The sequence below is a fragment of the Algorimicrobium algoritergicola genome (genome assembly GCF_008086165.1).
In the GTDB taxonomy this organism is placed as follows: Bacteria; Bacteroidota; Bacteroidia; order Flavobacteriales; family Flavobacteriaceae; genus Algorimicrobium; species Algorimicrobium algoritergicola.
Map to the genome: position 1 here is coordinate 1,095,192 of NZ_VSKL01000001.1, position 115,343 is coordinate 1,210,534.

Annotated in this window: 100 protein-coding genes, 3 tRNA genes and 1 riboswitch (2 of these 104 cut by a window edge); of the genes, 65 read left to right on the forward strand and 38 right to left on the reverse strand. The window is 34.2% G+C overall.

What is annotated here, in order from left to right; translation table 11 throughout:
- From ES675_RS05060 to tsaB, 30 genes are all read left to right on the forward strand, one after another.
- Positions 1-207: the end of a c-type cytochrome gene (locus ES675_RS05060; RefSeq protein ID WP_066248141.1), read on the forward strand. Its footprint begins 351 nt before the window's first position; only the last 207 of its 558 coding nucleotides appear in the window; its start codon lies beyond the left edge, outside the window; its stop codon occupies positions 205-207.
- A 24-nt stretch (positions 208-231) separates the two neighbouring features.
- On the forward strand, positions 232-1,596 hold the full coding sequence (locus ES675_RS05065; protein ID WP_066248142.1) for a quinol:cytochrome C oxidoreductase: 1,365 nt from the start codon (positions 232-234) through the stop codon (positions 1,594-1,596).
- A 26-nt stretch (positions 1,597-1,622) separates the two neighbouring features.
- Positions 1,623-2,690: a cytochrome c oxidase subunit II gene (locus ES675_RS05070; RefSeq protein ID WP_066248145.1), complete on the forward strand. Its 1,068-nt coding sequence runs from the start codon at positions 1,623-1,625 to the stop codon at positions 2,688-2,690.
- A 35-nt stretch (positions 2,691-2,725) separates the two neighbouring features.
- On the forward strand, positions 2,726-4,519 hold the full coding sequence (locus ES675_RS05075) for a cytochrome c oxidase subunit I (protein ID WP_066248147.1): 1,794 nt from the start codon (positions 2,726-2,728) through the stop codon (positions 4,517-4,519).
- 168 nt (positions 4,520-4,687) lie between these two features.
- On the forward strand, positions 4,688-5,710 hold the full coding sequence (gene ruvB, locus ES675_RS05080; protein WP_066248149.1) for a Holliday junction branch migration DNA helicase RuvB: 1,023 nt from the start codon (positions 4,688-4,690) through the stop codon (positions 5,708-5,710).
- Between the two features lie 14 nt (positions 5,711-5,724).
- Positions 5,725-7,059, forward strand: coding sequence for a cytochrome P450 (locus ES675_RS05085; protein ID WP_082985854.1), 1,335 nt, complete (start codon positions 5,725-5,727; stop codon positions 7,057-7,059).
- Between the two features lie 112 nt (positions 7,060-7,171).
- Positions 7,172-8,095, forward strand: a complete 924-nt coding sequence (gene queG, locus ES675_RS05090) for a tRNA epoxyqueuosine(34) reductase QueG (RefSeq protein WP_066248154.1) — start codon at positions 7,172-7,174, stop codon at positions 8,093-8,095.
- Positions 8,096-8,100: 5 nt separating this feature from the next.
- Positions 8,101-8,793, forward strand: coding sequence for a hypothetical protein (locus ES675_RS05095; RefSeq protein WP_148367286.1), 693 nt, complete (start codon positions 8,101-8,103; stop codon positions 8,791-8,793).
- Between the two features lie 171 nt (positions 8,794-8,964).
- Complete coding sequence (locus ES675_RS05100) at positions 8,965-11,256, forward strand: NADP-dependent malic enzyme (RefSeq protein ID WP_066248160.1); 2,292 nt, start codon at positions 8,965-8,967, stop codon at positions 11,254-11,256.
- Positions 11,257-11,325: 69 nt separating this feature from the next.
- Positions 11,326-11,907: a Holliday junction branch migration protein RuvA gene (gene ruvA, locus ES675_RS05105; RefSeq protein ID WP_066248161.1), complete on the forward strand. Its 582-nt coding sequence runs from the start codon at positions 11,326-11,328 to the stop codon at positions 11,905-11,907.
- 6 nt (positions 11,908-11,913) lie between these two features.
- Entirely contained in the window at positions 11,914-19,125 is a 7,212-nt protein-coding gene (sov, locus tag ES675_RS05110; RefSeq protein ID WP_066248162.1) for a T9SS outer membrane translocon Sov/SprA, read from the forward strand.
- Positions 19,126-19,184: 59 nt separating this feature from the next.
- A complete protein-coding gene (gcvH, locus tag ES675_RS05115; protein WP_066248165.1) occupies positions 19,185-19,565 on the forward strand; it encodes a glycine cleavage system protein GcvH in 381 nt (126 codons plus the stop codon).
- Positions 19,537-19,941: a VanZ family protein gene (locus tag ES675_RS05120; RefSeq protein WP_148367288.1), complete on the forward strand. Its 405-nt coding sequence runs from the start codon at positions 19,537-19,539 to the stop codon at positions 19,939-19,941. The genes gcvH and ES675_RS05120 overlap by 29 nt, the downstream gene beginning before the upstream one ends.
- 59 nt (positions 19,942-20,000) lie before the next feature.
- Positions 20,001-20,720 (forward strand): energy transducer TonB, encoded by a 720-nt coding sequence (locus tag ES675_RS05125; RefSeq protein WP_066248593.1) that lies wholly within the window; start codon positions 20,001-20,003, stop codon positions 20,718-20,720.
- Positions 20,721-20,857: 137 nt separating this feature from the next.
- Positions 20,858-21,652 (forward strand): energy transducer TonB, encoded by a 795-nt coding sequence (locus ES675_RS05130; protein ID WP_066248169.1) that lies wholly within the window; start codon positions 20,858-20,860, stop codon positions 21,650-21,652.
- Positions 21,653-21,765: 113 nt separating this feature from the next.
- Positions 21,766-23,871 (forward strand): gliding motility protein RemB, encoded by a 2,106-nt coding sequence (locus ES675_RS05135; protein ID WP_066248171.1) that lies wholly within the window; start codon positions 21,766-21,768, stop codon positions 23,869-23,871.
- Positions 23,872-23,931: 60 nt separating this feature from the next.
- Positions 23,932-24,825 (forward strand): heme o synthase, encoded by an 894-nt coding sequence (gene cyoE, locus ES675_RS05140; RefSeq protein WP_066248173.1) that lies wholly within the window; start codon positions 23,932-23,934, stop codon positions 24,823-24,825.
- A gap of 2 nt (positions 24,826-24,827) precedes the next feature.
- Positions 24,828-25,409 (forward strand): cytochrome c oxidase subunit 3, encoded by a 582-nt coding sequence (locus ES675_RS05145; RefSeq protein WP_066248176.1) that lies wholly within the window; start codon positions 24,828-24,830, stop codon positions 25,407-25,409.
- 137 nt (positions 25,410-25,546) lie between these two features.
- Positions 25,547-26,527: a cytochrome c oxidase subunit 3 gene (locus ES675_RS05150; protein WP_066248179.1), complete on the forward strand. Its 981-nt coding sequence runs from the start codon at positions 25,547-25,549 to the stop codon at positions 26,525-26,527.
- A gap of 21 nt (positions 26,528-26,548) precedes the next feature.
- Positions 26,549-26,929, forward strand: coding sequence for a cytochrome C oxidase subunit IV family protein (locus ES675_RS05155; protein WP_066248181.1), 381 nt, complete (start codon positions 26,549-26,551; stop codon positions 26,927-26,929).
- Positions 26,930-26,987: 58 nt separating this feature from the next.
- Positions 26,988-27,707 (forward strand): hypothetical protein, encoded by a 720-nt coding sequence (locus tag ES675_RS05160; RefSeq protein ID WP_066248183.1) that lies wholly within the window; start codon positions 26,988-26,990, stop codon positions 27,705-27,707.
- Complete coding sequence (locus ES675_RS05165; RefSeq protein ID WP_066248184.1) at positions 27,691-28,446, forward strand: SCO family protein; 756 nt, start codon at positions 27,691-27,693, stop codon at positions 28,444-28,446. The genes ES675_RS05160 and ES675_RS05165 overlap by 17 nt, the downstream gene beginning before the upstream one ends.
- Complete coding sequence (locus tag ES675_RS05170; RefSeq protein ID WP_066248185.1) at positions 28,446-28,979, forward strand: DUF420 domain-containing protein; 534 nt, start codon at positions 28,446-28,448, stop codon at positions 28,977-28,979. The genes ES675_RS05165 and ES675_RS05170 overlap by 1 nt, the downstream gene beginning before the upstream one ends.
- 12 nt (positions 28,980-28,991) lie before the next feature.
- Positions 28,992-29,213 carry a hypothetical protein gene (locus ES675_RS05175; protein WP_066248190.1) on the forward strand — a complete coding sequence of 74 codons (222 nt, stop codon included), beginning with the start codon at positions 28,992-28,994 and terminating at the stop codon, positions 29,211-29,213.
- A 222-nt stretch (positions 29,214-29,435) separates the two neighbouring features.
- Positions 29,436-30,137 carry an ABC transporter ATP-binding protein gene (locus tag ES675_RS05180; protein ID WP_066248193.1) on the forward strand — a complete coding sequence of 234 codons (702 nt, stop codon included), beginning with the start codon at positions 29,436-29,438 and terminating at the stop codon, positions 30,135-30,137.
- The gene (locus tag ES675_RS05185; RefSeq protein ID WP_066248195.1) at positions 30,130-31,359 is read left to right on the forward strand and encodes an ABC transporter permease; all 1,230 of its coding nucleotides are present in this window, start codon (positions 30,130-30,132) and stop codon (positions 31,357-31,359) included. The genes ES675_RS05180 and ES675_RS05185 overlap by 8 nt, the downstream gene beginning before the upstream one ends.
- 1 nt (position 31,360) lies before the next feature.
- Positions 31,361-32,605, forward strand: coding sequence for an ABC transporter permease (locus tag ES675_RS05190; protein ID WP_066248199.1), 1,245 nt, complete (start codon positions 31,361-31,363; stop codon positions 32,603-32,605).
- Between the two features lie 61 nt (positions 32,606-32,666).
- Positions 32,667-33,779, forward strand: coding sequence for an efflux RND transporter periplasmic adaptor subunit (locus ES675_RS05195; RefSeq protein WP_066248202.1), 1,113 nt, complete (start codon positions 32,667-32,669; stop codon positions 33,777-33,779).
- Positions 33,766-35,157: a TolC family protein gene (locus ES675_RS05200; protein ID WP_082985855.1), complete on the forward strand. Its 1,392-nt coding sequence runs from the start codon at positions 33,766-33,768 to the stop codon at positions 35,155-35,157. Before ES675_RS05195 ends, ES675_RS05200 begins: the two co-directional genes overlap by 14 nt.
- Positions 35,158-35,161: 4 nt before the next feature.
- On the forward strand, positions 35,162-35,839 hold the full coding sequence (gene tsaB / locus ES675_RS05205) for a tRNA (adenosine(37)-N6)-threonylcarbamoyltransferase complex dimerization subunit type 1 TsaB (protein WP_066248205.1): 678 nt from the start codon (positions 35,162-35,164) through the stop codon (positions 35,837-35,839).
- 3 nt (positions 35,840-35,842) lie between these two features.
- Here the strand turns inward: tsaB and ES675_RS05210 are convergent, their stop codons facing one another.
- From ES675_RS05210 to ES675_RS05220, 3 genes are all read right to left on the reverse strand, one after another.
- Complete coding sequence (locus ES675_RS05210) at positions 35,843-36,661, reverse strand: mechanosensitive ion channel family protein (RefSeq protein WP_066248208.1); 819 nt, start codon at positions 36,659-36,661, stop codon at positions 35,843-35,845.
- A gap of 264 nt (positions 36,662-36,925) precedes the next feature.
- Complete coding sequence (locus tag ES675_RS05215; RefSeq protein WP_066248211.1) at positions 36,926-37,126, reverse strand: dodecin family protein; 201 nt, start codon at positions 37,124-37,126, stop codon at positions 36,926-36,928.
- Positions 37,127-37,183: 57 nt separating this feature from the next.
- A complete protein-coding gene (locus tag ES675_RS05220) occupies positions 37,184-38,086 on the reverse strand; it encodes a NifU family protein (RefSeq protein ID WP_066248217.1) in 903 nt (300 codons plus the stop codon).
- Positions 38,087-38,341: 255 nt separating this feature from the next.
- Here ES675_RS05220 and ES675_RS05225 point away from each other — a divergent pair, with 255 nt between their 5' ends.
- The 4 genes from ES675_RS05225 (at position 38,342) to ES675_RS05240 (ending at position 43,363) form a co-directional block, all read left to right on the forward strand.
- Positions 38,342-39,343, forward strand: a complete 1,002-nt coding sequence (locus ES675_RS05225) for a PorP/SprF family type IX secretion system membrane protein (RefSeq protein WP_066248222.1) — start codon at positions 38,342-38,344, stop codon at positions 39,341-39,343.
- Positions 39,344-39,573: 230 nt separating this feature from the next.
- Positions 39,574-41,739, forward strand: coding sequence for a histidine kinase (locus ES675_RS05230; protein WP_066248225.1), 2,166 nt, complete (start codon positions 39,574-39,576; stop codon positions 41,737-41,739).
- 72 nt (positions 41,740-41,811) lie between these two features.
- Positions 41,812-42,546, forward strand: a complete 735-nt coding sequence (locus tag ES675_RS05235) for a LytR/AlgR family response regulator transcription factor (RefSeq protein ID WP_066248227.1) — start codon at positions 41,812-41,814, stop codon at positions 42,544-42,546.
- Positions 42,547-42,847: 301 nt separating this feature from the next.
- Positions 42,848-43,363, forward strand: a complete 516-nt coding sequence (locus tag ES675_RS05240) for a gamma carbonic anhydrase family protein (RefSeq protein WP_066248229.1) — start codon at positions 42,848-42,850, stop codon at positions 43,361-43,363.
- A gap of 75 nt (positions 43,364-43,438) precedes the next feature.
- On the opposite strand, the gene ES675_RS05245 is transcribed toward ES675_RS05240, so the two are convergent.
- The 9 genes from ES675_RS05245 to ES675_RS05285 form a co-directional block, all read right to left on the reverse strand.
- Positions 43,439-44,644, reverse strand: coding sequence for a TlpA family protein disulfide reductase (locus ES675_RS05245; RefSeq protein WP_066248231.1), 1,206 nt, complete (start codon positions 44,642-44,644; stop codon positions 43,439-43,441).
- Between the two features lie 38 nt (positions 44,645-44,682).
- Positions 44,683-45,462, reverse strand: a complete 780-nt coding sequence (gene murI / locus ES675_RS05250; RefSeq protein ID WP_066248234.1) for a glutamate racemase — start codon at positions 45,460-45,462, stop codon at positions 44,683-44,685.
- 62 nt (positions 45,463-45,524) lie between these two features.
- Positions 45,525-46,034, reverse strand: coding sequence for an OmpH family outer membrane protein (locus ES675_RS05255; RefSeq protein ID WP_066248235.1), 510 nt, complete (start codon positions 46,032-46,034; stop codon positions 45,525-45,527).
- Between the two features lie 38 nt (positions 46,035-46,072).
- On the reverse strand, positions 46,073-47,101 hold the full coding sequence (locus ES675_RS05260) for an OmpH family outer membrane protein (protein WP_066248238.1): 1,029 nt from the start codon (positions 47,099-47,101) through the stop codon (positions 46,073-46,075).
- A 169-nt stretch (positions 47,102-47,270) separates the two neighbouring features.
- Entirely contained in the window at positions 47,271-49,949 is a 2,679-nt protein-coding gene (locus tag ES675_RS05265; RefSeq protein WP_082985857.1) for a BamA/OMP85 family outer membrane protein, read from the reverse strand.
- Complete coding sequence (locus ES675_RS05270; RefSeq protein ID WP_066248601.1) at positions 49,882-50,622, reverse strand: isoprenyl transferase; 741 nt, start codon at positions 50,620-50,622, stop codon at positions 49,882-49,884. Before ES675_RS05270 ends, ES675_RS05265 begins: the two co-directional genes overlap by 68 nt.
- Before the next feature lie 5 nt (positions 50,623-50,627).
- Positions 50,628-51,317 carry a type IX secretion system protein PorG gene (porG, locus tag ES675_RS05275; RefSeq protein ID WP_066248241.1) on the reverse strand — a complete coding sequence of 230 codons (690 nt, stop codon included), beginning with the start codon at positions 51,315-51,317 and terminating at the stop codon, positions 50,628-50,630.
- A gap of 100 nt (positions 51,318-51,417) precedes the next feature.
- Entirely contained in the window at positions 51,418-52,299 is an 882-nt protein-coding gene (locus ES675_RS05280; protein ID WP_066248243.1) for an NAD kinase, read from the reverse strand.
- A 7-nt stretch (positions 52,300-52,306) separates the two neighbouring features.
- Positions 52,307-52,966: a CBS domain-containing protein gene (locus tag ES675_RS05285; RefSeq protein ID WP_066248246.1), complete on the reverse strand. Its 660-nt coding sequence runs from the start codon at positions 52,964-52,966 to the stop codon at positions 52,307-52,309.
- A gap of 89 nt (positions 52,967-53,055) precedes the next feature.
- Between ES675_RS05285 and ES675_RS05290 the strand changes: the two genes are divergently transcribed.
- The 6 genes from ES675_RS05290 (at position 53,056) to clpX (ending at position 58,643) form a co-directional block, all read left to right on the forward strand.
- A complete protein-coding gene (locus ES675_RS05290) occupies positions 53,056-53,769 on the forward strand; it encodes a pyridoxine 5'-phosphate synthase (RefSeq protein ID WP_066248248.1) in 714 nt (237 codons plus the stop codon).
- Positions 53,770-53,816: 47 nt separating this feature from the next.
- The gene (locus tag ES675_RS05295; protein WP_066248250.1) at positions 53,817-54,593 is read left to right on the forward strand and encodes an alpha/beta fold hydrolase; all 777 of its coding nucleotides are present in this window, start codon (positions 53,817-53,819) and stop codon (positions 54,591-54,593) included.
- Positions 54,594-54,627: 34 nt separating this feature from the next.
- Positions 54,628-54,975: a phage holin family protein gene (locus ES675_RS05300; RefSeq protein ID WP_066248254.1), complete on the forward strand. Its 348-nt coding sequence runs from the start codon at positions 54,628-54,630 to the stop codon at positions 54,973-54,975.
- Between the two features lie 155 nt (positions 54,976-55,130).
- Complete coding sequence (tig, locus tag ES675_RS05305) at positions 55,131-56,459, forward strand: trigger factor (protein ID WP_066248257.1); 1,329 nt, start codon at positions 55,131-55,133, stop codon at positions 56,457-56,459.
- A gap of 197 nt (positions 56,460-56,656) precedes the next feature.
- Positions 56,657-57,331, forward strand: a complete 675-nt coding sequence (gene clpP, locus ES675_RS05310) for an ATP-dependent Clp endopeptidase proteolytic subunit ClpP (RefSeq protein WP_066248260.1) — start codon at positions 56,657-56,659, stop codon at positions 57,329-57,331.
- Positions 57,332-57,410: 79 nt separating this feature from the next.
- A complete protein-coding gene (gene clpX / locus ES675_RS05315) occupies positions 57,411-58,643 on the forward strand; it encodes an ATP-dependent Clp protease ATP-binding subunit ClpX (RefSeq protein ID WP_066248262.1) in 1,233 nt (410 codons plus the stop codon).
- Positions 58,644-58,877: 234 nt separating this feature from the next.
- Here clpX and ES675_RS05320 read toward each other — a convergent pair whose 3' ends face one another.
- Entirely contained in the window at positions 58,878-60,392 is a 1,515-nt protein-coding gene (locus ES675_RS05320; RefSeq protein WP_066248266.1) for a GH3 auxin-responsive promoter family protein, read from the reverse strand.
- A 42-nt stretch (positions 60,393-60,434) separates the two neighbouring features.
- On the opposite strand from ES675_RS05320, the gene ES675_RS05325 reads away from it, so the two are divergent.
- Positions 60,435-61,229 (forward strand): DUF2797 domain-containing protein, encoded by a 795-nt coding sequence (locus ES675_RS05325; protein ID WP_066248269.1) that lies wholly within the window; start codon positions 60,435-60,437, stop codon positions 61,227-61,229.
- Positions 61,230-61,281: 52 nt separating this feature from the next.
- On the opposite strand, the gene rpsU is transcribed toward ES675_RS05325, so the two are convergent.
- A complete protein-coding gene (gene rpsU / locus ES675_RS05330; protein WP_066248272.1) occupies positions 61,282-61,476 on the reverse strand; it encodes a 30S ribosomal protein S21 in 195 nt (64 codons plus the stop codon).
- Positions 61,477-61,580: 104 nt separating this feature from the next.
- Positions 61,581-64,223, reverse strand: coding sequence for an AsmA-like C-terminal region-containing protein (locus tag ES675_RS05335; RefSeq protein ID WP_066248277.1), 2,643 nt, complete (start codon positions 64,221-64,223; stop codon positions 61,581-61,583).
- A 350-nt stretch (positions 64,224-64,573) separates the two neighbouring features.
- On the opposite strand from ES675_RS05335, the gene folK reads away from it, so the two are divergent.
- Together folK and ES675_RS05345 are read left to right on the forward strand one after the other, a co-directional pair.
- Positions 64,574-65,719, forward strand: coding sequence for a 2-amino-4-hydroxy-6-hydroxymethyldihydropteridine diphosphokinase (gene folK / locus ES675_RS05340; RefSeq protein WP_066248282.1), 1,146 nt, complete (start codon positions 64,574-64,576; stop codon positions 65,717-65,719).
- A 98-nt stretch (positions 65,720-65,817) separates the two neighbouring features.
- The gene (locus ES675_RS05345; protein ID WP_066248285.1) at positions 65,818-66,297 is read left to right on the forward strand and encodes a GyrI-like domain-containing protein; all 480 of its coding nucleotides are present in this window, start codon (positions 65,818-65,820) and stop codon (positions 66,295-66,297) included.
- Positions 66,298-66,303: 6 nt separating this feature from the next.
- Here the strand turns inward: ES675_RS05345 and ES675_RS05350 are convergent, their stop codons facing one another.
- The 3 genes from ES675_RS05350 to ES675_RS05360 form a co-directional block, all read right to left on the reverse strand.
- Positions 66,304-67,137, reverse strand: a complete 834-nt coding sequence (locus ES675_RS05350; RefSeq protein ID WP_066248288.1) for an energy transducer TonB — start codon at positions 67,135-67,137, stop codon at positions 66,304-66,306.
- Between the two features lie 208 nt (positions 67,138-67,345).
- Positions 67,346-67,768: a hypothetical protein gene (locus ES675_RS05355; protein ID WP_066248290.1), complete on the reverse strand. Its 423-nt coding sequence runs from the start codon at positions 67,766-67,768 to the stop codon at positions 67,346-67,348.
- Between the two features lie 230 nt (positions 67,769-67,998).
- Entirely contained in the window at positions 67,999-68,532 is a 534-nt protein-coding gene (locus ES675_RS05360) for an RNA methyltransferase (protein WP_066248293.1), read from the reverse strand.
- Between the two features lie 121 nt (positions 68,533-68,653).
- On the opposite strand from ES675_RS05360, the gene mutS reads away from it, so the two are divergent.
- The 3 genes from mutS to ES675_RS05375 all read left to right on the forward strand — a co-directional run bounded on the left by mutS (position 68,654) and on the right by ES675_RS05375 (position 71,573).
- Positions 68,654-71,269 carry a DNA mismatch repair protein MutS gene (gene mutS, locus ES675_RS05365; protein WP_066248295.1) on the forward strand — a complete coding sequence of 872 codons (2,616 nt, stop codon included), beginning with the start codon at positions 68,654-68,656 and terminating at the stop codon, positions 71,267-71,269.
- A 118-nt stretch (positions 71,270-71,387) separates the two neighbouring features.
- A tRNA-Gly gene (locus ES675_RS05370) sits at positions 71,388-71,459 on the forward strand.
- A 30-nt stretch (positions 71,460-71,489) separates the two neighbouring features.
- Positions 71,490-71,573: transfer RNA gene (locus tag ES675_RS05375), tRNA-Leu, on the forward strand.
- A gap of 228 nt (positions 71,574-71,801) precedes the next feature.
- On the opposite strand, the gene ES675_RS05380 is transcribed toward ES675_RS05375, so the two are convergent.
- From ES675_RS05380 to ES675_RS05390, 3 genes are read right to left on the reverse strand one after another with little or no spacing between them, the layout of a single operon-like run.
- Positions 71,802-72,101, reverse strand: coding sequence for a chaperone modulator CbpM (locus ES675_RS05380; protein WP_066248298.1), 300 nt, complete (start codon positions 72,099-72,101; stop codon positions 71,802-71,804).
- A gap of 2 nt (positions 72,102-72,103) precedes the next feature.
- Positions 72,104-72,994: a DnaJ C-terminal domain-containing protein gene (locus tag ES675_RS05385; protein ID WP_066248302.1), complete on the reverse strand. Its 891-nt coding sequence runs from the start codon at positions 72,992-72,994 to the stop codon at positions 72,104-72,106.
- A 22-nt stretch (positions 72,995-73,016) separates the two neighbouring features.
- Complete coding sequence (locus tag ES675_RS05390; protein WP_066248306.1) at positions 73,017-74,246, reverse strand: metallophosphoesterase; 1,230 nt, start codon at positions 74,244-74,246, stop codon at positions 73,017-73,019.
- 164 nt (positions 74,247-74,410) lie between these two features.
- Between ES675_RS05390 and ES675_RS05395 the strand changes: the two genes are divergently transcribed.
- The 4 genes from ES675_RS05395 to ES675_RS05410 are packed head-to-tail and all read left to right on the forward strand — an operon-like array spanning position 74,411 to position 78,381.
- Positions 74,411-75,256 (forward strand): universal stress protein, encoded by an 846-nt coding sequence (locus tag ES675_RS05395; protein WP_066248313.1) that lies wholly within the window; start codon positions 74,411-74,413, stop codon positions 75,254-75,256.
- A gap of 28 nt (positions 75,257-75,284) precedes the next feature.
- On the forward strand, positions 75,285-76,121 hold the full coding sequence (locus ES675_RS05400; RefSeq protein WP_066248318.1) for a universal stress protein: 837 nt from the start codon (positions 75,285-75,287) through the stop codon (positions 76,119-76,121).
- A gap of 30 nt (positions 76,122-76,151) precedes the next feature.
- Positions 76,152-77,009 (forward strand): ATP cone domain-containing protein, encoded by an 858-nt coding sequence (locus ES675_RS05405; protein ID WP_066248324.1) that lies wholly within the window; start codon positions 76,152-76,154, stop codon positions 77,007-77,009.
- A complete protein-coding gene (locus ES675_RS05410; protein WP_066248329.1) occupies positions 76,999-78,381 on the forward strand; it encodes an MBL fold metallo-hydrolase RNA specificity domain-containing protein in 1,383 nt (460 codons plus the stop codon). Before ES675_RS05405 ends, ES675_RS05410 begins: the two co-directional genes overlap by 11 nt.
- 56 nt (positions 78,382-78,437) lie before the next feature.
- On the opposite strand, the gene ES675_RS05415 is transcribed toward ES675_RS05410, so the two are convergent.
- Positions 78,438-78,770 carry a hypothetical protein gene (locus ES675_RS05415; protein WP_066248335.1) on the reverse strand — a complete coding sequence of 111 codons (333 nt, stop codon included), beginning with the start codon at positions 78,768-78,770 and terminating at the stop codon, positions 78,438-78,440.
- A gap of 112 nt (positions 78,771-78,882) precedes the next feature.
- A complete protein-coding gene (locus ES675_RS05420) occupies positions 78,883-80,115 on the reverse strand; it encodes a 3-deoxy-D-manno-octulosonic acid transferase (protein ID WP_231931255.1) in 1,233 nt (410 codons plus the stop codon).
- A gap of 82 nt (positions 80,116-80,197) precedes the next feature.
- On the opposite strand from ES675_RS05420, the gene ES675_RS05425 reads away from it, so the two are divergent.
- The 3 genes from ES675_RS05425 (at position 80,198) to ES675_RS05435 (ending at position 82,748) form a co-directional block, all read left to right on the forward strand.
- Positions 80,198-81,355 carry a DegT/DnrJ/EryC1/StrS family aminotransferase gene (locus ES675_RS05425; RefSeq protein ID WP_066248342.1) on the forward strand — a complete coding sequence of 386 codons (1,158 nt, stop codon included), beginning with the start codon at positions 80,198-80,200 and terminating at the stop codon, positions 81,353-81,355.
- Entirely contained in the window at positions 81,348-82,370 is a 1,023-nt protein-coding gene (gene galE, locus ES675_RS05430) for a UDP-glucose 4-epimerase GalE (RefSeq protein ID WP_066248345.1), read from the forward strand. Before ES675_RS05425 ends, galE begins: the two co-directional genes overlap by 8 nt.
- 186 nt (positions 82,371-82,556) lie before the next feature.
- Positions 82,557-82,748, forward strand: a complete 192-nt coding sequence (locus ES675_RS05435) for a hypothetical protein (protein ID WP_066248607.1) — start codon at positions 82,557-82,559, stop codon at positions 82,746-82,748.
- Positions 82,749-82,844: 96 nt separating this feature from the next.
- Here the strand turns inward: ES675_RS05435 and lspA are convergent, their stop codons facing one another.
- From lspA to ES675_RS05490, 11 genes are all read right to left on the reverse strand, one after another.
- Entirely contained in the window at positions 82,845-83,345 is a 501-nt protein-coding gene (gene lspA, locus ES675_RS05440; RefSeq protein ID WP_066248348.1) for a signal peptidase II, read from the reverse strand.
- Positions 83,345-84,238: an ACP S-malonyltransferase gene (fabD, locus tag ES675_RS05445; RefSeq protein ID WP_066248351.1), complete on the reverse strand. Its 894-nt coding sequence runs from the start codon at positions 84,236-84,238 to the stop codon at positions 83,345-83,347. The genes lspA and fabD overlap by 1 nt, the downstream gene beginning before the upstream one ends.
- Before the next feature lie 114 nt (positions 84,239-84,352).
- A complete protein-coding gene (locus ES675_RS05450; RefSeq protein WP_066248354.1) occupies positions 84,353-85,903 on the reverse strand; it encodes an NAD(P)/FAD-dependent oxidoreductase in 1,551 nt (516 codons plus the stop codon).
- 29 nt (positions 85,904-85,932) lie between these two features.
- Complete coding sequence (locus ES675_RS05455; protein ID WP_066248357.1) at positions 85,933-87,210, reverse strand: chloride channel protein; 1,278 nt, start codon at positions 87,208-87,210, stop codon at positions 85,933-85,935.
- A gap of 9 nt (positions 87,211-87,219) precedes the next feature.
- Positions 87,220-88,122 (reverse strand): dihydrofolate reductase, encoded by a 903-nt coding sequence (locus tag ES675_RS05460; protein ID WP_066248359.1) that lies wholly within the window; start codon positions 88,120-88,122, stop codon positions 87,220-87,222.
- Between the two features lie 59 nt (positions 88,123-88,181).
- Positions 88,182-88,997, reverse strand: a complete 816-nt coding sequence (locus tag ES675_RS05465) for an energy transducer TonB (protein ID WP_066248364.1) — start codon at positions 88,995-88,997, stop codon at positions 88,182-88,184.
- 9 nt (positions 88,998-89,006) lie between these two features.
- Positions 89,007-89,831 carry a thymidylate synthase gene (locus tag ES675_RS05470; protein WP_066248367.1) on the reverse strand — a complete coding sequence of 275 codons (825 nt, stop codon included), beginning with the start codon at positions 89,829-89,831 and terminating at the stop codon, positions 89,007-89,009.
- A 214-nt stretch (positions 89,832-90,045) separates the two neighbouring features.
- Positions 90,046-91,779 (reverse strand): NupC/NupG family nucleoside CNT transporter, encoded by a 1,734-nt coding sequence (locus tag ES675_RS05475; protein ID WP_066248372.1) that lies wholly within the window; start codon positions 91,777-91,779, stop codon positions 90,046-90,048.
- 4 nt (positions 91,780-91,783) lie between these two features.
- The gene (locus tag ES675_RS05480) at positions 91,784-92,398 is read right to left on the reverse strand and encodes a bifunctional nuclease family protein (protein ID WP_066248376.1); all 615 of its coding nucleotides are present in this window, start codon (positions 92,396-92,398) and stop codon (positions 91,784-91,786) included.
- A 119-nt stretch (positions 92,399-92,517) separates the two neighbouring features.
- Entirely contained in the window at positions 92,518-93,477 is a 960-nt protein-coding gene (locus ES675_RS05485) for an electron transfer flavoprotein subunit alpha/FixB family protein (protein ID WP_066248380.1), read from the reverse strand.
- 78 nt (positions 93,478-93,555) lie between these two features.
- Complete coding sequence (locus tag ES675_RS05490) at positions 93,556-94,302, reverse strand: electron transfer flavoprotein subunit beta/FixA family protein (protein WP_066248386.1); 747 nt, start codon at positions 94,300-94,302, stop codon at positions 93,556-93,558.
- Positions 94,303-94,463: 161 nt separating this feature from the next.
- Here ES675_RS05490 and ES675_RS05495 point away from each other — a divergent pair, with 161 nt between their 5' ends.
- The 5 genes from ES675_RS05495 to ES675_RS05515 all read left to right on the forward strand — a co-directional run bounded on the left by ES675_RS05495 (position 94,464) and on the right by ES675_RS05515 (position 102,505).
- Positions 94,464-95,441, forward strand: a complete 978-nt coding sequence (locus ES675_RS05495) for a pyruvate dehydrogenase complex E1 component subunit beta (protein ID WP_066248389.1) — start codon at positions 94,464-94,466, stop codon at positions 95,439-95,441.
- 64 nt (positions 95,442-95,505) lie between these two features.
- Positions 95,506-98,007: a DUF5686 and carboxypeptidase-like regulatory domain-containing protein gene (locus ES675_RS05500; RefSeq protein ID WP_066248392.1), complete on the forward strand. Its 2,502-nt coding sequence runs from the start codon at positions 95,506-95,508 to the stop codon at positions 98,005-98,007.
- Positions 98,008-98,335: 328 nt separating this feature from the next.
- Positions 98,336-98,863, forward strand: coding sequence for an inorganic diphosphatase (locus ES675_RS05505; RefSeq protein WP_066248395.1), 528 nt, complete (start codon positions 98,336-98,338; stop codon positions 98,861-98,863).
- 116 nt (positions 98,864-98,979) lie between these two features.
- Entirely contained in the window at positions 98,980-101,427 is a 2,448-nt protein-coding gene (locus ES675_RS05510; protein WP_066248398.1) for a sodium-translocating pyrophosphatase, read from the forward strand.
- Between the two features lie 79 nt (positions 101,428-101,506).
- Entirely contained in the window at positions 101,507-102,505 is a 999-nt protein-coding gene (locus ES675_RS05515; protein WP_066248402.1) for an App1 family protein, read from the forward strand.
- A 3-nt stretch (positions 102,506-102,508) separates the two neighbouring features.
- Here ES675_RS05515 and ES675_RS05520 read toward each other — a convergent pair whose 3' ends face one another.
- Complete coding sequence (locus ES675_RS05520; RefSeq protein WP_066248404.1) at positions 102,509-103,123, reverse strand: deoxynucleoside kinase; 615 nt, start codon at positions 103,121-103,123, stop codon at positions 102,509-102,511.
- 5 nt (positions 103,124-103,128) lie between these two features.
- Entirely contained in the window at positions 103,129-103,905 is a 777-nt protein-coding gene (locus ES675_RS05525) for a hypothetical protein (protein WP_066248406.1), read from the reverse strand.
- Between the two features lie 169 nt (positions 103,906-104,074).
- Between ES675_RS05525 and ES675_RS05530 the strand changes: the two genes are divergently transcribed.
- The 5 genes from ES675_RS05530 to ES675_RS05550 all read left to right on the forward strand — a co-directional run bounded on the left by ES675_RS05530 (position 104,075) and on the right by ES675_RS05550 (position 110,744).
- A complete protein-coding gene (locus ES675_RS05530; RefSeq protein ID WP_066248409.1) occupies positions 104,075-104,995 on the forward strand; it encodes a GLPGLI family protein in 921 nt (306 codons plus the stop codon).
- 99 nt (positions 104,996-105,094) lie between these two features.
- Entirely contained in the window at positions 105,095-105,934 is an 840-nt protein-coding gene (locus ES675_RS05535; protein WP_066248415.1) for a GLPGLI family protein, read from the forward strand.
- 39 nt (positions 105,935-105,973) lie between these two features.
- The gene (locus ES675_RS05540; RefSeq protein ID WP_066248418.1) at positions 105,974-108,727 is read left to right on the forward strand and encodes a TonB-dependent receptor; all 2,754 of its coding nucleotides are present in this window, start codon (positions 105,974-105,976) and stop codon (positions 108,725-108,727) included.
- Positions 108,728-108,957: 230 nt separating this feature from the next.
- On the forward strand, positions 108,958-110,478 hold the full coding sequence (locus ES675_RS05545; RefSeq protein ID WP_394349079.1) for a M20/M25/M40 family metallo-hydrolase: 1,521 nt from the start codon (positions 108,958-108,960) through the stop codon (positions 110,476-110,478).
- A gap of 184 nt (positions 110,479-110,662) precedes the next feature.
- A tRNA-Tyr gene (locus ES675_RS05550) sits at positions 110,663-110,744 on the forward strand.
- A 362-nt stretch (positions 110,745-111,106) separates the two neighbouring features.
- Here the strand turns inward: ES675_RS05550 and ES675_RS05555 are convergent.
- Entirely contained in the window at positions 111,107-111,895 is a 789-nt protein-coding gene (locus ES675_RS05555; RefSeq protein WP_066248423.1) for a DUF547 domain-containing protein, read from the reverse strand.
- A gap of 114 nt (positions 111,896-112,009) precedes the next feature.
- On the opposite strand from ES675_RS05555, the gene ES675_RS05560 reads away from it, so the two are divergent.
- Positions 112,010-112,696: a glycosyltransferase gene (locus ES675_RS05560; RefSeq protein ID WP_246126208.1), complete on the forward strand. Its 687-nt coding sequence runs from the start codon at positions 112,010-112,012 to the stop codon at positions 112,694-112,696.
- Positions 112,697-112,753: 57 nt separating this feature from the next.
- On the opposite strand, the gene metK is transcribed toward ES675_RS05560, so the two are convergent.
- The gene (gene metK / locus ES675_RS05565; RefSeq protein WP_066248434.1) at positions 112,754-114,043 is read right to left on the reverse strand and encodes a methionine adenosyltransferase; all 1,290 of its coding nucleotides are present in this window, start codon (positions 114,041-114,043) and stop codon (positions 112,754-112,756) included.
- Positions 114,044-114,298: 255 nt separating this feature from the next.
- Positions 114,299-114,424: riboswitch (SAM riboswitch) on the forward strand.
- Positions 114,425-114,546: 122 nt separating this feature from the next.
- Here metK and ES675_RS05570 point away from each other — a divergent pair.
- Positions 114,547-115,343, forward strand: partial view of an O-acetylhomoserine aminocarboxypropyltransferase/cysteine synthase family protein gene (locus tag ES675_RS05570; RefSeq protein ID WP_066248436.1) — the 5' portion only. 499 nt of this gene lie beyond the right edge of the window; the window shows 797 of its 1,296 coding nt (coding positions 1-797); the start codon lies at positions 114,547-114,549; its stop codon lies off the right edge, out of view.

Consider the following 115,343-nt stretch of genomic DNA (forward strand, 5'->3'; position numbering starts at 1 on the left):
GGACAAGGGAATTTGGTGAAACGTGAAAAAATTCTTGGTATTCCAAGTTTTGATGATGTTGGAAGAGCCATAACGGAAGGAAGTATTTACCATACTATTTATTATGGTAAAAATGCCATGGGTTCTTATGCTAACCAATTGAATGAAGAAGAGCGTTGGCAAGTAACGGCTTATGTATTAGAGCTGAAAGCCAATTTAGAAAAATAAGATAGATAAAGATTATATATAGATATGTACACATTCTCAAATAGATTAAAGACATTTTCTATTGCACTAATTATAATTGGAGCAATAGGTGTTGTTTATGGTTTTATGACATCTCATAAATCTTTTGAAGACGTTGAAACAATGTTAGCTGCTGAAGCTTCACATGGTGGAGGACACGGAGAAGAGGCTGGACACGACGTCGCTACAACACACGATATGACTACCGAAACTGCTGCCCACAGTGACGCTTCAGAAAGTCAGGTTGACGAACACAAAAAACATGTAGAGCATGTACAACATCAAATAGCTAATAGACCATGGTCTGCATTATATGTTGCTGCATTTTTCTTTTTTATGATTGCATTAGGTGTTTTAGCCTTTTATGCTATCCAGTTTGCATCTCAAGCAGGTTGGTCTCCTGTACTCTATAGAGTTATGGAGGGTCTTACAGCTTATGTGTTGCCTGGTGGTTTAATTGTATTAGCTATTGCAGTGGCATCTGGTACAATTGGGCATTACAACTTATTTATATGGATGGATCCAGAAGTGGTAGCTCATGATAAATTAATTCAAGGAAAAGAAAGCTATTTAAATTTACCTTGGTTTATTATTAGAGGTTTAATATTTATTGCTGGATGGAGTTTATACAGACATTTTGCACGTAAATTCTCAATTGCTCAAGATCATGCAGAACCGGGTGATAATCGTAATTTTAAAAAATCATTTCGTATTGCAGCTGCATTCCTCGTATTTTATATTTATACTGAATCTATTATGTCTTGGGACTGGATAATGAGTGTAGACCCACACTGGTTTAGTACGTTGTTTGGATGGTATGTGTTTGCTAGTATGTTTGTAAGTGGAATTACTGTAATTGCATTAATGTCAATTTACTTAAAATCTAGAGGGTTTTTACCATTTGTTAATGATAGTCACCTACACGATTTAGCCAAGTTTATGTTTGGTATTAGTATTTTCTGGACATACTTATGGTTCTCTCAATTTATGCTTATTTGGTATTCAAATATTCCAGAAGAAGTAACATACTTTGTAACTAGATTCCAAGATTATCAATTACCATTTTTAGGAATGGTAGTTATGAACTTTGTTTTCCCATTATTACTTTTAATGAATAGTGATTACAAGCGTATTCCATGGTTTGTTGTTATGGGAGGTATTGTTATTTTAGCAGGTCATTATTTAGATATATTTGTAATGATTATGCCAGCAACAGTTGGAGACAGATGGTTTATTGGAATTCCTGAAATAAGTGCTATTTTATTATTTGCTGGTTTGTTTATGTTAGTCGTGTTTACATCATTAACAAAAGCACCACTCTTAGCGAAAGGAAATCCATTTATAAAAGAAAGTGAACATTTCCATTATTAAAAATTAATTAAAGTAGAGAAAAGACAATGACAGCTTTTTTAACAATTATAATAGTTCTTTTTATTGCTATTGCTATTTGGCAAATGGTAAAAATATTTGACCTGGCACAAGTTGGTGTTACAGATAATCAAGTAGCAAATGAGACAGATAATAAGATGAATGCGTATTTAATGTTAGGTTTTCTAATCTTCATTTATGGCATCACAATCGTTTGTTTCGTATTATGGGGTGATTTACCATTAATGTCAAATTCAGCATCCGAACACGGATCTGAAATTGATAACTTAATGATTATCTCTATGATAGTTATCTTTATCGTACAAACTATCACACAATTCTTATTACACTTTTTTGCTTATAAGTACCGTGGGGAAAAAGGTAAAAAAGCATTATACTATGCAGATAATAATACGCTAGAAGCCATCTGGACTATTATTCCAGTTATTGTATTAGCGGGATTAATTATCTACGGTTTATTTACGTGGACAAGTATTATGAACGTTAATGAAGATGATGATCCATTAATTGTAGAATTATATGCACAACAGTTTAACTGGAAGGCGCGATATGGTGGAAACGACAATACACTTGGAAAAGCGAATGTGCGTTTAATAGATATTGATAAGGCAAATATTTTAGGTGTAGATGAAGCAGATCCAAATGCTCAAGATGATGTTATTACAACAGAATTACATTTACCTGTTGGCAGACCTGTATTAATTAAAATGCGTTCACAAGATGTTCTGCATTCAGCATATATGCCACATTTTAGAGCGCAAATGAACTGTGTTCCAGGTATGATTACGCAATTTGGGTTTACGCCAACAGTAACTACTGCTGATATGAGACTAACGCCTGAAATGACTGATAAGGTGGCAAACATCAATGACATCCGTAAAGAGAAAAGTATTGAATTGGCCGCAAAAGGTGAAGCTACACTTGATCCTTATGAATTTGATTATCTATTATTATGTAATAAAATTTGTGGTAAGTCACATTATAACATGCAAATGAAAATAATAGTAGAAACCCAAGAAGAATATGAAGCTTGGATGGCAGAACAAAAAGAATTTAAAGATTCTTTAATTAAGTAAATAAAAACGGTTTTAAAAAAAGCATATAGAAGATTATGTCAACACACGCAGATACTCACGCTCACGACGACGATCACGGACATCATCATAAGGAAACGTTCATGACTAAATACGTTTTTAGTCAGGACCATAAAATGATTGCGAAGCAGTACCTTATTACAGGTACACTTATGGGAATTATAGGTGTTTTAATGTCTATCATGTTTCGTATTCAAATTGCTTGGCCAGAAGAACCAAATGTGCTATTTGAAGCTTTACTAGGTAAGTGGGCTCCAGGTGGTGTTATGGATGCTGATATTTATTTGGCATTAGTAACTATTCATGGTACCATTATGGTATTCTTTGTATTAACAGCTGGTTTAAGTGGAACTTTTAGTAACTTATTAATTCCGTTACAAATTGGTGCACGAGATATGGCGTCAGGTTTCCTAAACATGGTTTCCTACTGGTTATTTTTCTTATCAAGTATCTTAATGGTTTGCTCGTTATTTGTAGAAGCAGGACCTGCAGCTGCTGGTTGGACAATCTATCCGCCATTATCTGCATTGCCTATGGCACAAGGTGGTTCCGGAATGGGTATGACCATTTGGTTAATATCTATGGCTATCTTTATTGCTTCCTCATTATTGGGATCTTTAAATTACGTAGTTACGGTTATTAATTTACGTACCAAAGGTATGTCCATGACACGTTTACCATTAACAATTTGGGCGTTCTTTGTAACGGCTATTATTGGTATTGTATCATTCCCGGTATTATTAGCGGCTGCCTTATTATTAATAATGGATAGAAGTTTTGGAACATCATTCTTCTTATCAGATATCTTCATTCAAGGTGAAGTATTACATTATCAAGGTGGATCACCAGTATTATTTGAGCACTTATTTTGGTTCCTAGGGCATCCAGAAGTATATATTGTTATTCTTCCAGCCATGGGATTAGTTTCTGAAATTATGGCAACCAACTCACGTAAACCTATTTTTGGTTATCGTGCTATGATTGCTTCAATTTTGGCAATTGCATTCTTATCAACTATTGTTTGGGGTCACCATATGTTTGTATCTGGTATGAATCCATTTTTAGGATCTGTATTCACATTTACAACACTATTAATTGCTATCCCTTCTGCAGTAAAAGCATTTAACTGGATTACCACAATCTGGAAAGGAAATATTCAAATGAATACAGCCATGCTGTTTTCCATAGGTTTTGTTTCTACGTTTATATCCGGTGGTTTAACAGGTATTATTTTAGGTGATAGTGCTTTAGATATTAACGTCCACGATACATACTTCGTAATTGCGCATTTCCACTTGGTAATGGGTATATCGGCATTGTATGGTATGTTTGCAGGTATTTATCATTGGTATCCAAAAATGTTTGGACGTATGATGAACAAAAAAATGGGGTATATCCACTTTTGGATAACAGCTATTTGTGCTTACGGTGTTTTCTTTCCAATGCACTTTATCGGAATGGCAGGTTTACCAAGACGTTACTATACAAACTCGGCGTTTCCTTTATTTGATGATTTAGCAAATGTGAATGTGGTCATTACAATTTTCGCTATAATTGGAGGAATTGTACAGATTGTTTACTTGTATAATTTCTTTTCTAGTATGTTCTTTGGAAAGAAAGCAGAACAAAATCCATGGAAATCTACTACATTAGAATGGACAACTCCAGTAAAACATATTCACGGAAACTGGCCAGGTGCTATTCCACATGTATATCGTTGGCCTTATGATTATAGTAAGCCAGGTCACGATGCTGATTTTGTACCTCAAAACGTTCCTTTAATGGAAGGTGAAGAAGAGTTACATCACTAAATTTCCTTTGAAATAGTAATCTTATAATAGATTTATATAATCAAAGCTTTTCTAATAATTTAGAAAGGCTTTTTTTATGCACAAAGGTTACTGAACACTTTGTATATTTGTTTATGAAGTTTCAATATTGATTAATAAATAAGATTCCCCTTTTCATGGGAACTGAACATGAACGAAAACCTAGATCCTACAAACGAAAATTTTTCACCTGAAGAAAATGACGTCGAGAAAAAGTTAAGACCATTATCATTTGATGACTTTACAGGTCAAGAGCAAGTCTTGGAAAATCTTCAAATATTTGTTCAAGCCGCTAATGGTCGGGAAGAAGCTTTAGATCACACCTTATTTCATGGTCCTCCAGGATTAGGAAAAACAACTTTAGCCCATATTTTGGCTAGCGAATTAGGCGTGAGTATTAAAGTTACATCTGGACCTGTTTTAGATAAACCAGGCGATTTAGCTGGGTTACTTACCAATCTAGATGAACGCGATGTGCTATTTATTGACGAAATCCATCGGTTAAGTCCTATTGTGGAGGAATACTTGTATTCGGCTATGGAGGACTATAAAATCGATATCATGATTGAATCTGGACCAAATGCTAGAACTGTTCAGATAAACTTAAACCCGTTTACCTTAATTGGTGCTACAACACGTTCCGGTTTATTAACAGCGCCAATGCGTGCGCGTTTTGGTATTCAAAGTCGTTTGCAATATTATAATACGGAATTATTAACGACCATCGTTCAAAGAAGTGCTACTATTTTAAATGTTCCCATTTCTATGGAAGCTGCTGTTGAAATAGCAGGAAGAAGCCGTGGAACACCGCGTATTGCCAATGCTTTATTACGTCGTGTTCGTGATTTTGCTCAAATTAAAGGGAATGGTAATATTGATATTAAAATTGCACGTTTTGCTTTGGAAGCTTTACATGTAGATGCACACGGTCTTGATGAGATGGATAATAAAATTTTAACAACCATTATTGATAAGTTTAAAGGTGGTCCTGTTGGAATTACAACGCTAGCAACAGCCGTTAGTGAAAGTGCTGAAACAATTGAGGAAGTATATGAACCCTTTTTAATTCAACAAGGCTTCATTATGCGGACACCTCGTGGTCGTGAAGTTACGGAACAAGCCTATAAACATTTAGGACGTGTAAAAGGTCCTACTCAAGGTGGATTATTCTAATAATTCTCTATATTTTGAAATCTAAAAAGCAAATACCAACAGTTCCTTTAAGTAAATTCATTGGTAATTCTCTGGAGATTCTCAAAAACCCCCTACCTTTTCATCATAAGAATTTTACCGAACAAGGCGATGTTTTCCGATTAAAAATCGGTTTTTCAAATAGCGTCGTTTTTGTTCGCAATGCTGCCTTTGCCGAATATGTGCTGCAAACCAATCAAAAGAATTATAAAAAATCTAAAATCCAAACAGAAGATTTAGTCAAATATGTTGGTAAAGGTTTGTTGACAGCTGAAGGTGAACATTGGAAAAAGCAACGAAAACTTATTCAGCCTGCTTTTCATAAGAAACAATTAGAAACGCTTTTAGATAGTATAAAAAACGCCATTCTTTCGGAATACAAAAAAATTAAACCGAATCAGGTTATTGATGTGTTCCCCATTTTAAATGATTTGGCATTTCAAACGGTTGTAAAATCCCTATTCAGTAGTGCAGCCAATCAAGATGATATTAATCGCTTGCAATATATCACGGAAGCTGCTCAAAAAATGCTAGTCAAAGAATTACGTCAACCGTATTTAGGTTGGTGGTTTAAATGGAGTGGCGAAATTGAAAAGCACCTAAAATTAACTAACGAAGCACGTCAAATTTTAAAACGAATTGTTGCCGAACGTCGGGAATCACAAGTTACAGAAAACGATTTGTTGGATATGCTTTTGGATGCCAAATATGATGATGGCAATTCCATGGAAGAAGAACAGTTGATTGATGAAATTTTAATTTTATTTACAGCCGGACATGAAACCACTTCCAATGCGCTCACATTTACAACACAATTGCTCGCATTACATCCAGAATGGCAAGAACAAATTTATAACGAACGGTTAGAAATACAAGAACAAAGCAGCGACTTAATGGATTTGGTTACACAATCTAAAATCTGTCAGCAAGTTGTTGAAGAAGCCATGCGTTTGTATCCACCGGTTTATTTTATAGATCGCGTAAATATAGAAGCAGATAGTTTTAATGGATTAGATTTTGAAGCAGGAGCTAATTTGTTGTTTTCGGTTTATGAAATGCATCGTCATCCGGATTTATGGGAACAACCGAACCGTTTTAATCCCGAACGTTTTAATGAAGGAAGCAGAAAGTTCTCATCGCAATATTTCCCTTTTGGAGCAGGACCACGAAAATGTATTGGAAATAATTTCGCTATGTTTGAAATGATTATTGCTATTTCAGAATTAACAGCTATGTACAAAATTCATCCGCAATTTGATACGATTGATATTACACCACTAATCACCCTAAAACCTAAAAACGCTTTGCTTACATTTGAAAGACGTTCATAACTAAAATAAATTATTAAAAATGTCAGGTGGAGCCCTTCAACTGCGTTCAGAAAAAACTAAAATCAAAATTTTTAAGCATAAGGCTAACTAATCATAAAGCTAAAACCGGAAAGTGACTAATACATCCAAATACAGTCAGATTATAAAAACGGAAGCCAAACGCCTCGGGTTTTTGTCTTGTGGCATCAGTCAAGCTGGTTTTTTGGAAACAGAAGCTCCACGTTTGGAAACTTGGCTGAACAAAAACATGAATGGCGAAATGTCCTACATGGAAAATCATTTTGATAAGCGTCTCGATCCAACCAAACTTGTGGAAGGCTCTAAAAGTGTGGTATCCTTATTATTAAATTACTATCCGTCGGAAACCCAAAAAGAGGACACCTACAAATTGTCTAAATATGCTTACGGAACAGATTACCATTTCATTATAAAAGATAAATTAAAAACGCTTTTACAGACTATTCAAGAAGAAATTGGGGAGGTTGGTGGTCGCGCTTTTGTAGATTCGGCGCCAGTTTTAGATAAGGCTTGGGCCGCAAAATCAGGTTTAGGATGGATTGGGAAACATTCCAATTTATTAACGCAGCAAGTGGGTTCTTTTTATTTTATAGCTGAACTTATTATCGATTTAGAATTGGAATATGATGCCGTTACCACGGATCATTGTGGTACCTGTACCAAATGTATTGATGCGTGCCCAACACAAGCCATTACGGAACCCTATGTGGTAGATGGCAGTAAATGTATTTCCTATTTTACCATTGAGTTAAAAGAAAATATTCCAACAGAATTTAAAGGTCAGTTTAACGACTGGATGTTTGGTTGCGATATTTGCCAAGATGTTTGTCCATGGAATCGGTTTTCAAAAGCACATAGCGAACCTCTTTTTAATCCACACCCCGAATTACTAGAAATGACCAAAAAAGATTGGGAAGAAATTACCGAGGACACGTTCCGTAAAGTATTTCAAAAATCGGCCGTAAAACGAACTAAATTTTCAGGACTTACCCGAAACATTGATTTTTTAAAGGATTAATTGATATGAAATTTTTTTCACTCTTCATCTTTTTGACAATCTGCAGTTGTTCTAGTCAATACAGTAGCGTGCATGTTGAAAATATATCTTCAGAGCTTTTAAAAAATGAAAACCGATTTGACCTGGACAATAAAATCTACACATTAAATAGAGAAGTCCTTTATAGTTTTTCTAAATATGAAAAAGAAACGCTAATCCCATCTGACATAAAATATATTAGACTGACCGTCATTGGAACCACAAAGCCATTTTCAAAGTTCGATTCCGATTATAGTCAGACGGTTATTGAATATGAATATTTGAATGCAGCAAAGAAAATTTTAGCGACTGAAAAAACAGGTTTGATAGAAAATGATAAAAATATTTGGTTTCATCCGCCAAGAACATTGGATGCGGGTATATTACAACTTTCTGCTTTTCCTTATATAAAATTAACTGATCAAACTAAATGGAAATGGAAGTTGGATGCCGCATTTGAAAAATACCAAGACGTCCATTTGGTGCACTCCTATAAAAAAATGAAATCCATTAGTTATAAAACGAAATTTGGATTGTTACCTTGTATCCCTATATCGGCAACATCTCAAAGTCATATTGGGATATCCACATCGGTTTTTATATATAATGAAAAGTACGGTTTTGTGAAGTTGGAATTTAATAATATAGATGGCACGACCATAGTATTGGAAATGATTTGAAAGTTTCAAAATTAAATACCATGGGACGATCGCCGTTATTACTAGTAAAACTTATAATACCCGAAACATTGATTTTTTAAAGGATTAGAACGCCATTAAAGTCTCCATCTTTTTTTTATACTTCTTTTATCCTAAACTTGTACCTTTGTAAGTCCGATAAAATATTTATATATGAGCAAGCAAAGCAGAAGAAGGGAAGCCTTAGTATATCATGCAAAACCAACACCTGGAAAAATAAAAGTTGTACCAACTAAAAAATACGCCAGTCAGCGCGATTTATCATTAGCCTATTCACCTGGAGTTGCAGAGCCTTGTTTGGAAATTGCAAAAGATATAGATAACGTTTATAAATATACAACCAAAGGAAATTTGGTAGCGGTAATTTCCAACGGAACCGCGGTTTTAGGACTTGGAAATATTGGTCCGGAAGCGTCCAAACCCGTTATGGAAGGTAAAGGTCTGCTATTTAAAATATTTGCAGATATTGATGTTTTTGATATTGAGATTGGTACCGAAGATGTTGAAACATTCATTCAAACCGTGAAAATGATAGCCCCTACTTTTGGTGGTATCAATTTAGAAGATATTAAAGCGCCTGAAGCATTTGAAATAGAACGCAGACTGAAAGCAGAATTGGATATTCCAGTCATGCATGATGATCAGCATGGAACAGCTATCATTTCGGCGGCCGCTTTATTGAATGCTCTAGAACTCGCTGAAAAAAACATAAAAGATGTTCAGATAGTGATTAGTGGTGCTGGTGCAGCTGCTATTTCTTGCTCACGTTTATACCAAGCATTTGGAGCAACACGTGAAAACATGGTCATGTTGGATAGTAAAGGTGTCATTCGAAATGATCGTGAAACCTTAACACCTGAAAAAGCAGAGTTTGCAACCCATAGAAAAATAGACACGATTGAAGAAGCTATGAATAATGCCGATGTATTTATCGGACTTTCTACTTCAGATATTGTATCACCAGATATGTTATTATCCATGGCAGACAATCCTATTGTTTTTGCCATGGCAAATCCAGATCCAGAAATTCAATACGATATAGCCATTGCTACGCGTAAAGATATTATCATGGCAACTGGAAGAAGTGATCATCCTAATCAGGTGAACAATGTACTAGGATTTCCATTTATTTTTAGAGGCGCTTTAGATGTTCGTGCTACTAAAATTAATGAAGAAATGAAAATGGCTGCTGTTAAAGCATTGGCCAATTTAGCTAAAGAAGCCGTTCCAGAACAGGTTAATATTGCTTATGGTGAAACACGACTAACATTTGGCCGCGATTATATTATTCCTAAACCATTTGATCCACGATTAATTTCTCAAATTCCACCAGCAGTAGCCAAAGCAGCTATAGAAAGTGGTGTAGCTAAAAACCCAATTACCGATTGGGATAAATATGAAAATGAACTTTTAGAGCGTTCTGGTTCTGATAATAAAGTTGTACGATTACTTTTAAATCGTGCTAAATTAAGCCCGAAACGTGTGGTGTATGCTGAAGCAGATCATTTAGATGTTTTGAAAGCAGCTCAAATTGCACATGATGAAGGGATTGCCATGCCAATTTTATTAGGAAGACGTTCCGTGATTGAAAAACTAAAAGAAGAAATTGAATTTGATGCCGATGTGCCTATTATCGATCCGAAATCTGATGAAGAAGAGGAGCGTTTAAAAGCCTACGCAAAAGTATATTGGCAACAACGCAAACGTAAGGGCGTTACTTTGTATTCAGCAGAGAAAATGATGCGTGAGCGTAACTATTTTGCGGCTATGATGGTTAATGAAGGTGATGCTGATGCGCTGATTTCTGGATTTTCAAGAAGTTATCCTTCCGTTGTAAAACCCATGTTAGAATTAATTGGTTTGGCACCAGGTTCTACACGTGTGGCAACAACAAATGTAATGATGACACAACGAGGACCGCTATTCTTAAGTGATACGGCTATTAACATCAATCCATCGGCTAGCGATTTAACTAAAATAGCCCAAATGACAGCAGGTGTAGTCAAAATGTTTGGTATGGAGCCTGTAATGGCTATGATTTCATATTCAAATTTTGGTTCATCAAAAAATCAAACGGCAACCAAAGTTGGTGAAGCCGTAGCATATTTACACAAAAGACATCCTAATTTATTGGTAGATGGTGAATTGCAAGCCGATTTCGCATTAAATAGTGAAATGCTTCAAGATACATTCCCATTTTCAAAACTAGCCGGGAAAAAAGTAAATACCCTTATTTTTCCAAATTTAGAATCTGGAAATATTACCTATAAGTTATTGAAAGAATTGAACCAAGCAGACTCCATTGGGCCAATAATGATGGGTATGCGTAAACCCGTTCATATTCTGCAATTAGATGCTAGTGTAGACGAAATTGTGAACATGACAGCCATTGCAGTTATTGATGCACAGCAAAAAGAAAAATTAGCAGAAGCACAAAATGGGTGATTCGGTTAGTAAACACCTTTGTTTTGAAAATAATTTTATTACATTTGAGAGTTAATAGAATGTTAATTAATGATTACACATATTCAAGGAAGACTTGTTGAAAAAAGGCCAACAGACGTTGTAATAGACTGCAATGGTGTTGGCTATCATTTAAATATATCACTGCATACTTTTTCGCAAATACCAGAGGGTGAAAATCTTAAGCTGTATACGCATCTTCAGGTTAAGGAGGATTCGCATACCTTGTTTGGTTTTTCGTCACTCGCTGAGCGTGAAATATTCCGCATGCTTTTATCTGTAAGTGGTATTGGTGCTAGTATTGCTCGTACTATGTTGTCTTCTTTAACACCTGTGCAAGTTCGTGAAGGAATTGCAGTTGGTGATGTAGCATTAATACAATCTATAAAAGGTATTGGAGCCAAGACGGCTCAACGTGTTATTTTAGATTTGAAAGATAAAATTTTGAAAGTCTATGATATTGATGAAAATTCAACAGCACAAAGCAATACAAATAAAGATGAAGCGTTATCTGCTTTAGAAGTTTTGGGTTTTACCAAGAAACAGTCCGAACGCGTTATAGACAAGTTTTTAAGTCAAGAGCCACAAGCAAATGTCGAAACCATTATTAAGCAAGCGCTAAAAAATTTATAATAGATTTTGAATACAACCAACCCTAATTTATATAAATCCTTAAAAAATTACGTACTTGTTGCCAGTGCGCTTTTGTGTTCCGTATTAGCCTGGTCACAAACAGAACCTGTAGAACAAGATTCAACTCAAACTGGATTTAATCTCGGCAATATGCAAATGCCAAATCCGTCGAGTATTGAATCTAAATATAAATATGATCCCATAACGGATCGTTATATTTATACGGAAACGGTAGGCGAATTCAATATTAACTATCCCATAATCTTAACACCTGAAGAATATCAGGATTTAATAGTTAAGCAAAGTTTACAATCTTATTACAAACAAAAAATTGATGCTTTTGATGGTGTCAAAGAAGGTAGCGAGGAAGAACAGAAAAATTTATTGCCAGAGTTTTATGTCAATTCCGGTTTTTTCGAAACTATTTTTGGGAGCAATACAATTGAGGTTATTCCACAGGGTTCGGTAGAAATGGATTTGGGTATTTTATTTACCAAACAAGATAACCCAGCCTTTTCACCAAGAAATAGAAGTAGTTTTACGTTTGATTTTGATCAGCGTATCAGTTTGAGTTTACTCGGTAAAGTAGGAACAAGGCTGCAAGTAACGGCTAATTATGATACCGAATCCACATTCGATTTTCAAAATTTAATAAAATTAGAATACACACCAACCGAAGACGATATAATTCAGAAAATTGAAGTTGGTAACGTTAGTATGCCTTTAAATAGTTCCTTAATTACAGGAGCGCAAAGTTTGTTTGGAGTTAAAACACAATTACAATTTGGAAAAACAACCATTACTGGTGTGTTCTCTGAACAACGTTCAGATAGACGAACAGTAGTTGCTCAGGGAGGTGGAACGCTAGAAGAATTTGATTTCTTTGCACGTGATTATGATGAAAATCGTCACTTCTTTTTATCTCATTACTTTAGAGATAAATATGATGCTTCTTTAGCTAATTATCCATTTATTAATACCAATGTGCAAATTACACGTATTGAAGTTTGGGTTACCAATAGAACCAATCGTACAGAAAATGTTCGGAATATTGTAGCACTTCAGGATTTAGGGGAATCAAACCCAAATCCAGCAGCTAATGATATTTTATTAAACCCTATTCCTCCTGGATTTTTAAATGCAGGGCCTAATGCATTTCCAGATAACGGAAATAACGATTATGATCCTACAGCCATTGGTTCTGGATCTGTTTTAAATGATAATATTCGAGACATTGCAACCGCTCAACAAGGTTTTGGAAGTCTTTCAGGTGTTGTTAATGAAGGTTCTGATTATGCTAAATTAGAAAATGCCCGAAAGCTAACGGAAGGTCAAGAATATACTGTTGATACGCAATTAGGTTACATTTCCTTAAATCAACGCTTAAATAATGACGAAGTTGTAGCCGTCGCTTTTCAATACACCGTTGGAGGACAAGTATATCAAGTTGGTGAATTTGCCAATGGAGGTGTAGATCCAACTGGAATTGATAATTCTGGGCCAATTACAACTGTTACAAATAGTACGTTAGTTTTAAAATTATTAAAAAGTCCAATTACAAATGTGCAACAGCCTATTTGGGACTTGATGATGAAAAACATTTATGATACAGGAGCGTATCAATTAAGCCAGGAAGATTTTAAATTGAATATTTTTTATAGTGAAGCTTCACCATTAAATTTTATTTCGCCTGTTGCTGGAACACCATTTCCAGATTTTGAAGGGAATCCTATTCAGGAAACCACTTTATTACGATTATTTAATTTAGACCGCTTGAATTTTAATAATGATCCGCAAACTAATGGTGACGGATTTTTCGATTTTGTACCAGGAATTACCGTTTTACCGCAAAATGGTAAAATAGTTTTTACTAAAGTGGAACCGTTTGGTGAATATTTATTCAACACGTTATCATTATCCAATGCGGAAGATTATCAAAATAATTTAACCTATAACGCCAACCAAGCGAAATATGTTTTTGATGTACTCTATAAAGAAACCAAATCTGCAGCTTTAGAGGAAGCAGATAAAAATAAATTTAAAATAAAAGGGCGTTACAAATCCGAAGGTGGTGATGGAATTCCTATTGGAGCATTCAATGTGCCTCGTGGTTCGGTAACCGTTACTGCAGGTGGTAGAACGTTAGTGGAAGGTGTAGATTATACTGTAAATTATGGTGCAGGAACGGTTCAAATTTTAGATGAAGCGTTAAAAGCGTCCAATACACCTATTCAAGTTTCAACGGAAAACAATGCTGTTTTTGGACAACAAACAAAACGTTTTACAGGTGTAAATGTTGAGCATAAGTTTAATGAAAACTTTGTTATTGGTGGTACATGGTTGCACTTAAACGAACGACCAATTACGCAAAAAGCAAATTACAGTCAAGAGCCTATTAATAATCATATTTTCGGATTTAATGGAAACTACTCTACAGAAGTACCATTTTTAACCCGTTTAGTAAATAAACTTCCAAATATTGATACAGACGTCATGTCCAATCTATCAGTTCGTGGGGAGTTTGCTTACTTAGCGCCAGGTTCTCCAAAAGGAACTGATTTTCAGGGTGAAGCCACATCCTATGTGGATGATTTTGAAGGGTCGCAAAATAACATCGATTTAAAGTCACCACAATCTTGGTTCTTATCAAGTAGACCTCGTGGTATAAACGGTAATAACGATGACCAAAACGGTATTGCTCAAGGTTTTGATCGTGCCATGCTAAACTGGTATACTATTGATCCTGTTTTCTATAGCAGCAGAAGCCCAGATGGGATTTCAGATGATGATATCTCTGATTTATTTACCAGTCGTGTATTTATAAATGAGTTGTTTCCAGCGCAAGATATCGCTCAAGGTCAATCAACCGTTCTTTACACATTAGATTTAGCATATTACCCAACAGAACGCGGTCCTTACAACTTCCAAACAAATAATGTTGATATTCCGAATAGTACGTTAACAAATCCGCAAAATAGTTGGGCTGGTATTACGAGAGGACTAACCTCTACAGATTTTGAACAAGCAAACGTTGAGTATATTGAATTCTGGTTACAAGATCCATTTCAAGAAAATACGGCTAATCCAGGTGGTAAACTGGTATTTAATTTAGGAAATATCTCTGAAGACGTTGTTAAAGACGGTCGTAAATTATATGAAAACGGCTTGCCAATGGATGGGAATGTTATTGGCGTTTTACCGCAATCGCCTTCTTGGAATACGGTTTATCCGCAAAATCAATCCTTAATTTATGCGTTTGATACGACTGGAGACGAACGTACCAATCAAGATGTTGGTTATGATGGTCTTAGTGATGATGATGAACGCGCAGTTTTTACAGATTATTCTGCTTTACCAGATCCAGCAAATGATAATTATTCCTACTTTTTAAATGTAGATGGCGATATTTTTCAACGCTATAAAAATTATAATGGTGTAGATGGTAACTCACCAGATACCTTTTCCGATACCAATCGTGGTTCTACAACCCAGCCTGATGTGGAAGATGTAAACCGTGATAATACCATGAATACGATAGATAGTTATTTTGAGTATGAATTGGATATTAAGCCAGCGGATTTAAATATTAACAATCCATACATTGTGGATATCAAGGAAAATCAAATTAGAAGTTTACCAAACGGTCAAACGGTTGTGCCAAAATGGTACCAATTTAGAATCCCAGTTGATGATATTGATAGAACATCTATAGGTGGAATTTCCGATTTACGTTCCATTCGTTTTGCTAGAATGTTTTTAAAAGAATTTACCGAGAAAACAGTATTACGTTTTGGAACATTAGATTTAGTACGTAGTGAATGGCGTCGTTATTCGCAAACATTAGATACCGATGAAGGTGATCCATCTTTAGATAATACCGAATTTTCAGTAGGTGTTGTAAGTACGTTAAAAAATGATGGTAGTTACCAGTCGCCTCCAGGTGTAGACCCAGAAGAGCTTTTTAATAATAATACGGTTGTTAGACAGAATGAACAATCTTTATTATTAGATGTTTGTGGGTTGGAATCTGAAGATGGACGTGCTGTATTTAAAAATATAAATGTGGATATGCGTCAGTACAAACGTTTACGTATGTACATGCACGCCGAGGAAGGTGATCAGCCAGGATTAAATGATGATGATTTATTTGGTTTTATTAGAATGGGTAATGATTTAACCCAAAACTATTATGAAATTATGGTGCCTCTTAAAGTCTCACAAGGATTTTCAAGAGAAGCACTTTGGCCAGAAGCCAATCAAATAAATTTACCGTTAGAATTACTACAAGATATAAAATCGAAATCTATAGCAGCTGGAAATATCAGCAGTTTAGATCCAACCTATTATGAGGTAATTGGAGAACAACTAAGTGCAATAGCTGTCAATCAGTACGATCCGCTGCCTGTTGGAATTGGCGATGCCGATAATTATCATCGTATAGCTATTGTTGGTAATCCAAATTTTGGAGATATCCGAACCTTAATGGTTGGTGTTAAAAACAGATCCGCATTAAATAAATGTGCCGTTGTTTGGCTTAACGAATTGCGTTTATCAGATATGGATAGCGAAGGTGGTTGGGCAGCCGTTTTAAGTATGGATTCTAACATTGCAGATTTTGCTAGTGTTAGTGCAACTGGACGTAAAAGTACATCAGGATTTGGAAGTATAGAACAAGGGCCTCAAGAACGTAGTCGTGAAGATGTTCAGCAATATGACATAGTTACCAATGTAAATGTTGGTCAGTTACTACCTGAAAAATGGGGTATTCAAATACCATTTAATTATGGTGTTGGAGAGGAACGCATTACACCTAAATATGATGAATTTTATCGTGATATAGAATTGCAAACGCAATTGGATAATAATGTAGATCAAGATTCTATTTTAAATGTTAACGAAAATTTCACCAAGCGAAAGAGTATTAATTTCATTGGTGTTCGTAAAATTAGAACAGGAGAATCTGCACCACGTTTTTATGATGTGGAAAACTTCACCGTTAATTATTCCTTCAATAAAGTAGAACATCGTGATTTTGAAATTGAAAGTGCTGTTGATAAAAATGTAAGAACAGGTGTTAATTATGCTTATAATTTTGCACCATTAAGTATAGAGCCTTTCAAGAAAAACGATTCCTTATTTATGAGTAAATATTGGAAAATTTTAAAGGACTTTAATATCAATCCAATACCCGCAAGTTTTACGGTAAACTCTAATATTAATAGGCAGTTTAACAAACAGAAATTTAGAGAAATAGATTTAGGAGGTGGAAATATTGGCCTTCAAGAATTGTACAGACGTAATTATACCTTTGATTTTGGTTATACCGTAAACTACAATTTGACCAAGTCCTTAACTATGAATTTCACGGCGTCTAACGTTAATATTGTTCGAAATTATTTCAAAAACAATATTCGCAATAGCGAACAAGATCCAAGTTTAGATGTTTGGGATGGATTCTTTGATGTGGGAGATCCAAACACGCAGTATCAACAGTTAGGTATTAATTATGAAATACCAATAAACAAAATACCAACCTTTGCTTTTATTGATGCTACCTATTCGTATAGTGGCGAATTTCAATGGCAGAAAGGATCAGATTTATTTGGCGATTTAGAAGTTGACGGTATAACGTACGATTTAGGAAACACCATTTCCAATGCCAATCAGCACAACATAAATACAACGTTCAATATGAACAAATTGTATAATTATGTTGGACTGAAAAAGAAAACTATTCGTAAAACGACAGCTAATAGTCGTGATGTAAAAAGAACGCCTACGCCTCCAGGACAAGAGAGTCTGGCAAAGGATGGTCCAGTAGCAGATGCTAAAAAAGTATCTAAAAACAATACGGGAACCAAACTTTTAAATACAGGAATTGGTATCGTTACAGCAGTTAAACGTATTCAGTTTAATTACGCCGAAACCAGTGGTACATATTTACCAGGTTATTTACAAACTCCAGGATTTATAGGGACTTTAAAACCAACAGCAGGTTTTACATTTGGTAGCCAAAACGATGTTAGAAATATGGCTGCAAGACGTGGTTGGTTAACATTATATCCAGACTTTAATGATCAGTACCGTGTAAATAAAACACGTCAATTAGATTTTTCTGCAAATATTGAACCTTTCAATGACCTAAAAATTGATATAGTAGGTAATAGAATGTATTCTGAAAACTATACAGAAAACTACCGAGTAAACGATTTAGGGAGTGAATTAGAGTATGAATCCTTAACACCAAATGCTTTTGGAAACTTTAATATTTCAACCGTATTAATAAAAACAGCATTCACTGCTAGTGATGAAACACAATCGCAAACGTTTAATGAATTTAGAACAAACCGATTAAAAGTAGCCAACAGATTAGCCGAAGAGTTTTACGGTAATTCTGGTTATGCAGTAGATGCAGAAGGCTATCCAGTAGGATTTGGTAAAAACAGTCAGTCGGTTTTATTACCATCTTTCTTATCGGCTTATTCCGGTCAGAAAGCTGAAAAAGTGTCATTGAGTGCTTTCCGTGATGTGCCAATTCCAAACTGGGATATTAAGTACACAGGATTAATGAATTTAAAATGGTTTAAGAGTAAGTTTAAACGTTTTTCCATTGTTCATGGTTACCGTTCTAATTATACTATTAATCAATTCCGTTCCAATTTAGATTACGATGCTGATAATCCAACAGCTGTTGATCAGAGTGGGAATTTCAAGAACGAAAAACTATACAGTAATATTAACTTAAGCGAAATGTTTAGTCCGCTGTTCCGTATTGATATGGAAATGAAAAGCTCGATCAAAATTTTGCTAGAAATGAAAAAAGATCGCTTGCTATCATTGAGTTTCGATAATAATTTAATGACTGAAATTCAAGGAAATGAATATATAGTAGGCTTGGGTTACCGTATTAAAGATGTACGAATTAAAACGAAACTAGCAGGTCCTAAAAAACGTATTGTTAGTGATTTGAATATGAAAGCAGATGTTTCCGTACGTGATAACAAAACTATTATCCGGTATTTAGATTTGGATAATAACCAAATCACATCTGGACAGACTATCTGGTCATTAAAATTTTCAACCGATTATGCGTTTAGTAAAAACCTAACTGGAATTTTCTACTTTGATTATGCCTTTTCAGAATACGCTATTTCAACCGCATTCCCACAAACGACTATTCGTTCAGGAATTACATTGAGATATACATTTGGTAATTAATGCGTATTAGTTTGAAAATATAAAGCGAATAAATACATTTGTAAAAAAATATAATAATTATGAATATTCCAGCCGAATTAAAATATACAAAAGACCACGAGTGGGTTAAGTTAGAAGGCGATGTTGTAACAATTGGTATTACAGATTTTGCGCAAGGCGAATTAGGTGATATTGTTTATGTTGAAGTTGAAACTGTAGACGATACATTAGAAGCAGATGAAATTTTTGGTTCTGTTGAAGCTGTAAAAACAGTCTCTGATTTATTCTTACCAGTAGCTGGTGAAATTATTGAATTTAATGAAGCGCTAGAAGATGCTCCAGAAACTGTGAATTCAGATCCTTATGGCGCAGGTTGGATGATTAAAGTTAAGTGTTCTAATGTGTCAGATGTAGACGGACTTATGTCTGCAGATGACTATAAAGCGCTTATTGGTGCTTAAAAAGTACACATTATTAATCTCTATAGGTTATAGCGTATCGTTATTAGCGTTGAGTTTAATGACATTAGATTTTGATAAGATTCAAGATTTTGCACCAACCTTTGGAGATAAAATATTTCATTTTGTAGCTTATGGCTTGTTAACATGGACCTGGTTTTATACCTTCCATATTAAGTATAAGTATTCAAAACTTAAGGCATTAATACTCGTGTCAATCGCTAGTATTATCTTTGGTACAATAATTGAAGTATTACAAAAAGAATTAACAAACACACGTTTTTTTGATTGGTATGATATTACAGCAAATATAGGAGGTGTCCTTATTATAGCTTCTATAGTACTCTTCAACAAAAAAAGTGACGTTAAATACTATTAATCGTTTGTTTAATTACCAATTTATTGGTTATTTTAGCAAGCAGTAATAAATTTAAAACTATGGAACCTAAAAAAAATCCGAAAGCAAATGTTGGTAGAAACAGTTCACTGTTCTTTGCCATTGGTTTAGCATTGATGTTGTTTTTAACAAATTATGCTATTAACTATAAAACCTATGATAAAGAATTGATAGATATCGGTACTTTAGATATGGGTGATGATTTAGAAGAAGAAGTTCCAATTACTGAAACCATTGCTACACCACCACCACCACCACCACCACCTGCAGCGCCAGAAGTGATTGAGATTGTGGAAGATGATGAAGAGGTTGAAGAAACCGTAATCGAATCAACGGAAACAAGTCAAGAAGAAGAAATTGTTGAAATTGAAGAGGTTCAAGTAGAAGAGGTAGAGGAAGTAGAAGAAGTTCCGTTTGCAGTTATTGAAAACGTTCCAGTTTTCCCAGGTTGTGAAAGTGGAAACAATGAAGCTAAAAAAGCATGTATGAATAAAAAGATGAATGATTTCATCGCAAAAAAATTCAACACAGATTTAGCTCAAGAACTAGGTTTATCAGGAATTCAGCAAATTCGCGTATTCTTTAAAATTGATAAAAACGGTGATATTATAGATGTAAAAGCAAGAGCACCACACCCAAGTTTAGAAAAAGAAGCGATGCGTGTAATTGGTTTACTACCTAAAATGAAACCAGGTAAACAACGTGGAAAAGCAGTAAGAGTACCTTACTACTTGCCTATAAAATTCCAAGTTCAAGATTAAGCAAAACACCTATTTTTATATAAAATCAAAATCCCGTTACTAATTCAGTAACGGGATTTCTTTTTTGGTACGCTTATTGCTTTTTTAACATAATATTAACTTGCTTGCCGTCCGGTAGACATCTAAACTTTAATATTATGAACTTTTTAAACAAGAAGAAAGGCAACACTCTGCAAAGTGAACCTTCCGTAAAAAAACATCATAAGCATGATGTAAATTTACAAAAAAACGCAACTATTTACTTTCAAGTAGGTTTAATTCTCTGTTTGCTTTTTGCGTATGGATTATTGGAAATGAGTTTTCAAACAGTAGATACAACTATTCCGGAAATGGGGTTTGTGGATGAACCACCAACTGAATTCTCAATGGATAGTTATCAGGTATACAAAGAACCTGTAGACGAACCAGTTGTTGAAAAAAAGAAAGCACCAACAGATTCTCCAGTATTAGAAGTAATAAAAAATACGGATCCATCAACTGAAACGACGGATACTTTTTTAAGTGAAGTCACATCAGATGCAAAACCAAATCTGAATGCTAGTGATATTCACGTTGTTGATCTTCCAGATGATCCCATCAATATTATGTTGGTGGAAAAGGTGCCTGTTTTCCCCGGTTGTGAATTGGCAACAAACAATGAACAACGTCGTGCGTGCTTAAATGAAAAAGTAACTAGCTTTGTTAAGGATCAATTCAATACAGACAAAGGGCAAGCTATAGGATTGCAAGGTTTACAACGAATTTTTGTCAATTTTAAAATCACTAAAAATGGTGATATTGAAATTTTAAAAACACGAGCGCCACATCCAAATTTGGAAGCAGAAGCGCAGCGTGTTGTAAATAAACTTCCTAAAATGAAACCAGCACAACATGGTAATAAAAGTGTGGACGTGCTTTATACCTTACCAATTGCTTTTCAAGTAGAATACTAATTGCCATAATTTTTTTATAGGAATGCCGTTATTATAGAAGCTATGATAACGGCATTTTTATAGGCGTATTATTAAAAAAATAGTATCTTTCAACACTCATAAATCCATACTTAATGAACATAAAGAACTTCTGTATTATTCTGCTTCTTTTACTTCAATGTAGCATTTTTGCGCAATCAAATAAATTTTACGAAAAACCACCCGTTTTTCCAGAATGTGAATCGGAAGATATTAATACGCTTCAAGCCTGTTTTGATAATCAAGTGTTCAATAACGTATTTAATAACTTTAACGTTCCTGATGTCGTTTCGGAAGAAAACTATCAAGGTGATGTGGTTATTTTATTCGAAGTTGATAAAGAGGGAACTTTTCGAGTTATTTATGTAGATGCCATTTATTCCGAACTGAAGGATGAAGCCAAGCGGGTTTTTGATGAATTCCCAAAAATTAAACCAGCAACCTACAATGGCAACCCAACCTTTAAACAATATTCTTTTGCTTTAAAAATTCCATTAGTGCAACAAACCGTTGCTACAAAAGATTTATCGAAAGATGAAGAGTTAGCGGAATTAGAACGTGGTGCCAAGCAGGAATATGATAGTGTAAACGCGAATTTAAAGCCATTTTCTAATAAGGAATATACTAGTCAATTAAACATTCCTTTTACGCATGAATATTATTCGCGTTTCGGTAGAAGCATTAATTTAGTTGGTACAAATAGCCATACAAGTTCCAAACCTTATATGTATGAAGATGTTTCAAAATACTATGATTTTGAAGCAGAAAAAGAAGCCCTAGCAAAAACCAAATCCTCTTTTGCGGGACGAAAACTTTGGAATGAACGTTTGGTTCGTGTGGAAGGAGAGGACTATTGGTTTGCTGTAGATCCTATTTTCGATTTTCAAGTTGGAAAAGATACCGAAGCCGATTTTAGTTCTACTTATAATAATACAAGAGGTGTAAACATTCAAGGGGGTTTAGGAAAAAAGTTTAGCTTTTATGCTTCAGTCTTTGAAAGTCAAGGACGGTTTGCGCAATATTATAATCAATATGCCGAATCTATAAAGGCAGCGGATGAAGTTGCCATTATCCCAGGACGTGGTATTGCCAAGCGTTTTAAAGAAGACTCTTATGATTATCCCGTAGCCGAAGCATATTTATCTTTTACGCCTGTGAAATTTTTTAATGTCCAGTTCGGTCAAGGTAAAAATTTCATTGGTGATGGTTATCGCTCATTATTTACGAGTGATGTAGCAAGTCCGAATCCATTTTTAAAGTTGAATACAACGTTTTGGAAAATAAAATATACCAATACATGGATGTGGTTAAAAGATTCAAGACGAGATGTTATTGATCCGGAAGGTGCTTATTTAAGCAAATATATGGCAACGCATTTTTTAAGTTGGAATGCTACCAAACGTTTAAATATTGGATTCTTTGAATCGGTTATTTGGGCAAAGTCTGATAATCGCGGATTTGATGTTAGTTATTTAAACCCAATTATTTTTTATCGTGCTATTGAGTTTGAAACGGGTCAGGATGCTGGAAATGCTGTTATGGGATTATCCGCCAAGTACAAGCTCAATGATAATATGAACCTATATGGTCAATTTATTTTAGATGAATTTTCCCTGTCAGATATAACAGGCGGAAATAAAAGCTGGAAAAACAAATATGGCTATCAGTTAGGAATTAAATACTATGAAGCCTTTAAAGTGAAAAACTTGATGTTACAGGCGGAATATAATCGTGTGCGTCCTTATACGTATTCTCATAACACGGTTGTGTTAAACTATGGACATAACAATCAAAGTATGGCGCACCTTTGGGGAGCTAATTTTAGCGAATTGGTATTAATTGGCCGTTACCATTATAAACGTTGGTTTGGAAATGCTAAATTGGTGATGGGTGAACGTGGTATGGATTTTAATAATGGTGTAGACAACTTTAGTTATGGAGGCGATATTTACCGTGATTATAACGAAAGACCTTATGATAATGGTGTTACAGTAGGGCAAGGAAACAAGACGACTACTATGTTTGCTAATTTGCAAGCGGGTTATTTAATAAATCCAGCGACAAATTTAAAGTTGTTTGCAGATGTTACCTTTAGAAACTTTAATCCAGATACCGTAAATGCAACAACTTTTAAAAGTAATACGGTTTGGTTTAATATCGGAATTCGTACGGATTTATTTAATTGGTATTTTGATTTGTAGAATTAACTTTTCAAGGTATCTTTGCACTCGCAATAAACGCGTAAAAAGCAACCCATTACTTTGAGTAAGCAAGCCACTTTACCGGTTAAACATTCGATACTTTCTGATTTTAAAGAAATCACGAAAATGCGCTTATCATTAAGCGTCGTATTTTCTTCAATTGCAGGTTACCTTTTAGGTGCCGAAACAGTCGACTTTACAATACTTTTTCTATTAGCTTTAGGTGGTTACTTTATGGTAGGTGCTTCCAATGCATTTAATCAAATTATTGAAAAAGATTTGGACGCCTTAATGGATCGTACAAAAAACAGACCTGTTGCAGCTGGCCGTATGTCTGTGAATGTTGCTTTCGCAATTGCTTGTCTTTTTACTATTTTAGGAATAGGCATTTTGTATTCAATCAATCAGCAAACTGCTATGTTTGGTGCAATTTCAATCTTTTTATACACATGTGTTTATACACCATTAAAGACAAAAACGCCTTTATCGGTTTTTGTTGGTGCTATTCCTGGAGCCATTCCATTTATGTTGGGTTGGGTAGCGGCAACAAATAATTTTGGTATTGAACCGGGAACCTTATTCGCCGTTCAGTTCTTTTGGCAGTTTCCACATTTTTGGGCTATTGGTTGGTTTTTATTTGACGATTATAAAAAAGGCGGTTTTTTCATGCTCCCAACTGGAAAGCAGGATAAAGGTACAGCCAAGCAAACCATTATGTATACGGTGTGGACCTTGTTGGTATCCATTGTTCCCGTATTTGGGTTTACCGGACGATTACAATTGTCTATTGTAGCCGCAGTAATTGTTTTCATGTTAGGATTAGGCATGTTGTATTATGCTATTCAACTGTATAAAAAAATGAGCGTACAAGCAGCTAAACAACTTATGTTATCAAGTGTGCTGTACATAACCTTATTACAAATAGTCTACGTAGTAGATAAATTTATTAGATAACCATGGATTTAACCCAAGGAACTTTAGAGGAGAAGAAAGGCAGAGCAAAAAAAATGATGCTTTGGTTTGGTATATTATCATTAATCATGTCATTTGCTGGCTGGACTAGTGCGTTTGTAGTGAGTAGCACGCGGCCAGATTGGGCAGCAGATTTTCAATTACCTCAAGCGTTTTTAATTAGTACTATCGTTATTGTAATTAGTAGCATTACGATTTGGATGGCCAAGCGCAGTATGTCTCAAAACAATAGACAAATGACAACCGCTTGGTTGTTATCCACATTTGCTTTGGGCATTGTTTTTATTTACAACCAATTTGTAGGCTTCCAGCAAATTATAGAATTAGGGTATAATTTTACGGGACCAACGAGTAATATTACCATGAGTTATATCTATTTGATAGCTGTGGTGCATATTTTACACGTAGCGGTAGGGTTAATCTGCCTGTTGGTCGTAATTTATAATCATTTTAAACAGAAGTACACATCGAGCCAAATGTTGGGGATTGAATTGGTCGCAACTTACTGGCATTTTGTAGATTTACTTTGGGTCTATCTGTTTTTATTTTTATATTTTGTAGGCTAAATTAATGAGCTAAATACCTGTACAAAAACAGCTATTTGCTAATATCTGCTACATAAGCCTAAAATTTTAGAGTGGATGTTTCTTTAAAAAGATAAATTGATTATTTTTGTGCAACTTTTATTAACTAAACCTGACATATGAGTACTACAGTTGTAAAAACTGGAACAGAAGGTAAAACCTGGGGTGGCGGAAACGATCCACTAAAAGCAAGTTACGGTAAAATGATGATGTGGTTTTTTATCGTATCAGATGCCTTGACGTTTTCGGGATTTTTAGCAGCCTACGGATTTTCCAGATTTAAGTTTATTGATTCTTGGCCAATTGCCGATGAAGTCTTTACCCACGTACCGTTCTTACATGGACAGGAATTACCTATGATTTATGTGGCGTTTATGACGTTTGTCTTAATTATGTCGTCCGTAACTATGGTATTAGCTGTAGATGCAGGTCATCACATGAATAAAGCGAAGGTAACCATATACATGTTTCTTACCATAATTGGTGGTATTATATTTCTTGGTTCTCAAGCCTGGGAATGGAAAACGTTTATTCAAGGAGATTATGGAGCCATTCAAACAAATGGTGGGCGTATCCTACAGTTTGTTGATACAGATGGGAATCGCGTAGCTTTAAAGGATTTTGTGGTAGCAGAGCCTACGGATCGTGTTGCCCATGAACGCAAAAATGGTTTATGGTATGTTCAAGAAGGAACCTTACCAACATACACTTTGAGTGAAGTTATTCACGGATTAGAATCCCATGAGAATATATTAGTTAGAACACAGACATTAACGGAGTCAGGACATAAAACGGTTCTTTCTAGAGGTGAATCTTTACAAAAACTAAAAAAAGACGGAAAGGCCGTTGTTGAAGGCGCCAATCTAGTGGTTAACGAATATGGAGCACCTTTATTTGCTGATTTCTTTTTCTTTATCACAGGATTCCACGGATTTCACGTATTTTCAGGTATCTTAATTAATATCATTATTTTCTTTAATGTTATTGTAGGAACTTACGAAAGAAGAGGAAGTTATGAAATGGTTGAAAAAGTAGGTCTTTATTGGCACTTTGTAGATTTAGTTTGGGTATTTGTATTCACATTCTTCTACCTTGTTTAATTATAGATAATACAGTTAAAAATGGCAGACGCACATAAATTAGAAATATTTAGAGGATTAGTAAAGTTTAAATCTAATACTCAAAAAATTTGGGGAGTATTAATATTGCTTACCATAATTACAGCAGTTGAAGTTGTTTTAGGTATTTATAAGCCTGAAGTATTAATGGGTCATATTTTGGGAATGAAAATTCTGAATTGGATTTTCATTATTCTAACTATTGTAAAAGCTTATTATATTACTTGGGATTTCATGCACATGCGTGATGAAACAGCAGCATTAAGACGCATGATAGTTTGGACAGCAGTTTTCCTAATATGCTACTTAATGTTTATATTACTTCAAGAAGGTGGATATATTGAAAGTGTATTTTCCAATGGATTTGTAAAACAAGATTTTTAATACAGTTAAATGTTCTATAAAAGGCGGTTTTTAAACCGCCTTTTTTTATTTTTGCACTATGAGAAAGCAGCAAATAAAAAGGAATCTTATTCTGGGAGTGTTATTTTTTCTGCCAGTCATGTTTGTACTGGTACTTTCCCTTTCAGAAGACAATTATAACCCCTTAGATATCATTAACAAAAATGTTGTTGAGCTGCCTCCAAACGCAGAAAACATCATTCTTCAGGATCATATTACCGTATTGGCTTTTTTCGGAAACAAACCCATGGATATGGCTGTAGCCGCTTCCAACCTTAAAGAGTTAGTTTACGATAAATTCAAAGGCTTCAAAAAATTTCAAATCGTCGTGTTGGTTCCTAATAGTGCGGAAGTCGAAGCAGAAGCGTTGTTTAAGGAAATAGCGCGTTATGAAGATTTGCGTTTTTGGCATTTTGTTCCTTCAGATGAAGCCGCTATTCAGAAAACCTTTAATAGCTTAAAAGCATCCTTTAGCTTATCAGATAATTTGGCATCGGATAATGTGTTTCTTATAGACACCGAACGTCATCAACGTGGTCGTTTAGATGATAGAACAGATCAACAAAAAGGAAATAATGCTGCTATTTATGGTTTAGATGCTTACAACTGCATTCAAGTAGCTGTCATAAAAAATAAAATGAGCGCCGAAGATTTACGGGTTCTTTTTACTGAATATCGTCAAAAACGTAAAGGTAATTTCGACTCGGAAACACGACGTGCTAACGAATTAAAACCTACAAGTCATGAGCAAAAAAACTAATTATTCTTATGTTGGTATCGCCTTTGTAATTCTAGTTTTTGGAATTTGGTTTATACCGCGAATAGTAGACCGTATTACCCATGGTGATACCGTAAGAAATGATAACAGGAGTGAACCAATTTCTAAAACGGACTTCTCCAAAGAAGAATCGTCAGATCTTGTTTTTATAAAAATTAATGGAACGCCTAAAAAAGTACCTGCTTTTAGTTTTACCAATCAACATGGCGAAACCATTACAGAACAAGACTATTTAGGAAAAGTATATTTGGTTGAATTCTTTTTTACCACCTGCCCAACCATCTGCCCAAGAATGAATAAAAACTTGGTTCAAATTCAAAATAAGTTTGAAGGAATTGAAGATTTTGGTGTGGCATCCTTTACAATTATGCCTAAGGTGGATACCCCAGAAGTTCTTAAAGCGTATACCGAAGAATATGGTATTACCAATCCAAATTGGAATTTAATGACAGGCGATCAAGATGCTATTTTTGAATTGGCAAACATAGGTTTTAATATTTTTGTTGGTGAAAATGAAACCGTTGAAGCTGGATTTGAGCATTCAGGAAATTTCGCTTTAATTGATAAAAATGGGTTTATCCGATCCAGACAGGATGATTTTGGTAATCCAAAAATCTTCTACTCTGGTATTATCAGTGAGGAAGAAAAGGTAGATGAAGACGGTTTTAAAGAAGAAATAAGCATGTTGAAAACCGATATTGCTAAATTGTTAAAGGAATAATGAATCAGAATTTAAAAGCAGAACAAAAGTATAACAAGTGGATTATTGTCCTCTCTGTGGTTATACCTATTGTTGTAGCCATTTTATTTGGTGTTAAAATACCAAATGTGGAACCGCTTATGTTTTTACCACCAATTTATGCCACGACAAACGCTATCACTGCTTTTGTTTTGGTTACTGCATTTTGGGCTATTACGAATGGGAAAATAAAACTGCATGAAAAACTCATGAAGTTCGCTATTCTGCTTTCAGTTGCTTTTTTGGTTATGTATATGGCGTATCATATGACGAGCGACTCTACTAAATATGGTGGAGAAGGCTTTATGAAATATGTATATTATGTTATTTTATTTTTACATATTATTTTGTCCATTGCCGTTATTCCATTTGTATTGATAACTTATGTACGTGCCATTACTAATAATATAGAACGTCATAAAAAAATAGCGCGTATTACATTTCCACTTTGGTTATTTGTAGCTATTTCCGGCGTGGTGGTTTTTATTATGATTTCGCCTTATTATGTTTATTAAATATATTATCACATGAAAAAAGCATTCATTATTACCTGTATTTTAATGTTGTTTTTCACATTGCCAGCCGAAGCACAATGTGCTATGTGTCGCGCCGTTCTAGAAAGTGAAGAAGGTCAAGCCCAAGCCGAAGGTATTAACAATGGAATTGTATATTTAATGGCTGTACCTTATATTTTAGTTGGCGGTATCGGTCTTCTTATTTATCGCAGCTATAGATCCAAAAAGAATTAATTACGCTATTTAGCGGTTTTAGATAGTATTCAAGTTACGATAAATCCGCTGATTAAATTTGCTGGGGCAATTCAAGAAATAACGGCCTAGATATCATTTATTTATAAAAAGTTTAACAACACTTAAAAAGGGTACGATTAAAATATATCTACTTTTGTTGTAACATTTTTCACTTTTATAAGTCTTACTTGTAGAATAGAATTTAACCAACCAACGTAAATTATGCTAACTATAAGCAAATTGCACAAATCCTACCCAATAGGTGATTCCAGTTTACATGTATTAAAAGGTATTGATCTTTCTGTTAAAGAAGGAGAAATGGTTGCCATTATGGGATCATCTGGTTCAGGTAAATCTACCTTATTAAATATTATTGGTATGTTGGATGAAGCTGATGAAGGTGAGTATATTCTTGATGGTGTTCCCATTAAAAATCTAACCGAAAAAAAAGCAGCAATCTATAGAAATAAGTTTTTAGGATTTATCTTTCAATCTTTTAACTTGATTAATTATAAGAATGCTATTGAAAACGTAGCACTTCCATTATACTACCAAGGTATGAAACGTGCGGAACGTCAAGAATTAGGGATGTTCCATTTAGAAAAAGTAGGACTATCTAATTGGGCACATCACTTACCAAATGAATTGTCTGGTGGACAAAAACAACGTGTAGCTATTGCGCGTGCTTTGGCTGCAAACCCAAAATTACTTCTTGCCGATGAACCAACAGGTGCATTGGATACAACAACATCTTATGAAATTATGGCCTTCATTCAGCAGTTAAATGATGAAGGAAAAACCATTCTAATGGTAACGCATGAAGAGGATATTGCCAATATGTGTAAACGTATTGTCCGTTTAAAGGATGGTGTTATTATGGAAGATGTTTTTGTAGAACAAGTTAGAGCAGAACAATATGTTTGATTTAGATCTTTGGCGCGAAATATTTCAGAGTATCAATAAAAACCGAACGCGGAGTTTACTTTCAGGGTTCACGGTAGCCTTTGCTATTTTGTTATTTGCCGTCCTTTTTGGTCTAGCTAACGGACTGCAAAACACCTTTGCTGATGCCTTTAATGATGATGCTAATAATTCCATCATGATTTATTCGGGAATGACTACTAAAGCCAACAAAGGACTTCAAGCAGGTAGACGTATTCAGTTTAAAAATGAAGATTATTCCTATGTTAAGGATGAATTTGATGACAACGTTCAATTTATAACATCTAGAATCTATAGAAATGTAACAGCAACATTCAGAAATGAAAAAGATAGTTATTCTGTGCGTGCTGTTCATCCAGACCATCAATATTTAGAGAAAACAATTATCGATCAAGGACGATACATTAATGAATTGGACGTGAGAGATCATACAAAAGTGGTTGTTATTGGACGTTTGGTTGAAGAAGATTTGTTTTTAAGAACAACCGCATTAGGGAAATATATTAACCTAGATGGTATTCCGTATAAAGTAGTTGGTATTTTTTCGGATGATGGCGGCGATAATGAAGAGCGATTAATTTATATGCCCATTTCTACAGCACAACGGTTATATGGTAATACAGATTATGTGGATCAAATTAACTTGACTTATAACCCTGAAATGGATTACGACCAAGCCATTGCTTTTGGAAGAACGCTAACTAATAAAATGAAAAATCGTTTTGATGTTGCGGAAACCGATCAGCGTGCTATTCGTGTCCAAAACATGGCAGAAGGAACCAAAGCTGTTGAGCAAATGACAACCGCTTTAGGGTTCATCATTTTTGTAATTGGTTTTGGAACCTTAATAGCAGGTGTCGTTGGTATTAGTAATATTATGATTTTTATTGTAAAAGAACGTACTAAAGAAATTGGAATTCGTAAAGCATTAGGTGCTACACCACGTTCTATTGTATCTATTATTTTAATAGAATCTATTTTAATTACCGCCATTGCAGGTTATGTTGGCTTGTTATTAGGTGTCGGTGTATTGGAGCTTGCTGCGCCAACATTGGAAACGTATTTTATTAAGGACCCAAGTGTACAACCTTCATTAATTATTGCAGCAACTATTACACTTATTTTAGCGGGTGCTATTGCAGGCTATTTGCCAGCTAAAAAAGCATCTGAAATTAAACCCATTGTAGCACTAAGAGACGACTAATATGTTTAAATTTTTAACAGATAGAGATACTTGGCAAGAGGTTTTTGATAGTCTTAGTAAAAATAAACTACGGTCTATTTTAACCATGGTAGGCGTCTGGTGGGGAATTTTACTCCTTATTGGTCTTCTAGGTTCTGCCAAAGGAATTGAAAATGCGTTTAACCGTTTGTTTGGTGATTTTGCCACAAACAGTGTATTCGTTTGGGCGCAAAGTACTAGCAAACCTTTTCAAGGCTTTCAGGAAGGAAGGCAAGTTAAACTGACATTAACCGATGCTAAAAAAGTAGAAGAGAATGTAGAGGGTATTGAGTTTGTTGTGCCAAGAAGCCAAAGTCAAGCTATGGTTGTTCGAAATTTTCTCTCGGGAACTTTTGGTATAAATGGCGATTATCCTTTGCTAGATAAAGTTCAGAAGAAGAAGTTAATTCACGGTCGCTTTATCAATCAAAACGATATGGATGCCAATAGAAAAGTCGTTGTCATTTCAGAAGATGTTTACAAACAACTTTTTGAAAAAGATGTACAAGCAGTTGGTGAGTTGATTCAAATAAATAGTATGAATTTTATGGTGATTGGTGTTTTTGAAGTTGGTAATATTAATATGGGACCATCAACGGATATGCATATTCCATTTACCACCTTTCAGCAAGTTTATAATCGCGGTGAAAACATCAGTTGGATGATGATTACTGGGAAACCTGAATATAATATCAAACAAATTGAAGAAGACTCCAAGCTCATTTTAAGAAACTTAAATAACGTGCATCCTGAAGATAAACGTGCCTTTGGAAGTTTTAATTTAGGTAAAGAGTTTGCAAAAATGACAGGCTTTCTATCCGGTATGCAGTTTTTAACATGGTTCGTAGGTATTGCAACCCTTATTGCGGGTGTTTTTGCAATTGGTAATATTCTATTAATTACCGTAAAAGAACGAACCAAAGAAATTGGTGTGCGCCGTGCACTAGGAGCCACGCCTTATGAAATAAAACGGCAGATTTTAGTAGAGGCTGTTTTCATCACCTTACTTGCGGGATTCTTCGGAATTATTAGTGGTGGATGGATTCTGATAGCATTAGATGCCGCATTTGGGCAAGGTCCAGACGCTACCATGGTAAATGCATCTGTTTCCATTTCAGTCGTATTTATTGCATTGCTCATTTTAGTTGTTTTAGGAACTTTAATCGGACTGATCCCAGCATTTAAAGCTACCAGTATTAAACCTATTGAAGCATTGCGCGAAGAATAAATTTATAAAATCTAGATATCATAAAACCAACCGATCAATTAAAAATAATAAACACAATCAAATGAATAAAGCAGTAAAAATAATCATTGGCATCGTAGTCTTAGTACTATTTGTTTGGGTAATTAAATACTTTAAGGACTCTAACTCCAAAGGTATTGAGGAATTTAAAACAGAAACACCATTTTTCACATCTATAAAAACAAAAGTGGTTGCAACTGGGAAATTAAACCCTGAAGAAGAAATTGAATTGAAACCGCAAATAGCTGGAATTATTGATAAGATTCTTGTTGAAGAAGGTGATATCGTTAAGAAAGGCGATTTAATAGCTAGAATTCGTGTTGTACCAAACGAACAAAGTTTAGTAAGTGCAAGAAGCCGAATTAATAGCGCACAATTATCTTATGATAACTCCAAAACCTTATACGACAGAAATAAATCCCTTTTTGAAAAAGGTGTTATTTCAAAACAAGATTTTGAAAACAGTGAGTTGTCCTTAAACCAAGCTAATGAATCGTTACGTCAGTCACAAAACGATTTTCAAATTATTAAACAAGGTTCATTATCTGGAGGCGGTTCTGCAAACACCAATATTGTAGCACAAATTCCTGGAACAGTTTTAGAAATTCCTGTACGAGAAGGCGATCAAGTAATTGAGTCTAATAGCTTTAATGCAGGGACAACTATTGCAACCATTGCAGATATGAGTAAAATGATTTTCGAAGGAAAAGTTGATGAATCTGAAGTAGGAAAACTAGAAGAAGGTAAAGATATTATTGTGGTTCTAGGCGCTATTAATCAACAAGAGTTTCCATCTAAATTAACGTTTGTAGCACCAAAAGGAATTGAAGAAAATGGTGCAGTTCAATTTACTATTAAGGCAGACGTAGAAGTTAATCCGTCAGTAAAAATTAGAGCTGGTTACAGTGCTAATGCTGAAATTGAAATGGAAAGTAAAGATAGCGTAATGGTTGTAAAGGAAGCCTTATTACAATTCAATCGTTTTACTGAAAAGCCATTTGTAGAAGTTCAAAAGGAAGATGGCACCTATGAAGAGAAGTATGTTGAATTAGGTATTTCTGATGGAATAAACGTTGAAATCACTGATGGTGTATCGGAAACTGATAAAATAAAAGTTTGGAACAAAGCAAAAGAAGATAACAATGATGAAGATTAATAAAGTACTAACCCTTTCGTTTTTAACGGTTGTTTTTTCTGTTAGTTCGTATGCACAAGAAAAAGTTTGGACGTTGGAAGAATGTGTAAATTATGCATTGGAAAACAATATTACAATTAAGCAAACCGCACTTGATACGGAATTAGCAGACGAGAATTTGGTAACGGCTAGAGGTAACTTTCTGCCAACACTAGATGGAAGCGCTAGTCAAATCTGGAATTTTGGATCATATATTGACCGAGATCAAAGACGGATATCTACGGATTCGAGAGGTAATAGCTTTGGATTAAATGCTGGAGTAACTCTATTTAATGGATTTAGAAACACTAGTGTTTTTAAACAAGCTAAATTAGGTGTAGAATCTAGTCAGTTGCAATTAGATATTTTAAAGGATAATATTTCTTTGAATGTTGTAAATCAATATTTAAATATTCTTTTAAATAAGGAGAATTTAAAAGTGGCTCGTGAACAAATTCTAATTTCTGAAAAGCAGGTAGGTCAGTTGTCCGAGTTAGTTGAGGCTGGTGTTCGTCCGCGTGCTGATTTATATGAGGTAGAAGCCCAATTGGCTAGTGATCAAGAACGCTTAATAAATACGGAAAATAGTGTGGATTTAGCTCTTTTAGCTTTAGCCCAATTGTTACAGATTTCTCAAGATGGTTTTGATGTTGAAGCAATAGAATTGACACTGCCAGCTGTTTTAGTGCAAAAAAAGACTACAGATGACATTTATGATTTTGCTGTTCAGAATAGACCGGAAATTAAACAAGCTGAATTGAATATTGAAAACGCACAATTGGATGTAGATATTGCCAAAAGTGCTTTTTATCCAACGTTTACTTTTGGAGCTGGTTTAAGTACCTCCTATCAGCACAGTCAAGGTCAAAAAGATGTTCGACCAGTATTGGAAGATCCTAATGATCCAACGAACTTAAATATTATTTTCATACCAAATGGTTTTGGTCAGCAATTAGAGGATAATTTGGGTTATAATGTGGGTTTCAGATTAAACATTCCAATTTTCAATGGTTTTCAAACTAAAGCTAATGTAAACAGAGCAGTTATTAATAGTAAACGAATCGAATATTCATTAGATCAAGAAAAGCAAGATTTACGTACCAATATTGAACAAGCTTATGCCGATGCTAAAGCGGCTTTTAAGCAATTTGAAGCATCTGAAACGTCATTAAATGCACAAGATGAATCGTTTAGAAATGCACAAGACAGTTATAATTTAGGCGTTATGAATGCTTTTGAATTTGAGCAAGTAAGAAACCGTTTGGTAAATGCACAAGCAAACGTAATTAATGCGAAATATAATTTTGTATTCAAAACGAAAGTATTAGATTTCTATTTAGGAATTCCTTTAACAGAATAATGCCGTGGCAATAATATTAAGTATAGAAACAGCAACAACAAATTGTTCGGTCTCTCTTTCAAAAGAAGGAGAGACTTTTGCTTTAAAAGAAGATTATAATAATGGTTTTTCGCATGCGGAACGTTTACATATTTTTATTGATGACATTCTAAAAGAAAACAACATTGATAAATCGGAAATCGATGCCGTAGCCATAAGTAAAGGTCCTGGGTCTTATACAGGCTTACGGATTGGTGTTTCGGCCGCAAAAGGCTTGTGTTTCGCTTTAAATATCCCGCTGATTAGTGTTTCAACCTTGGAAGCTATGGCGCATCAAGTTAAAATATCGGAAGGTGTTATTATTCCCATGTTAGATGCCAGACGCATGGAAGTTTATGCCGCGGTTTATAATGCGAATTATCAACCCATTCGCGGTATTGAAGCAGAAGTGTTGGATGAAACATCATATGCTGAATTCCTAGACAAAAGCCAGGTCTATTTTATAGGTAATGGTGTAGAAAAAACAAAAACACTTATAGCACATAAAAATGCCGTTTTTGTAGAGAACAAGTTGCCATCAGCCAATGAAATGGGTGTTTTGGCTTTTAATAAGTACAAAAAAAGCGACACCGAAGATGTCGCTTATTTTGAGCCTTATTATTTAAAGGATTTCGTGGCTATTAAACCAAAATCTAAAAAATAGGTATTAACCTTCTTTATGAATTTCAACTTGGTGTGGGTAAGGAATATCAATTCCAGCCGCATCAAGAGCTTCTTTTGTTTGCTCCATAACATCAAACTTAACGGTCCAATAATCTTCTTTCTTAACCCATGCACGCGTAAAGAAGTTGATGGAACTATCGGCCAATTCAGATACATTTACAGCAGTAGCCGGATCTTTTAAAACTAATGGATGCGAATTAATGACACCAAAAAGAACCTCTTTGGTTTTCTTTATATCAGAATCATAGCCAACACCAAACGTAAAATCTACGCGACGTGTATCTTCTACACTATAATTTATAATGTTTCCATTTGAAAGCGCACCATTTGGAATAATGACTTCCTTATTGTCCGTTGTATTTAGTTTGGTTGTAAAAATTTGAATTTCTTTAACCGTACCACTTTCACCTTGAGCTTCAATAAAATCGCCAATTTTAATAGGTTTGAAAATCATTAAAAGAATTCCACCGGCAAAATTTCCTAAAGAACCTTGAAGCGCTAAACCAATGGCTAAACCAGCAGCAGCTATAATAGCAGCAAATTGCGTTGTAGGAACGCCTAATGTCCCTAATAAGGTAATAACTAATAATATTTTTAAAATGGCACTAATTAAATTTAGAAGAAATTTTTGCAGGCTTAATTCATATTCCCGCTGCTCCATTATTTTTCTTGTGCCTTTAATAATTTTCTTAATTATCCAAGAACCGACAATCCATATAACAATAGCTCCAATAACTTTTAACCCGTATGTAGTGGCAAATGCAATGCTTTGCTCTATCCAGTAATCTAAATTTTTATCCATAATTTGTTTTAGTGAGATTAATTAAGTCGCAAATTTAAGGATTATCTCTCAGTTCTAAAAATTATAGAAATTTAATATAATGATTAGCAAGCAGATAAAAAGAAAAGGATTTATTCTCTTTTTTTAAGGGGTTTAATTCGAATTGGGAAATGGAAAACAGATACAAAAACCATACGTGCAAAGAACCACGTATTAGGTGTGGCAATGCATTTGAGATTTAAGCATAAAAAAACGCCCTAAAAAGGGCGTTTCAAATAATCGTTATTATTTAACCTCGAAGGTTATTTTTATATTCACTCTAAACTCGGTTACGTTATCACCATTTACAATAGCACTTTGTTCTTTTACATAAACCGAACGAATGTTTTTTACCGTTTTTGATGCTTCTTTAACTGCTTTTCGGGTTGCATCTTCCCAGCTGGTATCAGAATTTGATAATACTTCAATAACTTTTAAAATAGCCATAATATTGTTTTTTTAAGTTTAGCTATTAAGTTACTAATTATATTTCGGAATATAAAATTATCCATTTAAAGCTTCAACCGTTTCCACACGGCCCTTAAGCATTTCTTTCAGCATGTTTTCAATTCCGTTTTTCAATGTAAATGTGGACGATGGACAACCACTACAAGCACCTTGTAAAATAACTTTTACCGTTTTCGTTTCTGGATTATACGATTCAAATTGAATATTTCCACCATCACTAGCAACGGCAGGTTTGATATATTCTTCTAAAATATTTATTATTTCTTTGGACGTATCATCGCGTGATTCATAAGTCTCGTCAAGTTTTTCATTCGTTTTATTTAAAACTTCTTGCGCATTGGAATTAACAATTTCTTTGCCATTTTCAATAAACGATCGGATAAACTCGCGTACTTCCATAGTAATGGTTTCCCATTCTGCCATGTCATATTTAGTTACAGAAATGTAATTATCTTCCATAAACACACTTTTCACAAATGGTAAATGGAATAATTCTGTTGCTAAAGGTGATACTTTGGCGTCGTCTATAGATGTAAATTCATAAGTTGCAGTCACTAATTTCTTATTAGCTACAAACTTAATTACAGCAGGATTAGGTGTGCTTTCTGCGTAAACCGTAATAGGTACTTTTTTTACGGTTGTGGTATCTGTAATAACCACGGCACCCGAATTTAAGTATTCAGTGATTTGTTCTGCAACTTCCTCTTGAACATCAGACCACTCAACAATATTAAAGCGTTCAATAGCTATAAAATTGCTTGAGATATAAACCTTCTTCACAAAAGGTAAATAAAATAATTGCTGTGCTAAAGGTGAGTTTTTGGCATCATCAATATTATTAAATTCAAAACTTTGGTGCTTGGTTATAAACTGATTAAGTTCAAATTTTACAATTGTATTATTGGAAGTTTCTTGAATGGAAACTGTATATGGATTCATGATAAATATATTTTTTGCAAAAATACTAAAAGAAAACTATAGATATCCATATATTTGAGTTTTAATGCTCGGTAAAGGAGAGTTTATAACTTGTGAATTTCATGAAAATTGATAAGGTTTAACTTTTGTAATGGAGTGATAAAAAGTAATTTTTATATATTTGGTCGCGGATTTATAATTTTATTATGAAAACCGAGTTTTATATAAGGATAAAGATTTAGTGTGGTTTTACCAATCTACCTTCAAAAAAATACTATGAGAATGAAAAGGTTTATTTTAATAGCAGTTGTTGCCTTTTTTACACAGTTTGTAAAAGCCCAAGAAGGACTTCCTATTTATACCGATTATCTAACAGATAATTATTATTTAATTCACCCGTCTATGGCTGGTGTTGCCAATTGTGCTAAAATACGTATGACAGGTAGACAGCAATGGTTTGGTCATGAAAACGCGCCAAAACTGTTAACCGTTAGTGCTAACGGTAGAATAGGTGAATCTAATTCTGGAATAGGCGCCATTTTTTACACAGATAAAAATGGGTACCACTCGCAAAATGGTGCATATTTAACGTATGCTTACCAATTAATGTTTTCCAGAAATGAAGTAGATTTAAACATGCTTTCTTTCGGTTTAAGTGTTGGAGCTATTCAATATAAATTAGACGAAACAGCTTTCTTAAATGAATTACCAGATCGTATTATTTCAGGAATCGAACAAAGTTCAACCAATTTTAATATTGATTTCGGATTTTCATATTTCTTGTATAATTTTTACGCTCATGCTACTGTAAAAAATATTTTAAACAATGAAGGGATTAATAACGATATCGAAATTACTAGTAATTTAAGACGTTATTTATTCTCTACAGGGATTGTTTTAGGTAAGTTTGGTAGTGAATGGAGTTATGAGCCATCTATTATGTTTCAATATAAAGATGGTACCAAAGAATCATCCATTGACATCAATGCGAAGGTTTACAAAGAAATGGATTTTGGAAAACTTTGGGGAGGGGTATCCTACCGCCGTAGTTTAGATGGTGCCGAATATATTGATGGCGGAAGTGTTAATAGCCAAAAATTACAATATATTTCACCACTTGTAGGTGTTAACTTTAAAGAGTTTATGGTTGCATATACCTATTCATACCAATCAAATTCAGTTGTATTTAATAATGGTGGTTTTCACCAAATAACATTAGGTTATAACTTTGGTTGTAGAAAAGAACGTTACCACTGTAACTGTCCTGCAATTAATTAAGATACACTATTCAAATAATTTAAAACTCGGAACAACCTTCCGAGTTTTTTTATGCTGTTTAATTTTATTTGTATAAAATTCAGAATGTGTGAAAGCCCTATTTTAATTAGGGAATGGATTTAATCAGTTTGTAAACGACGCTTTTTGACTTAAAATCTTCTGTATTTTTACAAATACGTATTTTATTTTACCGCTTAAAGTGCGTAAGTTTATACGAGCAAATTTTAATAATGAAACCCATTTTAACGTCCCTTTTGTTTCTGTGTTTGTGCTTCAGTCCATACATAGGCTTTACGCAAGAAACTCCAACATCATCCAATAGGCAACAAGCTGTTTTTACGGTTCGTGGTTCGGTATATGATGCGGAACTCAAACAGCCTATTCCACAAGTTAATATTGAAGTCAATGGTGGTGCATATACCACAACAAATATGGCTGGTGAATTTAGAATTCAAGTGAAAGCAGGCGATGAATTAGTTATTAAACATAAAGATTTCCAAACCGTTTACTACACCATAAGAGATAACGAACGCATAAAAATTGAAGTACGAGCTAATGAGCAAACCTCTGAAGCACCAAAGAAAATACAGCAATTAACATTTAATGCCTCTATTGATTCTGCTGAAACTTATTTAAAGACAGATATAGAAAAAAGCTTACAATTTATCACGGAAGCGCTTTCTAAAAGTCGCTCTACTGACGAAAATTCTGAAGTATATGAAGTTTTAGGTGATGTATATGTCCATTGGAAACAATATGATTTAGCAATTAGCAATTATCGCATAAGCCTTCAGAGTATTAAATTTCACGCTGTTCAGTTGAAATTAGCGAAAGCTTATTGGTACAATAAAAGCTACCAGGAAAGTATTGCGGCATACCGAGATGTTTCAAAATCCGATTTAAGTAATTGGCAACAGGTTGTTTTACAGGAAGGGCTTGGAGATACTTATAATAGTATCCATGACTATCCGCAGGCTTTAAAGGCCTATAATTCAGCTTTAGAGAAAGCAAATCAATATAAAATAAAAGCCAAAATAACTGATCTCAATTCGAAAATAGCCCAAGTGTTGAGTGAAACTGGGAATGAAAAAGAAGCTGAAGATTATTTTGATAATGCTTTAAAATTAGCGTCTCAAGAAACCGAATCACGAGCCGTGGAGGAGAAGGTAAAAGTGGCGGATTTCAAAAATAGAAGTCAAAACTTTTCTGATGAAATTGAACTGCGTAAACAAGCCATTCAGACTATTCAAAATATTGAAATAGATTCGGCTATCGGCAATGAGAGTTCTTTAACTGTTCAAAAGCAAAACTATAAAATTGGAAATGCCTATTATTTAAAAAAGGATTATAATAGCGCTAAAACCTATCTGGAAAAAAGTATAGATGAAGCCAGTGCAAAAAATGATTTAGTGGTTGCCAAGGATGCCAAGCGAAAACTATCAGAGGTTTATAGTAGTTCTGGCGATTATGATAAGGCGCTGGAAACCTACAAAGAATATACAGATTTGGTGGAAACCTTGTATATTAAAAAGGAGCAAGAAATAATTCAAGCGGCACGTTTTAGCAAAGAAATTGCTGAAAAACAAAACCGGATTACTAGTTTGGAATCCGATAGGCAATTATCAGAAAGTAAGTATCAATTAACTTCAGAACGTAACAAGCGTCAGCAGCTCATTATCTACTCCCTAATTGGTGGTTTGTTGTTGCTTTTGGTTACGGCTTATTTTATGTATAAATACATCAAACAACAACGTTTGGCAAATAATTTATTAGCTTTAAAATCGTTGCGTAGTCAAATGAATCCGCATTTTATTTTTAATGCCTTAAACTCCGTGAATAGTTTTATAGCGTCTAATGATGAGCGCACAGCTAATAGATATTTATCCGATTTTTCCCAGCTCATGCGTTCTGTTTTAGAGAATAGTGAAGCCGATTTTATTCCCTTGGAAAAAGAAATTGCGTTATTGGAACTCTACACGAAATTGGAGCATTTCCGATTCCAAGATAAATTTGATTATGAGATAACCGTATCTGATAATGTGGTTGTTTCCGAATTTCAAATTCCACCTATGCTATTACAACCGTATATAGAAAATGCCGTTTGGCATGGTCTACGTTATAAAACAACCAAAGGATTTTTATCAATTAAAATCGATAAAAAGAGCGAAACAGAAATTACGATTACCATTTCAGATAATGGTATTGGACGAAATCGCTCTAAAGATTTAAAAACCGATAATCAGAAAAAGCACAACTCACAAGGCATGAGTAATATTAAAAAACGCGTGTCTATTTTAAATGATATGTATCAGGATAAAGTAGATGTAACCATTTCCGATTTCCAGGATTTAGAAGATGCAGGAACCCAAGTGATAGTCACGTTGAAAAAGGATTGATTTTGAAATATTAAACAGTGCATAAATTACAAATATAAAAATAAAGATTCCCAAATCTGAAAAAATAAAGATATGAAACTAAGAGCCATAATAGTCGAAGACGAACATACCAGTCGTGATATTTTAAAAAATTACTTAACGCGATACTGTCCAAATGTTCAGGTTTTAGGTGAAGCAGAAAACGTAGAGGAAGCACTCGTTTTAATTAGAAATAACGAATTAGATTTGGTATTTCTAGATGTAGAAATGCCTTATGGAAATGCCTTCGATTTATTAGAAAAAGTAGGCGATATTAATTTTGAAACCATATTTGTAACCGCTTATAATCAATATGCTATGGATGCGTTAAATGCACATGCATCGTATTATTTAATGAAGCCTATTTCTATTGATGAATTGATAAAAGCTGTGGATTATGTTACAGAAATTAAACAGAAAGAATCCGCACTTCAAGATCAGGTTTTAGTCCCTAAAATACATGCGGTAGCTGGAAAAATAACCATTCCACAGCAAGATGGATTTGAAGTCATTAACACAGTTGATATTTTATATTGCAAAGCCGATGATAACTATACGGAGATTTATTTAAACAATGAGAAAAAGAAATTGGTAAGTAAGACTTTGAAGTATTTTGAAGATGCGCTGATGGATAGTCACTTTTCACGTGTGCATAAATCCTATTTAGTAAACGTCAACGAGATTGTAAAATACGTGAAAGGAAAGGGTGGCAGTGTGGTGTTGAGCAATGGCAAACAAGTGAGTGTTTCGGCTTCTAGAAAAGCGGAATTGTTGGCTTTCTTTAAATAAAATTCCTGCGAAAGCAGAAAATCGAAGATTCAGTGGAGCTAATCTCATAGCTTTAAACACAGCACTTCAAATTAAACACAAGCATTTACCATTTCAAGCGAAGCGAGAAATAATAATATAGATTATATATTTCACATGATTTCCAAACCTAGCAGTCCAAGATAGCTATCGGGATTGGAAAGCTGATAGGCCTTTTTCAAAGTAATTCAAGAAAAGTAGAAATTTTAATCTCAAAAATAATCCTACATTAGCAATACATTGAACGAATCCCGAAAACACAATTTTTAAAAACTAAACCATTATGCCATTAATAAAACCCGTAAACGGAAAAACGCCAAACATACCAACCGATTGTTATATAGCCGAAAACGCAACCATTGTTGGCGATGTTTCAATGGGCTCAAACTGTAGCGTTTGGTTTAATGCGGTTATTCGTGGTGATGTCCATTATATCAAAATGGGAAATAAAGTTAATGTTCAGGATGGTGCCATTATTCATGCTACGTATCAGAAATCGCCAACCACAATAGGAAACAATGTATCCATAGGTCATAATGCTATTGTGCATGGTTGTACCATTCATGATAATGTGCTTATTGGCATGGGTAGTATAGTCATGGATGATTGTGTTATTGAAAGCAATAGCATTATTGCAGCAGGTGCGGTGGTTACAAAGAATACACATGTAGAATCAGGTAGTATTTATGCAGGTGTTCCAGCTAAAAAAGTAAAAGATATTAGCAAGGAACTGATTTCAGGTGAAATTAATAGAATAGCCGAAAACTACGTGAAATACTCGGGTTGGTTTAAATTGTAGATAATTTTTCCAATAATTTAGACTTTGATGACATGCTATTATTGAGTTTTTAAAACGGTATTGTTTTTTGATAGATTAAATTTTTTGAAAGGTGTAAACTTTAGTTTTAGCCTGACTATTCTTAATGCTTAAACCGCATTTCAATAGGCTTTCCGTAATCGTTCTTTCTGACGAGAAATCTATTTCAAAATCAAAATAATTTGTATTTCTTGAATTAAAGTGGTAAAAATGAGTTGTGTTTTTGTTTAGTGCTTCTGCTAATTCCTTAATGGTTTGTTTGTATAATATACTTTTATTTTCCCCAAGCTTCAATGTAGATGTTGTTTCTACTTTTGTTTTCGGAAGTAAACTTGAGTTTTCTATTGTTATTTTTTTAACTGGAATTATTCCAGAACCCGAAATTTTCTTAAAACCAGTATGGCTTAAAATATCTAGTTCTAATTTAGCTAAAGCTTCTTGATTAACTGTCGTGTTTTTATATAGAATATCGTAAGTTTTTATGGTGTCTTGAGGGTTAATGTTTATTTGGTTGGATTTATACCCTAAACTTAACAGAATATCCTTAATATTAACAGCGCTTAAAAGTGACAATTTGGATATTCTTGGTGCGCTCTTAATTTGATAAGTAGATTTGGATGATTCTTTAATATCTAAATAATAATTAATACTATCATTCTTGCCTAAATACAAAAGCATATTTAATGGACTTTTAGATTTGTTTTTATATAGTGAATTATATATTTGATTATCATCTTCATAAATTGTTTTTTGTTCTGTAAATAGCGTATCCTTTAGAAAGTTTTCTAAAACAATTTCATTAAGTTGACTAGCAGTTCCAATCCATCTTATATAACCATCTTTACCAATTAAAATTGTAAGAGGTAATCTTGTTATTCCTGTTTTTCCATCACCATAAGCTATTTGTGTTTGGTTTTTGGTGTCGGAAACCACTATTGATTTGAAATGAATACGTTCTAATAATTTTTTAACTTTTAACGGTTCTTCATTGGTTATAGACATGAAAACTAAATTTTCGTAATGACTAAACTTACTTTGTAAATCGTTAAGATGTGGCACATTCTTTAAACATGGTGCACACCAAGTTGCCCAAAACTCCAGAACTATATATTTATTGTTAAGATTTTTATCATTGGGTACATTAGCAATCCAATCGGTTACTGAAATTGATGGAGCCTTTTGTTTTGTTGAAATATTATCTTGACTGAAGATACAACTTGAACCGGAAATTAGAAATAAAAGAAATAGGATGTTTTTTAACATTATAGGAGGTATTATGATTACTATTTATGTTATTTTTCTTAAAATTCCAAATAAGAAATATCATGATTACCACCTAAAAGCTTGGTAATAACCTCTGTACTTGCATTGGTGTGAAATTGCGACTTCCCTTTAGTCATAGAGTTATTTAGTAAATCGTTCTCTTTTAAAACGAGTTCTGTTTGTTTGGCAACCGCTTCTCCAGAGTCTATAATTTTAACATGTTCAGGCAATAATTGTAAAAGCTGTGGTAATAAATAGGGGTAATGCGTACAACCTAAAACCAGATAATCAATATTGGCGTTAATCAAGGGTTGTAAATAGAGTTTCAATAAATCAGTCATTTCAGACGAATCCAATTTGCCAGACTCAATTAATTGTACAATACCTTCGCCTTCTTGTTCTATAACTTGTATATGCCGACTATATAAATCCGCTGCTTGATGAAATAATTCGCTAGACAAGGTGCCTCTAGTGGCAAGAATACCAATGGCTTTGGTTTTAGTATTTAAAGCTGCTGGTTTAATGGCAGGTTCAATACCTATAAAAGGAATTTGAAATTTTTCGCGTAATATTTTTATGGAATTGGTTGTAGCCGTGTTGCAGGCCACAACAATGAGTTTGCAACCTTTAGAAATTAAGTGCTCGGTGTTTTTAATACTTAATTGAATAATTTCCTGCTGCGTTTTAGTGCCATAGGGCGAGTTTTTACTATCAGCAAGGTAAATGGTATTCTCATGTGGTAAACGCAGATGTAGCTCGTTCCAAATGGACGTGCCACCAACACCGGAATCAAATATGCCAATAGGTTTTGTGCTCATATACCAAAAATAAAAAAGCCACTTGATATAAGTGGCTTTTTGTAGAATATTTTAAAAAAAGATTAGATACCTAATGCTTTCTTAACATCGTCTAATAAGTTTTTACCGTCGGCCATGATTACACCACCACCTTGCGTAGAATCAAGTACATACTCAAAACCTTGAGCTCTTGCTACTTTTAAGATAGCTGCTTTTGCTTTTTCAGTAATAGGCTTTAATAAGTCTACTTCTTTCTTTTGCATGTCTTGTTGTGCAGTACCACGATATTGTTGGATGTTTTGCTCCATAGTTTGAACTTCAATCAAACGTTTTTGGTTTTCTTCATCCGTTTTTGTTGGTGCTTCAGCTTCGTATTGCTTCATTTTATTTTGGTATTCAGTTACCATAGCTTTAATATCAGCTTCATACGTTTTGCCTAATTTTTCCATTTCAGATTGTGCTGTTGACATTTCTGGCATAGATTTAATTAAATCTTGTGTATTAATGTGAGCAACTTTGCTTTGAGCTTGTGTAAAACTGGTTGCTCCAATAAATAATGCTGCTGCAAATAAAAGGGTTTTGAATTGTTTCATTTTAAAAATAGTATTAATGTGTGTTATAAATTTAATTATTAATTATCGCCTTCATCGTCGTCTGGCGTGTCTTCATTTGTGTTATTTCTAGCGTCTTCACGTTCTTGTTTTGCTTGTGCTCTTTCGTCTAAAATACGTTGCTTACGTTCTTCTAATTCTTGTTTTCTACGCGCACGATCATCTAATTTTTCTTGTCTGCGTTCTTCTGCAATCTGCTCTGGTGTTTTTACGTCTTCAGAGCCAGTATTGTTTTTATTATTTTCTGTAACAGTTGCTTCTTCTACTTCATCTTCAGCTTCAGCAGGTTCGTTCTCCTGATTTCGACTGTTTAATTTTTCTTCACGCGCTAAATTACGAGCTTCAATAATACTGTCACGACGTTTTTGAGCAGCTAATTTACGTGCCTCACGTTCGTTCATTATTTCTGTTTTACGCTCGTCAGCAGCTTCCTGTTTTGCTTCTAATTCTTCATCAACTTCAATAACCAGATCTTCATCTTCTGCCGCTTGTTTTTCTGCTCTAGAACCTGCTTGGGTACGTTTAGCACTTCGTGTTAAACTTCGAATAACTTGCTCGCTAAAATCATACCGTTTTGCTGAATACAGCATCACCACATCAGCTGATTTATCAAAAACAAAATCATATTTCTTTGCTTCTGCAATATCTTGTACTGCTGAAAAAATTTGATCTTGAATGGGTTGAATGAGTTGTTTTTTCTGAATCATTAAATCGCCATTCGGACCAAAACGCTTTTGCTGATAATCTAATATTTCTTTTTCTTCAAAAGCAATATCTTCTTCACGCTCCTCAATTAATTCTTTGGTTAAAAGCGCTTTTTCATTGCTTAAATCTTTTCGCTTTTGCGAAATACCTCCTAATTGTTGTTCAATTTCGCTTTTCCACTTTTGGACTTTTGTTTCCAATTGTGACGTTGCTTGTTGATATTCTGGAACGTTTTCAAGAATGTATTCAGTGTCTATGTAGCCAATTCTTACACCACGTTGTGCAAAACTGGACATGCTTAACATGAATACTGTAGCCACTAAAAAAAGAACTTTTAATTTCATCTGTTTCATATTTTATAATTTATAACGTGTAAATTCTAAAACGACAGACTTTTTATATTATTCTATCCTTTTTTAAATTACTGTTTTCAAAATTATGAATTTTAATTTGAAAATAATTTAAATCGGGATTTAATTAATTATAAGTGTTATAGAAAATATCGTGCCAAAATTAAAATTGTTGTCCAATAATGAAGTGCGTTTCCCATCCATTAGGTGATGTTTGACCTGGAAGTGCATCAAATCCATATCCGAAATCAATACCTAACAAACCAAATGCTGGCATGAAAATACGAACACCTGCACCACTAGATCTGTATAAGTTGAATGGATTATAATCTTGAAAATCATTATAAGATACACCACCTTCAACAAAACCTAAAAGATATATTTTGGCCGTTTGGCTCATGCTAATTGGATATCGTAACTCCATAGAGAACTTATTATAAATAGTACCACCATCATTTGTGATAATATTTTCGCCATCAATAGGTTGTAGTGATTGGTTTGGATAACCACGAAGCGCAACGGCTTCACGACCATCTAAACTGTAACTTCCTAAACCATCTCCTCCAAGGAAGAAACGTTCAAAAGGAATAACACCTCTTGCTTGGTTGTAGGCTCCTAAGAATCCAAATTCTACGCCAGATTTTACAATAAACTTACCAAATAGTCTGGTGTACCAGTCACCTTTCATTTTAATTTTATAAAATTCTAACCATTTGTAGCGTTCTTGATCAATAGCACCAACTTGGTCTGCTGCTTGCCCTCTAATTATATCAGAATTATTACCATCATTTTGAATTGCTAGCCACTCATCACGTTCTACTAAAAGTTGATCGTAATCCACGCCATTCATTAATGAGTATGGTAAAGAAAGTTTGGCTGTTACACTAAAGTTAGATCCACCTGTTGGAAAAACGGGATCGTTATAGGTGTTGTTACGGCTTAAACCAATTGTATATGCAAGGTTGTTTGAATATCCATCACCAAATGTAAATAGTCCGGTGTTATAGTTTTTTAAATTATAATGTTGAAAACTTACTGCTTGAGATAAGGTAAAATAATCATCAGGAACGGTTAAACGTTTAGCTAAACCTACTGTAATACCTGAAATGTTAAAACGTTTGTCACGATCGGCATTACCTGTTTGTGGGTCGTATAAAAATTGTGCCGAGTGCGAAATAGATGTTGAAAACTGAACTGGTTTTTTACCACCCATCCATGGTTCTGTAAATGAGAAACTATAAGTTTGATAAAAACGACTCGCTTGTAAGCGCAATGCTAATTTTTGTCCATCACCACGAGGAACTGGCTTGTAAGCTTCTGGATTAAAAATGTTTTTTAATGAGAAGTTGTTAAATGATAACCCTAAAGTACCAATAAAACCACCACCACCATAACCACCTTGTAGCTCTACTTGACTGGATCCTGTTTCTACAACACCGTATTCTAAATCAATAGTCCCTTCATTTGGATTAGGATTGTTAAAGTTGGTTGCAATTTGCTCAGCATCAAAATAACCTAGCTGACTTAATTCACGAATGGTACGAACTACATTGGATTTACTATATAATTGACCAGGTCTGGTGTGTAATTCACGATAAATAACACGGTCATTAGTAACATCATTTCCAACGACAGTAACGCTATTGAAATAAACGGGTTTCCCTTCTGTAATACGGATTTCCATATCAATTACATTACCTTCTGTGTTAACTTCTACAGGGCTGATGGTAGAGAATAAGTATCCGTTATTTTGATATTGATTGGTAATGTCTAAAGCATCTGGTTTGGTTTCATCTGCTATGCGTTTTTCTAAAAGTACACCATTATAGATATCACCTTTATTTATACGAAGAATACCTCTTAATTGCTGATCCGAATAAATGGTGTTTCCAATAAATGTAATATCGCCAAAGCGGTATTGTTCGCCTTCTTCAACTTTAATATTTATAGCAACGTTTTTCTTGTCAATTCGAGAAATAGAATCTGAAATAACACGTGCATCACGATAACCATTTTCCTTTAATTTATCAATAACACTTTCTAAATCTTCCTTATAGTCTGCTTCAATAAATTTAGAACGTTTAAAAACGCGTAAGAAATTTTTCTGCTTCGTGTTTTTCATGGCTTTTCTTAACTTTGAATCTGGAATATCAGAATTCCCTTCAAAATTAATTTCGCTCACTTTTACTTTTTTGCCTTTATCAACATTTAAAACCATGTTTACAGCTGGACGACCTGTAGAGTCTGGAACTTCAATAGTATTGATGTGTACTTTCGTGTTGTAAAAACCGTCCTTTTGGTATTTATTTGTCAGGTAGTTTTTTGTAGTGGTAACCAAGTTTTCAGTAACCTTTACGCCGTTTTGCAGGTTGCTTTCGGTAATAACATCTTCTTTTTTAGATCTTTTAATACCGTTTATTTTCAGTTCATTCAATTCTGGAAGATCAAAAAGTCGAATTTCTAAATAAGCAACATCACCTTCTGTTTTTAGAAGGTACATATTAATGTCTCTAAATAAATTGGATTTCCAAAGCTTTCTGATGGCTTCACTAATTTTATCACCAGGAATAATGATTTCTTCACCTTTTCTGAGTCCTGAATACGTAATAATAGTTTGCGGACTAAAGTGTGTATCACCAGAAACTGAAATATCACCAAGGGTATATTTCTTACCGGTTGGTGCTGGTTGTAATTCTTGTGCTTGTATGTTTAAACTGCTTACTAAAAATATAAAAGTAAATAATAGCCCTATATAAGTTTTCAATGATGTGATATTAATGGAGTTGTTCACTTGTTTTCCCAAATCGTCGTTCTCTTTTTTGATATTCAATAATTGCTTCATACAAATTTTGCTTGGTAAAATCCGGCCAAAGCACCTGTGTAAAATATAATTCAGCGTATGCAATTTGCCACAATAGAAAGTTGCTTATGCGCTGCTCACCACTGGTTCTAATTAGTAAATCTACGTCTGGTAAATTTCGCGTGTAAAGATGCTCATTTATAACTGATTCATCAATTTTTTCCGCAGAAATTATATTATTTTTAACTTTAAGACTTATTTCTTTAACGGTATTTAGCAATTCTTCACGTGAGCCATAACTTAAAGCCAGTGTTAAACACATCCGTTTATTGTCCTTTGTCTTTTCTATAACTTCTAACAATTCTTTATGCGCTTTTTTTGGTAAGGAATCTAAACAACCAATGGCAGCCAATCGAATATTGTTTTTCTGAAGTGTTTTTATTTCTTTCTTTAATGAGGATACTAATAACCGCATAAGTGTTTGCACTTCTAATTTTGGTCGATTCCAGTTTTCGGTTGAAAACGCATAGAGTGTTAAATTCTCAATACCTAATTCAGCCGAAGCTTCCACAATCTCCCGTACAGATTTGGAGCCATTTTCATGACCAATACTGCGTAATAATCCTTTTTGTTTAGCCCAACGGCCATTGCCGTCCATAATAATGGCTAGGTGCTTGGGTAAATAATCGGTATGTATGGAGTCTTTTAAGTTCACTTTTTTTAAAATACGCAGAAACATGGTTTCTTGCCGAATGTATAGGTTAAGGTTATGCCTGTAAACATATACCAATCGTTATTATTTGTATTACCAAAGCCTACTGGAGCTTCATTGTCATAATCGGGAACACTTCCATCTAACTCATCTGAAAAAGTATAGCGTGCACCAATTTCTGCTGCAATAATAAGGTTTCCTAAAACATTGGTTTTAAAGCCTAAAACCATGGGGATTCCGTATGCTAAACTAGAGGTGTTTTCGTCTTTTAAAACGCCCTGTCTACTAAAATAAAAATTATCATGATAACCTACAGCAATTCCCGAGTATAAATAGGGTGTTGCTTTAATTCTACCATCATGTAAATCCCAATCGAAAAAAGTAAACTCCAATCCAGCAGATGCTTCTATAAGTTGATTTGTAAAACTGTAATCACGTTGTTGACGTCTTGGGTCGTCAGATTTTGAGTCTTTACCTTCTAATTCTGTATAGATTACCGAAAATCGAAACGCATGTCTTGGACTTCTATTCCATTTGTATAATGCACCAATAGCAGGTTTATTGGGTGCAATGTATTTGCTACTACCAACATCACCAATAGAATTACTACCACCTAGAAACACGCCCAACTCGTGGGTTTGCGATTGGCAGAAGTGGCTGCTTAAAATTAGTAATAGTACGATGGTTAAATACCTCATAAACGTTTAAAAGTTTGCAAATATAATAAACTAAGATTAGCCTATAACAATTTGATTCAAAATGTATTTGAATTAAACTGATTTTAAATAAAATTATTGCCTAATTGCGTTTGTCTTCGCCCCAAAGTAGTTTTTTTCGCAAGGTATCCAAAAAGCTTTCTTCTAATAATTCAATCATTTTTATAGTAAAAGGTGCTTTTTTTATCTTGATAATGGTGTCATTAGATAGAGTTGCAATTCTAGAATCCAAGGATACTAAAAAATTGTCCTCACGACCATCTACTTTTAGTTGAATTTCAGTAGAATCTGTTATTACCAAAGGTCTCGCGCTTAAATTATGTGGCGCAATTGGTGTAATAACAAAACTATTCGTGTCTGGCGTAATTACAGGCCCACCACAGCTTAACGAATAACCGGTTGATCCTGTTGGTGTGGAAACAATGAGTCCATCACTCCAATAGGATGTCAGGTATTCATCATTTAAACGTGTTTCCACAGTAATCATAGAAGTTGTGTTTTTTCTACTAACGGCTATTTCGTTTAACGCAAAATTAAGTGTGTCGAAATCATCTTTTTTAGGAAATGTTTCAATGGCTAATAAATTACGTTCCGAAAGTTTATAAGCCTTATTAAAAATAGCATCCATAGCTGGAATAATAGCCTGACTTTGTATAGTAGCTAAAAATCCTAATCTACCTGTGTTAACACCAATTATAGGAATGTTTAAATCGTGAACATAGGTAATAGCTCGTAAAATAGTACCATCACCACCTATGCTTATGAGCAAATCAAAACTAGAATCTAAAACATCAGTAAACTGAACATCATTGAACGTCGATTCTTTCTCTTCTTGAATTTTCTGATTAAATTCTGCAATTAAAAATACGGTTGCAGCGTCCTTATTATTTAAATAATGCAAAATAATAACGAGTGCTTCTTCAGTGCTGGAGTTAAAAGCTTGACCAAATATGGCTATTTTCATGACCTTATTATATGTTTAGGTATTTATTTAAATATGCTGAGCGGTCTTTTAAACTCTCTAGGTAACTGTCTTCTTCATGGCCAGAAATAACATTATAGCTGTAACGTCTAAATGTTTGCATAATATCATTTAATCCGGTGTTTCCAACTTTTAAGGTGATTTGAATCATGTCGTTTTCAATTTTCGAAATAAAAGCACCCAACAATTTTCCGTCGTTGGATTCTACTATCTGGCTTATTTCACTAAAAGAATAATCAATTAAACCTTTTTCAATAATTAAAATACCTCCTGCTTCAGCAAAAAATGGGGTTTCATTAAATAAGCCAATCACATCATTTAATTCATAATATCCTATATACGTATTATTACGGTCCAATATAGGCATGATGTTGGTGCTGTTTTGGGCAAATGCCTCCAAAACATCTAACCAATTGGTGTTATCGCGAACAAAAAAGCCTTCAATAGCGTGCAATTGGTCTGCAATTACTTCTTGTTTTTCAAAACAATACACATCCGTTTCAGACATGCATCCCAAATATAGACCATCAGCCGTTTGAATCGGAATATGAGAATAAGTTAGCTGATTAAACAGCATTTGTAAATCACCAATTTTATCGGTGTTTACTAATGGCTTTATATCGTTAATAACAAATTCGTTTAAATTCATAGCGTGTTTTTAGGTATTTGCAAATTAATTAAAAAATACTATAATTCCGGTAGTTGAGTTTGTATTTTTGTAATTCAAACGACTAGAATATGACAAAGTTAAGTGTAAATATTAATAAGATAGCAACCTTACGAAATTCTCGAGGTGGCGATTTGCCAAATGTAGTTCAATTTGCAAAAGATGTTCAGCGTTTTGGAGCGGAAGGTGTTACCATTCACCCACGTCCTGATGAGCGCCATATTCGTTATCAAGATGCTTACGATTTAAAACCAGAAGTATATACCGAATACAACATTGAAGGCAATCCGATTGAGAAATTCATGAATATGGTTTTGGAAATTAAACCGACCCAAGTAACGTTAGTTCCCGATTCTGTTAATGCTATTACCAGTAACGCTGGTTGGGACACTATAAAACATAAGGATTTTTTAGTGGACGTGATTCAGGAATTTAAAAATAATGGGATTCGTACGTCTATTTTTGTTGATCCGGTTTTAAAACAAATGGAAGGCGCTAAAGCTACAGGAACAGATAGAATTGAATTATACACAGAAGCTTTTGCACACGAATTTAGTTTAGGGAATAAAAAAGCTATTATGCCTTATACTGAATGTGCTGTTTTAGCGGATAGTTTGGATTTAGGCGTTAATGCAGGACACGATTTATCGTTAGATAACATTCAGTTTTTTAAAGAAAATATCCCTAATATATTAGAGGTGTCCATTGGTCATGCCTTGATTTCAGAAAGTTTATATTTGGGAGTAGAGAATGTCATTCAGATGTATTTACACAGACTGAAATAAGTTTTCAGGGGACGTTTATATTAATAAATTAAGCAAATTTCAAATTCGTGAAAGACAGTAAAAAAATATATTCCAATATATTAGGTGAAGGGAAACCCTTTATTATTCTCCATGGCTTTTTGGGTATGGGTGATAATTGGAAAACTTTGGGTAACCAATTTGCAGAACAAGGCTATCAAGTTCATCTGGTAGATCAACGAAACCATGGTAGAAGTTTTCATGATGATGATTTTAGTTATGAAACCTTATCAGCCGATTTAAAGCGCTATTGTGATACACATCAACTTTCAGATATTGTGCTTTTAGGGCATTCCATGGGTGGAAAAACAGCTATGCTTTTTGCAACGCAGTTTCCTGAATTGGTTTCTAAATTATTGATAGCGGATATTTCACCACGTTTTTATCCCGTGCATCATGATGCTATTTTAAATGGATTGAGTCAGCTCGATTTTTCCACATTAAAAAGTCGTGGCGCTGCCGATAAAAGTTTGGCGAAATATGTTTCAGAAGTTGGAACGCGTATGTTTTTACTTAAAAATTTATATTGGAAAGAAAAAGGACAATTAGCGCTGCGTATGAATTTGGATGTTCTAGCAGACCAAGTTGGTGAAGTAGGGGAACCATTGCCTATTTCAGCTAAATTTGAAGGCGACACCTTGTTTTTACGTGGTGATAAATCTGAATATATCAGTAATCAGGATGAATCTATTATTCACGCACATTTTCCAAAAGCAGATATTGTGACAATTTCAAATGCAGGACATTGGTTGCATGCTGAAAATCCTGAAGAATTTTATGATGCTGTGATGGCATTTCTTAAATAAGTTACATTTTTACAAATCACCAAAAACACGTATTATGAAATTAATTATCAGAATTTTAATTACAGCCGTAGCAGTTGTATTGTTAGCTAAATTATTGCCAGGTATTGCTGTAGAAAGTTATACAACGGCCATAATTGTTGCTATTGTTTTAGGATTGCTAAATTTAATAGTCAGACCTATTTTAATCTTTTTAACCTTACCAGCAACTATTATCACACTGGGTTTATTCCTGTTTGTTATTAATGCTTTAATGATTTTGCTGGCCGATAATTTAATTAGTGGATTTACGGTTTCCAGTTTCTGGACCGCCTTATTATTTAGCATTCTATTAACGGTTTTACAATCTATTTTTTACGGTATTTTAGGCCAAGATAAAGAGTAGATGTAATTTTTTCTTTAACATTTTAAACGAATTGAAATCCGTTAGTCCCACTGAAAATCAGTACAAATAAACAGGTGAAAGACAATACGTTAAAATACTTTGTTGGAGTGTAAAAAAGTAGTATTTTTGCACTCCAATTTTTATGTCATAATACAATGAATATTACAAGAGAAAATATTGATGCATTAAATGCTGTAGTAAAAGTCGATATCGCTAAAGAAGATTACAACGATAAAGTTGAAAAAATATTAACTGATTATCGTAAAACTGCTAACATTCCTGGTTTTAGAAAAGGTCACGTACCAATGGGAATGGTTAAGAAGCAATATGGTAAAGCCGTATTGGTTGATGAAGTTAATAAATTGCTTCAAGATGCATTGAATAAATATTTAACTGAAGAAAAATTAGACGTTTTAGGTAATCCATTACCAAAAGCTCAAGATAATTTGGATTGGGATGCTGAACTATTATCATTTGAATTCGAATTAGGTTTAGCTCCAGAATTTGAAGTAAACTTATCGCCTAAAAAAGCGATTATCGATTATAATATTACCGCTGGTGATAAAATGATTGATGATCAAATTTTAAATGTGCAAAAGCAATACGGAAAATTAATCGCATCTGATGTGGTTTCTAAAGATTCTGAAATTACGGGTGTTTATAAAAATGAAGAACGTGAAATAGAAAACACGGTAACATTAACGCTAGATAAATTCAAAGGAAAAGCTACTGAAAAGAAATTTATTGGTGCTAAAGTTGGCGATATTATCACATTAAAAACAAAAGGTTTATATGCAGATGATCATGAATTAATGCATGCCTTTAAATTATCTCATGATGATATTCATGGTTTAGATATTGAAGTAACCTTTACGATTACTGAAATTAATGAACGTGAGTTAGCTGAATTAAACCAAGAGTTATTTGATAAGTTGTTTGGTGAAGGTGTAGCTACTTCTTTAGAAGACGTAAAAGGAAAAATTAAGGAAGATGCTGAAAAGCAATTCAAGCAACAATCCGAGCAAAAATTACTAAATGATGTTACAGAACATTTAGTAGAAAATACTAAATTCGATTTACCGGCAACATTCTTACAAAAATGGATGCAAACTGCAGGTGAAAAAGAATTATCAGAAGCTGAAGCTCAAGAAGAATACGCTAAATCTGAAAAAAGCTTACGTTACCAATTAATTGAAGGTAAATTAATTGCTGAAAATAATATTAAAGTAAGCATGGATGATATTAAAGATCATGCCAAGCAAATGATTAAGACTCAAATGGCACAATTCGGTCAGATGAATCCTTCTGATAAAGAATTAGAAGATATTGCGGCTCGTGTATTATCTAACCAAGATGAAGCACGTCGTATTTCTGAACAAATTATTAGCCAGAAGTTATTAACGCTTTATAAAGAAAAGGCAAACATTAAAACAAAAGATATTACTTACGAAGACTTTGTAAAAGAAGTTTACGGAGACAAATAATAGGGCAGTCCCAATTATTTAAGTGGCGTTAAGCTTGTCTTAGCGATATCAAGTTTTAAAGAATAAATCCTTATATTTAGGCGTTGAAATAACGAGTTTCAACGCCTATTTTTTTAGTCTCGTTTTATTTAAGAAAAATAGGAACACTCGCTTCTTGGCATTTGTCAGGATTTTAACTTAAAAAATTTATAACTACAATGAATTACGCAAATGAATTTGAAAAATTCGCTATAAAAGATCAAGGTATCAGTAGTACGTATTATGACAAAATTATTAGTCATATGTACCCATCTAATTTAACGCCTAATATTATTGAAGAGCGTCAAATGAACATCGCTATTTTTGATGTATTCTCTAGATTAATGATGGACCGTATCATCTTTTTAGGGACTGCTATTAATGATCAAGTAGCCAATATTATTCAAGCACAATTACTGTTTTTAGAGAGCACAGACTCTTCTAAAGATATTCAAATATACATCAATTCACCAGGTGGAGGCGTTTATGCAGGTTTAGGTATTTATGATACCATGCAATTTATCAAGCCAGATGTAGCTACAATTTGTACAGGTATGGCCGCTTCAATGGGAGCCGTTTTATTATGTGCAGGTACCAAAGGAAAACGTAGTGGTTTAACACATTCGCGTGTAATGATTCACCAACCATTAGGTGGTGCGCAAGGTCAAGCGAGTGATATTGAAATTACGGCACGCGAGATCATCACGTTGAAAGAAGAACTTTTTCAAATTATCAGTAAGCATTCTGGTCAAGATTACGACAAAGTGTATAATGATAGTGATCGTGATTACTGGATGAAAGCAGATAAAGCTAAAGAGTACGGTATGATTGATGAAGTATTAGTTCGTAGCTAATACCTTATAATACATCTTTCAATAGTCCATCCTTTTACAGGATTATGGAGAGAATTTGATAATTGAAATTAATTAATTTATGGCAAAGGAAGAATTAGAATGTTCATTTTGTGGTAGGAAAAAGCCAGAAACAAGTTTATTAATTGCTGGATTGGATGCGCATATCTGCGATCGTTGTATTGAACAAGCGCACGGTATCGTAATTGAAGAATCTAAGCAAACGGATAACAGTGATTTGTCTGCGGAATTAAAACTGCGCAAACCACAAAAAATTAAAGCATTCTTAGACGAATATATTATTGGTCAGGATACCACTAAAAAAGTAATGTCTGTTGCGGTTTATAATCACTATAAGCGTTTATTACAAGCGCCAACGGATGATGATATTGAAATTCAGAAGAGTAATATCATTATGGTTGGGCAAACGGGAACTGGTAAAACCTTAATGGCAAAAACCATTGCTAAAATGTTAAACGTACCATTGGCTATTGTGGATGCTACGGTATTAACGGAAGCTGGTTATGTTGGTGAAGATGTTGAAAGTATTTTAACACGTTTATTACAGGCAGCCGATTACAGTTTAGAAAAAGCTGAAAAAGGAATTGTATTTATTGATGAAATAGATAAAATTGCGCGTAAGAGTGATAATCCATCTATTACACGTGATGTTTCTGGTGAAGGTGTACAGCAAGCGCTTTTAAAACTATTAGAAGGAACCGTTGTAAATGTACCGCCTAAAGGTGGACGTAAACATCCGGACCAAAAGTTCATTGAGGTGAACACTGAAAATATTTTATTTATTGCAGGTGGTGCTTTTGATGGTATTGATAAAGTTATTTCTAAACGTTTAAATATGCAAGCCGTTGGTTACAGCGCGTCCATGTCTGATGAACGTGTAGATCATAATCACTTATTGCAATATATTATTCCAAAAGATTTAAAAGACTTTGGGTTAATTCCTGAAATTATTGGCCGTTTACCCGTTTTAACATACATGGATCCATTGGATGCTAAAACGCTTCGTGCTATTTTAACAGAACCTAAAAATGCCATTATTAAGCAATATAAAAAGTTGTTTAGTATGGATGATATTGAATTTAATATTACCGATGGTGCTTTAGATTTTATTGTTGGAAAAGCCATTGAATATAAATTAGGTGCTCGTGGATTACGTTCCTTATGTGAAGAAATCCTAACCGATGCTATGTTTGAAATGCCAGGAACCAATGAAACCCAATTAAAGGTTACTAAAGCTTACGCAGAAGAAAAAATAAGTAAAACAACCATTAAGAAATTGAAGGCTGTTTCTTAATTCCTTCGGAAACTTATATAACAAAAAAACCACGCAATTTGCGTGGTTTTTTATTTTGATTGTTTTGGATTATAATTAATAATTTGGCATTATGTGCAAATCATTGTGTGATTAATAGCACTGTAAAACTAATCCTTTTTCTGTAAGAAAATCAAGACAGTCTTTATTTTTAGATAAACCAACTGCTAAATTCGTTAACAGTATTCTTTTTGCAATTAAATGGGATAAAAAGTATTACCTGTTTAATTCTAAAAGCGCATCTAGGTAGTCTCTCGTGTTAGATAATCTTGGCACCTTATGTTGTCCTCCTAATTTGTCATTCGCCTTAAGCCAATCGTAAAATAGGCGTTCACGTGCAATATGGATGGTTGGTCTGTTCAAGGTCATATTATTTAAACGCTTGGCTTCATAATCGGAGTTTAAGGATTTTAAAGCATTATCAAATAACTCATTAAAATAATGAATGTTTTCGGGTGGTGTTTTAAATTCAATAATCCATTCGTGTGCGCCTTTTTCTTTGCCTTCCATAAAAATTGGAGCGGCTGTATAATCTACAATTTCAGATTTTGTTTTTTTACAGACCTTTTTTAAAGCATCTTCGGCATTTTCAATAATTAATTCTTCACCAAAAGCATTTATATGGTGTTTGGTTCTCCCAGAAACTTTTATGCGATACGGATTAATGGACGTAAACCGAATGGTGTCACCAATTTTATAACGCCAAAGTCCCGCGTTTGTAGTAATAATTACGGCATAGTTTTTATCAACTTCTACCTGGCTTAATGGAATTATTTTTTGATGAGTGGTTCCATAAGAATCCATGGGAATAAATTCATAAAAAATACCATAGTCTAGCATCAATAATAATTCGCTAGAGTTATTCTGATCTTGAATGGCAAAAAAGCCTTCCGAAGCATTATAAATTTCATAATAGCGAAAATCTTTCTTTGGTAAAATTTTCTTGTATTGATCCACATAGGGCAAGAAACTAACGCCTCCATGAAAATAGACTTCTAAATTGGGCCAAATATCATGGAGATTGTCTTTCCCTGTTGTTTCTAAAACATTGTTTAATAATACCAGCATCCACGACGGTACGCCAGCCAAACTAGTCACGTTTTCCTGAATGGTTTCATTAACAATAGCCTGCATTTTCTCTTCCCAATTATTCATTAAAGACACCTTGTTGCTAGGTGTGCTACTGAATTCTGCCCAGAACGGCATATTGTCAATTAATATAGCCGACAAATCACCAAAAACGGTTCCGTTTTCTTTGTACAGCTCTTTACTGCCTCCTAAACGTAAACTCTTTCCGGTAAATAATTGCGCGTTTTCATTATTGTTTAAATACATGCACAATAAATCCTTACTAGCTGCGTAATGACAGTTTTCCAACGCATCTTCACTCACAGGAATAAATTTACTTTTTGCATTGGTAGTTCCACTGGATTTAGCAAACCATTTAATAGGTTGCGGCCAGAAAATATTGTTTTCACCTAAACGAGACCGTTCAATCATGGGTTGATATTCTTCATAGGAAGAAACAGGAACACGATCTGCAAATGTTTGATAGCTTTTCATGGAATCGAAACCATAATTTCTACCAAACTCCGTGTCTTTTGCTTTATACAGTAGTTGCATAAGTAGCTCTTCTTGGACCTCATTTGGGTATTTTAAAAACAAATCGATTTGATGAAATCGCTTTTTTAAAAACCAAGAAGCAATAGAATTTACAATAGGAATTGGCATATTTGCAGTATATTTAATGAACTAAAAATAATACTTTTTTTTATGACCTACCAAGGTGTTTTAACAAAAATGACAACGGAGTTTATGGAACCTGTTCAATACTACCTCATTTTTGAAAACGACTTCATCCATATCAATCAGTTGTTAGATAAAACTATTCAGTTGGAATTTGTTGGTTATCAATGTTTAAGTTGCGGTTTAAATAAGCCAATTTACAGACAAGGATTTTGTAAAAGCTGTTTTTTTGATGTGCCTCAAGCAGCCGATTGGATTATAAAACCTGAATTAAGTAAAGCGCATTTAGATCAGGAAGAACGCGATTTGGAATATGAAAAGCGTGTACAATTGCAACCACATATTGTGTATTTAGCTAATTCTAGTAATGTAAAGGTTGGTGTTACGCGCAGAAGTCAAGTGCCAACCCGATGGATTGACCAAGGCGCACACGAAGCTATTGAAATTGTTGAGGTGCCAAATAGGTATTTAGCAGGAATTACAGAAGTAGCACTAAAAGATTTTGTTGCTGATAAAACCAATTGGCGCAACATGCTAAAAAACGATGTGAAAGATGAAAATTTGGTGGATTGGCGTAATAAATTGAAAGCCTATATTCCAGATGAAGCTAAAGAATATTACATAGCTAATAACGCCGAAACGCACATAGTATTTCCGGTACATCAATATCCTATAAAGCCAAAAAGTTTAAATATTGTAAAGAGTGAATCCTATTCTGGGAAACTAGTAGGCGTAAAGGGGCAGTATCTTATTTTTGAAGATAATACGGTATTTAATATCCGATCCAATGAAGGATTAGTGGTTAAACTTTCTGTGGCATAAAAAAAAGCACGCATAAAAAATGCGTGCTTTTTTATATATCTAAAAAAGACAATTAAATATCTTCTTGGTCTCTTAAGTTTTGGATGTATTCAGCTTTCTGAATCTCACGTCTTCTTTTTACTGAAGGTTTTGTAAAGTATTGCTTCTCTCTTAAGTTCTGCATTACTTTTACATTTCTATGCTTACGCTTGTAACGCTTTAAAGCACGTTCTATATTTTCTCCTTCTTTAATTTCGATTCGTAACATATTATTTTTCTTAAATTTAATGGGTGCTAAGGTAATCCTTTTATTGTTATTTTTAGAATGTTTTCTAAAATTTAATTGAAAGGTGATTTTTCTCTTAAAACCCTTTAGTTTATACTGTCTTTTTTCTTCTTATTTTTGTTCAATAAACCACCCAAAATGTTCTTAATAGCGGTTTCTGTTGATGGTGTGTTTGTATTAGTGGAATCTGTTTGAACAACTGTGCTGTCCTTTGGTGTTGTACCAGAACCTGATGTATTGCCACTTGTAAATCCACCTAAAAGATCTTTGATGGCATCTGTACCTTGATTAATTAATTTTTTCTTCTCAATTTCAATTAATTGCTGTGTTAGTTTGGTAACACTAGATGATAAATCAGTCGAAATTTTTGGGCTTTTAAACGTTCCTTTCATATTAGCAGTTACAGGAATGCTAATTTTGTTGACTTCAGGGTCATTAATTTTTCCAATTAAGCGATTAATATCACTGCCTAAATATTTTGCAGGTACATCAAAAGCTAAATCGTAATTCATGGTTTGATCAAATCCGTGACTTCCACCAATAGCAATATCAATATCCTTATATTTTAGCATGAATGGCTTAATATTCACTTGGCCATCACTAAAAGTTAGATTCGTTTTTAAATCTTTTAAATCTAATTTATCAAAATCTATAAAATTCAGTTGATTATCTAATGCGTTCAATAATGGGCTGCTTTCAATTTTTGTTTTAGTCGTTAATAATTCAGCAAAGGCATTACCAGTAACCGAACTTAAAATAGGCGAAAACGAGCTATCTAAATTACCATTCAATACAATATCAGTATTTAATTTTCCTTCAAAAATCTTCGCAATTGGCGCTAATGCTTTTAGTAAATCTAACGTGTTAAAGGATTCCGTAATATCAAATGCATTGGCATTTAATTTTAAATTAAAATTGGGTGTATCTTTTTGGGTGTTAATATCTCCAGAAACGGCTAAAGTCCCATCAAACAAATTGGTTGTTAAATTATTCAATGTCGCTACTTGATCTTTAATAGCTAGTTTTCCTTTGGTGTTTTTTAGTGTTAGATTATCATAAATAACGGTTTTAACATCTGCATTAATCGTGCAATCTAAAAACGCTGGGATTTTAAGTGGAACGCTAGCGCCTGTAGTTTTTTTGGTTTCACTTTCACCTTCATCAGCAACCATAAAATCGCTTACATTAAAGGTGTTTGACGTCATATTAAAGTTTCCTTGTAGTTTTTTGTCACTTAAAAGAAAACCTAATAGATTCGTAATCGTTCCAGTGGCACTTATATCACTTTGGCCAGATTTAGCTTCAAATTTATTCAACATAACAATACCTGGTTGAAAGGTTAAATCTGCATTTGAAATATTAATAGGATTCACAATATCTTCAGAAGCATATACAAAATTACTTACCTGAACGCTACCATTACTTTTTATACGTTGATAGGCGTTGGTTTCAATGGCGTTCATATCAAAAGCCGTGTTTATTTTAGCTTTTAAAATACCGCTTAACTCATTGTCTAATTCAATTGGATAGGCTTTAGTAATATTGGCCAAATTTAAAACACCATCAATATAGGCGTTAACCGTCATGTTTTCGGTTAAATTCCGTAGCGTACCTGACGCATTAAACTGGTCGTTATCTATTTTGAAATTTAAGGTGCTGATGTCTACATAGGTATCTTCAGATTTTCCTGTGGTATTTTTAATACTCGTATTAATGTTAATGTTATCAACACGTTTTGGTAGATCAGGATATTTAAAAGACGCATTATTGGATAGGATGTTTATGTCCATTTGCGGAACCGTTTCTTCAGAAATCAATCCGTTTATACGACCTTTTAATTTAAAATTACCCGTTGTTTCTACATTGGCAATATCTTTGGAATATGTTTTAGGAATAACCGCTAAAAATTCTTTAAAATCAGATCCTGGATTTTCAAAAGTAATATCTAATTCTTGGCCGTTTTCTAATTGTTGGAAGTAGCCTTGGAACTCCAAAGGCAATTCATTTATGTAGGCTTTATTCTCTTTAAATGTGTACGTGTTGTTTGGTAAATCCAAACCAATAATAGCATCTAATTTTAAAGTGTTATTGCTTAAATATTCGGTGCTATCCATGTTTAGCGTTACTCTAGCTGACGTTTTTGTATCTAATTCCGAAATATTTCCAGAAAATGTACCTTTACCAGAATGGTTTAATTCCGTGATGTAAAATATAGTGTTGGCGCCTTCGTCAATATAGGTTAACGCACTATTGTCAATACTATAATCTTGCACATCTAATGTAAAACTACTACTGGTTTCTGCATCGGCTGGTTTACTATCAGATTCTTTCGCAATATCGTAATTGGTTTGCCCCATTTTATTCGTTTTTAGGACAATTAAAGCTTCATCAATATTAAATTTATTGATAATTACAGGACCATCGCTTGGCTTTTTGAAAAGCTCTTTGATGGACATGGTTAACGATATTGATTTGATAGACGCTAATTTTTCATCTTTAAAAGGCGCGAAATTGGTAATTTCTAAATCGCTAACATCTACTTGGGCTTGCGGAAAACTTCTAATAAAGCTTAAGTTAATATCGCTAAACTCTACGTTCGCATTCACATTGTTATTGATGGTATTCTTAACAATGTCTTTAATTTTTCCTTGGAAAACAAAAGGTATAGCTACCAATATTAGAATAATAACTAGTAATGTGATTCCAATAATTTTGAAAACTTTTTTCATAAAAATTTTTAAGTGATGGGTTTGTAAGGATATACGTATAAACTATATGAAAAGTTGCTGAAAACCAAAAGTTTAATATAATTTTAATACTTATAATGGCTTGATTTTTTTTGCTGGCCTTCAGCAATAATTCATTCTTGAACAAAGATACATCCAAATATAAATAGTATGTATTCTTATTGCTATATAAATTGACGCAATAAATCTTTAAATTGACATGAATAGCCGAATTTAAAGGCGTTAAATTTTCATGACATGATCCAATCTTTTAGCTACAAGACTTTTTGTGAATAAAAAGGTACAGCAATTTTGAATTTTTAGAATTTCTTTTAGTTATTTTGGCATCTGTTATGACCCAACCAAACACCGTTTATATATCATTAGGAAGTAATCAAGGCGACCGTTTAAAGCACTTGCAAGACGCAGTAGATGTTATTTACAAGCGTGTTGGTAAAGTGCAAATGATTGCCAAAGTTTATAATACGCCTGCTTTAGGTTTTGAGGGTCCTGATTTTTTAAATACCTGTATCATTGTCAAAACCGATTATCCCGTTGAAACCGTTTTGGAAGATTTACAACGTATAGAAACAGAAATGGGACGCGTTCGGACAGAAAGCACAGCCTATGAATCCCGAAGTATTGATTTGGATATCTTGCTTTATAATGATGCCATAATTCATACACCAACGTTAACGGTTCCACATCCGCAAATGGCCAACAGACGTTTTGTATTGCAGCCTTTGTATGATATTGCCTTAAAAGAAAAACACCCAACCCTACATAAAACCATTGCTGAACTATTGGAGATTTGCGAAGATAAAAGTGCTATAGAACCTATTAATATCTGGTTGAAAAACCCGAGTAAAAAATATAACCTTTCCAATTATAATTACATGGCTATTGAAGGAAATATAGGTGCTGGAAAAACAAGTTTAGCCACGATGATTTCAACCGATTTTAATGCGAAATTAGTTCTGGAACGTTTTGCAGATAATCCGTTTTTGCCCAAGTTTTATGAAGATGCCAAACGTTATGCGTTTACTTTAGAGATGAGTTTTCTAGCCGATAGATATCAGCAAATTAGTGACGATTTATCGCAATTAGATTTATTTAAAGATTTTATCGTTAGCGATTATGATATTTATAAATCCCTGATTTTTTCGAAAATCACCTTACCAGAAGATGAATTTAAGCTGTACAGACGCTTGTTTTATTTAATGTATAAAGATATTGCTAAACCTGAATTGTATATTTATCTGTATCAAAATACACAGCGACTTCAAGAAAACATCAAAAAGCGTGGGCGTGATTATGAGCAAAATATTCAGGATGACTATCTGGAGAAAATTAATGCTGGGTATCTAAATTTCTTGAAAAATCAAGAAGAATTGAATGTGAAGATTATTGATATTTCTAATCGGGATTTTGTAAATAGGCGTGAGGATTATTTATGGATTTTAAATGAAATAGCTTCGGTTATACCGAAAGTGGAATAATAGTATCAAGTAAAAAGTGTTTTAGCTTTTTGGAGATTCTTCGCTGCGCTCTGAATGACAAATTTGTACCGAGAAGTAATACGCTAAACGCTAAAAAAATGGACTACCAAAAAGTAACAACCAAAGACATATTAATTATTGGTAATAAATCCGAATTGTCTTTCTTGACCAATGGCGAAGGAACAGGGAGTTTAGCAAGACAATTTATGCCGCGATTACAGGAAATTACCAATCGGGTTGGAACCTACAGTTTTTCCATTCAGAATTATAAATACTTCAATATAAAAACCATGACGCCTGAAACCCTTTTTGAAAAGTGGATAGGTGTTGCCGTGTCAAACGTTGATACAATTCCAGAAAGTATGGAATCGTTAATTATTGCAGGTGGCGATTTTTTGGTGTTTCCGTTTCAAGGTTCTGTAGCCGATTTTATAAAATTCTGGCAACAACTCCATAACGAATGGTTGCCAAATTCAATATATCAATTAGACAACAGACCACATTTTGAAAAACTTCCAGCTGGTTATAACCCAATGCGTGATGACAACCAAGAGGAGATTTGGATACCTATTAAATAAGATGTTTTAACAACCATCAGCCAAACCAAACGACAACACAAGCACATCTTCCATGATTTCATTATTAGCATTTTTAGCAGGATTCCAATTTCCAGGAATTTGCTTTACCAATTCTAGAAGATTCGTGTCTATTTCAGGGTAATTGGTGGTTCTATCAAGTGTCACATTAGTAATGGTGCCATTTTTAGAAATGGTAAAGGATACCTTTACAGCTCGTAATTTTTTGGCATCTATAGAGGCTGTGTTTTCTAGTTTGTTGGCTTCAATATAAGTAATCAATGCTTTGTAACCATCCGCATATGCTGCTTTAGTCTCTGGAACAACGGTGTAATGTGGTCCAAAATGAGGCGCTTCATTTTCGTAAATCATGGCGTTTGCTTTGATGTAGTTCACACGAAATAAAAAGTGTTCTGAATAATCCATAGATTTTAGTAAATCCTTTTGAGAATCACTCAATATTTCTGAATCTCCATAGGCACGAATCTCCGTTTGCCTATCGTTTTTAATAAGGATAACTTCTGTACTATTTATATGTGCTATGTTTCGTGAATCTTTCTCTGGAATAAAATCATGAATGGTTGTTGCCTTGGTCATGTTACTTTTTGTAATGGATTCAAAACGACTATCAATATTATATGCAAACACTAATGGTTTATTAGCGTCACGCTTTAAAACAGGTTCCGTTTCTGGAATTTCTTCTTGTACAGATTCCTTGACGGTTTCATGTATAGCAACAAGATCGGTTTGGTCTAATCTGTCTTGATTCCAATTTATAAAACTAAAAGCTCCAAGACTTAAAAGGACTAATGCGATACTGAATAAGGTGAGACGTTTTTTCATGATTTATTTAATTTGTTTTCCAAATGTAGATGATGACCAAGCTTTATCATGAATTATAAATGTAAAAAAAGTGTCAAATTTGTGTGAATGGGTTGTAGTTATTAAGCTTAAAAGAAGTTTCTATCCTTTATTGGTGTAATCAGAAATCGTTAAAATGTATAATATGTTTTAAGAGATAAAGATCGTTTGCAATAAAAGTTAGATGCACTTATTTAAGCCAACCCTTTTTTTTAGCTTTTTTACTATATACATAAAGAAAACCAGCAACTAAAATTACCAACAAAGGAATAATAATAGAAAATACGATGGATTGTTTTTTAATGTCAAAAACAAGTAACCAATACAATTCTATAGAAATCAAGGTGACTAATGCTATAGCAAAAAAATTAACTGCAATTTTTTTTCTCATAAAAAGCATAAAGCTTCCTAGCATTTCAGAAAACAGTGCAATTAAAAACACAATGCCATACCAAAACGGTAGTGACTGGATTCTTTCAAATTCTTCAACCGTAGAATTTGCCTGCAGGAAATCTAATTCAATGGAGCTAAAATAAATCTCAATGAGGTTCCATATAATAGAAAAAATAGCGACTACCCAAAAGGAAGTTGGTGGTTTAACGTTTTTTATCATAACCTACAATTATAATTCTGTAAGAAAGATAGGGAATTATGTTGTGTTTTGGTAGTAATAATTCAGATTCCACAGGCAAAAAATGCAAGATAATATCTTTAGTTTAGATTTCAGTAGACCGTTTTTTATAAAATTATAACTCAAAGCATCCAGATTTTAGTCAATTATAAACGCTTGATATATAGTAAGAAATTTTTAAATTCAAGTAAAAAACTTTTGAATCTGTCTGTTTAATATTTTTTAAGTTTACTAAACACATCCCAAACAACCACACCACAACTAACCGAAATATTTAAGGAGTGCTTGGTGCCAAATTGTGGAATTTCCAAAACCACATCACTCGCATTTACCACTTGCTGCGCAACACCTTTTACTTCATTGCCAAAAACGAGTGCGTATCTGGTGTCGGGTTTCGGGTTGAAATTGTGTAACATTGTGGCATTTTCAGCTTGTTCAATGGCGCAAATTTGCACGTTTTCACTTTGCAATTTGGAAATCACATCTAGCGTGTTTTCGGCATATTCCCAAGCAACCGTATCGGTACTTCCTAAAGCGGTTTTATGAATATCTTTATGCGGTGGTTGTGCGGTAATGCCACACAAGTAAATTTTTTCAATTAGAAAGGCATCAGCAGTTCTAAAAACCGAACCTATATTATTCAGACTTCTAATATTATCTAAAATAATAATAATAGGTGTTTTTTTGGTGTCTTTAAATTCGTCAACACTCAATCGGTCTAACTCGCTATTTTTTAACTTTCGCATATTTTATTTTGTGATAATTGTAAATAACTTATAGAAACTTGGCTTTAAAAACCTTAAATAAATAAGTACTTTAGCAATCCTATAACTTGGGCAAAAGTAACACATAAAAATTAGTTAAACGTTGGCAAAAAAAGCAAAAAAGGAAACACCGTTAATGAAACAGTATAATGCTATCAAGGTGAAATATCCTGATGCCTTGTTATTATTTCGTGTGGGCGATTTTTATGAAACCTTTGGAGAGGATGCCATTAAAACGGCTGGGATTCTTGGCATTATTTTAACCAAACGTGGAGCAGGAAGTGAAAGCGAAATAGAACTAGCCGGCTTTCCACACCATTCCTTAAATACGTATTTACCTAAATTGGTGAAAGCTGGTGAGCGTGTGGCTATTTGTGATCAGCTGGAAGATCCGAAACTCACCAAAAACATTGTAAAACGTGGTGTTACAGAATTGGTAACGCCAGGTGTTGCTTTAAATGATGAGGTGCTAAAATCCAAATCCAACAACTTTTTATGTTCCGTGTATTTTGGGAAACTACATACTGGTATTTCGTTTTTAGATATTTCTACAGGCGAATTTTTAACGTCGCAAGGAAATGCCGAGTATATTGATAAATTACTTCAGAATTTCAATCCTAGTGAAGTATTGGTTTCTAAACAAAAGCGCATGCTTTTTAATGACACCTTCGGTCCTGATTTTCATACGTATTATTTAGAGGATTGGGTATATCAAACTGATTATACCCATGAAACACTTATAAAACATTTCGATACTAAAACGTTAAAAGGCTTTGGTATAGAAGATTTAAATGAAGGAATTATAGCTTCGGGTGCCATTTTGCATTACCTAGCCGAAACCCAACATAATAAATTACAACACATAACGGCTATCAGTAGGATTGCCGAAAATGATTATGTGTGGATGGATCGGTTTACCATGAGAAATCTGGAGCTATATCATTCTACTAATAGTAATGCGGTTACGCTATTGCAGGTTATTGATAAAACCATTTCTCCTATGGGAGGACGTTTATTAAAACGCTGGTTGGCATTGCCATTAAAGGATGTTGCTAAAATTAAGCAACGTCATGAAGTGGTTGATTTTTTGAGTAAGAATAAACCCATTCTTCAAAAAACACAAAACCACATCAAGCAAATTGGCGATTTAGAACGACTGATTTCAAAAATTGCGACAAGTAAAGTGAATCCGCGTGAGGTTATTCAACTTAAAAATTCTTTAGAAGCTATTGTGCCAATTAAGGAAATAGCGTCAAGTTGTAATAATGACGCCTTGAAAGTAATTGGAGATACGCTTCAAAGTTGTGAGGTGTTGCGACATAAAATTTCAGAAACCTTAAATGAAGATGCACCAGTAAATGTGCTAAAAGGTTTTACAATTGCCAACGGTTTTTCGGAAGAATTGGATGAGCTTCGTGGCTTGTCATCTTCTGGGAAGAGTTATTTGGATAAAATGCTGAAACGTGAAAGTGAACGTACTGGAATTACCTCACTTAAAATAGCATCTAATAACGTGTTTGGTTATTATATTGAAGTCCGTAATACACATAAAGACAAAGTTCCTGAAGAATGGATTCGGAAACAAACGTTGGTCAATGCGGAGCGTTATATAACCGAAGAACTCAAAGAATACGAAAGTAAAATATTAGGAGCTGAAGAACGTATTTTAGCCATTGAGCAGCAGTTGTTTGCCGATTTAATCCAATGGATGACACAGTATATTAAACCGGTTCAACAGAATGCCTTTTTAATTGGTCAGTTAGATTGTTTGTGTGGTTTTGCACAACTGGCAATGGATAATAATTATGTGTATCCTGTAATTGATGATTCTTTCGATTTAGAAATAAAAGATGGTCGTCATCCAGTCATTGAAAAACAATTACCACCAAGTGAAGCCTATATTGCTAACGATGTGTATTTGGATCGTGACAAGCAACAAATGATTATGATTACAGGACCTAATATGTCTGGTAAATCGGCAATTTTACGTCAAACGGCACTCATTGTTTTGTTAGCACAAACGGGAAGTTTTGTTCCAGCAAAAGCGGCCAGAATTGGTTTAGTGGATAAGATTTTTACACGTGTTGGCGCTTCAGATAATATTTCTATGGGTGAATCAACCTTTATGGTTGAAATGAATGAAACAGCCTCCATTTTAAATAACCTATCAGAACGTAGTTTGGTGTTGTTAGATGAAATTGGTCGAGGCACGAGTACTTATGATGGCATTTCCATTGCTTGGGCGATTAGTGAATACCTGCATGAACATCCTGCGAAAGCAAAAACCTTATTCGCAACGCATTATCATGAGTTAAATGAAATGACTGAAACATTTGATCGGATTAAGAATTATAATGTTTCGGTAAAAGAATTGAAAGACAATGTTTTGTTTTTACGAAAACTGGTTCCAGGAGGTAGTGAACATAGTTTTGGAATTCATGTAGCAAAAATGGCAGGTATGCCACAACAAGTTTTACATAGAGCAAATAAGATATTAAAGAAGCTTGAAAAATCACATTCTAGCGAAGAATTGACAGATAAAGTGAAAAGTTTGAAAGATGATGAGATGCAATTGAGTTTTTTCAATTTAGACGATCCCTTATTAGAAAATATCAAAGAAGAAATTTTACACATTGATATTGATACACTTACGCCTGTAGAAGCGCTCATGAAACTGAACGAAATTAAGCGCATGTTGGTCAAGAAAAAGCAGGCTTAAAATAAATTGCATTATTTTTCAAAAAAGGCTTTGCAATTCATATAAATATTTTAAATTTGCAACCGCAATAAGCAATATTGCACGCTTACTTAATGTAGGCACGTTCATTAGAAAATTTGCGAAAGTAGCTCAGGGGTAGAGCATCACCTTGCCAAGGTGGAGGTCGCGGGTTCAAATCCCGTCTTTCGCTCTGAAAACTTTTTTAAAGATAAATTCCAATGCTGAAGTGGTGGAATTGGTAGACACGTTGGACTTAAAATCCAATGTCCATTAGGACGTACGGGTTCAAGTCCCGTCTTCAGTACAGATGAAAAGCCGAAACGAAAGTTTCGGCTTTTTTGTTTTAAAAATTTGCGAAAGCACGCTTTCAAGCATATTTTTAAAACAAAAAGGAGCAATCCACACTTTTGGATTGGCTTTTCTCAAGATGTTGAAATAGGGACTCGACGCAGTCAATTCCCGATATATTGAATATGATTGGCTATTTTAAAACCTGTTAGGTCTAGGAGTAGTTCATTTTTTAATTTCAATCTCAAGTACCTGACTCATAAAACGTCAACTTATTATTAAGCGCTTTTACATCTTCTTGCAAGCGCTCTACTTTGTTTAATAAGTTTGAAATAGCGTGAATGCCTTCAATATTAATGTCTAATTCAAAATGAAATCGAATTAATTTTTCAATCGTTTGTATTTCGGTAACATAAATACATGGTGTGCTATTTTCAGTAGCAATTTCTACTAATTCATATTCGCTTAAGGCTATAATAAACTGTTCGGGAATGTCATAATGCTGACAGAATTCAGTGATAGTAATAACGTTTTTTGTTTCCATGGTTATCGTAATTTAGATAATTCAATGAATAATGCTTTCTCTTTTTCCGTAAGATTGGTTGGAGTTTTTATATCGTAGGTTATAAATAAATCGCCAAATGCATCTGCTTTTTTATAAACAGGAAATCCTTTTCCTTTCAGTTTCACTCGCGTACCGTTTTGTGTTTCTGGTTTTACGGTTAATTTTGCTTTGCCATCAAAGGTATCTACCGTAATGTTACCGCCTAAAAGTGCCGTATATAAATCCAAGTCTACTGTTTTGTATAGGTTGGCTTTATCGCGTTGAAACTTCGTGTTGTTATTTATGGTGAAGGTTATAAATAAATCCCCTTTTGGGCCATTATTTGCACCTGGACCTCCATGGCCTGAAATTTTTATGACTTGCCCATTTTCAATACCAGCAGGAATGGTAATACGAATGTTTTTTCCGTTTACGGTTAATGTGCGCTTATGACTTGTATAAACGTCTTTTAAATCTAAATGCAATTCGGCATTAAAATCTTGACCTCTAAAGCCCGCTTGGCTTCGTGAGCCTCTGGAAGCACCACCAAACATAGATTCGAAAAAATCAGAGAAATCCCCTTCGTTAAATTGATTGGAACTTGAATACTGTTGTTGCTGGCTTCTGCTCTGGTTTTGTTGCTGTCTCGCTTGATTGTAAGCATCCGCATGTTGCCAGTCCTTGCCATGCTCATCGTATTTTTTACGATTTTCAGGATGACTTAATACCTCATTGGCTTCATTAATTTCCTTAAATTTCTTTTCAGCTTCCTGATCACCGGGATTTAAATCTGGATGGTATTTTCGCGCCAATTTCCGATATGCTTTTTTAATGGCTTGCTCGTTAGCATTTTTTGGAACACCTAAAACCTTGTAGTAATCTATAAAAGGCATATTTCTATATTTTAGTTATAATTTAATAATTTTTTTCTGATTTCTGTAAGGTGATACACGTTATTTCAGGACGCATACCCAATCTGCCTGGAAATCCCATCCAGCCTAAACCACGATTAACATATAAATACTGTCCATTTTCTTGGTATAAACCCGCCCAATGCTTGTATTTGTATTTTATGGGACTCCATTCTTTTTTTCCGAAGCTTACACCAGCTTGCATACCATGTGTATGACCGGAAAGCGTTAATGCAATATCGGTTTCATGTAGCACTTCTTCGCTCCAATGAGACGGATCATGAGAGAGTAAAATTTTAAACGGAGTGTTCTCGGCTCTAAATAAAGCTGTTTGCAAATCGCCATATTGTTTAAAAGGCGGATTTCCCCAATTCTCCACACCAACAATAGCTAGTTGTTGATTGTCTATTTCTAATATTTCTGAATCGTTTAAAAGCAATTTAAAATTATTGTCTTTAAAAAAATTAGTGATGCCTTCAAAGTTTTTTTGCTTGGCTTCTGCGGATTCCCAAACGCTGTAATCCCCATAATCATGATTTCCTAAAACGGCATACATGCCTTTTTTTGCCGAAAGGTGTCGGAATGATTTTTTCCAACCGCGTAATTCCCAAGCGTAGTTGTTTACTAAATCGCCAGTAAAGAAAATTAAATCCGGTTGTAATTGATTTATCTTAACAATAGCACGATCCAGAATATGAAACCGATGGTTAAAACTGCCTAAGTGTAAATCGGAAATCTGTACAATCTTTAAACCATCAAATGCTTCAGGTAAATGCGAAAATGAAAGGATGTGTTCATGGATTTTAAAATTATAAATCGCTTTAAAAACCCCGTAGGCGATGACGAAAAACGGTAAAAAACCTGCAAATAATCCAAGCAGCGGAATGATTAAAAGTGATTCTTTATCTGTAATAGCATAATTAGTCACGAACAAAATACTAATAACGATGATGAAAATAATTTTAGGAATAAAGGATGAAATAGTCAATCCATAAAGCGAGCTAATTAAAAGTTGCTTGCGCTTTGGTGTAATAGAATCTAATTTTAATTTCAAAATAATTATAGCTGCAATCAGTCCAAACGTAAAAAACCAAAAAAGAATGTGGATACTGTATTTAAGGATGTTAGAATCCAGAAGATCCGTTATAGATTTTAGCCAATAGAAAGCGGCAAAATCTACCAGAAATATGGCCAAGCAAAGTGATAATATGGTAAAAAGCGAATAACTTCTCATGTGTAATTTAGAAAATTGAAATAGGGCAATTGAACGAGATATCAAGTTAGTTATTATATATAATATAAGTTCCGTCTGTTACATAAATATTTGTTAATGTGATAAATGTCATAGTTTATCATCTTGATATTCCTTAAATTCAAAATAGTTAAAACAGGGATATTATGAGACAAATTTTAATGCCAATTGATTTTTCGGAGAATGCTAAAAATGCTATTCGTTACGCTCTAGAATTATTTAAATATGAACGTAGTGTGTTTTATTTTTTACATACCTATGAAGATACCATTTATCAAAATGAGAAGCTAACGCGAGAAACACTTAAAGAAATTGAAAAGGCAATTCAAGCAGATGTTGAAGTGAAACTAATGGAAACACTAGCCTTTGTAAATGAAATTTCACCTAATCCGCGACATGATTATCAAGTTTTGTCAGCCAATAATTCTTTAGTAGACGAAGCAGGTAGATTAGTTGAGGAGCACAATATGGATGTTATTGTTATGGGAACACGAGGAGAAAACAATGATCCTAAAGTGCTTTTCGGAAGCCATACGGTTCAAGTATTAAAATATGTGCCATGTCCTGTATTAGCTATTCCAGAAAACTATGAATATACACAGCCCAAACACATTTTGTTTCCAACTAATTTAATGATTCCTTTCAAGCGTCGAGAACTCAAGTTGCTTTGTGAAATTGCTGCACCATATCGTTCTAAAATTGATTTGCTCTATGTATCAAAAAGTGATACGCTTTCCATTCGTCAGGAAGATAATTTAACTTTTTTAAAAGATATTGTATGTCAAAATGAGATTCAAGTTATAACGGAACATCATGATACTATTAAAACAGCGATTTATAATAATATTGAGAATCATAAATCGGATATGCTTGTCATGGTAAACAGTAGGCAATCCTTTTTTGAGGCCTTGCTCATGCAGTCGCCAATTGATAAAATTTCTTTACGTATAGACATTCCTTTTCTGGTATTGCAGAATTTAAGACGTCAATAATTATGTTTAATCCTTAAAATTAATTCAGATGAAAAATATTTTATTACCAACAGATTTTTCCGATAATTCGTTTCAAGCCATAAGCTATGCCTTGCAGCTTTTTAAAAAGGATGTATGCACATTTTATTTGCTACACACCTATACACCTGTGATTTATAATATGGATTATATGCAAAACACAGCTGCACAGTTTGATTTAATGGAAGCTGTTAAAAGTGCTTCTGTTGATGGTTTAAAACGTATTGAAGCTAAAATTGATGCAACGTATAAAAATTCAAACCATACCATTGAGCGTATTTCTTCATTTAGTACCTTGACTCAAGAGGTTAAAAATATAGTAGCCAAAAAGAATGTAGATTTTGTTGTTATGGGAACCCAAGGTGCTACAGGCGCTAAAGAAGTGCTTTTTGGTAGTAATGCCGTGCATGTATTTAAAAATGCTACCTGTCCTGTTTTAGCTATTCCTAAAGAAACCGAATTTAAAGAGCCTAAAAACCTGCTATTTCCTTCAGATTATGGTATTAATTATCAGGACAAAAACATACAACCTATAATTAAAATTTCTAAACCGCATAATTCACATTTACACATTATGCATGTCTCTTTTGGTGATGATTTAACTGATGAACAAAGTCAGAATCAAGAAACGTTGAAAAGGTATTTTGAAAAAACGCCGCATGATTTTCACGATGTGCGTAATGATGCCGTTTCGGCCGCTATTGTAGATTTTCAAAAGCAACAACCTGTTGATATGTTAATTATGATAAATAACAAACATTCATTTTTTGAAAACCTCTTTTTTAAATCTAGAATTAATCAAATAGGTTTCCATATTGGGATTCCATTTTTGGTAATACCAGCATAAGCATAAGCATAAGATCAAAAACAATTAATTATGAAACAGGATGCATTAAATTCCGATTTGGATATCATAAAATCTTCTGGAGAACGTGTTAAATTCTCATTAGAAAAATTGCGGACATCCTTGAATAGATCAGGTGCTGAAAGAGATGTAGTTAATCGGATTGTAGATGTTGTTCGGGATGAGTTGTATCAAGGTATTTCAACCAAAGAAATTTATAATAGAGCGTATGCCTTACTCAAAAAAGAAAAGCGCTACTATGCGTCAAAATATAAATTAAAAAAAGCCATTTATGAATTAGGACCAACAGGTTTTCCTTTCGAAAACTTTATAGCAGCACTGCTGAAATATTCGGGTTATGATACAAAAGTTGGACAGATTCTACAAGGTACATGTGTGCCTCATGAAATAGATGTAGTTGCTCATAAAAATACCGACACTACCATTATAGAGTGTAAATTTCACAGTGAGGAAGGACGGAATTGCAATGTGAAGGTGCCACTTTATATCGCCTCCCGGTTTAAAGATGTAAAGAAACATTGGGACTCGAAACCACATAAAACGTCATTAAATCAGGGTTGGGTAGTCACAAATACACGATTTACAAAAGATGCGCTTCAATATGGTAATTGCATAGGGTTGTATTTATTGAGTTGGGATTACCCTAAAAATGACGGGCTTAAAGATCGGATTGACAGACTGGGTTTGTATCCGATTACGGTATCAACATTACTCACAAAACGTGAAAAACAATTTTTATTAACGCGAGATGTGGTGCTTTGTCGCGATTTGATTGGTGATGTTTTTTATTTAGATCATTTGGGGATTTCAGAAATTAGAAAGACAAAAATATTAAACGAAATTAAACAGTTATGTCATCATGATAAATGAGTTAAATCGAGTTAAAGTCACGTTTTTAGGAGCTTCCCAAGTGGTTACAGGTTCTAAATATTTATTAGAAACAGGTGACTTAAATATTATGATAGATTGTGGCATGTTTCAAGGGTTAAAGGAATTGCGCGCGTTAAATTGGCAAGATTTACCTATAGATGTTCCAGCTATAGATGTTGTTTTATTAACACATGGCCATTTAGATCATGTAGGTTATTTACCAAGGTTGGTAAGACAAGGTTTTTCTGGAAAAATAATAGGTACAGGTCCAACATTAGCCATAGCAGAAATTATTTTAAGAGACAGTGCTAAAATTCACGAAGAAGAAGCCGAAAAAGCAAATAAAGAAAAATATAGTAAACATGAGCCGGCGCTGCCATTTTTTTCAGCTCTTGATGTAGAAAGAACCATACGTATGTTTCAATCGCAATTGCCAGATAAATGGATTGATCTTTCGGAACTCTGTAAATATCGCTTTCAATATAATGGACATATTTTAGGCGCTACCTTTATTGAATTAAATATTAATGAGAAACGCTTCGTGTTTTCAGGAGATATTGGTCGTCAAGAAGATTATTTACTCGAGCCGCCAAAAAGACCAGAATGGGCAGACTATTTGTTTATAGAAAGTACCTATGGTAATAAATTACATCCGGAAGAAAATGTAGAAGCTATTTTAACAGATTTGGTAAAACAAACGATTCATAAAAAAGGTAATTTAATTATTCCAAGTTTTGCGGTAGAACGCTTACAGACTTTAATGTTTGTACTGTGGAAATTGTTTAAGGAAAACAAAATACCAAACATTCCGATAATTGTAGATAGTCCAATGGGTCATAATGTTTTAGATATTTTTAGCCAGTTTCCAGATTGGCATAAACTATCTCATTCTGAATATCAGGCCATGGTTCAACATGTAATCATAACAGAATCATATAGAGATACCTGGAAAGCTATTGATGACAAGCGCTCCAAGATTGTTATAGCAGGTAGCGGAATGGTAACTGGTGGACGTGTGTTAACGTATTTACAACAACTTATTGATGAATCTGCAACAACCGTTTTACTAGTCGGTTATCAAGCGGAAGGAACGCGAGGTAGACAATTATTAGATGGTGCTCACGAAATTAAGTTTTTTGGAAAATACTATCCCGTTAAAGCGCGAGTGGCACATTTGGAAAGTTTATCAGCTCATGCCGACCAAAAGGGATTGTTACATTGGATGAGTGGCATAAAGAATATCCCTGAAAAAGTGTTTTTAGTACATGGTGAACCAGCAGCAATGGATGCATTTCGTGTAAAAATACAAACGGATTTAAATTGGTTGGTTTCAATGCCGAAATTAAATGAAGTAGAAATTTTAAATATTTAAATAAAAAAAGCGCTCCGTTTGGAGCGCTTTTCAAATTTAGATTTGTAAAAATCTAATTAATTATCGTCAGTTATGTCGTTAACTTTATCTTTAGTTGCATCAGCAGCATTGTCAATAGCCTTTCCAGTTTCATCAACTGCATTGTCAATTGCATCACCAGTGTCATTTGCAGCTTTGTCAATAGCTTTACCAGCTTCTTCCATTGCACCTTCAGTTTCGTCAGCAGCATCTTCCATAGCATCTTCTACATCATCAGCAGCATCTTCCATAGCATCACCAGCGTTGTCCATTGTTTCTTCTACGCTATCAGCATTTTTCTCATCTCTACAAGATGTGAAAGTTACACCTAAAGCTAATAATAAAGCAGTACTTAATAATAATTTTTTCATTAGTTTAAAAGTTTTAGTGTTAATTTTAATGATGCGAATTTAATAACAAATTATGAAATTATGCATTTAATTTTAACATTTTTTAACAACCGTTAAAAATTCGCAGTTCCACCTATATACGTACGTAGTTTATGATTTGGATCACAGCACCAGTATTTTTTTTTATGTAATTAAGATTCTGATTACCAGAATTTTGTATTTCCGAAGGGTTTTTTATGAAATGATCTAATGTTTTTTTTATTTCATATTGATTGCTAACGGATATCATACCGCCTTCTGAAATCATTTGCGAAGCTTCCGGAAATTTGTCATAATGCTTCCCAATTATGATAGGAACACCAAAAACAGCAGGTTCCAAAGTGTTGTGTAACCCCGTTGATCCCATGGCTCCACCAACATAAGCTATGTCGGCGTATTTATAAATCTTGCTTAATAATCCAATAGTATCAATAATTAAAACGCTGTAGTTATCTAATTTTTTATCTGCTTTTTCTGAAAAAAGGACTGTCTTTTTCGTTAAAGCATCTTGCAGTTTCTTAATCTGATTCACTTTAATATTGTGTGGTGCAATTATGAATTTCGTGTTGGAATCTGTATTGTTTATGTAATTAATTAATAACGCTTCGTCTTCAGGCCACGTACTACCAGCAACCAAACATATTTGGTTGTTTTTGAATTGGTCTATAAAAGGCAATTCATTGTTTTGTGATAATTGACTGAAAACCCGATCAAAACGTGTGTCGCCTGTTACGGTGGTTTCATTATAATTTATAGTTGCTAATAAGTTTTGCGTGTTGATATCTTGAACAAAAATATGCTTGAAAGCGAAGAGCGCCTGACGCATAAAACCGCCATAAAATTTAAAAAAGGATTGTTCTTTTCTAAATAAAGCGGAAATTAGAAGTGCTTTACTACCTCGTTTTTTTAATTCTAATAGATAATTCGGCCAAATATCATACTTGACAAAAAGGGTTAATTCTGGATTAACTAACTCAAAAAAGCGTTTGGCATTATAAGGTGTGTCCAATGGTAAATATACAACTACATCAGCAATGGCGGTGTTTTTCCTGATTTCATACCCTGAAGGTGAGAAGAAAGTAAGTACAATTTTATGGGTTGGGTAAAGCGTTCGTAATTCCTTGAAAACAGGTAAACCTTGCTCATATTCGCCTAAAGAAGCACAGTGATACCAAAGTGTTTTGTCAGATTCATTTAATACATTTTTTAGAATAGAAAAACTATTGGAACGGCCAGAAACACCTAGCTTTATTTTGCTGTTGAATAAAGCTACAAGCGGCAAAACCAATTGCGCCAAATGCATTCCAATGTTATAAATAATTCTCAATTGCTATTCTTTGACGCTAAAATACATTTCTTTGAAATAATTTCATTGGTTCGCGTTAATGAATTTCGTAATTTCGTAGCATATGAGAAAAATTCAAATGGTTGACCTTAAAGGTCAATATAACGCGATAAAGGATGTTGTGAATCCTGATATTCAGGAAATAATTGATAATACATCATTCATTAATGGACCAAAAGTTCATGAGTTTCAGAAAAATCTGGAGACGTATTTAAATGTTAAACATGTTATTCCATGTGCTAATGGTACGGATGCTTTGCAAATAGCCATGATGGGCTTGGGATTAAAACCAGGTGATGAGGTTATTACAGCCGATTTTACCTTTGCAGCAACCGTTGAGGTTATTGCGCTTTTGCAATTAACACCTGTTTTAGTGGATGTGAATCCAGACGATTTTAACATTAGCATTCAAGCGATAAAAAATGCTATTACGCCAAAAACTAAAGCTATTGTGCCTGTTCATTTATTTGGACAATGTGCCGATATGGAAGCTATTATGGCGTTAGCAGAAGCACATAATTTATTTGTCATTGAAGATAATGCCCAAGCAATTGGTGCTGATTACACCTATAGTAATGGCAAAAAAGCGAAAGCTGGAACTATTGGTCATGTTGCGTCTACTTCATTTTTTCCATCTAAAAATTTAGGCTGTTATGGGGATGGAGGCGCTATTTTCACCAATGATGATGCTTTGGCGCATACCATTCGTGGAATTGTAAATCATGGGATGTACGAACGCTATCATCATGATGTGGTTGGTGTTAACTCCCGGTTGGATTCTATTCAAGCGGCTGTTTTAAATGCCAAATTACCCCATTTGGATGCTTATAATAAAGCGAGACAAACGGCAGCTATGAAATATGATTCTGCTTTTAAAGATCACGCAAATATTCAAATTCCTTTTAGAAAAAGTACTGATTGTGAAGGCAATTGTTCAACTTGTGATTGTCATGTATTTCATCAATACACACTAAAAACCAAAAATGTAGATCGTGATGGCTTGGTGAAATTTTTAAATTCTCATGATATTCCTTGTGGTGTTTATTATCCAATTCCGCTTCATAAACAAAAAGCTTATGAAGATGATCGTTATAATGAAGCCGATTTTCCAGTAACTAATCAATTAATAAAAAGTGTTATTTCATTACCAATGCATACAGAATTGGATGATGAGCAAATCGACTTTATTACGTCAAAAGTTTTAGAATACATTAATGGATAAAATATTAGTTACAGGCGGTTTAGGTTTTATTGGTTCACATACCGTTATCGAATTGCAGAACGAAGGTTTTGAAGTGGTAATAATTGATAATCTATCCAATTCATCTATAGCTGTTTTAGAAGGGATTACCGCAATTTCCGGTAAGTCACCTCTTTTTGAACAATTAGAGTTAAAGGATAAATCAGCTGTTCAAAATTTCTTTTCTAAACATAAAGATATTAAAGGTGTTATTCATTTTGCAGCTAGTAAAGCAGTTGGTGAAAGCGTACAAGAACCGCTCATGTACTATGAAAACAATCTAAACACACTTATTTATATATTGCAGGAATTGGCTGCTAAAATAGAGTCAAACTTCATATTTAGTTCGTCATGTACGGTTTATGGTCAAGCAGATGACATGCCTATTACTGAAGGCGCAGCTATAAAACCTGCGGAATCACCTTATGGAAATACCAAGCAAATAGGTGAAGAAATTATAAAAGATACCTGTAAAGTTAAGTCGAATTTAAATGCGATTGCTTTGCGCTATTTTAATCCTATTGGAGCACATCCAACAGCCATAATAGGCGAATTACCTATTGGAGTGCCACAAAATTTGGTGCCATTTATTACCCAAACAGGAGCAGGTTTACGAGATGCTTTATCCGTTTTTGGAGATGATTATCCAACACCAGATGGTACCTGTATTCGGGATTATATCCATGTTGTAGATTTAGCAAAAGCCCATGTTGTTGCGTTAAAACGCTTGTTGAATAAGAAGAATACTACAAATTATGAAACCTTTAATATTGGTACAGGAGTAGGAAGTTCTGTATTAGAAGTTATCCATTCTTTTGAACGTGTTTCCAATAAAAGTGTGAATTATAAAATTGCTGATAGACGGGAAGGCGATGTTATTTCGGCTTATGCAGATACGACTAAAGCTAATGAAGTATTAGGTTGGAAAGCAGAATCAAGTTTAGATGAAGCCATGTTGTCTGCATGGAAATGGGAACAGAATATAAGGAATTTGTAAGCAGTTTCTTTCATTTAAGTATTTAATATCTCATAATTATACGTAAGTTTCATTGTGGATATGATAATGAAATAGCGTTTCAATTATTGTATCGATATTATTAACCTGATTAACAGTGTTTTAATAGTGTATTTTTGCGTATTCCTCTAAAAAGTCGTTTCTTTGTACCAAATGATACGAGATAATATGAAATTGATTACAGTAAAACGTGAGACGAAAGTCGAAAAAAGATTCACACCAAAGATGGGTGAATTACTTACTAGAGTAACTTACATTAAGAAGCAGTTTTTAAGTATTCCTGTTAAAACGGTTCACAAATATCGTGAAACGTATTATGGAAAAATTAAAGATTGTGAATCTTGCGAATTGGCAAGATAAACGTGTAATACATTAATCTATTAAACAAAAAGCGTGTCGAAAACATATATAAATATGATTTTGACACGCTTTTTCTATGTCTTAATTTTAAATTTTTTAGGCTGTTTCTTTATCGTTTTTCCTAGTTTTAAAACTAGAAAATAATAAAAGTCCCATTCCAAACATCACAGACATATCTGCAACGTTAAATATTCCAGTTCTAAAAACGCCGCCTAAATCTATGTGAAAGAAATCGGTTACTGAACCGTAAACAATTCTATCATATACATTAGCAATTCCACCACCAACTATACAGCAAAAACCAATTAAAGACCATTTATCTAATTCTTTGGTTTTAATGATATAGTAAACCACATAACCTAAAACTACGGTCGGCAAAATTAATAAAAAAATGAGTCGCAAAGTTGGATTGAAATCGCTTCCCATTCCTAAAAATGCGCCAGAATTTTCAACATTATGTAATGTGAATAAATCGCCAATGATAGGTGTTTGACTACCCGGAATAACATCAGCTCTAACAATAATTTTTGTAATCTGATCAATAGCAATATTGAATACTATTAATAGAATAATCCAAGTAGTACGTGATAGTTTCATTAGGCTTCCGTTTCAAAAGTTGCAGAGGCCGTTTGAGAATCTCTATTGATTTTCTTCACCAAGCCTTGTAGGACATTTCCTGGTCCAACTTCCGTAAATAGGGTAGCGCCATCTGTTATCATTTGCTGAACAGACTGCGTCCATTTTACCGGAGCTGTTAATTGTGAAATTAAATTGGCTTTAATAATCGCTTCATCCATAACGGCACTTGCTGTTACGTTTTGATATATTGGGCATCGTGGTTTACCAAAAGTGGTAGCTTCAATAGCGGCTGCTAACTCCTCACGAGCAGGTTCCATTAACGGCGAATGAAATGCACCACCAACTGGTAATACTAATGCACGACGCGCGCCTGCTGTTTTCAATGATTCGCAAGCTCTATTTACGGCCTCAATTTCTCCAGAGATCACTAATTGTCCTGGGCAGTTATAGTTGGCAGCAACTACAATTCCTTCGGTTTCGGCACATATTTTTTCAACAATAACATCTTCTAAACCTAAAACGGCAGCCATTGTACTTGGTTGGATTTCGCAGGCTTTCTGCATGGCTAATGCACGAGCAGAAACTAGTTTTACACCATCTTCAAAAGACATGGTGCCATTGGCAACTAATGCAGAAAATTCACCTAATGAATGTCCAGCTACCATATCAGGTTTGAAACTGTCACCTAAAACTTTAGCTAAAATAACCGAATGTAAAAAAATAGCTGGTTGCGTAACCTTGGTTTGTTTTAAATCTTCAGCAGACCCTTCAAACATGGTATCTGTTATATTAAAACCTAATATGTCATTCGCAATTTCAAATAATTCTTGTGCTAAAGGCGATTTTTCGTAAAGGTCCAATCCCATTCCTGAAAATTGGGCGCCTTGTCCTGGAAATATATATGCATTCATGTGTGTCAAATTTTGATTGCTGCAAAAATAGGAAATTTTAAATTAGTTTACAGTTGCCGTCAAATGATAAAATAGACCTATTAAAACAACTCCACCACAAACAATACACTAGCTTTAAGAGCAAGCCGCTTCCGCACAACGCTCACCATCCATGGCGGCTGAAACAATACCTCCAGCATAACCACCACCTTCACCGCAAGGGTACAGGCCTTTAATTTGTGTGTGCTCTAATTTTTCATTTCTAGGAATACTAATAGGTGAGGAGGTACGCGATTCCACACCAACTATATTTGCTTCTTCTGTATAATAACCATGCATTTTTTCGCCAAAAGCTTTAAAGCCTTGACGTAAACGACTCCCAATTAATTTCGGTAATAAGGAATGTAAAGGTGCCGAATTTAAACCAGGTTGATAGGATGTTGGGTTTAATGTAGGTGATAATTTACCCTCAACAAAGTCTGTTAAACGTTGGGCAGGAGCTGTTTGAGTTCTGCCGCCAGCCGTAAAGGCTAAACGCTCTAAATCCTTCTGATATTCTAAACCTTTCAGCACGCCAAAATGCTCATATTTATGTAAATCTTTATGGACATCAATTTCAACAACAATACCCGAATTAGCAAACAAATTATTTCGTTTGGAAGGTGACATGCCGTTAACAACCACTTCGCCATTAGCTGTAGCAGCTGGAACAATAAAACCACCTGGACACATACAAAACGAATACACACCACGATCGTTAACTTGTTGCACTAAACTATAGGAAGCTGCTGGTAATAAATCGCTGCGTTTACCGCTACAATGATATTGAATACTGTCAATAATTTCTTGTGGATGTTCGGCTCGAACACCCATGGCAAAAGATTTTGCTTCGAGTGCAATTTCTTTTCTATGTAATAAATAATAAATATCTCTAGCGGAATGACCAGTTGCTAAAATAACGCGATTGGCTTCCATCTCGTTGCCATTTTGTAATTGAATGGCTTGGATGGTGTTGTTTTTTATAGTAAAATCGGTAACACGTGTTTCAAAATGAATTTCACCACCGTGGTTTAAAATGGTTTCACGAACATTTTGAACCACTTTTGGCAACTTATTGGTGCCAATATGTGGATGGGCATCGACTAAAATTTGATCGGTTGCACCGTGATATACGAGGTTCTCAAAAATACGTCGCACATCACCACGTTTTAAACTTCGGGTGTATAATTTCCCATCACTATAGGTTCCAGCGCCACCTTCCCCAAAGCAATAGTTGGAATCTTCGTTTACAAAATGATCTTGATTGATGGCTTTTAAATCCCGACGACGATCTTTTACATTTCTTCCACGTTCCAAAACAATAGGTTTAAAACCGAGTTCAATACAGCGTAAAGCAGCGTACATTCCTGCAGGTCCGAAACCAATAATGTGAACAGGTTTTGCTTTGGAAACATCTTTATAATCAAAGGTGTATTCTGATGTTTCTGGAACAGGTTCGTTAATATAAACGGCGACTTTATAATTGAAAATTATCTTTGGTTTTCGCGCATCAATAGACTTCCGAAGTACTTTAATGCCAGAAATTTTTTCGCGACTTATATCAAGAAATTGAGACGCTTTTATTAGTAAAATATCAGCACGTTCCTCTTCTGCTAAACTAACGCGCAATTGAATGTCTTTAACCATACTGCGAAATTAGAGAAAAAATGGGAATATTACGCGTCTTTTTTCTCGCTCATTTGAGATCCAATAAACGGAATGCGTGGTGCTAAAAAATAACCCGTTAAACTAGCAAATAGAATCGGAATAAAATACGTAAAACCGGTTAAGGTTGATAGTAAAATAGTCGTACTCATGGGTGTTCTAGTTACGCAAGCATTTATGGCTGCCATACAACTTACAATAGTTAATGATAAACTAATGGATGGTAAAAATTGGTGAATTATTAAACCCAAAGTAGCGCCTGTAAAAAACAAGGGAATTATAAAGCCACCTCGCCAACCTGATGTAACGGTTATTGCAATGGCAATTATTTTAAAACATAGAATGAGGACGAGCATTTTTAGAGGAAAGTCGCTTAAAATAAGGGTGTTAATTTCATGATGCCCAAAATAGCGCGTGATAGGTAGATAGTAAACAATACATCCCAATATAATACCTCCAATAAGGGTATTGATGTAAATTGGCACGTTTAATTTTGCAAAGATATTTTTGAAGAATTTGGTACATATAATAAAAAGCCAACCAAACCCTGTTGCTATAATTGCAAATAAAATGGCATAAGCAAAATCAAACTTACTTAACATTTCATAAGCCGGTAAATCCCAAGTAGGACCAATACCTAGATGAATAATTAAAGCAAATATCATATAACTAAAACTGCTAGCTACAAAGGCTGGAATAATAGCTTTGTAATATTCTACCGCATGCTCATGATGTAAAATTTCAAGCGAAAATAAGCTACCACCTAAAGGCGCACCAAATAAAGCTGTAAACCCTGAAGCCATACCTGCAATGCTCATGGAACGTAGGTCTTCACCTTTTAATCGAAAAACTTTTCCAAGCCACGTACCAGTTGATCCTGTTACTTGAACTAAAGGTGCTTCCGGACCCAAACTACCTCCTGACGCAATACATAATAAGGAAGAAAGAATCATGGATGGGTTATTCTTCGGGTCGAGTTTTCCTTTATTAAAACGAATGTTGTTTACAATTAAATGTATTTCCCCTGGATCCCCAATAAAGTGAATAACAAAACCTGCTAAAAGCCCACAAATAGCCATCGTTGGAATAACCAACCAACCATCAAAAAACGCTAATTGATGTGTGAAAAACTCTAAAATTATCCAATATACACTGGCAATCAATCCGCCTAATAAACCCAATATAGCCCAAAGAATAAATTTTCTGCTAAATACAAAAGGATTAAATTGAATGGGTTGATCCAGTATATTGAGATACGTTATGAGTTTGCGTTTCTTTTTAAGCTTCACAACAGTTTTTTATTGACGTGTATAGGTTATAAACGAGAAATCATGAGCATGCTTGTCATCTTTTGGATGCGTAGTTTTGGTAACTTCTTTCCAGATAGATGGATCTATTTCTGGGAAAAATGTATCTGCTTCAAAATTGGAATGAACACGTGTTATTTCTAATTTATCAGCAAAAGGCAAAGCTTGCTTATATATTTCGCCGCCTCCAATTACAAATGGTTGTTTGTCTGATTTTGAAGCGTCTAAAGCATCTTCTAAATTATTAACGACAATAACGCCAGTAGGCACTTGATAGTTTTTTTGACGTGTTATAACAACATGTGTACGGTTAGGTAAGGGTTTCGGAAAACTTTCAAACGTTTTACGACCCATAATAATATGGTGACCATTTGTTAGGTTTTTGAACCGCTTAAGGTCGTCACTTAAATGCCAAATCAGTTGGTTGTCTTTTCCTATAGCATTATTCTCTCCAGCGGCAACTATTATGGTGATATTTGAGTTTTTAGAAGTTGCTATCAGATTTTTTTTTTCTGGTAATGGTAAGTCTTTTTCAACCTGTGTGGTTAATTCGGAAATGCGTTGCTTTTGCTTATTAATAAGTAGGTTTAGTTGTTTTTCTTCCCATTTTTTGCTTAGCAACTTGGAAGTAATGAATACGTTAAATAAATGATAAACAAAAAGTGCTAACCAAATACCAATAGCAAAAACAAACCAAGGAATACCAAAAGGTGTAAATGTTTCACCAATGCCTATGCCTGTATTGGCAACAATAAGGAAAACAGATCCAATTAGAAAAATCACAAAATGCGCATACAACCGCTTTTTTTGTTTAATGCGGTTTTGGGCAGTTTTTAAAAGCTCCAATTGTTCCTTGTCTATTTCTGTAGTAGTATCTTTTTTCTTTCCGAACATGATTGACTGAATTTAAACAAATTTAGCTATTTTTTGCTGAATTAATCATTGGAAATAGATTAGAAATAAATGGTCATTAAAAATTTAACTGGATATTTTGCAGGTTTACCATTTACATAACCAGGGGCTTTCATTTTTGGCATGCGTTTCAAAACTCTGATAGCTTCGGCTGCCATTTCTCTTTTATGTGCTTTAGCAGAAATATCTTCGGCTTTACCTTTCTCGTTTATAACAAAGCTAACTTCAAATTGCGTACTCTTATCCAACGGGAATAATTTATCTGCCAACTCATAATTAATGCTAACTTTAATATAATCCATTATTTTTTTGATGGTGCAATTTTTTAAATCTTCAAAATTCACCGAATCATCACAACCTCTGAAAGTCGGATACTGCATATTTGCAGACGTTCTATTTCCATTGGCAATTTTGAGTTTTATAGGGAGAAAATATGGTACGCGAACAGCTTTACCATCTATGTAACCAGGTTCTAATTTAGGAATTAGTTGAACAACACGAATAGCTTCTGCTTCCAACTCCGGATAGCCTGCTCGTGCTTTAATATCAACAATATCTCCTGTTGTGTCTATTTTAAAAAACACATTAATTTTTACTTCAGTTCCAGGAGGTGCATCAATATTTTTGGTAACTGAAGAATTAAATTTTTTAGCAACATGTTCCTGTATTTTTTTGCTAAAACACGTTTTTAGCTCATAATTGTCCAATGATTTATCACAGCCTTTGTAAATTGGTACGCGCTCAACTAATGCAAATGAAACATCTTCATCAACTTGCGTACTGTCTTGAATAGTTGGTGCTTGAGAATAGCTGGTTAAGCTAAAAAGCAGGGAAAATATAAAAAGTAGATTTTTCATTTAGGGGGTTTAAATGGCAACTTTCCCTTTAATATGTGGATGCGGATTATAATCTACTAACGTAAAGTCTTCAAATTTGAAATCGAAAATATCTGTTACATCTGGATTTATAAGCATTTTTGGGAGTGGTCTAATATCACGAGACAATTGTAATTCTAATTGCTCATAATGATTGCTGTAAATATGTGCATCACCAAAAGTGTGAATGAATTCGCCTGCTTCATAGCCACAAATTTGTGCCATCATCATAGTGAAAAGCGCATACGAACCAATATTGAAAGGAACACCTAAAAATATATCAGCACTACGTTGGTATAATTGACAAGACAACTTACCATCTGCAACATAAAATTGAAAAAAGGCATGACATGGCGGGAGTGCTGCTTTTCCGTTGGCCACATTCTCATCAAAAGATTTTGACGTGTCTGGCATTACCGATGGGTTCCAAGCCGAAACCATCATACGTCGGCTATTTGGATTGGTCTTTAAAGTTTCAACAATATCTTTAATTTGATCAATATCATCATTATTCCAATTTCGCCATTGGTGACCATAAACAGGACCTAAATCACCATTTTCATCTGCCCATTCGTTCCATATTCTAACACCATTGTCTGTTAAATATTTGATGTTAGTATCACCTTTTAAAAACCATAAAAGTTCGTAAACTATAGATTTTAAATGTAGTTTTTTGGTGGTAACCATTGGGAAACCTTCGCTTAAATCAAAACGCATTTGATATCCAAATACACTTTTTGTTCCAGTTCCTGTACGGTCACCTTTTTCGTTTCCGTTTTCTAATACGTGCTTAACTAGGTCGTGATATTGTTTCATAATATGTCCCCCGAAAATGGGAATCTCTTTTTTAATTAAACAAAAATTTCAGTTTACTAGGGAATTAGAACCCAGAATTGATAAGCTAAAATAAAGAAAAGGGTTAAATCAAATAGTGATAACCTTTAAAATGATATTAAAAGTTATTAACTAGCTAAAGTTAAATTGCAAAGGTACTTTTACTTTGAGATTCCTACTTCCGCAGGAATATGGTTTACCCAATTATCATTCCTGCAATAGTCGCAGAAATTAATGATGCAATGGTTCCGCCAATTAACGCTTTCATACCAAATTTAGATAGTTGTTTGCGTTGGCCTGGCGCAAGAGATCCAATACCGCCAATTTGAATACCGATAGAAGCAAAGTTTGCAAATCCACATAGCATATACGTTGCCATAATTACAGATTTCTCATAAGTTAAATGTGTGGCATTCGCTACATTTTTTAATTCTGCTAATTGTATGTATCCAATAAACTCACTTGCTGCTAGCTTAATCCCTAGAAGTTGTCCCATTAAAGCCATATCTTCTGTTGCTATTCCAATTAACCACATTAATGGCGCAAAAATATAACCTAAAATAAATTCTAATGATAATGCCTGATACGGAGTGTTTGCTGCAATGACTTCATTTAAAGAGGTGAAATGCCAATTTATATTTAAGGCTTGAATAGTAATACCATCAAAGCCAGCAATACCGCCTAAAATGCCGTTAACCATAGCTATAAACGCTACAAAAACGAGTAGCATAGCGCCAACATTTACGGCTAAACGTAAACCTTCAGTGGTACCGTTTGCAATAGCCTCCAGAATGTTAGATCCTATTTTTTCTTGGGACACGTGAACATCCGTATTAATTTTTTCTGTTTGTGGAAATAATATCTTGGAAATTACAATAGCTCCTGGTGCCGCCATAACAGACGCAGCTAATAAGTGTTTAGCGTAAAAGAGTTGTAGTGCCTCGTCTTCTCCACCTAGAAAGCCTATGTACGCTGCTAAAACAGCTCCTGCAACGGTAGCCATTCCCCCAATCATTACTAGGAGAATTTCAGACTTGTTCATTTTTTCTAAATACGCTTTTATTAAAAGTGGTGCTTCAGTTTGACCTAAAAAGATATTTCCTGCAACACTTAAACTTTCAGCTCCTGAAATCCCTAATACCTTACTTAAAAGTAAACCCATTAGTTTGACTACCTTTTGGATAATACCTAAATAGAATAAAACGGATGTTAACGCCGAAAAGAAAATAATTGTTGGCAATACTTGAAATGCGAAAATAAACCCGAATGAAGTAACATCGAGCATGCCTCCAAATAGAAACTCGCTTCCAGCTTGTGTATAACTTAAAATTTCGATAAACCCTTTACCTATAAATTCAAAGATGCCTTTTATAAAACCAACTTTTAAAACACCTATAGCAATGATGAGTTGTAAGGCTAATCCTAAACCAACAGTTTTCCAGTTGATGGCTCTTCGGTTACTACTAAATAAAAAGGCTACAAAAATTAATGTAACCATACCTAAAATACCACGCCAAAGACTATTAATAGAGAAACCTTGACTTGGAATAATGGCACCGTTCCCTGAACTTGATACGGTAGGAGGTATAGAATTTTCAGCTAAAACAGATGTGGAAGATTTATAATTATATGTGGCTTGTTTATCTTTAAATACTAATGTAGAATCTGTTAGTTCTGCTATTTTAAAACGTTTAGTGGAGTTTAGCGAGTCATTGTAATAGAATACCAATAAATTGTTTTGATACAAATAATCACCTTTTAAGTCTTGAATTGAATCGTTAGAAAAGGTGAACTCTCCTTTTTTAAACTCTATACTTTTATAAGCGTTTGATGTGGATTGAGACGACCATTTTTTTTCTAAATCTTGTCCGAAAGAAGTTGTAATCCCAAAAAAAATAGCTGCAATAGCTAGTAGTATATTTTTAATCATAAGGTTAGCGTTTAGAAATCTCATCGCGAATGTTTGCTGCCTTTTCGTAATCTTCGTTGGCAACAGCTTCATCAAGCATGTTATGAAGTTCCTCGAGAGATTGTGCTTTGTAATTCTCCTGAACACTTCCTGTTTCTAGCTCTTCAGCAATCAGATCATCTACTAAAATACTGTCAGATTCAGATTCGTCTTCATCTTCCGGATTGATTTTTAAGTAAATTCCAGCTTTATCTAAAATGTTCTTGTAGGTGAAAATTGGTGCTTGAAATCGTAGCGCTAAGGCAATAGCATCACTGGTTCTGGCATCAATAATTTCTTCAGCGTTGTCACGTTCACAAATAATGCTGGAATAGAAAACGCCATCCACTAGCTTGTGAATAATAACTTGTTTGACAATAATGTCAAAACGGTCAGCGAAATTTTTAAATAAATCGTGGGTAAGTGGTCTAGGAGGTCTAATTTCTTTTTCCAAAGCTATAGCAATGGATTGTGCTTCAAAAGCGCCAATTACAATTGGCAACTTTCTATCACCATCTACCTCATTTAATATTAATGCGTAGGCGCCATTTTGTGTTTGGCTGTATGAAATTCCTTTTATCTTTAGTCGTACTAAACTCATAGTAATTTAAAAAACAAAGAACTGTTTAAATTAGGACTTTACCAAACTGAACGAAACAGTTTTAGTAATTTATACCAACTTAAACAGCCCTTTTATAAATACAATTTAAAAAAATATATTTACTGTTGTGCTTTAAACTCCTTTAATTTTTCAATCAATTTAGGAACAACTTCAAAAGCATCACCTACAATTCCATAATCAGCAGCTTTAAAGAAAGGCGCTTCTGGATCTGTATTAATAACAACTTTTACTTTTGATGCGTTTATACCTGCTAAATGCTGAATAGCTCCTGAAATTCCAATAGCAATATATAAATTAGCAGCAACTGGTTTTCCAGTTTGGCCTACGTGTTCACCATGTGGTCTCCAACCTAAATCACTTACCGGTTTAGAGCAGGCAGTTGCTGCACCTAAAACACCGGCTAATTCTTCAATCATTCCCCAGTTTTCAGGACCTTTTAAGCCACGACCAGCTGAAACTACTATTTCGGCATCTGCAATGGTTACTTGACCTGTTACTTTATCAACAGAATCTACATGAACTCCTAATTCTGGGATGTTAGGCGAAAAATCTTCAGCAGTTGCACTAGCTGAATTTTCTTTAACGCCATATGCATTTTTAGAAACACCTACCAATTTTACATCGGTATCTATGGTAGTCATATTAAACGCTTTGTTAGTAAATGCGGTGCGTTTTACAGTAAATGGTGAAACATTTGATGGCGCTTCAACCACATTGGATGCAAAACCAGCATCTAAATTAATAGCTAATAAAGGTGCTAAATACTTACTGTCTGCACTAGAGCTAACAATAACGACTTTGGATCCTTCTTTTTTAGCTGCTTGAGAAATAACGCTTGCATAACCGTTCGCGTTAAATTTTTCCAATTCATTACTGGTAACTTTTAATACTTTATCAACACCATGATTTCCAAGTACGCTTGTGTCATCAGCGTTAAAGGTAATTGCCGTTACGGTTGTACCCATTTGTTCCGCTACAGCTTTTGCATAAGATGCAACCTCTAAAGCGGTTTTTTTAAATTTTCCTTGTTCGGATTCTGTATATACTAAAACTGACATAATTTCATCAAAATTTAAATTTCAAAAAGTAAATTCCAAAAATCGAATAGCTGGAATTTGTTATTTGAAATTGGGTTATTATATTACTTTAGCTTCGTTATGAAGTAAGTTTACTAATTCTCCTACATTATCGGCATCAATTAATGTAACGGCACCTTTTGGTGCTGGCTTTTCGAATTTCACTGAAGCGGTTTCAGTTCCAGCATCTACTGGTTCCTTAACTTCTAAAGGTTTTTTTCTAGCCATCATAATCCCACGCATGTTTGGAATACGTAAATCGCTTTCTTCAACTAATCCTTTTTGTCCACCAATTACTAATGGTAAACTGGTAGAAACAGTTTCTTTTCCGCCGTCAATTTCACGCATAGCTATTGCTTTGGTACCGTCAACTTCTAGACTGATGCAATTGGTTACAAAGTTTGCACCAATTAAACCAGCTATCATTCCTGGAACCATGCCGCCATTATAATCAATAGATTCACGTCCAGCAATTACTAAATCGTAACCACCTTCTTTAACCACGTTTGCTAATTGTTTGGCAACTTGAAAGCCATCTTTAGCTTCCGTATTAACGCGGATTGCATTGTCTGCGCCAATAGCTAATGCTTTACGCAAAGTTGGTTCAGTTTCTGGTCCGCCAACATTAACGACAGTTACTGCAGCGCCTTGCTTCTCTTTAAACCACATAGCACGTGTTAAACCAAATTCGTCATTTGGGTTAATAACAAATTGCACACCATTGGTGTCAAACTTTGTGTCGCCATCGGTAAAATTAATTTTCGAAGTCGTATCAGGTACATGACTAATACATACTAATATTTTCATATCTATATATTTATATTAAAAAGTATATTATTTTCAGGTTACGAAGTTAATTATTTTATTTTGAATATTTGCTATGCACGCATAGTAAATTTTTAAATCGAACTATTGAGTAAAGTTTTTTAATTATTGTTATTTTTGTCTTTCGTAATTATGATAAGTAAATGAAGACAATACAATTTAGAGAAGCGATTTGTGAAGCCATGAGCGAAGAAATGCGTCGTGACGAAAGTGTTTATTTAATGGGTGAAGAAGTTGCCGAATATAATGGTGCATACAAAGCATCTAAAGGTATGCTTGACGAATTCGGCCCAAAACGTGTTATTGATACACCAATTGCCGAGCTAGGTTTTGCTGGAATAGCTATTGGATCTACCATGACAGGAAATAGACCGATTGTAGAATATATGACGTTTAATTTCTCATTAGTTGGTATTGACCAAATTATAAATAATGCAGCAAAAATCAGACAAATGTCTGGTGGCCAATTTCCATGTCCAATTGTTTTTCGTGGCCCAACAGCTTCTGCTGGTCAGTTAGGAGCAACGCATTCACAAGCTTTTGAGAGTTGGTTTGCCAACACACCTGGTTTAAAGGTGGTAATACCTTCTAATCCTTATGATGCAAAAGGTTTATTAAAAGCAGCCATTCGTGATAACGATCCTGTGATTTTTATGGAGAGTGAGCAAATGTATGGCGATAAAGGTGAAGTGCCAGAGGGCGAATACACCATTCCGTTAGGCGTTGCAAAAATTAAACGCGAAGGAACTGATGTGACTATCGTATCTTTCGGTAAAATTATCAAAGAAGCATATAAGGCTGCAGATGAATTAGCTAAAGATGGTATTTCATGTGAAATTATCGATTTAAGAACTGTACGACCAATGGATCGTGAAGCTATTTTAAAATCGGTTAAAAAAACAAATCGTTTAGTCGTTTTGGAAGAAGCTTGGCCTTTTGGAAATGTAGCAACAGATATTACGTATTTAGTACAATCGGAAGCGTTTGATTATTTAGATGCGCCAGTTGTAAAAATAAATACAGCAGATACACCTGCACCTTATTCACCAGTTCTTTTAGAGGAATGGTTGCCTGATTATAAAGATGTGATTAAGGCCGTTAAAAAAGTGATGTATAAATAAATACGTATTTTTTACGTTTATAAAACTTCATTGGCTAGATTGTTGATGAAGTTTTTTTATAACTATGAGATTTAATCTACTACTTTTTATATTTGCCCTTGCTACTTTTGTTGGTTACGCCCAAACAAAAGTTAGTGGCTATGTGTTTGATGAAAACAATGAACCCGTTGCTTACGCGAACATAATTTTTAAGGATTCTTTTGAAGGCACCATAACTGATGAAAATGGTCGTTTCTATATGGAATCTAATAAAACGTGGCCAACGCTAATTGTGTCCTTCGTAGGTTATAAAACCATAGAGTTACCATTGGATAAGAAAGTGAATTACGATTTACGTTTCACTATTGAAGAAGAGGCCGCAGCACTTAATGAAGTGTTTATTGTAACAGGAAAACAATCTAAGAAAGCAGAAGAAAATCCAGCCATTGCGATTCTGCAAAAAATTTGGGAGCGCAAACGTCAAAATGGCTTGAGTCAGTTTAAGCAGTATGAATACGATAGATATGAAAAAGTAGAATTCGATTTAAATACCATTGATAGTGCTTTAGTAAAAAGCAACTTATTCAAAGGCATGGAGTTTATTTTTGAACAAGTAGATACATCTAAAGTTACAGGAAAAACATATTTACCTATTTTTTTAAATGAAGAGGTCGCTAAAGTTTACGGCGATAATTTATTAAACAAAGAAAAAATAGAATTAAAAGGAAACAAAAACTCGGGCTTTAGTAATAACCAAAGCATCATTGCTTTTATCAAGGATTTATATTCGGAATATGATGTGTACGATAACTATCTGAAATTTTTCGATAAAAGTTTCGTGAGTCCAATATCAAGAACAGGTGTCAATACCTATAATTATGTATTATCTGATAGTGCATATCGCGACAATAAATGGTGTTATAACATTATTTACTATCCACGACGCAAAAATGAATTGACCTTTAAAGGCGATTTCTGGGTGAATGATTCCACATTTGCTATCAAGGAAATTAATATGCAAGCTTCAAAAAGTGCCAATATAAACTGGGTAAAAGAAATTTATATTGAGCAAGAATTTGATGTATTAAATGATTCTGTGTTTCTTATAAAACGCGATTATTTTATGTCCGATTTCACCTTTAGTAAAAAAGAGGAGTCTCGCGGTGTTTATGGTAAACGAACCACGCTATATGATAATTACGAGTTTAATAAGACCAAAGACGAAAAATTTTACAAAGAAGAAGTATTCGATTATAATTTAGATGCCTACAATCGAGAAGATGATTTTTGGGATGAAAACCGAATGGAAGCTTTAAATAATGATGAAAAGGGTGTTTATCAAATGTTAGATACTTTAAAAACCGTTAAAAAGTTTAAGCGGTTGTATAATGCAGGAAGTATTTTGGCTTCTGGTTATATTGAGTTTGATGAATTAAATCTGGATTATGGTCCTATTTTTTCAACCGTTGGTTATAATGATGTGGAAGGTGTTCGGCTACGAGCAGGCGCAAGAACGTATTTTGGACCTAATGATTTATGGCGTTTACAAGGGTTTTTAGCTTATGGCTTTAAAGATGATAAAGTGAAATATGGTTTTTCGGCCAAGTATTTATTAAACAAGCGAAACCGATTAATTGTATCCGCAGGCCATAGGCGTGACATTGAACAAATTGGTGCCAGTTTAACCACGTCAACCGATGTTTTAGGGCGAAGTTTAGCCTCCAATGCTGTTTTTAGTACAGCTACCAATGATAAATTGACTAATATTAATCTAACCGCTTTAGCTGTTGAACTAGAGCCGATTAAAAACGTGTTGTTTCGCGTGGGAGGCGATTATAGAACGCTGTCTTCAGCTTCGCCAACTTTTAGTTTAGATTATGTAGATCCGGAATCCGCTACTGGTATTTCATCAGAAATAAAACAATTTGAAAGTACCATAGCTGTATCCTATTTCCCAGGCAGAAAAATGGTAGGTTACGGTGTAGAACGTCGTAATGGAAATGATACCTATGCATCTATATTTGCACAATATACGGTGGGTGATAAAATATTTTTTAACAGTGATTTTAATTACACCAAGTTACAACTTTCATATATTCAACCATGGCAATTAGGCGGTTTAGGTCGCCTGTATTCTACCATTGAAGTCGGTAAGACCTTTGGAACGGTTCCATTAGGTTTATTAAGTGTGGTTCCTGGTAACCAGTCGTATTTCTCTATTTATAAGTCGTTTTCACAGTTGAATTATTATGAGTTTGTAACAGACACCTATGCCTCTTTGCATTTGGAACATAATTTTAATGGCCGTTTATTCTCTAGAATTCCTTTTTTAAGAAAACTAAATTGGCGTGAAATTGTGGGAGTTCGTGGAGTTTGGGGAGAGTTGTCGGATGCTAATATAGCTATGAGTGCACCCTCCAATATTCCATTAGTAGCGCCAACAGACGAAATTTATTACGAATATAGCCTTGGTATTGGTAATATTTTTAAAGTGTTTAGAATAGACTTTAACTTCCGTGGAAATTATCATGACGTTCCGGATGCACGTAACTTTGGTGTGACAGGAAGTTTTGGATTTAATTTCTAAAATTCAGACAACTTTTTTTTAAATTAATTAAAAAAGATAGACCCCTTCTTTTAAGAGTAATTTTCCTATTTATAAAATACAAGATTTAATCCGATTACTTATTCTTGAAATTATCAAATGGGGAATTGGATTTCTTTTTTGGGAACGTGTTATTCGACATATACGTATCAGCAAATTCAAATTATAGGATCTAAATTAATTTTAGTTGCCCAAACCCAAAGACTTGCGTATCTTTGCAGCCCATAAAAAGTAAGGCTTTTAAAATTGAAAGTACTTTAATGGCGTGAAGAAATAAAAACAAGCCTTTAAAAGGTTAAAATAACATATAATGACAAAAAACGGAAAATTAACTTTCGATGTATTGATCGAAATACCGAAAGGAAGTAGAAACAAATATGAATATGATTTCGATTTAAAAAAAATACGTTTTGACCGTATGCTTTTTTCATCCATGATGTATCCAGCCGATTACGGATTTATTCCAGAAACATTAGCATTAGATGGTGACCCATTAGATGTTTTAGTGTTAGGTGGTGAGCCAACATTTCCTATGTGTGTGGTAGAAGTGAAGCCAATTGGTGTTTTCCATATGGCTGACGAAAAAGGACCAGATGAGAAAGTTATCTGTGTGCCTGTTTCTGATCCGATTTGGAATATTTTGAATGATTTATCAGATATGAATTCACACCAAATTAAAGAAATTGAACACTTTTTTCAAGTTTATAAAGATTTAGAAAAGAAAAAAGTTGATGTTGGTGGCTGGGGTAATGCAGAGGAAGCCTACGATATTTTAAACAAATGTATAGATCGTTACGAGAATAGCGAACATAAAGCAAATGGTAATTTCACCATATAGTTGTAAGAAACACAGTAATATAAAGCCCTTCTATAATTAAATAGGAGGGTTTTTTAGTTTTAATGTATTTCACTACTTTAGCGAGCTAATTAACAAATTAAAAAAATTATTAATATATGGAATCAATGATGATTTATATGCCAATAGCCATGGCACTTTTAGGATTAATTTATATGGTCGTAAAGAAATCTTGGGTTATGAAACAAGATGCTGGAGACGGAAAGATGAAAGAAATTTCAGATCATATTTATGAAGGAGCTTTGGCTTTTTTAAATGCCGAGTATAGATTACTTGCCATATTTGTAGTTATAGTAAGTATTGCACTTGCAGCTGTATCATTTATTGTTCCAACAACACACTGGTTAATTGTAGTTGCTTTTATTTTTGGAGCTGTTTTTTCTGCCTTTGCAGGAAATATAGGTATGAAAATAGCAACGAAAACCAATGTAAGAACGACACAAGCGGCTAGAACAAGTTTGCCAAATGCACTTAAAGTGTCTTTTGGTGGTGGAACTGTTATGGGATTAGGAGTTGCTGGATTAGCAGTTCTAGGTTTAACCATATTTTTTATCATTTTCTATAACTACTTTATGGGTGGAGCAGCTGGAACTTTTTCAGTTGAAAAAATGACAATTGTTTTAGAAACATTAGCTGGTTTCTCTTTAGGAGCTGAATCTATTGCTTTATTTGCTCGTGTTGGTGGTGGTATTTATACCAAAGCTGCAGATGTTGGAGCCGATTTAGTTGGAAAAGTTGAAGCTGGTATTCCAGAAGACGATCCAAGAAATCCTGCAACTATTGCAGATAACGTTGGTGATAACGTAGGAGATGTTGCCGGAATGGGAGCCGATTTATTTGGTTCGTATGTAGCTACTGTATTAGCAGCTATGGTTCTTGGTAACTATGTAATTAAGGATATGGGTGGAATTATTAACGATGCCTTTGGAGGTATTGGTCCCATTTTATTACCTATGGCTATTGCTGGTGTTGGTATTATTATATCCGTGATTGGAACCATGTTAGTGAAAATTAAAAGTAACGACGCTAAAGAACCTCAAGTTATGGGCGCTTTAAACCTTGGAAACTGGGTGTCTATTGTTTTAGTTGCTGCGGCATGTTTTGGTTTAGTAACTTGGATGTTGCCAGAAACGATGCAAATGAATTTCTTTGGTGAAGGCTTACAAGAAATCTCTTCCATGCGTGTATTCTATGCAACGTTAGTTGGTTTATTTGTGGGTGCAGTCATTTCTTCGATAACTGAATATTATACAGGATTAGGTAAAAAACCTATTTTAAATATTGTACAACAATCAAGTACAGGTGCAGGAACCAATATTATTGCTGGTTTAGCGACTGGTATGATTTCTACTTTCCCTTCAGTATTATTATTTGCTGGAGCCATTTGGGCGTCTTATGCGTTTGCTGGTTTTTATGGTGTGGCTTTAGCAGCTTCAGCTATGATGGCAACAACTGCTATGCAATTAGCTATTGATGCATTTGGTCCTATTGCTGATAACGCAGGTGGTATTGCTGAAATGAGCGAACAGGAACCTATAGTAAGAGAACGTACTGATATCTTGGATGCTGTTGGAAATACAACTGCTGCTACTGGAAAAGGTTTTGCTATTGCTTCTGCAGCATTAACATCTTTAGCCTTATTTGCTGCTTATGTAACGTTTACAGGTATTGATGGAATTAATATTTTTAAAGCGCCAGTTTTAGCCATGTTATTTGTGGGTGGAATGGTGCCTGTGGTATTTTCTGCTTTAGCCATGAATGCAGTAGGAAAAGCGGCTATGGAAATGGTAGAAGAAGTACGTCGTCAGTTTAGAGAAATTCCAGGAATTATGGAAGGTACTGGGAAACCAGAATACGATAAATGTGTGGCAATTTCTACTGAAGCGTCTTTAAGAGAAATGATGTTACCAGGTTTATTAACAATTGGTTTTCCTTTAGTAATTGCATTTGTTCCTATGCTTTTTGGTATGGATAATATGGCCATTGCTGAAATGTTAGGTGGTTATATGGCTGGTGTTACTGTTTCTGGTGTGCTTTGGGCTATTTTCCAAAACAATGCTGGTGGTGCTTGGGATAACGCTAAAAAATCCTTTGAAGCTGGCGTCATGATTAATGGAGAAATGACCTACAAAGGTTCTGAAGCGCATAAAGCTGCAGTAACTGGAGATACGGTTGGAGATCCATTTAAAGATACATCTGGTCCATCTATGAATATTTTAATTAAACTAACCTGTTTAATTGGATTGGTAATTGCACCAATTTTAGGTGGTCATTCTGCTGAAACTGGTTTGGCTATTACTGAAACTACGGAAGTTGTAGAAGGACTTACGGCTAAAAAAGTATATGTTGATTTTGTGATTAAAACAGACGATTTTGCAAAAGCTGTCGTTAGCGTTACCAATGTAAATGGTAATGATAGTGTTATAGAAGAATTAGTAATTTCTGGAACAAAAGCAGAAGTAGATGCTAAAATTTCCAAGCTAAAAGAAGAGTCTACACAATTCAAAATGGATGTAACAGACGATAGACCAATTCAGGTTAAATAAATAGTGTAATATTATAGTACTAAAAACCACGCTAACCAGCGTGGTTTTTTTATAAGTCAAAACTTTTATATTTTTAATCATGTTTAAAAAAGATCCGTTTCAAATTATTACGTTTCACAGTTATGGAAGTGACACGCATTTTTATCTGCGTGGTAGAGCGCTTGAAGACGAATCTATAAATTTAGAAGATAAAGGTTGGTTTAAACTTTTAGTAAATACCTATAAGCGTTTTGAAAGTGATGAAATTAAGCATGTAGAAATAAATTTGCGGCTGCCAAATGACCACGTATTAAAGGTGACAACAGATTCAAAAGGATACTTTAAATGCGAAAAACAATTAGAAGGTTTAAGCCCATTTGCCAATGATGAAGGTTGGTTGCCAATAGTAGCATCATTTAGTGATGTTACGTTGAAGCGAAACATAACCAATAATAATTTATTTCCAGCTGAAATTCTAATTCCATGTGAAGAATCAGAATTCGGAGTCATCAGTGATATAGATGATACTATTTTGCATACAGGTGTGGTTTCACTTTTTAAATGGCGCGTTATATTTAACACCGCTTTTAAAGGCGCTTTTAGTCGGATTCCTTTTGAAGGTGCGGCCAAATTTTACCATAAACTGCATCGTGGCAAATCAGGAAAAAACGCAAACCCTTTATTTTATGTCAGTCACAGTCCTTGGAATTTATATCGCTATTTAAAGTATTTCCTAAAAACGAATGATTTTCCAAAAGGACCAATTTTATTGCGCAGTGTTAATGGCGTTTTTCACAAGAAAAGTCAAGATGAAAAACCACAGAAACAGAATGAAATTATTCATATTCTAGAGGCTTATCCGAATTTGAATTTCATTCTTATTGGCGATTGTGGTGAGTATGATGCTGATATTTATATGGAAGTATCAGAAAACTATCCAAATCGTATTTTGGCTATTTACCTACGAATCGTTAATCATAAAAAGAAAATGTTGCGTATCAAAGCCTTGTTTGAAAACTATAAAACAACACCTACCTTATTAGTTGAAAGCAGCAATCAAGCTATCATTCATGCAAGAGAACGTGGCTTTATAAAATAAAACTTAAAAAAGGCCGTGAATTTGTGCTTCAATTTTATTGATAATAGTCCCTAAATCTTCTGGGTTCGCCACAAAATCCATATTGTCCACATCTATTATTAGCAAGTTACCTTTATCATAACCTTGAATCCAAGCTTCGTAACGTTCGTTTAAGCGACTTAAATAATCAATGCTTATCGTGTTTTCATAATCGCGGCCACGTTTGTGAATTTGACTCACTAAATTAGGGATAGAACTACGTAAGTAAATTAATAAATCAGGACCTTGAACAAAGGATTCCATTAAATCAAATAGCGAACGGTAATTTTCAAAATCTCTATTTGTCATCAACCCCATGGCATGTAAGTTGGGAGCAAAAATATGCGCATCTTCATAAATGGTACGGTCTTGAATAATATCTTTGCCACTTTCTCTTATCTGATTTACTTGACGAAACCGGCTATTTAAGAAATACACTTGCAAATTGAAACTCCAACGTTCCATTTGGTTATAAAAATCATCTAAATATGGATTGTCTACCACGTCCTCAAGTTGCGGTTCCCATTTATAATGTTTGGCTAATAATTTGGTGAGTGTAGTTTTTCCTGCACCAATATTTCCGGCTACTGCAACATGCATACGTTTTAATTTTTTAGTTGGAATTCATGAAGAATTTTCGAATCGTAAATATACACCGTTTCACCCGTTACTAAAAACTGATTTATTAACAAATTTGGTAAAGCAATTGGTATAATTTCCTGTGTTTTATCATTTAAAAAAAAGAGATTATTTCCCTTCTGAAGAATAATATCATCATTCCGTTCCGTAAGTTTGGTATAACCTGTGTTCTTGATTTTAAATATTAAACTTCCAAAATAACTGTATTTGTAAATGTAATTCTCGGTTAATAACCATGCGTAGTTATAATTACTAGTAAAAGATAATGCGTTAGAAACTACGGGTATTGTGGTGGCTCTGACGGATTTTGCTTTGTAATCATACACCTCCAATTGCTGATTATCTTGATTGAAAATCCATATAGTATTATCATTTCCTAAAGACACAAAACTGGCGTTTTTATAAGGCTGAACCGTATTAAAATCTATACGTAAAATTTCTGCTAGACGATTATCTAAAATAATTACGGTATTGAAATCTTTGTAAAAGGCAATTAGTTTTAGCGGATTAAAAACATCAACGGACGTTAATCTTCCTAATTGAACATTGCTGTAATTGATCGTTTTTTCAGCTGTCTTTTTATAGAAAACGTTATTGGTTTCGTAATATTTAGTGCCAAAATTATCAACGCCAATTATGGTTTCAACGTCAATTGGGAATTTCGACTTGCTAAAAGTCGAGATACTATCTTGCGCAAACACAGATAGAGACAATAAGCCAATTAAAAAGGTGAGTTGTTTCATGAAGCTTGAAAAGTACAAAATTCAAACCAATCTATAATTTTTAGTTTGGTATTCACGGCTATTTTCTTTTTAAGAAAACTTTAACAGTTTGAGGTTTTACGTTTTAGCTTTATTTAAGTCTAATTAGTGTCAATTAAGATTATTTTTAAAAAACATATAAAATTTTCACATGAATCAATTCTACAAATTACTTGCAATTTTGTGTTTAACATTGTCCACGTCTACTTACAATTATGCACAACAGGACTTTCAAGGCCAGGCCTATTACCAAACTAAAACCACCATGGATTTAGACAATTGGGGTGGACGCCAAATGAGCGAACAGCAAAAGAAGCAAATCATGGAACGTATGAAAACCATGCTTGAAAAAACCTATGTTTTGACATTTTCCCAAACCGAATCTACCTATAAAGAAGAAGAAAAGTTAGAAGCACCAGGAAGCGGAAGAGGTTTTGGAATGATGAGTAGTTTTACAGGAGGTGCCCAATACAAGAACATCAAGGACAAACAAATGATCCAAGAACAAGAGTTTTTTGGCAAGCAGTTTTTAATTGTAGATGAATTAAAAGATTTGGATTGGGAATTAAGTGGCGAAACCCGACAAATAGGGCAATATATGTGCTTTAAAGCAACAGCTGTAAAAAAGGTTGATGAATTTGATTGGACTAGTATGAGAAGAAGATCTAGAGATGATGATAAAAAAGAAGACAAAGAAAAAAGTCAGGATTCTGTTAAAACCGAAACGGATTCTACAACTACTGATTCCACTAGCAAAGATTTCATGGCAGATATAGAAGTACCAAAAGAAATTACGGTTACCGCTTGGTATACGCCTCAAATTCCTGTTAATAATGGACCTGGTGAATATGGCGGATTACCGGGGCTTATTTTAGAAATTAATGCGGATAGAACTACCATGTTATGTTCTAAAATTGTTTTAAATCCTTCAGAAAAAGAAGCGATTAAAAAACCCTCAAAAGGAAAAGAAGTAACGCGCGAAGAATACAATACCATTATGAAACAAAAAATGGAAGAAATGCGCGAAATGTATGGTGGCAGAGGCGGTCGTGGAGGCGGTCGTGGACGTTAAATTTCTATTGAGCTTATAAGTTAATGGGTTTTGATAACTTTAAATCAATTAATTTGTTTAATTTTAATCAATAAAAGTTAAACAAATTAAAATATAATCATGAAAACATTTATATCATATTTCGCTACGCTTGTTTTAATAGGCCTTATTTCATTTAATGCGACAGCTCAAGAGTTTCAAGGTAAAGCTTACTATTCCACCAAATCTAAAATGGAGTTAGGAACTTGGGGAGCAACCATGAGCGAAGCCCAAAAGAAACAAATTCAAGAGCGATTAAAAAATAGACTTGAAAAGGTATATATCTTAACTTTTAGTAAAGAAGCGTCAATTTATGATGAAGATGAAAAATTGGATGCTATTTCTGGAGCTACCGATTCTTGGGGAAAAAACTTTGCACCTGGTGAGCAATACAAAAATGTAAAAACAAATATGTTATTACAGAGTCAGGAGTTTTATGGAAAGCAATTTTTAGTGAAAGATAAATTGCAAACTATAGAGTGGACATTAACAAGTGATACCAAAAAAGTAGGCGCTTATAATTGTATGAAGGCTGTGGCACTGGTTCCCTCGTCCGAATTGTATTGGTATGATTTTTCTTGGGATCGAATAAGAAATAATGAAACCGAAGATGCAGCTGCAAGTTCAGACTTCACACAAATGAAACAAATAGAAATGACGCAAATTGAAGCATGGTACACACCTCAAATTCCTGTAAGTCATGGTCCTGGAGAATATTCGGGATTACCAGGATTGATATTGGAAGTTAGTGCCGATAATACCACCATTTTATGTTCTAAAATTGTGATGAACCCAGAGGAGAAAACTAAAATTGAAGCACCAAGTAAAGGTAAAGAAGTGACTAAAAGTGAATATCAGGAAATAGTTAAGAAAAAAATGGCAGAAATGCGCGATATGTATAGCGGTCGTCGTGGTCGCTAGTCATTCAAAAATAAAACGAACAAACCAATCACCAAATAAATGAAACATGTAATAACGGCAATTTTACTTCTTGTAGCATCTGCCACGTTTTCCCAAGTAAAAATTGAAGGTATTGTAAAAGATAGTATCGGTAATCCATTGGAATTAGCCAATGTCATTGCTATAAATCAACAAACTAATAAGTTAGATTCCTACGGAATTACTAACGATCAAGGTCGTTATAAACTGTCTTTAGAAAAGAATACAGATTACAAAGTTCAAGTGAGTTACATTGGAATGAAAACATCTGATGTGTCCATTACAACCAAAGAAGCTGATATTTCAAGAGATTTCACATTAGAAAATGATAATGCTCTAGACGAAATTGAATTGGTTTACGAAATGCCCGTAACCGTTAGAGGCGATACGCTTATTTATAATGCTGATTCGTTTAACAAAGGAACCGAACGAAAACTGGAAGATGTACTTAAAAATTTACCAGGCGTTGAAATAAATGCTGATGGCCAAATAGAGGTTGAAGGTAAAGTGGTCTCTAAAGTGATGGTGGAAGGTAAAGACTTTTTTGACGGCGATTCTAAATTAGCCACTAAAAACATTCCTGCCAATGCAGTAGATAAAGTTCAAGTTCTTAAAAATTATGCCGAAGTTGGCCAATTAAGTGGTGTTCAAAACAATCAAGATAATATTGCTATCAATATTAAACTGAAAGAAGGAAAAGATGCCTTTTGGTTCGGAACTGTTACCGCAGGAGCTGGAGTGGCAGATGATAATGGCTTGTATTTAGCGCAACCAAAATTGTTTTATTACAGCCCAAAATACAGTGTTAATGTTATTGGAGATATCAACAATATTGGTGAACTAGCCTTTACGCGTCGTGATTATTTTAATTTTGCAGGCGGTTTTAATAGACCTAGTCAAACAAGTGGAACAAATTTAAATTTAAGCGATAATGGTCTAGACTTTTTATCCCTTCAAAATAATCGAGCCAAAGAAATAAATGCCCGTTTTGGTGCAGCAAATTTTAGTTATTCGCCTAATGATAAATTAGATTTAAGTGGATTTGGTATCTACACTGGAAATAAAATTCGTTTACAGGAAAATAGTAATGTCATTTATAATGATCCGGAACTCGGTATTCCTGATGAAAGCACTGAAAGTAATACCACACAACGTAGTGATTTAGGGATGTTGAAATTAAGTGCTAAATACAAACCGAATGCAAGTAACCAATTGGATTATGAAATATTAGGACGTATGTCTCAAGAAACACAAGAGCAAAATGTGTTTTCTACCGTTATTGGTGGTGTTGCACAAAATGAAGACACCAATCCTTTTAGTCTTAATCAGAATTTAAACTACTATTATACCTTAAACGAAAGTAATATTTTTGCTTTTGAAGCAACACATCTTATAAAAGATGAAGATCCATTTTATAATGCGCTTTTAGCAAACGATCCAACAAATAATGCCGACACGCCAAACGATCCTTATGATGATACGGCTGAAGATTTAGGTTTGGATCAAAATCAATTTATTTACGATTTATCTCAAAACAAACGCGTAAAATCCAATCAATTGGATGCCAAGTTAGATTACTGGAACGTGATAAATAATAAGAGCAACATAAACGTAACCTTTGGTACTATTTTAAGTAATCAGAAGTTTAATTCTGATATATTTCAAACGCTAGATGATGGATCTATCTTCAATAATCAACCTGTAAATTATGATTCCGAGAATGATATCAACTATACGTTTACCGATTTATATGTTGGGTTGCATTATCAATTAAAAGCAGGAATTTTCACGTTCACACCTGGTTTATCGGCACATGCTTATAGCGCCAAAAACGAACAATTTGGTGTGGAATATAAAGATAATTTCTTCAGAGTTTTGCCAGATTTCAATACGCGTATTCAATTTAAAAAGAGTGAAACCTTGACTTTTAACTACCGGATGCAAACCCAGTTTACCGATGTTAATCAGCTTGCTGAAGGATTGGTGTTGAATAGATATAACTCATTCTTTACAGGTAATCAAGAATTAGAAAGTTCATTGGCTCATAATTTAAGTTTGATGTATTTTAGTTTTAACATGTTTAATTATACCAATGTATTTGCTCGTGTGAATTACACAAAAAATATTGATAGAATTAGAACCGCTTCCCAGTTTCAATCTGGTAGTGTAATTAATGTTGGTACACCTTTTAACTCTAATTTTGCTGACGAAAGCTTTTCAGCTAACGGTCGTTTTCAACGTGCTTTTGGAAAATTACGCGCAACTGCCCAAGCTAATTTTAGTTATGCTAAGTTTAATCAGTTTATTTCCACTAGAGATAATCCAGGTGAACTTACACGTTCGGTTAACGAAAATTATAACCAATCATACACAGCGTCTTTACGTTCAAATTACCGTGAAGCACCAAATTTTGAAGTTAGTTATACCTACGGAATTCAAGATAACGACCAAGGTACTAGACGAACCAAGTTTTATACCAATGCGCCAAAATTAGAGTTTGATGCCTTAATTTGGAAAGCGTTTACCTTAAAATCCAGTTATGAGTATAATTTGTTAAGTGATGAAGCAGGTAAAATAAATAGTTTCGATTTCTGGGATGCATCATTAGCGTACCGTAAAGATGCCGATGCCAAATGGGAATTTGAAATGAAAGCAACTAACTTGCTAAATACAAAATCGCAAAGCCAAACAAATGCAGGCTCATTATCTGTAAGCACCAACGATTATTTTATTCAACCACGTTTTGTAACATTGCGAGTTATTTACAACTTGTAATTAATTATTATAGTATAGCTTAATTAAGCTGTCCGAAAAGTTATTATTCTGATATTTAGAATGAAAATTAACTTTTCAGACAGCTTTCTTTTTTGGGTATTTCACGTCTGTTTTTCAAGCTTATTTTATAGCCCGTCTCATAGAAATTTTGTATTTTGATAGGTCACAATTTATTAACTAAAATTAGAATTATGAGAAACATTTTTAAACACGGGTTAGCTACTTTGGCTATGGTTTCCGTGGGCTTTATCCATGCACAAAATACCGATGCGGTTGTTGAAAGCATTGTAAAAGAAGCTACTGAAAATTCACAATTAGAACGTTTAGCACACGAAATGTTAGATGTTATTGGTCCGCGTTTGGTAGGAACACCACAAATGAAACAAGCCAATGATTGGGCTATTGCTCAATATGGTAAATGGGACATTTCAGCAAGAAATGAAAAATGGGGAGAATGGCGTGCATGGGAGCGTGGTATCACCCACATTGATATGGTGCATCCAAGAATCCAGTCTTTAGATGGCATGCAATTAGCTTGGAACCCAAGTACAGGGTCAAAAGGTGTTACTGCGGAAGTTATAACACTCCCAACTGTTAAGGATTCTTTAGAGTTTAATAATTGGATGAAAAGTGTAAAGGGTAAATTTGTTATGACGTCTATGTACCAAACTACAGGTCGTCCAGATTATAACTGGGAAGAATTCGCAACAGAAGAATCGTTCGAAAAAATGAAAAAAGAACGCGATTCGCTCTCAACAGAATGGTATGCCAACCTAAAAAGAATGGGTTATAATTCACGAAACATTAATCAAGCATTGGAAAAAGCTGGAGCAGCTGGAATTATTACGTCCTACTGGTCTAAAGCGTTTGGTTCTAACAAAATTTTTAGTGCAAGAACTGAAAAAATTCCAACCGTAGATATTGAGCTGGAAGATTACACCATGTTATATCGTTTAGCGGAATACGGCAGTAAGCCACGTGTGAAAATTGTTGCGGAATCTAAAGATTTAGGTGTGGCTACAAATTATAATACTATAGCAGAAATAAAAGGTTCTGAAAAACCAGATGAATATGTTATTATGTCTGCACATTTCGATTCTTGGGATGGTGGAACTGGAGCAACTGACAACGGAACAGGAACGCTCGTTATGATGGAAGCTTTGCGTATTCTGAAAAAAGTATATCCAAATCCAAAACGAACTATTTTAGTTGGTCATTGGGGAAGTGAGGAGCAAGGATTAAATGGATCTCGCGCCTTTGTGGAAGATCATCCTGAAATTGTAAAAAACATTCAAGCCGTGTTTAATCAAGATAACGGAACAGGTCGTGTTGTGAATCTTTCTGGAGCGGGTTTTTTACATGCCTACGATTATTTATCACGCTGGTTAGAGCCAGTTCCAAACGATATCTCCAAGCATATTGAAACTAATTTTCCAGGTTCGCCAAGTGGAGGTGGATCAGATAATGCGTCGTTTTTAGCAGCTGGAGCACCATCATTCAACTTGAGCTCATTAAGTTGGTCTTACTGGAATTATACATGGCATACTAATAGAGATACCTATGATAAAATTGTTTTTGACGACGTAAGAAGCAATGCCATTTTAACCGCTATTTTGGTTTATATGGCTTGCGAAGATCCAAATAGAGCATCTTCCGAAAAAATAATATTACCGGTTAACTCTAGAACAGGCGAGCAACGTAGCTGGCCAGAACCACGTTCACCACAGCGTAAAGGTGGTCTTGATGATTAATTAAAGGACTAAATTATAGCAATTTCTCCCATAATTTATTGGGGAAAATATTATCCAGAACTCATAATGAATAACTAATAGATTCATTATGAGTTTTTTGTGTTTTAATCTGAAAATTAGATAAAAAAAGGCACCGTTTTTTGCAAAAAGAAATAAAAACTATAATATATTTACGCTCGGTTTTGGGGAGATACTCAAGCGGCCAACGAGGGCAGACTGTAAATCTGCTGACTACGTCTTCGCAGGTTCGAATCCTGCTCTCCCCACTTTAACTCGAAAAATCCACACGGAAGTGTGGATTTTTTTGTGTTATAAAATACGCGTGAGTTTACTCACAAGCGTATTTTATAACACAAAAAAATAAACTGTTTTTGCAGTTTGATTTTTCAATTTCCAAAAGTTTTAAGCAGGATCAGCGCAGCTAATCCTGTAACCTAAAGCTTGCTCTTCTGTTTTGTGTCTTTTTGTGTTTTCAAAGAGTAGCTTTCAGGATCAACGGAGTTAATCTCTTTTGATTAATGTTAATTTGAATTTGACATTCAAAACTAGATAGAAAATTATTTTATATTTTCAAAAAGATTGAAAAAGATCAACGGAGTTAATCCTATCTTTTGAATGATAGTTTTAATTAAAAATCTACCCAATTATCTAAATCTAATGTCCAATCATAATCGCCATAATCAATCGAGTATTTATCAGTTGTCGCTAAAATAGCATAAGATTTCAATATATCTTTTATATCATTTTTAGAGCCAAAATCCCCTCGAAACCATTTAAACAAAGGTGAAATAGTTACTATTTTCTGCTCGTTATTATAGGTGGTTGTTTTTATTAAATATTCTCTAGAGCTCATATCAAATTGTTCTTCTAACTTATCTGGCGAATAAATAGCGACAGGTGGGCAATTTTTAGCACCACAATTTAAAACAAAATGAATTCTGAAATCGCGTTCGTCAACTCGCAATTCGCGTTCAAATTTATTTGGAAACCATTTTCTAATTTTACCCAATCCTAATTTCCATTGCGATTTTCTAATTATACCATGTTCAATTTTATCAAAAGACACCATGTTGCCAGCAATAGCAATTTGTTTTTTCTTAAAAAAAGCACCTCGATCTTCATATAATTCTGGTTTTTCAGTTAATATTATTTGAATAAATGCATTGTAAATATTCACCCAAAAAGCTAGTTTTTCATTATCCGTTTTTAAATCAGTACTTAAATCTTCTAATGTGGTATTCTTTAAAATATCCTGAATGTCCTGTGTGTTTTGTCTGCTTTTAATTTTTGTTAGTAGTTGTTCTGATAGCTTATTAAAGTTCGTTTTTTCGTTTGTATTTGTTTGCGCTATTCCATGCACTGAAATCAATAGAACTGTTAGAAGTAGGATTGATTGTTTTAAAATTGTTGTTTTCATGAGTTTGTTTTTTGGTTCGATAGGATTTTAGCTATAAAAGTAAGTTCGTTATAAATCCACATCCTATAAATTTACGTATATTTCTTGTATATGGTTTTAGTTAAAAATATTTCAGTGATTATTCCCGCGCATAACGAACGGGAAAACTTAATCGTTTTAATACCACGTTTAATAACTATCTCTAAAGGTTTTAATGTTGAAATTATTATCGCTTTATCGGCGGAATCCCATGATATAGATTCTAAAGATTTTCGGTCGAAACAAGTTTCATTAATTACGTGTGCAAATAAAGGTCGTGCAGTTCAAATGAATCAAGCCGCCAAAACTGCTTTGGGAGATATTCTTGTTTTTCTTCATGCGGATGTATTGCCGCCAATAAGTTTTTTTAAGAATATTCAAGAAACAATTTCATCTGGTATGGATGCTGGTTTTTTCTCCTATAAATTTAATACCGATAATTTCTGGTTGAAAATCAATGCGCATTTCACCAAAACTGACGGGATATTTACAGGTGGTGGTGACCAATGTTTATTTATTAAAAAGTGCGTATTTGAAACGTTAGGTGCTTTTGATGAAGATCAAGTTCTTATGGAAGATTTCGAATTTTTCAAACGGATGAAGAAGGCAAAAATGCCCTATACAATTGTAAATAATGACTTAATTGTTTCGGCTAGAAAATATCATAATAATTCTTATGTAAAAGTCAATTTTTGCAATTTACTAATGGTTGTTTTATTCAAATGCGGTTATAAACCTGAAAAATTAAAAACCTTATATGACCGACTGCTTAAAACGGCATAACACCAAAAAAAAGCCTCACATTTTTTGTAAGGCTTTTAGATATTTTTATTGATAATATTATAGGTCGAATGCCGCTTTCACTTTATCTACATAGTCTAATTTTTCCCACGTAAATAATTCAACATCCAAGGTAATGGATTCACCATTTAATTGCTCAAATGTCTTGGTAATAGTTTCGTTCTTTCGTCCCATGTGTCCATAGGCAGCCGTTTCACTATACATAGGTTGGCGTAATTTCAATCTGCTTTCAATAGCAAATGGTCGCATATCGAAAATTTCAGTCACTTTCTGTGCAATTTCACCATCCGTTAAATTAAACGGACACGTTCCATACGTATCAATATAAATAGACGTTGGTTTCACCACACCAATAGCATAACTAACTTGTACTAAAATTTCATCTGCAATACCAGCGGCAACCAAGTTTTTAGCAATGTGTCGAGTTGCATAAGCTGCACTTCTATCTACTTTACTTGGGTCTTTTCCTGAAAATGCACCACCACCATGGGCACCTTTTCCTCCATACGTGTCCACAATAATTTTACGACCCGTTAAACCGGTGTCGCCATGTGGTCCTCCAATAACAAATTTTCCTGTTGGGTTAATGTGATAGGTGATATCGTCATTAAATAATACTTGAATATGTTCTGGAAGTTTCGCAACCACACGTGGAATTAGTACCTCTTTAATGTCTTTGTTTATTTGTGCTACCATTTCCTCTTCAGCTGCATTTTTATCTTCAACAGATTTTGATTTTGGCATTACAAATTCATCATGTTGTGTTGAAATTACTATGGCTTCAATACGTTGTGGTACATTGTCATCACTATACTCAATAGTTACCTGACTTTTAGAGTCTGGACGTAAATAGGTGATGTCTTTTTCTTCACGACGTAATTCTGCTAATTCTAATAACAATCTGTGCGATAAATCTAAAGCCAAAGGCATATAGTTTTCGGTTTCGCTTGTAGCATAACCGAACATCATACCTTGATCTCCTGCACCTTGTTCTTCCTTGCTAGCGCGATCTACTCCACGATTAATATCTTCTGACTGTTCATGAATGGCAGAAAACACACCACACGAACTACCATCAAACATATACGCGCCTTTGGTATAACCAATTTTATTAATGGTGTCACGGGCAATTTTCTGAACGTCTAGGTAGGTGTTGGATTTTACTTCGCCTGCTAAAACAACTTGTCCAGTTGTTACTAATGTTTCACAGGCTACCTTTGATTCGGGATCAAAAGCTAAAAAATTATCAATTAATGCGTCACTTATTTGATCTGCAACTTTATCTGGATGTCCTTCAGAAACACTTTCCGAAGTAAATAAATATGGCATAGTTTCACTTATTTATGCGTTAAACACTGTGAAAAATTATGTGATTGCTGTGGCCTGCTAGAGTAGTAGAATTGAACTGCTTTAGCATTTTTTTATGAGGTTGCAATCAGACAAATTTTCCTCTCAATTATTACTGTGCAAAAATAAGAAATTAAAATGGAACAAAATTTATTTAGACTTTTTTTCACATTTAATTTGGTTTTTACAAATTTGTGTTGCAATATTTGTGCTCACAAAGTTCAAAAACTTACTGAAATGTTATCAAGAAAGGTGGAGGGATTAGACCCGTTGAAGCCTTAGCAACCCTTAGTTCTATACTATGAAGGTGCTAAATTCTACTTAATTTTCGATTCATTTATCGAAATATTGGATAGATAACTCAAACGAAATTACTCATCTGTGATTTCAATTTTCTTTTTAACATTTTTCTATTAGGTACGCTTCTAACGAGGTCTATTTGACTTTTGGTTTAATTTATTTATTAACTCAAAAAAACTAGAAAAATGAGTATTCAAAATTTCGCAACAAAAGCGTTGCATTCTGGACATGATGTTCAGCAACATGGAGGAACAAGAGCCGTTCCTATTTATCAAACTACATCTTATGTTTTTAACAATTCAGAACATGCAGCTAATCTTTTTTCATTAAAAGAATTAGGGTTTATCTATACCCGTTTAAATAATCCTACGAATCAAATTTTACAAGATCGTTTGGCTGCAGTAGAAGGTGGCGTTGGTGCCGTGGTTTTTGCCTCTGGGACGTCTGCCATTTCTACAGGATTATTAACACTTTTAAAAGCTGGAGATCATATTGTAGCTTCAAGTAGTTTGTATGGTGGCACATTTAATTTGCTAAATGTCACTTTACCAAGATTAGGAATTACAACCACTTTTGTAAATGCTGATAATCCCGATAATTTTGCAGCAGCCGTGCAAGATAACACAAGAGCTTTCTTTGTTGAGTCTTTAGGGAACCCAAAGCTTGATGTATTAGATTTAGATGCTATTTCCGTGCATGCAAAAGCAGCTGAAGTTCCTTTTATTGTAGATAATACAGTAGCAACTTCCGTATTAGTAAAACCCATAGAGCATGGTGCAGATATTGTTATTCATTCCCTGACAAAATACATTGGTGGTCAAGGAACTTCCCTAGGAGGCGCAATAATTGATGCGGGTACTTTTAATTGGGCAAATGGAAAATTCCCTGAATTTACAGAGCCTTCAGCAGGATATCATGGTTTAAAGTATTATGAAACTCTAGGAGCTGCTTCATATACTTTTAAATTAATTTTAGAAGGTTT

What these genes read in the sequence shown, in the direction of transcription:
- ES675_RS05065 (WP_066248142.1), top strand. Translation starts at nt 232, where the DNA reads ATGTACACATTCTCAAATAGATTAAAGACATTTTCTATTGCACTAATT.
- ES675_RS05070 (WP_066248145.1), top strand. Translation starts at nt 1,623, where the DNA reads ATGACAGCTTTTTTAACAATTATAATAGTTCTTTTTATTGCTATTGCT.
- ES675_RS05075 (WP_066248147.1), top strand. Translation starts at nt 2,726, where the DNA reads ATGTCAACACACGCAGATACTCACGCTCACGACGACGATCACGGACAT.
- ruvB (WP_066248149.1), top strand. Translation starts at nt 4,688, where the DNA reads ATGAACGAAAACCTAGATCCTACAAACGAAAATTTTTCACCTGAAGAA.
- ES675_RS05095 (WP_148367286.1), top strand. Translation starts at nt 8,101, where the DNA reads ATGAAATTTTTTTCACTCTTCATCTTTTTGACAATCTGCAGTTGTTCT.
- ES675_RS05100 (WP_066248160.1), top strand. Translation starts at nt 8,965, where the DNA reads ATGAGCAAGCAAAGCAGAAGAAGGGAAGCCTTAGTATATCATGCAAAA.
- ruvA (WP_066248161.1), top strand. Translation starts at nt 11,326, where the DNA reads ATGATTACACATATTCAAGGAAGACTTGTTGAAAAAAGGCCAACAGAC.
- gcvH (WP_066248165.1), top strand. Translation starts at nt 19,185, where the DNA reads ATGAATATTCCAGCCGAATTAAAATATACAAAAGACCACGAGTGGGTT.
- ES675_RS05120 (WP_148367288.1), top strand. Translation starts at nt 19,537, where the DNA reads ATGACTATAAAGCGCTTATTGGTGCTTAAAAAGTACACATTATTAATC.
- ES675_RS05125 (WP_066248593.1), top strand. Translation starts at nt 20,001, where the DNA reads ATGGAACCTAAAAAAAATCCGAAAGCAAATGTTGGTAGAAACAGTTCA.
- ES675_RS05130 (WP_066248169.1), top strand. Translation starts at nt 20,858, where the DNA reads ATGAACTTTTTAAACAAGAAGAAAGGCAACACTCTGCAAAGTGAACCT.
- ES675_RS05135 (WP_066248171.1), top strand. Translation starts at nt 21,766, where the DNA reads ATGAACATAAAGAACTTCTGTATTATTCTGCTTCTTTTACTTCAATGT.
- ES675_RS05145 (WP_066248176.1), top strand. Translation starts at nt 24,828, where the DNA reads ATGGATTTAACCCAAGGAACTTTAGAGGAGAAGAAAGGCAGAGCAAAA.
- ES675_RS05150 (WP_066248179.1), top strand. Translation starts at nt 25,547, where the DNA reads ATGAGTACTACAGTTGTAAAAACTGGAACAGAAGGTAAAACCTGGGGT.
- ES675_RS05155 (WP_066248181.1), top strand. Translation starts at nt 26,549, where the DNA reads ATGGCAGACGCACATAAATTAGAAATATTTAGAGGATTAGTAAAGTTT.
- ES675_RS05160 (WP_066248183.1), top strand. Translation starts at nt 26,988, where the DNA reads ATGAGAAAGCAGCAAATAAAAAGGAATCTTATTCTGGGAGTGTTATTT.
- ES675_RS05165 (WP_066248184.1), top strand. Translation starts at nt 27,691, where the DNA reads ATGAGCAAAAAAACTAATTATTCTTATGTTGGTATCGCCTTTGTAATT.
- ES675_RS05170 (WP_066248185.1), top strand. Translation starts at nt 28,446, where the DNA reads ATGAATCAGAATTTAAAAGCAGAACAAAAGTATAACAAGTGGATTATT.
- ES675_RS05175 (WP_066248190.1), top strand. Translation starts at nt 28,992, where the DNA reads ATGAAAAAAGCATTCATTATTACCTGTATTTTAATGTTGTTTTTCACA.
- ES675_RS05180 (WP_066248193.1), top strand. Translation starts at nt 29,436, where the DNA reads ATGCTAACTATAAGCAAATTGCACAAATCCTACCCAATAGGTGATTCC.
- ES675_RS05185 (WP_066248195.1), top strand. Translation starts at nt 30,130, where the DNA reads ATGTTTGATTTAGATCTTTGGCGCGAAATATTTCAGAGTATCAATAAA.
- ES675_RS05190 (WP_066248199.1), top strand. Translation starts at nt 31,361, where the DNA reads ATGTTTAAATTTTTAACAGATAGAGATACTTGGCAAGAGGTTTTTGAT.
- ES675_RS05195 (WP_066248202.1), top strand. Translation starts at nt 32,667, where the DNA reads ATGAATAAAGCAGTAAAAATAATCATTGGCATCGTAGTCTTAGTACTA.
- ES675_RS05200 (WP_082985855.1), top strand. Translation starts at nt 33,766, where the DNA reads ATGATGAAGATTAATAAAGTACTAACCCTTTCGTTTTTAACGGTTGTT.
- ES675_RS05210 (WP_066248208.1), bottom strand. Translation starts at nt 36,661, where the DNA reads ATGGATAAAAATTTAGATTACTGGATAGAGCAAAGCATTGCATTTGCC.
- ES675_RS05215 (WP_066248211.1), bottom strand. Translation starts at nt 37,126, where the DNA reads ATGGCTATTTTAAAAGTTATTGAAGTATTATCAAATTCTGATACCAGC.
- ES675_RS05220 (WP_066248217.1), bottom strand. Translation starts at nt 38,086, where the DNA reads ATGAATCCATATACAGTTTCCATTCAAGAAACTTCCAATAATACAATT.
- ES675_RS05225 (WP_066248222.1), top strand. Translation starts at nt 38,342, where the DNA reads ATGAGAATGAAAAGGTTTATTTTAATAGCAGTTGTTGCCTTTTTTACA.
- ES675_RS05230 (WP_066248225.1), top strand. Translation starts at nt 39,574, where the DNA reads ATGAAACCCATTTTAACGTCCCTTTTGTTTCTGTGTTTGTGCTTCAGT.
- ES675_RS05235 (WP_066248227.1), top strand. Translation starts at nt 41,812, where the DNA reads ATGAAACTAAGAGCCATAATAGTCGAAGACGAACATACCAGTCGTGAT.
- ES675_RS05240 (WP_066248229.1), top strand. Translation starts at nt 42,848, where the DNA reads ATGCCATTAATAAAACCCGTAAACGGAAAAACGCCAAACATACCAACC.
- ES675_RS05245 (WP_066248231.1), bottom strand. Translation starts at nt 44,644, where the DNA reads ATGTTAAAAAACATCCTATTTCTTTTATTTCTAATTTCCGGTTCAAGT.
- murI (WP_066248234.1), bottom strand. Translation starts at nt 45,462, where the DNA reads ATGAGCACAAAACCTATTGGCATATTTGATTCCGGTGTTGGTGGCACG.
- ES675_RS05255 (WP_066248235.1), bottom strand. Translation starts at nt 46,034, where the DNA reads ATGAAACAATTCAAAACCCTTTTATTTGCAGCAGCATTATTTATTGGA.
- ES675_RS05260 (WP_066248238.1), bottom strand. Translation starts at nt 47,101, where the DNA reads ATGAAATTAAAAGTTCTTTTTTTAGTGGCTACAGTATTCATGTTAAGC.
- ES675_RS05265 (WP_082985857.1), bottom strand. Translation starts at nt 49,949, where the DNA reads ATGAAGCAATTATTGAATATCAAAAAAGAGAACGACGATTTGGGAAAA.
- porG (WP_066248241.1), bottom strand. Translation starts at nt 51,317, where the DNA reads ATGAGGTATTTAACCATCGTACTATTACTAATTTTAAGCAGCCACTTC.
- ES675_RS05280 (WP_066248243.1), bottom strand. Translation starts at nt 52,299, where the DNA reads ATGAAAATAGCCATATTTGGTCAAGCTTTTAACTCCAGCACTGAAGAA.
- ES675_RS05285 (WP_066248246.1), bottom strand. Translation starts at nt 52,966, where the DNA reads ATGAATTTAAACGAATTTGTTATTAACGATATAAAGCCATTAGTAAAC.
- ES675_RS05290 (WP_066248248.1), top strand. Translation starts at nt 53,056, where the DNA reads ATGACAAAGTTAAGTGTAAATATTAATAAGATAGCAACCTTACGAAAT.
- ES675_RS05300 (WP_066248254.1), top strand. Translation starts at nt 54,628, where the DNA reads ATGAAATTAATTATCAGAATTTTAATTACAGCCGTAGCAGTTGTATTG.
- tig (WP_066248257.1), top strand. Translation starts at nt 55,131, where the DNA reads ATGAATATTACAAGAGAAAATATTGATGCATTAAATGCTGTAGTAAAA.
- clpP (WP_066248260.1), top strand. Translation starts at nt 56,657, where the DNA reads ATGAATTACGCAAATGAATTTGAAAAATTCGCTATAAAAGATCAAGGT.
- clpX (WP_066248262.1), top strand. Translation starts at nt 57,411, where the DNA reads ATGGCAAAGGAAGAATTAGAATGTTCATTTTGTGGTAGGAAAAAGCCA.
- ES675_RS05320 (WP_066248266.1), bottom strand. Translation starts at nt 60,392, where the DNA reads ATGCCAATTCCTATTGTAAATTCTATTGCTTCTTGGTTTTTAAAAAAG.
- ES675_RS05325 (WP_066248269.1), top strand. Translation starts at nt 60,435, where the DNA reads ATGACCTACCAAGGTGTTTTAACAAAAATGACAACGGAGTTTATGGAA.
- rpsU (WP_066248272.1), bottom strand. Translation starts at nt 61,476, where the DNA reads ATGTTACGAATCGAAATTAAAGAAGGAGAAAATATAGAACGTGCTTTA.
- ES675_RS05335 (WP_066248277.1), bottom strand. Translation starts at nt 64,223, where the DNA reads ATGAAAAAAGTTTTCAAAATTATTGGAATCACATTACTAGTTATTATT.
- folK (WP_066248282.1), top strand. Translation starts at nt 64,574, where the DNA reads ATGACCCAACCAAACACCGTTTATATATCATTAGGAAGTAATCAAGGC.
- ES675_RS05345 (WP_066248285.1), top strand. Translation starts at nt 65,818, where the DNA reads ATGGACTACCAAAAAGTAACAACCAAAGACATATTAATTATTGGTAAT.
- ES675_RS05350 (WP_066248288.1), bottom strand. Translation starts at nt 67,137, where the DNA reads ATGAAAAAACGTCTCACCTTATTCAGTATCGCATTAGTCCTTTTAAGT.
- ES675_RS05355 (WP_066248290.1), bottom strand. Translation starts at nt 67,768, where the DNA reads ATGATAAAAAACGTTAAACCACCAACTTCCTTTTGGGTAGTCGCTATT.
- ES675_RS05360 (WP_066248293.1), bottom strand. Translation starts at nt 68,532, where the DNA reads ATGCGAAAGTTAAAAAATAGCGAGTTAGACCGATTGAGTGTTGACGAA.
- ES675_RS05380 (WP_066248298.1), bottom strand. Translation starts at nt 72,101, where the DNA reads ATGGAAACAAAAAACGTTATTACTATCACTGAATTCTGTCAGCATTAT.
- ES675_RS05385 (WP_066248302.1), bottom strand. Translation starts at nt 72,994, where the DNA reads ATGCCTTTTATAGATTACTACAAGGTTTTAGGTGTTCCAAAAAATGCT.
- ES675_RS05390 (WP_066248306.1), bottom strand. Translation starts at nt 74,246, where the DNA reads ATGAGAAGTTATTCGCTTTTTACCATATTATCACTTTGCTTGGCCATA.
- ES675_RS05395 (WP_066248313.1), top strand. Translation starts at nt 74,411, where the DNA reads ATGAGACAAATTTTAATGCCAATTGATTTTTCGGAGAATGCTAAAAAT.
- ES675_RS05400 (WP_066248318.1), top strand. Translation starts at nt 75,285, where the DNA reads ATGAAAAATATTTTATTACCAACAGATTTTTCCGATAATTCGTTTCAA.
- ES675_RS05405 (WP_066248324.1), top strand. Translation starts at nt 76,152, where the DNA reads ATGAAACAGGATGCATTAAATTCCGATTTGGATATCATAAAATCTTCT.
- ES675_RS05410 (WP_066248329.1), top strand. Translation starts at nt 76,999, where the DNA reads ATGATAAATGAGTTAAATCGAGTTAAAGTCACGTTTTTAGGAGCTTCC.
- ES675_RS05415 (WP_066248335.1), bottom strand. Translation starts at nt 78,770, where the DNA reads ATGAAAAAATTATTATTAAGTACTGCTTTATTATTAGCTTTAGGTGTA.
- ES675_RS05425 (WP_066248342.1), top strand. Translation starts at nt 80,198, where the DNA reads ATGAGAAAAATTCAAATGGTTGACCTTAAAGGTCAATATAACGCGATA.
- galE (WP_066248345.1), top strand. Translation starts at nt 81,348, where the DNA reads ATGGATAAAATATTAGTTACAGGCGGTTTAGGTTTTATTGGTTCACAT.
- ES675_RS05435 (WP_066248607.1), top strand. Translation starts at nt 82,557, where the DNA reads ATGAAATTGATTACAGTAAAACGTGAGACGAAAGTCGAAAAAAGATTC.
- lspA (WP_066248348.1), bottom strand. Translation starts at nt 83,345, where the DNA reads ATGAAACTATCACGTACTACTTGGATTATTCTATTAATAGTATTCAAT.
- fabD (WP_066248351.1), bottom strand. Translation starts at nt 84,238, where the DNA reads ATGAATGCATATATATTTCCAGGACAAGGCGCCCAATTTTCAGGAATG.
- ES675_RS05450 (WP_066248354.1), bottom strand. Translation starts at nt 85,903, where the DNA reads ATGGTTAAAGACATTCAATTGCGCGTTAGTTTAGCAGAAGAGGAACGT.
- ES675_RS05460 (WP_066248359.1), bottom strand. Translation starts at nt 88,122, where the DNA reads ATGTTCGGAAAGAAAAAAGATACTACTACAGAAATAGACAAGGAACAA.
- ES675_RS05465 (WP_066248364.1), bottom strand. Translation starts at nt 88,997, where the DNA reads ATGAAAAATCTACTTTTTATATTTTCCCTGCTTTTTAGCTTAACCAGC.
- ES675_RS05470 (WP_066248367.1), bottom strand. Translation starts at nt 89,831, where the DNA reads ATGAAACAATATCACGACCTAGTTAAGCACGTATTAGAAAACGGAAAC.
- ES675_RS05475 (WP_066248372.1), bottom strand. Translation starts at nt 91,779, where the DNA reads ATGATTAAAAATATACTACTAGCTATTGCAGCTATTTTTTTTGGGATT.
- ES675_RS05480 (WP_066248376.1), bottom strand. Translation starts at nt 92,398, where the DNA reads ATGAGTTTAGTACGACTAAAGATAAAAGGAATTTCATACAGCCAAACA.
- ES675_RS05485 (WP_066248380.1), bottom strand. Translation starts at nt 93,477, where the DNA reads ATGTCAGTTTTAGTATATACAGAATCCGAACAAGGAAAATTTAAAAAA.
- ES675_RS05490 (WP_066248386.1), bottom strand. Translation starts at nt 94,302, where the DNA reads ATGAAAATATTAGTATGTATTAGTCATGTACCTGATACGACTTCGAAA.
- ES675_RS05495 (WP_066248389.1), top strand. Translation starts at nt 94,464, where the DNA reads ATGAAGACAATACAATTTAGAGAAGCGATTTGTGAAGCCATGAGCGAA.
- ES675_RS05500 (WP_066248392.1), top strand. Translation starts at nt 95,506, where the DNA reads ATGAGATTTAATCTACTACTTTTTATATTTGCCCTTGCTACTTTTGTT.
- ES675_RS05505 (WP_066248395.1), top strand. Translation starts at nt 98,336, where the DNA reads ATGACAAAAAACGGAAAATTAACTTTCGATGTATTGATCGAAATACCG.
- ES675_RS05510 (WP_066248398.1), top strand. Translation starts at nt 98,980, where the DNA reads ATGGAATCAATGATGATTTATATGCCAATAGCCATGGCACTTTTAGGA.
- ES675_RS05515 (WP_066248402.1), top strand. Translation starts at nt 101,507, where the DNA reads ATGTTTAAAAAAGATCCGTTTCAAATTATTACGTTTCACAGTTATGGA.
- ES675_RS05520 (WP_066248404.1), bottom strand. Translation starts at nt 103,123, where the DNA reads ATGCATGTTGCAGTAGCCGGAAATATTGGTGCAGGAAAAACTACACTC.
- ES675_RS05525 (WP_066248406.1), bottom strand. Translation starts at nt 103,905, where the DNA reads ATGAAACAACTCACCTTTTTAATTGGCTTATTGTCTCTATCTGTGTTT.
- ES675_RS05530 (WP_066248409.1), top strand. Translation starts at nt 104,075, where the DNA reads ATGAATCAATTCTACAAATTACTTGCAATTTTGTGTTTAACATTGTCC.
- ES675_RS05535 (WP_066248415.1), top strand. Translation starts at nt 105,095, where the DNA reads ATGAAAACATTTATATCATATTTCGCTACGCTTGTTTTAATAGGCCTT.
- ES675_RS05540 (WP_066248418.1), top strand. Translation starts at nt 105,974, where the DNA reads ATGAAACATGTAATAACGGCAATTTTACTTCTTGTAGCATCTGCCACG.
- ES675_RS05545 (WP_394349079.1), top strand. Translation starts at nt 108,958, where the DNA reads ATGGTTTCCGTGGGCTTTATCCATGCACAAAATACCGATGCGGTTGTT.
- ES675_RS05555 (WP_066248423.1), bottom strand. Translation starts at nt 111,895, where the DNA reads ATGAAAACAACAATTTTAAAACAATCAATCCTACTTCTAACAGTTCTA.
- metK (WP_066248434.1), bottom strand. Translation starts at nt 114,043, where the DNA reads ATGCCATATTTATTTACTTCGGAAAGTGTTTCTGAAGGACATCCAGAT.